This window comes from Priestia sp. ST2 (genome assembly GCF_055810735.1).
In genome coordinates, this window is sequence record NZ_JBVVNT010000010.1 from 1 (window position 1) to 88,947 (window position 88,947).

General features: G+C 34.6%; 60 protein-coding genes, 17 tRNA genes, 2 rRNA genes and 1 pseudogene. 38 read left to right on the forward strand and 42 right to left on the reverse strand.

All coding sequences use genetic code 11. The features are described 5' to 3' along the window. Both AC0KUU_RS27035 and AC0KUU_RS27040 read right to left on the reverse strand, forming a co-directional pair. Nucleotides 1–108 (reverse strand): 16S ribosomal RNA (locus AC0KUU_RS27035); the annotation flags it as partial. 746 nt (nt 109–854) lie between these two features. Then, a complete protein-coding gene (locus tag AC0KUU_RS27040; protein WP_473453849.1) occupies nt 855–2,198 on the reverse strand; it encodes an FAD-binding oxidoreductase in 1,344 nt (447 codons plus the stop codon). A gap of 940 nt (nt 2,199–3,138) precedes the next feature. On the opposite strand from AC0KUU_RS27040, the gene AC0KUU_RS27045 reads away from it, so the two are divergent. The 3 genes from AC0KUU_RS27045 (at nt 3,139) to AC0KUU_RS27055 (ending at nt 6,537) form a co-directional block, all read left to right on the forward strand. Continuing rightward, nucleotides 3,139–3,810 (forward strand): hypothetical protein, encoded by a 672-nt coding sequence (locus tag AC0KUU_RS27045; protein ID WP_473453851.1) that lies wholly within the window; start codon nt 3,139–3,141, stop codon nt 3,808–3,810. Between the two features lie 468 nt (nt 3,811–4,278). Then, nucleotides 4,279–4,806, forward strand: a complete 528-nt coding sequence (locus AC0KUU_RS27050) for a spore coat protein (protein WP_377570914.1) — start codon at nt 4,279–4,281, stop codon at nt 4,804–4,806. Between the two features lie 198 nt (nt 4,807–5,004). Further along, nucleotides 5,005–6,537 (forward strand): sialidase family protein, encoded by a 1,533-nt coding sequence (locus AC0KUU_RS27055; RefSeq protein WP_473453853.1) that lies wholly within the window; start codon nt 5,005–5,007, stop codon nt 6,535–6,537. A gap of 319 nt (nt 6,538–6,856) precedes the next feature. On the opposite strand, the gene AC0KUU_RS27060 is transcribed toward AC0KUU_RS27055, so the two are convergent. Further along, the gene (locus tag AC0KUU_RS27060; protein ID WP_473453855.1) at nt 6,857–7,750 is read right to left on the reverse strand and encodes a transcriptional regulator; all 894 of its coding nucleotides are present in this window, start codon (nt 7,748–7,750) and stop codon (nt 6,857–6,859) included. A 991-nt stretch (nt 7,751–8,741) separates the two neighbouring features. On the opposite strand from AC0KUU_RS27060, the gene AC0KUU_RS27065 reads away from it, so the two are divergent. The 3 genes from AC0KUU_RS27065 (at nt 8,742) to AC0KUU_RS27075 (ending at nt 12,981) form a co-directional block, all read left to right on the forward strand. Then, nucleotides 8,742–10,130 (forward strand): replication initiation protein, encoded by a 1,389-nt coding sequence (locus AC0KUU_RS27065; RefSeq protein ID WP_473453857.1) that lies wholly within the window; start codon nt 8,742–8,744, stop codon nt 10,128–10,130. A 170-nt stretch (nt 10,131–10,300) separates the two neighbouring features. Beyond that, on the forward strand, nt 10,301–11,242 hold the full coding sequence (locus AC0KUU_RS27070; RefSeq protein ID WP_473453859.1) for a tyrosine-type recombinase/integrase: 942 nt from the start codon (nt 10,301–10,303) through the stop codon (nt 11,240–11,242). Nucleotides 11,243–12,441: 1,199 nt separating this feature from the next. Beyond that, complete coding sequence (locus AC0KUU_RS27075; protein WP_473453861.1) at nt 12,442–12,981, forward strand: MerR family transcriptional regulator; 540 nt, start codon at nt 12,442–12,444, stop codon at nt 12,979–12,981. Nucleotides 12,982–13,113: 132 nt separating this feature from the next. Here the strand turns inward: AC0KUU_RS27075 and AC0KUU_RS27080 are convergent, their stop codons facing one another. From AC0KUU_RS27080 to AC0KUU_RS27090, 3 genes are all read right to left on the reverse strand, one after another. Continuing rightward, nucleotides 13,114–13,977: a sulfite exporter TauE/SafE family protein gene (locus tag AC0KUU_RS27080; protein WP_456318532.1), complete on the reverse strand. Its 864-nt coding sequence runs from the start codon at nt 13,975–13,977 to the stop codon at nt 13,114–13,116. A 490-nt stretch (nt 13,978–14,467) separates the two neighbouring features. Then, nucleotides 14,468–15,169: a hypothetical protein gene (locus AC0KUU_RS27085; protein WP_473453863.1), complete on the reverse strand. Its 702-nt coding sequence runs from the start codon at nt 15,167–15,169 to the stop codon at nt 14,468–14,470. Between the two features lie 53 nt (nt 15,170–15,222). Then, nucleotides 15,223–15,903: a hypothetical protein gene (locus tag AC0KUU_RS27090; protein WP_456318534.1), complete on the reverse strand. Its 681-nt coding sequence runs from the start codon at nt 15,901–15,903 to the stop codon at nt 15,223–15,225. A gap of 373 nt (nt 15,904–16,276) precedes the next feature. On the opposite strand from AC0KUU_RS27090, the gene galE reads away from it, so the two are divergent. The 6 genes from galE (at nt 16,277) to AC0KUU_RS27120 (ending at nt 43,589) form a co-directional block, all read left to right on the forward strand. Further along, nucleotides 16,277–17,290 (forward strand): UDP-glucose 4-epimerase GalE, encoded by a 1,014-nt coding sequence (gene galE, locus AC0KUU_RS27095; protein WP_473453865.1) that lies wholly within the window; start codon nt 16,277–16,279, stop codon nt 17,288–17,290. A 286-nt stretch (nt 17,291–17,576) separates the two neighbouring features. Next, on the forward strand, nt 17,577–39,326 hold the full coding sequence (locus AC0KUU_RS27100) for a carboxypeptidase regulatory-like domain-containing protein (protein WP_473453867.1): 21,750 nt from the start codon (nt 17,577–17,579) through the stop codon (nt 39,324–39,326). 465 nt (nt 39,327–39,791) lie between these two features. Next, nucleotides 39,792–40,883 (forward strand): non-hydrolyzing UDP-N-acetylglucosamine 2-epimerase, encoded by a 1,092-nt coding sequence (gene wecB / locus AC0KUU_RS27105; protein WP_456318538.1) that lies wholly within the window; start codon nt 39,792–39,794, stop codon nt 40,881–40,883. Next, nucleotides 40,876–41,862, forward strand: coding sequence for a UDP-N-acetylglucosamine 4,6-dehydratase family protein (locus tag AC0KUU_RS27110; RefSeq protein ID WP_456318539.1), 987 nt, complete (start codon nt 40,876–40,878; stop codon nt 41,860–41,862). Before wecB ends, AC0KUU_RS27110 begins: the two co-directional genes overlap by 8 nt. Beyond that, complete coding sequence (locus tag AC0KUU_RS27115) at nt 41,863–42,687, forward strand: dTDP-4-dehydrorhamnose reductase family protein (protein ID WP_473453870.1); 825 nt, start codon at nt 41,863–41,865, stop codon at nt 42,685–42,687. Then, entirely contained in the window at nt 42,687–43,589 is a 903-nt protein-coding gene (locus AC0KUU_RS27120) for an NAD-dependent epimerase/dehydratase family protein (RefSeq protein WP_473453872.1), read from the forward strand. Before AC0KUU_RS27115 ends, AC0KUU_RS27120 begins: the two co-directional genes overlap by 1 nt. A gap of 73 nt (nt 43,590–43,662) precedes the next feature. Here the strand turns inward: AC0KUU_RS27120 and AC0KUU_RS27125 are convergent, their stop codons facing one another. After that, nucleotides 43,663–45,411, reverse strand: coding sequence for a glycosyltransferase (locus AC0KUU_RS27125; RefSeq protein ID WP_473453874.1), 1,749 nt, complete (start codon nt 45,409–45,411; stop codon nt 43,663–43,665). 328 nt (nt 45,412–45,739) lie between these two features. Between AC0KUU_RS27125 and AC0KUU_RS27130 the strand changes: the two genes are divergently transcribed. Continuing rightward, nucleotides 45,740–46,153 (forward strand): hypothetical protein, encoded by a 414-nt coding sequence (locus AC0KUU_RS27130; protein ID WP_456318543.1) that lies wholly within the window; start codon nt 45,740–45,742, stop codon nt 46,151–46,153. A gap of 83 nt (nt 46,154–46,236) precedes the next feature. Here AC0KUU_RS27130 and AC0KUU_RS27135 read toward each other — a convergent pair whose 3' ends face one another. After that, the gene (locus AC0KUU_RS27135) at nt 46,237–47,025 is read right to left on the reverse strand and encodes a sulfotransferase domain-containing protein (protein WP_456318544.1); all 789 of its coding nucleotides are present in this window, start codon (nt 47,023–47,025) and stop codon (nt 46,237–46,239) included. 207 nt (nt 47,026–47,232) lie between these two features. Continuing rightward, the gene (locus AC0KUU_RS27140; protein WP_473453876.1) at nt 47,233–49,011 is read right to left on the reverse strand and encodes a glycosyltransferase; all 1,779 of its coding nucleotides are present in this window, start codon (nt 49,009–49,011) and stop codon (nt 47,233–47,235) included. Nucleotides 49,012–49,786: 775 nt separating this feature from the next. Here AC0KUU_RS27140 and AC0KUU_RS27145 point away from each other — a divergent pair. From AC0KUU_RS27145 to AC0KUU_RS27155, 3 genes are all read left to right on the forward strand, one after another. Next, nucleotides 49,787–50,500, forward strand: coding sequence for a glycosyltransferase family 2 protein (locus tag AC0KUU_RS27145; protein WP_473453878.1), 714 nt, complete (start codon nt 49,787–49,789; stop codon nt 50,498–50,500). A gap of 400 nt (nt 50,501–50,900) precedes the next feature. Next, a complete protein-coding gene (locus AC0KUU_RS27150) occupies nt 50,901–52,100 on the forward strand; it encodes a DUF2642 domain-containing protein (RefSeq protein ID WP_456318547.1) in 1,200 nt (399 codons plus the stop codon). Between the two features lie 18 nt (nt 52,101–52,118). Beyond that, on the forward strand, nt 52,119–52,322 hold the full coding sequence (locus AC0KUU_RS27155) for a hypothetical protein (protein ID WP_456318548.1): 204 nt from the start codon (nt 52,119–52,121) through the stop codon (nt 52,320–52,322). 5 nt (nt 52,323–52,327) lie between these two features. Here AC0KUU_RS27155 and AC0KUU_RS27160 read toward each other — a convergent pair whose 3' ends face one another. The 5 genes from AC0KUU_RS27160 to AC0KUU_RS27180 form a co-directional block, all read right to left on the reverse strand. Beyond that, entirely contained in the window at nt 52,328–53,611 is a 1,284-nt protein-coding gene (locus AC0KUU_RS27160; protein ID WP_456318549.1) for a glycosyltransferase family 2 protein, read from the reverse strand. A gap of 1,005 nt (nt 53,612–54,616) precedes the next feature. After that, nucleotides 54,617–55,027 (reverse strand): GNAT family N-acetyltransferase, encoded by a 411-nt coding sequence (locus AC0KUU_RS27165; RefSeq protein ID WP_456318550.1) that lies wholly within the window; start codon nt 55,025–55,027, stop codon nt 54,617–54,619. 563 nt (nt 55,028–55,590) lie between these two features. After that, nucleotides 55,591–56,019, reverse strand: coding sequence for a spore coat protein (locus tag AC0KUU_RS27170; RefSeq protein ID WP_456318551.1), 429 nt, complete (start codon nt 56,017–56,019; stop codon nt 55,591–55,593). A 25-nt stretch (nt 56,020–56,044) separates the two neighbouring features. Further along, complete coding sequence (locus AC0KUU_RS27175; protein WP_456318506.1) at nt 56,045–56,596, reverse strand: spore coat protein; 552 nt, start codon at nt 56,594–56,596, stop codon at nt 56,045–56,047. A 138-nt stretch (nt 56,597–56,734) separates the two neighbouring features. Beyond that, on the reverse strand, nt 56,735–56,950 hold the full coding sequence (locus AC0KUU_RS27180) for a spore coat protein (protein ID WP_456318507.1): 216 nt from the start codon (nt 56,948–56,950) through the stop codon (nt 56,735–56,737). A gap of 312 nt (nt 56,951–57,262) precedes the next feature. On the opposite strand from AC0KUU_RS27180, the gene AC0KUU_RS27185 reads away from it, so the two are divergent. Next, complete coding sequence (locus tag AC0KUU_RS27185; protein ID WP_456318508.1) at nt 57,263–58,084, forward strand: YVTN family beta-propeller repeat protein; 822 nt, start codon at nt 57,263–57,265, stop codon at nt 58,082–58,084. Nucleotides 58,085–58,224: 140 nt separating this feature from the next. On the opposite strand, the gene AC0KUU_RS27190 is transcribed toward AC0KUU_RS27185, so the two are convergent. Continuing rightward, nucleotides 58,225–58,977 (reverse strand): hypothetical protein, encoded by a 753-nt coding sequence (locus tag AC0KUU_RS27190; protein WP_473453881.1) that lies wholly within the window; start codon nt 58,975–58,977, stop codon nt 58,225–58,227. A 169-nt stretch (nt 58,978–59,146) separates the two neighbouring features. Here AC0KUU_RS27190 and AC0KUU_RS27195 point away from each other — a divergent pair, with 169 nt between their 5' ends. The 6 genes from AC0KUU_RS27195 (at nt 59,147) to AC0KUU_RS27220 (ending at nt 64,535) form a co-directional block, all read left to right on the forward strand. Continuing rightward, on the forward strand, nt 59,147–59,323 hold the full coding sequence (locus AC0KUU_RS27195) for a hypothetical protein (protein WP_456318510.1): 177 nt from the start codon (nt 59,147–59,149) through the stop codon (nt 59,321–59,323). Between the two features lie 352 nt (nt 59,324–59,675). Continuing rightward, complete coding sequence (locus tag AC0KUU_RS27200) at nt 59,676–60,332, forward strand: PIG-L deacetylase family protein (RefSeq protein WP_456318511.1); 657 nt, start codon at nt 59,676–59,678, stop codon at nt 60,330–60,332. Beyond that, nucleotides 60,329–61,633 carry a glycosyltransferase family 4 protein gene (locus tag AC0KUU_RS27205; protein WP_473453883.1) on the forward strand — a complete coding sequence of 435 codons (1,305 nt, stop codon included), beginning with the start codon at nt 60,329–60,331 and terminating at the stop codon, nt 61,631–61,633. The genes AC0KUU_RS27200 and AC0KUU_RS27205 overlap by 4 nt, the downstream gene beginning before the upstream one ends. A gap of 3 nt (nt 61,634–61,636) precedes the next feature. Further along, nucleotides 61,637–62,812, forward strand: coding sequence for a carboxylate--amine ligase (locus tag AC0KUU_RS27210; protein WP_473453885.1), 1,176 nt, complete (start codon nt 61,637–61,639; stop codon nt 62,810–62,812). A gap of 5 nt (nt 62,813–62,817) precedes the next feature. Continuing rightward, nucleotides 62,818–63,873: a phosphotransferase gene (locus AC0KUU_RS27215; RefSeq protein WP_473453887.1), complete on the forward strand. Its 1,056-nt coding sequence runs from the start codon at nt 62,818–62,820 to the stop codon at nt 63,871–63,873. Nucleotides 63,874–64,013: 140 nt separating this feature from the next. Then, the gene (locus tag AC0KUU_RS27220; protein ID WP_473453889.1) at nt 64,014–64,535 is read left to right on the forward strand and encodes a hypothetical protein; all 522 of its coding nucleotides are present in this window, start codon (nt 64,014–64,016) and stop codon (nt 64,533–64,535) included. Nucleotides 64,536–64,743: 208 nt separating this feature from the next. Here AC0KUU_RS27220 and AC0KUU_RS27225 read toward each other — a convergent pair whose 3' ends face one another. Continuing rightward, nucleotides 64,744–65,238, reverse strand: coding sequence for an exosporium protein D (locus tag AC0KUU_RS27225; RefSeq protein WP_456318516.1), 495 nt, complete (start codon nt 65,236–65,238; stop codon nt 64,744–64,746). A gap of 287 nt (nt 65,239–65,525) precedes the next feature. Here AC0KUU_RS27225 and AC0KUU_RS27230 point away from each other — a divergent pair, with 287 nt between their 5' ends. Further along, nucleotides 65,526–66,686 carry a S8 family peptidase gene (locus AC0KUU_RS27230; RefSeq protein ID WP_473453891.1) on the forward strand — a complete coding sequence of 387 codons (1,161 nt, stop codon included), beginning with the start codon at nt 65,526–65,528 and terminating at the stop codon, nt 66,684–66,686. Between the two features lie 200 nt (nt 66,687–66,886). On the opposite strand, the gene AC0KUU_RS27235 is transcribed toward AC0KUU_RS27230, so the two are convergent. Together AC0KUU_RS27235 and AC0KUU_RS27240 are read right to left on the reverse strand one after the other, a co-directional pair. Beyond that, complete coding sequence (locus tag AC0KUU_RS27235) at nt 66,887–67,363, reverse strand: hypothetical protein (protein ID WP_456318518.1); 477 nt, start codon at nt 67,361–67,363, stop codon at nt 66,887–66,889. A gap of 2,168 nt (nt 67,364–69,531) precedes the next feature. Beyond that, a complete protein-coding gene (locus AC0KUU_RS27240; protein ID WP_473453909.1) occupies nt 69,532–69,690 on the reverse strand; it encodes a YvrJ family protein in 159 nt (52 codons plus the stop codon). A 202-nt stretch (nt 69,691–69,892) separates the two neighbouring features. On the opposite strand from AC0KUU_RS27240, the gene AC0KUU_RS27245 reads away from it, so the two are divergent. The 6 genes from AC0KUU_RS27245 to AC0KUU_RS27270 all read left to right on the forward strand — a co-directional run bounded on the left by AC0KUU_RS27245 (nt 69,893) and on the right by AC0KUU_RS27270 (nt 73,999). After that, a complete protein-coding gene (locus AC0KUU_RS27245) occupies nt 69,893–70,396 on the forward strand; it encodes a CAP domain-containing protein (protein WP_473453893.1) in 504 nt (167 codons plus the stop codon). 827 nt (nt 70,397–71,223) lie between these two features. Beyond that, nucleotides 71,224–71,376 carry a YjcZ family sporulation protein gene (locus AC0KUU_RS27250; RefSeq protein WP_165574679.1) on the forward strand — a complete coding sequence of 51 codons (153 nt, stop codon included), beginning with the start codon at nt 71,224–71,226 and terminating at the stop codon, nt 71,374–71,376. A gap of 283 nt (nt 71,377–71,659) precedes the next feature. Next, entirely contained in the window at nt 71,660–71,764 is a 105-nt protein-coding gene (locus AC0KUU_RS27255; RefSeq protein ID WP_165574680.1) for a YjcZ family sporulation protein, read from the forward strand. A gap of 129 nt (nt 71,765–71,893) precedes the next feature. After that, nucleotides 71,894–72,121: a hypothetical protein gene (locus tag AC0KUU_RS27260; protein ID WP_162213322.1), complete on the forward strand. Its 228-nt coding sequence runs from the start codon at nt 71,894–71,896 to the stop codon at nt 72,119–72,121. 502 nt (nt 72,122–72,623) lie between these two features. Further along, nucleotides 72,624–73,472 (forward strand): hypothetical protein, encoded by an 849-nt coding sequence (locus tag AC0KUU_RS27265; protein WP_473453896.1) that lies wholly within the window; start codon nt 72,624–72,626, stop codon nt 73,470–73,472. A 350-nt stretch (nt 73,473–73,822) separates the two neighbouring features. After that, a complete protein-coding gene (locus AC0KUU_RS27270) occupies nt 73,823–73,999 on the forward strand; it encodes a hypothetical protein (protein WP_473453898.1) in 177 nt (58 codons plus the stop codon). A gap of 34 nt (nt 74,000–74,033) precedes the next feature. Here the strand turns inward: AC0KUU_RS27270 and AC0KUU_RS27275 are convergent, their stop codons facing one another. From AC0KUU_RS27275 to AC0KUU_RS27295, 5 genes are all read right to left on the reverse strand, one after another. Beyond that, complete coding sequence (locus AC0KUU_RS27275) at nt 74,034–74,231, reverse strand: IDEAL domain-containing protein (protein WP_162213320.1); 198 nt, start codon at nt 74,229–74,231, stop codon at nt 74,034–74,036. Between the two features lie 275 nt (nt 74,232–74,506). Beyond that, on the reverse strand, nt 74,507–75,127 hold the full coding sequence (locus AC0KUU_RS27280) for a recombinase family protein (RefSeq protein ID WP_165574682.1): 621 nt from the start codon (nt 75,125–75,127) through the stop codon (nt 74,507–74,509). A gap of 1,018 nt (nt 75,128–76,145) precedes the next feature. Then, nucleotides 76,146–76,493 (reverse strand): Rok-like winged helix domain-containing protein, encoded by a 348-nt coding sequence (locus tag AC0KUU_RS27285; protein ID WP_157842255.1) that lies wholly within the window; start codon nt 76,491–76,493, stop codon nt 76,146–76,148. 429 nt (nt 76,494–76,922) lie between these two features. Further along, the gene (locus AC0KUU_RS27290; RefSeq protein WP_043978978.1) at nt 76,923–77,312 is read right to left on the reverse strand and encodes a VOC family protein; all 390 of its coding nucleotides are present in this window, start codon (nt 77,310–77,312) and stop codon (nt 76,923–76,925) included. A gap of 84 nt (nt 77,313–77,396) precedes the next feature. Beyond that, nucleotides 77,397–78,287, reverse strand: coding sequence for an NAD(P)-dependent oxidoreductase (locus tag AC0KUU_RS27295; protein ID WP_043978975.1), 891 nt, complete (start codon nt 78,285–78,287; stop codon nt 77,397–77,399). 204 nt (nt 78,288–78,491) lie between these two features. Here AC0KUU_RS27295 and AC0KUU_RS27300 point away from each other — a divergent pair, with 204 nt between their 5' ends. Together AC0KUU_RS27300 and AC0KUU_RS27305 are read left to right on the forward strand one after the other, a co-directional pair. Next, a complete protein-coding gene (locus tag AC0KUU_RS27300; protein ID WP_473453900.1) occupies nt 78,492–79,529 on the forward strand; it encodes a TauD/TfdA family dioxygenase in 1,038 nt (345 codons plus the stop codon). Nucleotides 79,530–79,561: 32 nt separating this feature from the next. Further along, nucleotides 79,562–80,365, forward strand: a complete 804-nt coding sequence (locus AC0KUU_RS27305; protein WP_473453902.1) for a sulfite exporter TauE/SafE family protein — start codon at nt 79,562–79,564, stop codon at nt 80,363–80,365. A 624-nt stretch (nt 80,366–80,989) separates the two neighbouring features. On the opposite strand, the gene AC0KUU_RS27310 is transcribed toward AC0KUU_RS27305, so the two are convergent. Next, nucleotides 80,990–82,338, reverse strand: a protein-coding gene (locus tag AC0KUU_RS27310) for an IS3 family transposase (protein ID WP_473453904.1) whose coding sequence is annotated in 2 segments (ribosomal slippage) — nt 80,990–81,891 and nt 81,891–82,338 — 1,350 coding nt in all. Because the reading frame shifts where the segments join, the coding sequence is not laid out codon by codon here. A gap of 777 nt (nt 82,339–83,115) precedes the next feature. Between AC0KUU_RS27310 and AC0KUU_RS27315 the strand changes: the two genes are divergently transcribed. The 6 genes and pseudogenes from AC0KUU_RS27315 (at nt 83,116) to AC0KUU_RS27340 (ending at nt 86,970) form a co-directional block, all read left to right on the forward strand. After that, nucleotides 83,116–83,340, forward strand: coding sequence for a spore germination protein (locus AC0KUU_RS27315; protein WP_456318523.1), 225 nt, complete (start codon nt 83,116–83,118; stop codon nt 83,338–83,340). Nucleotides 83,341–84,007: 667 nt separating this feature from the next. Beyond that, the gene (locus AC0KUU_RS27320; protein WP_114897466.1) at nt 84,008–84,127 is read left to right on the forward strand and encodes a YjcZ family sporulation protein; all 120 of its coding nucleotides are present in this window, start codon (nt 84,008–84,010) and stop codon (nt 84,125–84,127) included. A 398-nt stretch (nt 84,128–84,525) separates the two neighbouring features. After that, on the forward strand, nt 84,526–84,753 hold the full coding sequence (locus AC0KUU_RS27325; RefSeq protein WP_165574688.1) for a hypothetical protein: 228 nt from the start codon (nt 84,526–84,528) through the stop codon (nt 84,751–84,753). A gap of 296 nt (nt 84,754–85,049) precedes the next feature. Further along, nucleotides 85,050–85,292 carry a spore germination protein gene (locus tag AC0KUU_RS27330; RefSeq protein ID WP_043977113.1) on the forward strand — a complete coding sequence of 81 codons (243 nt, stop codon included), beginning with the start codon at nt 85,050–85,052 and terminating at the stop codon, nt 85,290–85,292. A gap of 21 nt (nt 85,293–85,313) precedes the next feature. Beyond that, nucleotides 85,314–85,541, forward strand: coding sequence for a spore germination protein (locus tag AC0KUU_RS27335; RefSeq protein WP_473453907.1), 228 nt, complete (start codon nt 85,314–85,316; stop codon nt 85,539–85,541). A 718-nt stretch (nt 85,542–86,259) separates the two neighbouring features. Then, a pseudogene (locus tag AC0KUU_RS27340) lies at nt 86,260–86,970 on the forward strand (IS6 family transposase). A gap of 221 nt (nt 86,971–87,191) precedes the next feature. Here AC0KUU_RS27340 and AC0KUU_RS27345 read toward each other — a convergent pair. From AC0KUU_RS27345 to rrf, 18 genes are all read right to left on the reverse strand, one after another. Continuing rightward, a tRNA-Glu gene (locus AC0KUU_RS27345) sits at nt 87,192–87,263 on the reverse strand. 39 nt (nt 87,264–87,302) lie between these two features. Further along, nucleotides 87,303–87,379 (reverse strand) — tRNA-Ile (locus AC0KUU_RS27350). A gap of 6 nt (nt 87,380–87,385) precedes the next feature. Beyond that, a tRNA-Gly gene (locus AC0KUU_RS27355) sits at nt 87,386–87,459 on the reverse strand. 14 nt (nt 87,460–87,473) lie between these two features. Further along, a tRNA-Asp gene (locus AC0KUU_RS27360) sits at nt 87,474–87,549 on the reverse strand. 11 nt (nt 87,550–87,560) lie between these two features. Beyond that, a tRNA-Ser gene (locus tag AC0KUU_RS27365) sits at nt 87,561–87,653 on the reverse strand. 10 nt (nt 87,654–87,663) lie between these two features. Next, a tRNA-Ala gene (locus tag AC0KUU_RS27370) sits at nt 87,664–87,739 on the reverse strand. A 19-nt stretch (nt 87,740–87,758) separates the two neighbouring features. Next, nucleotides 87,759–87,835, reverse strand: a tRNA-Pro gene (locus tag AC0KUU_RS27375). Nucleotides 87,836–87,839: 4 nt separating this feature from the next. Then, nucleotides 87,840–87,916, reverse strand: a tRNA-Arg gene (locus tag AC0KUU_RS27380). 9 nt (nt 87,917–87,925) lie between these two features. Further along, nucleotides 87,926–88,014 (reverse strand) — tRNA-Leu (locus tag AC0KUU_RS27385). Between the two features lie 12 nt (nt 88,015–88,026). After that, nucleotides 88,027–88,100: transfer RNA gene (locus AC0KUU_RS27390), tRNA-Cys, on the reverse strand. Nucleotides 88,101–88,108: 8 nt separating this feature from the next. Continuing rightward, nucleotides 88,109–88,183 (reverse strand) — tRNA-Gly (locus AC0KUU_RS27395). Nucleotides 88,184–88,202: 19 nt separating this feature from the next. Continuing rightward, a tRNA-Leu gene (locus AC0KUU_RS27400) sits at nt 88,203–88,284 on the reverse strand. Nucleotides 88,285–88,297: 13 nt separating this feature from the next. Then, nucleotides 88,298–88,373, reverse strand: a tRNA-Lys gene (locus AC0KUU_RS27405). A gap of 4 nt (nt 88,374–88,377) precedes the next feature. Continuing rightward, nucleotides 88,378–88,452 (reverse strand) — tRNA-Gln (locus AC0KUU_RS27410). A 7-nt stretch (nt 88,453–88,459) separates the two neighbouring features. Next, nucleotides 88,460–88,543 (reverse strand) — tRNA-Tyr (locus tag AC0KUU_RS27415). 8 nt (nt 88,544–88,551) lie between these two features. Then, nucleotides 88,552–88,627: transfer RNA gene (locus tag AC0KUU_RS27420), tRNA-Thr, on the reverse strand. Between the two features lie 4 nt (nt 88,628–88,631). Continuing rightward, nucleotides 88,632–88,707, reverse strand: a tRNA-Val gene (locus AC0KUU_RS27425). A gap of 116 nt (nt 88,708–88,823) precedes the next feature. Then, nucleotides 88,824–88,939, reverse strand: a 5S ribosomal RNA gene (rrf, locus tag AC0KUU_RS27430). Nucleotides 88,940–88,947: the final 8 nt, after the last annotated feature.

Here is an 88,947-nt window from a genome sequence, read left to right on the forward strand (position 1 = left end):
GTCCGCCGCTAACGTCATAGAAGCAAGCTTCTATGACGTTCGCTCGACTTGCATGTATTAGGCACGCCGCCAGCGTTCATCCTGAGCCAGGATCAAACTCTCCGAAGAAATGTTTGACTTGCTCATTAAAAAAATAAAAATTAACGTTGACGTTTGTCGCTTTGTTCAGTTTTCAAAGTTCAACAGCCACTCTTGAGCGACCTTATTATCTTATCAAGTTTTCAACGTGATGTCAACAACTTTTTAAAATTCTTTTTTTAGCTTCGTTGTTATTGATATCTCTCAACGACGCCTTATTATAATAATATATTAAAATTAAAAAATCAACATATTTTTATATTTTTTATTTATTCTCTAATTGAAAAAAGTTTAAAATAACATATTTTATAGATAATAGCATTGTGCCTTCACTATAATAAGGCTTACCTATCTTTTGGAGCAAAAACATGGTGTAATGAAAATCACCAATACTTTAATTTCAAAAAAAGAGTGCTTCTTATTTAGGAAGAAGCACTCTTTTTTTTGAAATTATAATTCAGTTAAGATTCCCCATTAATCATTTGCTCTGTCATCCAGCTTTTCTGCGAATAAACAGAATGTGTTATAATAAGAATATCTTTCGATATCACTGCACATGTTGTCTTAAGAAGCCATATTTGTTTTGACTAATATGGCTTTTTCTTCTGTCCATTTAAGTTTTCCTCCAAATTTCTCTGTACATATTTACAATTGGTCTCATGTCCACATATTAAATTCTTTTCTTATATTACATAAAACTTTTAGAAATAAATAAATAAAAATCCAATAAAAAAACGCTATCTGTGAATTCAATTTGTTAAATAGAAAAGATAGGTTTAAAATTTAGGACGTATACTTTGTGGAAAACGAAACACATTTTCAGGATCATATTTCGCCTTTATTTTCCGTAGTCTTTCATAGTTTGATCCATAGTATGCTTTTCCGTATTTTTCAATATTTTGATCTGGAACATTCACATATGATCCTGTTACATATGCTTTTAACTGTTGGCGTACTCTTTCAACGGATGCAAGATTCGCATCTTTCTGCGATTCATTGTCCCAACTAGAAGTCCATTCCGTGTAAAATAGTGGATTACGCCAAAAGAAGGCTGTTTCGTTACTTGGTACTCTGCTTAAAGCACCACCCCAATTTATAAAAAAGAAATTGGCTTCTGTTCCTGTAGCCTCTTCTAAAAATTGTTTCATAATTGAAATTGGTTCGTTCTCCCAAATGTCAAATACCCAGGCCGAAGAGAATTTAACACTCTGATCAGATCTGCCAGGAATAGGTTCATCAGGATCTAAGAAATCTATAGCATCTGGATAAGCTAACGTCTCTATAATTGTTTTTTTGGGGGTTCCAGCATTTAGTAAAGGTTTTAATAATCGCAGTAACTCCCTTTCCGAACCCAAGAAAATCCCCTCTGCATGGCACAATCCATTTATTTTGCTGTAAATCTCAAGTAAACACCCTAATCGTTCGTCTACGAACGGCGCCCATTGTTGCCAAGCTCTAAATACAGTTTCTAATTGTTCCCATGGCCAGATAATATTGAAGACAGTTGCTGTCTTAGGGGCCCGGTGAACTTTAAATGTGTATTCTGTGTTATATCCAAAATTACCGCCCCCACCGCCTTTAGAAGCCCATAGTAAATCTTCATTAATACACTCATCTGCTTGAATAATTTTTCCTTTTGCATCTACCATTTCTAGTCCGATAAGGTTGTCACTAACAAGCCCAATGGAGCGTGAGAGTACTCCAAATCCTCCACCCATGGTGATTCCTCCGATTCCAACGGTTGGGCTATCTCCGAACGGAGCCATAAAACCTTCCCGAGCTAACCCTTTTACTAGCGGCCCAACATGAATTCCTGTTTGAACTGTTGCAATCGCCTTTTTCTTATCTAAAGAAACTTTTTGCATATCACTCACATCAATAACAACGCCACCCTTTACTACTGAAAGATTCTTATCTAGAGCATGGCGGCCACTTCTGACACGCATCGGCACTTCATTCTCTCGAGCCCATTTAATAGCATTACTTACATCTTGCGAGTTCTGGGCGAAAACAAAGACAAGAGGATTCACATCAACATAAGGATTCCAATTCTTAGTTGCTTCTTTATAGCCGGGGTCCCCTTTAAAGATTACTCTTCCTGTTAACTGTGTTGATCCCATTAACTCAACTCCTAACTTTAAATTAAAAATGCAATTATAAATTTTATGTAATATAAATAGTAAAATATGCAATCTAACTTGATAATCATAGGAGATACATTAATAAAATTCGATATATTGAGTAAACTACTTAAGACAGATAAATTATTAATCTATGGCTGAATTTTAAAGAACGGAAAAACTCGCTTAACGTATTAGGGGATTTTTCTGTTCTTTAGATATATCCTATACATATTTAGTTAACAAAATAGAATTTATAATAAACAATATAAAGAAGCCCTTTTTATTAAATTAAGGGCTTTTTCATATTGCAGCTTGTCTACCTGTGAATACACTATAAATGAGTGAGAATTAACTCACTCACACCTTCTGGCTAATACAGCTATAAAAAGGAGGTGATTAAAATAGAAACATATAATCCCTACAGGAGTTAAAACAATTAGCTCAGACTAATGGGTTCGCGGGTAAACGAGATGATATCAAGGAGAAGGCTTCAGAAAACCACGCTATCAAAGAAGGAAAAATTGCAGATTTAGAACACGTGTCCGGATCTTTAGATGATGACCTCGAAGAATATAACGATTTCTGAAGGGGAAGCCACTAGATATATTGATATACCAGTGTTTTTATATACTACATTGAATCTTTGCTATTAAAGTTTAATTATATTATTACTAGCTATAAAAGCTATCCATTTAATGGATAGCTTTATTTTTTACTCACCATAATAAATGTTCTAGTTCTAGATAGAGATGTAATCAAAAAAAGTCTTTGATTCACAAGGACTCTTTTACTTTTTCAATAAATCGTTTAATACGGGTTTTTATACATTCAACTCTTACTAAATAAAAGGAAATGAACAATTTCTCTAGAATTTGTGTAAATAAAATTTCATTATATAGCAAACACAAAGAGAACATATTAGGAACGGGGGCCAACTATGGATATCAAGCAGGATACAATAAATGCTGAAGAAATGGCCAAGCGGTTAAATACAACCTCCAGCAATATTAGAAAATGGTGTATTGAATTAGAAAAACACGGTTATGAGTTTGTTAAGGATACTAGACGAAAACGTTACTATTCTAGTACTGATCAAACTTTATTATCAAATTTAAAATATGCTATTCAAGAGAAAAAACTGCCTTTAGAAATAGCTGCGATGACTGTTGTAAAAGGTTTTGATAGGAAGCGTTTCTCCTCAAGCACACAAGAAGAACACATAATAAATAAAGAAAATAACCTTGATCTTACTGTTCCCCAAGAACATAATAATCACACAGCAGATGCCGTATTAAATACAATAAAAGTACAATTTGAACAACAACAATCCATTAATAATAAATTATTAGAAATGCTAGATCATTATAAAGATGCTCTAAAAATATCAAAAGACGAAAGAAAAATAGAACAAGAACAGATGAACAAACAGTTAAAAGAGTTAGAAGAACGTTTGACTAAAGAAATAAGTCAACAAATTAATAATAGAGATAAAGCGATAATGGATTATATACGTCAGTCACAAAAACAAAATCAACAACAATTATTAGAAATTGCAACTGCAAAAGAAGGGAAACCAAAAGGTTTTTTCACTCGTTTATTTAGTAAATAGCCCTTTGATTATGTATGAAGTGTTCTTAATCAGGCACACAAGAGGACTTACTTTATCACTAACAAGAAGTTGACCTGGCCGCCTTAAGGCGGTCTCTTAGCTTTTATAAATAAAAAGCCATTGTCATTTCTTCTTATTCAATCCCCCTCCATGGATTATAGTCTCAACTCTAGAAATACAATCATGTATCTTATCCCCTTTTGAACAATTCACCGATAAAGTCTACTCAATGTATTACCCCAATAGAAAGTAATATTGAAAAATGCAAGAGCTTCAATAATTTAAAATTCCCACCTTCCTTTAAAGAAAATCCTAAATTTAATTAATAAGAACAAAAGATATATTTAATGATGCAAAAATTTATAAATATTTAAACTCAAAAAGAAAAAAGTAAAAGGGACAAGCATACAAGCAATTTTTTAAATTTTTCATATTAATAAAATATCAATATATAAAGGAGGGGAAACTTTGGGTTCTTCCAAAAAGGGAAATCGTCACCATGGTTCTCATAAGTGCTCCGATCACTGTTGTTGTCTTACTCCAAAGTCTTCAAGAAAAAAAGAAACAGGATGTAGAAAGAGAAAATCAACATGCTTTAAAAAAGATACATCATTTCATAAAAAATATAATAAAACCAATTCACTTGTTGGATTTGACGCAAACCAAGAAATTCTTAGCAATCAACTTTCTGATTCAATAATTATTGTGAAAAATTCTTGTAATGTCGATGTTAATTTAACGGATAGACAAACGATATTAATCTTTCAAACATTTATACAATTGTTAGCGATCTTTTTGCTATTAATAGGCTTAGATACCAATTCAATTAAACTATTTATAGAGGAAGTTTCGCAAATTGTAAAAGTAATACAGGAAAGCGAACAAAAAGTAATTATTAAAAATAGCTGTCATGTTAATGTCACGGCAACGCATACAGAGACAGTTATTTTTATACAACGCTTTTTGCAAGCCTTAGCAGTTTTATTAGCTGTCTAAGATTATTTTAAAATTTAATGTATATATCTAAAAAGAAGTTTTTGACTAAATTATAACAATAAATAGAATTTGAGGAACTTAATATCTTACTCTCTATCAACTAAAAGCGTACAAGCTAATAAAAAAAGAAGAAAAAGCCTTTAGAATTATAGAAGCAGCCAACTGTTTATTTTAAAGGCTTTTTTAATTAAAAATGTAATGATATCGCCAGATAAGTATAAAAGCCTTAAAAATGTTAGTCGAATAAGTTATAAGATCAATAAAGAAAGGAAGATTGAGATAAAAAAGTCTAAAAGAATTTATATTACTGATCCAATAGACAATGGAATTTCTGAGTATTCTAATCCTATTAATAATAATGAGTGTAAGTGTAATCATGCAAGAGTTGAAAGACAGGTTAATAAACCTGATGATGGAACTACTCAAAGTGAAACAAGTTTAGCATATTTTAAAAATTTTATACTATATGGATTTAATGACCTTTCGGGAGAAAATGGAAATGTTTCAGGGTATGCCTTCTCAAACGATTTAGGTAATACCTGGTCTAGAAGTAGAATACTCCCCAATAACCCAGGTGGAACAAATGGCGGAGACCCAGTAATAGCTGTAGACAAAAATGGTATTTTCTACTATGGCCAAGTTGGAGTAGAGACTATAAACGGTAATGCAGAAGGAGTAATTAGTGTATCTACAGGAACTGTTAATCGTAAAGGAAGAATAAGTATGAACCCTCCTCAAATTGTAGGGAGAGGCAAAAATCCAAAAGCTGACGCTGGTTCTCAAGATAAAGAATGGATTGCGATAGGTCCTGACAGAAATAATCGAGGAAATGAGGCACTATATATTGCATGGACGGATTTTACTCCAGGAAGGGATACTACTAATATTCGCTTTTCAAAATTTACAACGGGACGACACATAACTCCAATTATTGAAAACAAGGATATTGTTGTCGGAAACGGTAAATTTGTTTCAGGTTCGTTTGTCGTAGTAGACAAGCGCGGTACAATTTATGTTTTTTATGAAGAAGTAGCTAAGAATGGATTTGGTGTGCTAGGTCAACCTAACAGAACAATTCGCATGACTAAATCAACTGATGGTGGAAATACGTTTCCTATAGATGTAGCCGTTTCAACACCATTTGCAGCTGCAGCCACAACAACAAGACCATGTAACCAACCATCCATAGGCGTTAATAGTTCCAGACGAATTCGTATGAATGAATTCCCTCATGCTGCCATCGGTCCAGATGGTACTCTATACGCAGTATGGAATGCCGGTAGAGTTATAGGCAGTAGAACCTTTATCAATATATTTTTAGCCTATAGTAAAGATAAAGGAGCTAATTGGAACCAAGTTAACGTTAGTCAAAATATTTCCTATTCATTCTTCCCAAGTGTAACAGCTAATTGTGCAGGTGCCCATATTCAATATAATCGCTTTAACGATCCGAATTTAGTAGGAGGCACGGGCAATGGAACATTCGGAATATTTATGAGAACCTTCTCTCTTCAGACAGGAGTAAGCAATGAAAAAGTTATAAGTAACCCATACTCTCGAGTACCTGTTACAATTAATGCGGAATGTTATATGGGAGACTATAATCAGATTATATCCGGCCCTGGCAGCTGCTTATTACATTCTTGGGGAGATAATCGTAATATTGTAAATGGTCAACTCAATCCCGATGTTTTTTTTGCATTAACCTCTCTAAATAAAAATCCCCAATAACGTAACTCCCTTTTAAAAAGAGTTTAACCCTTCCAAAGCATACTATATATGATAGACGCCCAATAAAATTTATTATTTAAAATTATGTAAAGTTGATTACACTCTAAATTATGAACAGCAACTTATGATATTTATTTACCTTTCACTTAGGAGGAACAATACTCCCTGTTTCTCCTGTTAATACATAATATACAACTCTTTAATTACATAAAAACATCCCTTTTGAATAAATCTTCCGCAAAATGACCCTATTGAAATAACTCTAATAAGTTAACCTTTAATTAGCTTCTATGCTAGAAACACATATAGAAAGGAAAAATTATGCTTCTAAAAAGTTATAAAATATTGCACTATTAGAATTTCGCTGAACTTCTCTTCTACGTTCCACCGCAAATAAACCTCTAAGCGTTCCATAAAAATAAGCTGTAAAAGTGTTTTTTATTCGCTTTTTCTTGTAAGCGAAAATTGTCTCTTTAAATGCTTGAATAGCCACAAAATCTAGGTGTTCTAAAGGTTGCTGAAGACCGCTTATTCTATAAGCGACTCGCACTTTCCCCCATAATTCATAAATATGGTCTGCGTAAGGAAAAAAAGGTCTTACAGCATCTTTAAAACCTGTTGGAATAAAAGACGGTACATAATCCGATGAGAGTTTAAAATTAACATTATTACGTATGTATTTATTTAAATCTTTTAAAGATAAATTATAGGTAGACTGTTTTTTAGTATCTTTATTCTTACTCTCCCAAGCGTTCTCATTATTTTCTGCTTCAACATCTGCTTCAACATTAGACTCTAAATCAAGCTGTAAGTACTTAACCCAATAACTAAAATAAGGGTGATTTACAAATAAGTGCACTGGGTTCCCTTTTCCATTGTTACGAGGGCAGCGACGATATACAGTAATAATTTGTCCTTGTTTTCGTAGTTCTTTTAAATGACGATCGATTGTCCCTTTTGACTTTTCATAGGTTTTACCTAAATATGTACTACCAGGAAAGCAAAATCCTTTTTCTGCAGCAAACCAGCAAAGCCGGTCTAAAGCTTTTCTAGTTCCTTCGTGGAGACGATAAAATTTTTCTCCATAAAGGTTGATAATTTCTTTAAGTAATTTTCTTTTCATTGATTGATGTTGAGAACGACCTTCTATATAACTCTGGTAATTTTTCATATAATTAAATTCTTCTGCCGTAATCATACGTGTAATAGGCATTAGTCTACTCTCTCCTTTTCAGGAACAAAAAAGACATCGCATCCCAGAAAATAGGAAAACGATGTCGGATTTTTTGACAGACTACGCCCTTGAAATAAATTTAATTATCCGATAAAATAAAGGCGTAATTAAATTTATGTATTAGGACTTCGACAGGTGTTTTCCCTAGGCTCTTTAGGGTTAACGGTGTAAGGGTGTTGGCGCACCACTTGCACACGTTGGAGTCTTTTTATATTCCGCACTGTTTTGGTGACTCTATTATACCGTCTATTAATCTTATAATTCAATAAGAATTCATGATCTCCTCACAAAACTTCTGTATTTTACTTTATCTATGATTAACAATGACTCCGTTTGGATATACTGCTAATATTATAAAAACCTCACTACAAGTGTATCGCTTTACTTAATTATTAATTTGGAAAATTATAAAGTAAAAAAACAACTACTCTCTTATGTTGTTTTACTGTTTTATATATTGTTTTATATATTTGTTTTATTGTTTTATTGTTTTAGAGGGCCTATAGACACTGCTATTACAACGTTTATAGACCTAAACTATCACTAATTTTGCGCGAACTATCACTAATTTTGCGCGAACTATCACTAATTTTGCGTGAAACTATCACTAATTTTGCGTGAAACTATCACTAATTTTGCGCGAACTATCACTAATTTTGCGTTGGAAATGTAATTACGGCTTAAGTATCACTAATTTTGCGTGGACAATATAGATGTGCTTTAAGTATCACTAATTTTGCGTTGGAAATGCAGACATGCTTCAACTATCACCAATTTTGCGTATTAAAATGAAGAATGAGTTTAATAAATCAAGAATGAGTAAGGTTTCTAAAGTTAAAAAACCTCATGAAGTATCACTAATTTTGCGTGATAGTTAAATTACAAGGACAGGTTGCTCTTTAACATGCAATTTACACAGTATCACTTTTATGATATTTTAGTGATAGTTTAGAAAAATATGGGGGATTTTATGAAGAAAACGACTGTCGTTCAACCATATGATCTGGAAAGTATAAATATAAAAAATTGGGTAACTAAATCAAACATCCTCATTGAGAGTACATATAAATTGTCTTTACAAGAGCAAAGAATTCTTTTAATCATGGCATCTAAAGTGCAGCCTAATGATGAAACGTTAAAAACCTATAGATTTCGAGCTAAAGACTTTATCGAAATCGTAGGCAATAAGAAAGGAACAGGTTTTTACTCTTACTTAAAAGAAATCGTGAATGGCCTTCAAACAAAAATTCTTACGATAAAAGAAAAAGGCAGACAAAGAAATTACAACTGGGTAATTACGTCTATTTATGAAGAAAACGAAGGATACATAACATTACAATTTCATCCTAGCTTAAAGTATCTGTTTTTAGAGCTTAAGGAAAAATTCACATCGTATCAATTAGAGAATGTAGTGAGACTCAATTCGGTCTATTCCATTCGTATTTATGAGCTGCTTAAGCAATATGAGCGTCTGCGAAAAAGGGAACTGACTCTTGAAGAATTACGTCATTTTTTAGCTATTGAACCTACTAAGTATAAACAGTATGGCCATTTTAAAAGTAAAGTATTAGCAGTAGCTCAAAAAGAAATTAATAATAAAACGGATATCCACTTTGAATTCGTAGAAATAAAAACCGGTAGAAAAGTAACATCCATAGAATTTATCATTAATAGTTCACCCGCGTTGAATGATGCTAGCGCTATTAAAGAGAAAAAACTAGAATTAAATCAAGACTTAGTGGAGTTAGAAGATCACAAAAACAGTGTTCAGAACGATTTAGTGGACTTAGGAGTCAAATCAGAAAAAATAGAGTGGCTTTTATCAGAATTTACAAAAGAACACCTAGAAAGAAATATTAGATATACACAAGATCGTTTGATTACTGGAGATGTTACTCATCCTCATTCCTACGTAGTAAAAGCGATTCAAAAGGATTACGCCAAGCTCTCACAGGAATCAAAGCTTATTAATTCCAAAAAGACTGCAAAAAAAGAATTAGTTCCAGATTTTATAGCTCAAGATAGAGATAAACGACAACTCCTTAAAGATTCTACATTAAAGGAAAAGCAAGAATCATTTTTAAAAGAAATTGGAACTCAAATGGAATTTGAAGAAAAGCTCCTGCAGTTTCAAGAATTAAAAAAAATGCTGATCTTAAGTTCAGATCAACCTACTCAAGAAGAAGTAAAAAAAGCTGAAGAAGCTGGCTTACAAGAAGTCATTCGAAATATGAAAGAAGACTTCAAAAACCATGAAGAATTGGGTCTAGATCCAAGACTTGTTAAGGATTTTAAAAATAAAGAGTTAAAAAAGATTTATAAAGATTTTTTACAAAGTAAAGTTTTAAATAGAAACTAAATATTGAAAAAAACGTGTAAAGACCAGAGCTTTAAAGGCTTAGTTTTTACATGTTTTTTTATGAGTGGGTAAATTTAATATACAGAATGCAGTTAGAATACTTTTAGTAAGCTTATTTATTATTTTTTTGTTACAATGATAGTATATTAAATTTACCTAAAAGATCGGATGTGTCTTATTTGGATAACTTTATTTTAATTCAGGATTTCCTGTCTCATTTAGTCGATTCTAAAAAGAAAACTTCTACAATTTCAATGTATAAGCATGATCTAAAGCAGTTTTTTGAATGGTTAAATCGTTATCACCCTAATATACCTCCAGAAACTTTGCCAGGAGACAAGAAATATTACGAATTATACTTCACCTATCTAAAAGAAAAAAACTTGTCAGAAGCTAATCTGAGACGTGTAGCATCACATTTAAACGGATTGTTGAAATATTATAACCTCACAAGTGATATTGGTCTTTTACAAGCAACAACAAAAAAGCAACGAGAATTAACTGATACTGATTTTATAACTCAATCTGATACTTTGATTCTTTTAGATTCAGTTATAAGTGACGAACATTTAAGTGATATTCAGTTACAAATACATAAATATATAGGACCTCGTAATCATTCCATATTCATCCTGCTACTCTGTTACGGTCTTACCATTAATGAAGTTGTATCTTTAACTATAAAAGACATTAACTTTGCACAGAATACATTAACGATTGACAATAATAAAACAAAACGCACCTTGGAGCTTTCTAAACATGACAAGAAAATCATATATAATTACTTATCAACGATCCCTTTGTTATTTAGACCTAGGGATTATACAAATGATCCGTTATTTATTTCTTTTCACCCTCAAAAAATGGTTTATTGGTATGATTACAGTTTAAGTAAACCTAAAAGGATTAGTGTGATTGGTACAAAACGTATGATTGAAAGAGAAGTTAAACGTTCTGGCATAAAAGCGATCGTAAGATCTACTCACTTTCGAAACAGCTGTATACTAAAGAAAATTCATGAGGGATATTCCAACGAACACCTTATTTACTACTTTGGATTGTCTAGCCGCCATGCTTTATATCGGTTTAAGCGATATCTAAAAACAAAATGAAAAACTTTCTCAAAATTAAGTTCAACTTATTTCTTATTTAAACACCTTTATATCAGTATTTTTACCTTATAGGTTGAACTTAAATCCATTTTTATTTTAGTTCTTTTTTAGAAAAAACCATGAAGTTTAACTAAAGTTCAACTTCATGGTTCACATTTTTGGAATTTACCTATTTTAAAAAGTCAAATGTCATGGCAATAGTTTTTTTATGTATTATAAATCTATAGTTTAACGCCCATACCTCGATTGTATAAGAACGGATTTCTCGTAAAATTATCTAGAATTTAATTAGATTTATTATTCTTGATTAAAATCTAGCGGAAGTTCACTCTAGATTCTTTAAAAATGCTTTATTATCAATGTTCATTATATTCTAGCTTTCATTATAAGGTTTAAATAACTTAGAAAAAATTAATGTTAGTTTCACACTAATAAAATACTTCTATAAGAATTGCATAAATAAAAAAAGAAATTTCATTAAATCACTACAACAGATTGAAAAAGGAAGGGATATAACGCTTACATTCTTTTGTAAAGCACACTTAATATGGTATACATGAATCTTAAATTAAAGCTAGAGGAAGTACATTCTAGATTCTTCTAAAACCCTTTTATATCAAACTCTATAAGTATTCTAGTTTTTTGAATTTCGGAAAAGGGAAAGATGTGAATTTTTATTACCAAAGATATTTCTTAACTCATGAAAAACATTTTTTAGAGACATTCGGTAAAATGAAAATTTAATTAAGGAAGAGCAAGCATTGACTCTTAAATTAATTTTTTGAACCACATGTATAATTTATCTACGATTAAAATAAATGGTTTTACTCTTGTAAAGTTCATGTTTTCATTTAGAATTGAAAAGGAAGAATAAGAAGCTGAGTGAAACAAAAGAAAAAATGTACATAGAAAACAGGAATATAAAGTAATTAATAGAATTTTACTAGAAATGTAAAGCTTGAATAATATCTCGTACAACTACATTCTAGAATCGCTGTTAACATTGATATATCAACTTGAAAGTTTATCTAGATTTTTATATAGAAAGGAGAATCCTAGAAAAATGCTTAAAAAAAATGAGAATGAACGTGTTTATACTTTGAAAGACACAGTAAAGCTAACTGGATTAAGTGTGGATCTTATTCGCTTATATGAAAAAGAGTTCAACCTCCAAATTCAACGCACANGTAGTTTATACTTTGAAAGACACAGTAAAGCTAACTGGATTAAGTGTGGATCTTATTCGCTTATATGAAAAAGAGTTCAACCTCCAAATTCAACGCACAGAAGGCGGACATAGAAGGTATAACAAACAAAATATTGATTTATTAATCGAAATAAAAAAAAGAATTCAAGAACAAAATTGGAGCTATAAGATGATAAACCAATGGCTTCAAGGTGAAATTGTGCCCGAAGCAGTTGAAGTTCAATCAAATCTTGAGAAGAAAGTAGAATCTCTTGAAGAAAAAGTTCAAGAATTGCTTAATCGCTCTGAAAAAGATGAGCAATTTCAACTCGCACTCATCCAACGATTAGATGAACAAGGGAGCCTTATAAAAAAACTTACAGAAAAGCTAGACCACCAAGACAAATATATTGAAAACAACCTAGAAAAACGAGACGAGAAATTGACGAGTGCCATACGTGAAATTAGCGATACAAAAAAACTTATCGCGGCCGCCCAAGAAAATCTAGATTCAAAACCAAAAGGCTTCTGGAGTAAGATTTTTGGTAATTAAATTTTATATGTGTAATTGTTAGATTTTTATTTTAAATATATAAAACCCATGAGAGGTGAATTTCAAGCTAGTTTTGAAATTCACCTCTCATGGGTTAGCTACTGTTTAAAACAGTGTAATAATACATTTCCTCTAAGGATTTTTCCTATACTGTTTTATTGTAAAAGTAATAGCGCCTATCCAAAATATAAAAACGCCTATATAAATGAATACTTCAGTGGTATTATCTATAGACCATACTTTCAGTATAGTCCAAACATTAGTCAAAATAATAAAACCACCTACTAATACGCCCAAAAGATGAGAAGGTATTGTTTTTACTAACCATGCTGCGATAGGGGCTGCTATAACTCCTCCTAGCATAAGAGCTCCGACCCAGAACCAATTGACATCTTGCCATCCTAATGAAATTAAAAAACCTATAGCAGCAGAAATAGCAATTGCAAATTCACTTGTATCTACTGTACCTACTACTTTTCTAGCTGAATTACCATTTTTTGATAGTAATATAGGAGTTGTAAGAGGCCCCCAGCCGCCACCGCCAGTAGCATCAGCAAAACCTGCTATTAAACCTAAAGGAAGGGCTTGCTTTGTAGTTAAATTAAGGTTACGCTGTGTACTACTCGGTTTATTTTTGAATAAAAAACGGATAATAACATAAAAACCTAGCATTAATAAGAATAAAGAAATATAGGGTTTAACTATATCACCTGGCAAATTACTCAAAAAACAGGCTCCTATAAAGGCACCTATAGATCCTGGTATTATTAATTTAAAAATGGCTTGACGATCCACATTTCCGAATTTTATGTGTGATATCCCAGAAGCAGCCGTGGTTACTACTTCTGATATGTGTATAGAAGCTGAAGCAATTGCAGGAGCCATCCCAAATGATAATAAAAGAGATGACGAAGTAACGCCATAGGCCATGCCTAAAGATCCGTCAATTAATTGTGCTAGGAATCCTATAAAAGCGAAAATAAATAACTTTTTCATGAGCTTCCTCCTGTTAAATGTCCCCTTTGCAGTTTTGGTTTAAAGAATACAGTTTTTTAGGAATGTTAAATCTATAACATATAGTAGAAGTTAAGGAATAGCGAAGTGAGAGAGGGTTAAAGAAGATAATTTTAAATTAGTTTCATTTTTTTAAAATAGTTTATTATTTTATTAATACTTCTGTAAATTCCATTCTGGTATTTCCTAATTTCACAATTAAAACCTTAATTAAAACGAAATATATTTTACCTTACTTATCCTTATAAAATAGAAAAAAGGCTTAAAAACATAAAAAAGAAGGAAAAAACCAAAACTTTTCTTTATATTTATATTCGAAAGACGTAAAAAGGATCTACTCTATATACCCATGATTTTTATATACGCAGGAAGCTTTGTTATAGTAAAAAGAACACTGACTATATCTTAAGCAGTCAGTGTTCTATATGGTAAATATCAAAATAAGGGATTAACATTTACTACATTTAACACGTTATTGATAAACAATTCTATAAGGTCTTGAAGGGGAATTTACAGGTGAGGCAGCTTTTACCAATACAGTTTGTCCATTTGAGGGAATCCTATTTTTAAACACATAAACTCTGGTTTCTCCACCTGGGGCACCACGTCCTCTAGAAGCTTTTCTTGGAACGATATTTCTTTCGTTATTTGGATCAAGTATCCAATGAGAATACCATAGCTGTCGTAGAAACTGTCTATTGGTACTTTGAGAGCGTTCATCAAATACACAGTGATTAATTTGTCCTGTCCAATATAAGTAACGACCATTAGAAATTCTCCATTCGTTACCTGATCGGTATCTAATTCCTACACATTCTCCAGGATAAATAATATTAGGGATGTTATAATGATTAGCCCTTTGGCAATTAGGGTCGTTATATCCATTATAAGGGGTTATCCTTACCATCTGTATCTGATTCCTTCTAAAATAAAGATATTGTTGAGTTACTTGTCCTGTAGAACTATCAACAGCCAAATGACTAAGAAGAATACCATAATAAGATTGAAGTTTTGTAGTATCTATACTTGTAGTGACATTTAGCGTATTAGAAGTAGCGTTTATAACGCCACCTACCAACCTTCCATTATGAACACAATATCCATTTCTACATGAAGCGCCACTGCTTGCTCTATATAAAACTCCTACACAAGATCCACGGTTTATTATTGCCAATTGTTTTCACCTCCACTATAAGAGATTTTATGATTTCTTTGAAATTATCATCTCTACATGTCTCTAGGACCATAGCGATACTGCGGTTCTGTTTGATAATAATATCCACTTCTTACTTGAGCAATCCAATTTTGAAATATCTCTCTCCATTCAACTCGATTAAAGAACTCATCAAGTGGTTTAGTAGAGTCCCATTCGATGATCTGGAATGGAGTGACAGCTGGATTCCATACACCTACGTTATTGACTCCTTTTTCTTTGATGAGCAGGAGAGGTAATCCTCTTTGATAACCCATACTAGGTTCTATTTGTAAAAAAGGAGCGCCTTCCCATGACGGTTGGGGTAGATTTTCTCCTGTATTTGTTTGTGTATAATTAGCAAAAACTTGCTGCATATTGACTGCAATTAATCCATAACTTGAGAGCACCAACCGTCGTACGCTTGTCAATGTTTTTTCAGGATATTGCTCTGTATCGGGTAAAGTACGTGGAAAAAGTAAAACATTCTCAATTTCTCGAATGAGACGTCGGAGAAATCTCGATTGAATAGTATTAAGAGAGGAGGGGTGGCTCAGAAATACAGGTATTCTAAAAGCCATGTCAGCTGCATTATCGATTCCATTTTCCTCTTGTGCCTCCCTATATTCCTTTTGAGAGTTAGGGTAACGCTCATTTAAATAATAATTGCCATCTCTAGAATTGTAGTGGGTGTAATATTTTTTGATTGTAATCATCCTTTCTTCATGAACTCTCTATATTTTATTCATTGTTATAAAAAAGAAATGTGTGCTTGTCCAAGGTCTTTAGTAACATTTTCACTTAGCTTTTTTAGAGTTAATATTATAGGTTAAAATTTTATAGTTAAAGCAAGCCATAATAACGGTTAAATTATCTTGAAAGTGTAGTAAGTTTGTCCAAGCAAAAATACATAATTAAGCATTTAATATACTAGAGAATTCAACGCATAAAAGATAAGGATACACCCTTCTTTTAGAACCTGACATTATAAACAATTAGCACTAATCCTGTTTGTAATAATCTAGGATTGTTAGGTTTACAAACTCTCTTACAACATACAAAATCAAAGGAGCATACGGAGGAATATCTGTGAGTATATTGGTAACCGGAGGAGCTGGATACATCGGGAGTCATACTTGTCTTGAACTCCTCAATACCGGCTATGAGATTGTAGTAATAGATAATCTTTCTAATAGCAAACCTGAATCATTGAAACGAGTATCCGAATTAGCTAAAAAAGATTTTAAATTCTACAATGGAGATTTACTTGATGAAAAAACTGTAGAGAAGGTTTTCTCTGAAAATAAGATTGATGCCGTTATTCATTTTGCCGGACTAAAAGCTGTTAATGAGTCAATAGAAATTCCCCTTCATTATTATCATAATAACGTCACGGGAACCTTAATTCTTTGTCGAATTATGGAAAAATATAATGTTAAAAAGCTGATATTTAGCTCATCTGCAAACGTTTACGGAACACCAAAACATGTACCAGTTACTGAGGATTCTCCACTAGGGCCAATAAATCCTTACGGGCGAACAAAATTGATTATTGAGGAAATTTTAAGTGACTTATATATTTCCGATCATAATTGGAGTATTAGCCTTTTGAGATACTTCAATCCCATTGGAGCACATGAAAGCGGAAGGATAGGGGAGGATCCCAATGCTATTCCAAATAATCTAATGCCCTATATTAATCAAGTTGCGATAGGGAAAAGAGAAAAGGTTAATGTATTCGGCAAAGACTATAATACGCATGACGGGACAGGGGTAAGGGATTACATTCATGTTGTAGATTTAGCTAAGGGGCATATAAAAGCTTTAGAGAGGGTTCTTCGAACTACAGGTATTGATGTATTTAACCTCGGAACAGGAGTTGGATATAGTGTAATCGACCTGATTAAGAGTTACGAAAATACCACTTCTCAAAAAATCCCATATGATTTCACTTACAGAAGAGCGGGAGATATCGATAAATGTTATGCTGATGCGACTAAAGCTAAAGAAATGCTAGAATGGCAAACAACCAAAAACCTCGATGATATGTGTCGTGACTCCTGGAATTGGCAAAAGAACAATCCCAATGGCTATATAGAATAACACTTTTAACAAATAAAAATATAATTTTAATTCTCTCCTGACTGCATTTTACAAAAACTTGTATTTTGAAGTCAGTTTTTTTATTTATACATATTTAGATAATTATTATTTCCTTTAAAAACTAATTATTTTTTAAAAGTAGAACATTATCCTATTAAAGAATTGATTCATACAGAACAAAAGCCTGTTCATCGAAGAAATTAATACTATAGGTCGAGTTAAATTGTAACACCTTAGTTGTTAGCCTAATAAAATGTAAGGTTAATTTATGTAAGGAGGTAGTACAATGGCTTTTCCCTCAAATAGCCAATTTCAGCCCATATTGATAGGGGATCAACCCATATTTGATATGGTAGGAGACCAATCTCCTGCCTCAACTGATCTCGTAGGTAATACGCAATTTCCTGCAGCTTTTTTTGCATATGATGCAACAAATGTTTATTTTAGAATTCGTGTTAATGAGGATCCAAGAAACTCTAAATTGACTGGATTTGCTAACTATGGTTGGGGAGTACTTATTAATACGTCAGGAGATCCTGGAGTTTATGACTGGCTAGCTAACGTTAACGGACTGGATAATACTATAAATTTAATTAAAAATACGACACGGGTTTATAATTCATGGAATGATCCTGCAGAAGGAACGGATGGACGTGGAACTCCAAATTTTTCGCGTCCAATTGTAAATTTTGATGTAGCTCGAGCTACCTTAACCAATGATGGATCAAATTTTGGTGGAAACCCTGATTATTTTATAGATTTTCAATTCCCTGTTGCAAACTTTTTTTCACTTCTTGGAATCACTGCCTCAACTCCTATTGGATTAGTCATTTTTTCTTCCGCAAATGCAAATAATTATAATAAAGATTCTTTACAAGCTGGTGAAAACTTTCAATTTGTTCAATCACTAACCAATCCAACTCCCCCAATAGATGTAGATGTTCGAGCAGCTTTGTCTGCAACTAAAGCAATTACCTCCGGTCCAACCTCTCTCTTAACAGGTTCCTTAACAACATGGACACAAAGGATAACAGTAACAAATACAGGCCGAGATATAGCAAGAAGCGTAGTTGCAAGCGATGTCTTTGGTATTGATCAGCTATCAAGTGTAAGTAATATTATAACTTCAAGTGGTTCTGCTACCCTTAATGCAGCTAATAAGACATTGACATGGAATATTGGCAACCTGACCGCGGGACAGAGTGTTACGCTAACTTATACAGTGGTAGGAACATTTTCTACAGCAGGTACAAGAAGGCTAAACACAGTTACTGTTTCTGCTACTGACAACTTTAGCGGCTCTCAATTAACTCCGGTAACAGCTGCTAATGACGTAACGGTAGCTGCAGCTGCAGCAATTACGGGAAAGGTAACCTCCGGACAGACTGGTTTACCCCTTAGTGGAGTTACTGTAGAACTTCGCAATCAAAGCAATGTATTAATTTCTACAACTACAACTAATGCAGAAGGAAATTATAGCTTTACTCAACTTGCTGCAGGTACCTACAATCTAAATTTTACAGCTTCAAATTTTATTACAGCGACCCGTACAACAACGATTACTGCTGGACAAACGCAAGTTCTAAACGTTATTTTACAGCCTCAACCTGGAAATGTTACAGGCACCGTATTATCTCAAGATGGAACACCAGTGAATGGAGCAACAATTAGATTAATAGATCAATTTAACACTGTTATTACAACGATGACAACCAATGCTCAAGGACAATATACAATTTCCAATGTTACTCCAGGCCAGTATTCACTAACAGTAAGCGCGTCAAACTTCCAATCACAAAGCCGAGGGGTCACTATTAATTCTGGGCAAACAACTGTTTCAAACTTTACTTTAATACCTTCACCAGGAACAGTGACAGGAACAATTACAAGTTCTGCAGGTACACCAGTTGAAGGTGCTGTTATAGAAGTACTTGATTCAGGAAGTAATGTAATTGCGACCACAACTTCAAACTCTCAAGGACAGTATACGATCAACCAACTTGCTCCTGGCACATTTCAATTAAGAGCGACCGCTCAAAACTTTCAAACTTCACTACTAGGTTTTACTATTCAAGCAGGACAGACGACAACTCAAAATATCGTTCTTCAACCATCTCCTGGTACTCTGAAAGGTACTTTAACTGATGCCCAAACAGGTAACCCTCTTATAGCAGCATCTGTAAACGTGGTGAATCAAGCTGGCGTTACTATTGCAACAGCCACGACCAATGCTCAGGGACAATATACTATTGCAAATCTAGCTCCTGGGACCTACACCGTAACATTTGGACAGCAGGGGTATGCAAGTCAGAGTGTCGGCACGGTTGTTAGAGCAAATACAACAACAACACTTTCGACAGCTTTAAACCAAAATATAGGTGTTATCAATGGAATAGTAACAGATAATCAAGGTAATCCTCTTGTTGGCACAGCTATCAACGTATTTTTAAATAACAACTTAGTAGCTTCTGTTAACACTAATGAAGCAGGAACGTATATCATCCCTAACTTGGCTCCGGGCAGTTATACAGTAAATGCAATCGCTCAAAACTTTCAATCTCAAGTAAAGGGAGCGCAGGTTTCTGCTTTTCAAACAACGACTGTCAATTTTACTCTTATTCCTAATCCAGGTGTTTTAACTGGAACAATTATTGATACAAATGGTAATACAGTTTCAGGAGCAGTTATTAACATAAGAACTAACACTGGAGGAGCAGTAATCGGAAATGCGGCAAGTGATCAAGGCGGACTATATACCGTCCCTAATTTAGCCCCCGGAACCTATATAGTAACTGCAACAGCTCCTAACCTTCAAAATTCAAGTCAAGGTACTACTATTCAATCTAATCAAACGACTACTTTGAATTTCACGCTTGCATTTAGTCCCGTTACTGTTACTGGAACAATTCTAAATCAACAAACAGGAGAATCAATTGCAGGTGCACAAATACAAGTGCGGGTATTGGATGGAAATGGTGCCGTTGTTGCAAATGTATTAGCTAACCAGCAAGGTGTTTTTGAAGTTCCTCAACTTGCTCCAGGTACCTATACTATTTTTGCAACGGCTCCTAATTTCCAAACAAACTTTGCATCCGTGAACGTGCTCCCAGGAAGTCAGCCGAACATTCAGATTTCGCTTATCCCAAGTCCTGGATATATTACTGGGCAAGTTGTAAATATAATAACAGGCGATCCTATTGGTGGTGCCACAATAAGTGTGGTTAATCAGAATAACGTCCAATTACAGACTGTTTTAACAGATAGTCAAGGAAATTACACAATTGAAGGCCTACCACCTGGAAGTTATAACATCGTAGTAAGTGCCACAGACTTTCAATCTAATGTTACAGGTGCAATTGTTTTAGCAAATGCTACCACAACTGCGACTATAGCTTTATCTCCTTCACCTGGAACTATTATTGGAAACATATCTCCAAATCAGCCGAATACAGTTGTTCAACTTTACAATACGAACAATATCTTTATACAAAGTACAATTGCAGATAATAATGGAAACTATCAATTTCTAAATCTAGCTCCTGGTAGTTATATTGTAAAAGCACAAAGTCCTAACTTTATAACTCAATCGGCTGGGGCTTTAGTTTCCTCAAATGTGGCAACTACGGTAAACCTTATACTTCCTTCAAACCCTGCATCTATTGCAGGAGTTGTTCTGGATATAAATGAAAATGCAATCCCAAATGCAATAGTTCAAGTTCTAGATGCAAATGATACCATTATTGGAACAGCCGGAACGGATAGTAATGGAAATTATTCAATCGGAAATCTCCCACCAGGTTCTTTTACTACTGTGGTAACTGCGCCAAATTTCGGTAGTCAAATTGGCGGAATTACCCTACAACCCGGCGATGTCATTACAGACATAGACTTTAGTCTCGTTCCTAATCCTGGTGGAATCAGCGGCTTTATTACAAATGAGACAAAGGGAGAACCGTTAGCAAATACAACTGTTATAATTCGCCAAACTATTGGGTCGGGTATTGCTATTGCTACTGTTACTACAGATTCTTCAGGAAACTTTTTAGTTCAAGGGCTTACGCCTGGCAGCTACACTGTAACAGCCTCGTCTCCAGGATTTGGAACAGAAACTGTAGGTGCATTGGTTACTAGTGATTTAACATCGACAGCTAATATCGAACTAAGTGAACTACCTGGCTCAATTCGTGGGCAACTCATCGATTCCGAAGGAACCCCAATTAACGGGCAGAACTTACAAATTCGACTTTTTGATCAAAACGGCGTGCTGTTACTCACAGAACTTGCTCAACTTGATGGAACATTTGTATTCTCGAATATTCCTCCTGGTAATTACATTCTTAATGCTACAGCTCCTGGATTTCAGGCAAACACAGTTGGTGTTCAAGTTCTCAGGGACCAAGAGACTTCCACGTTTGTACCACTTAAACCTTCTCCAGCAACATTGACAGGGCAAATCATTAATGAACAAACGCTTACAGGTATATCTGGAAGCATTATATCGGTTATTAATCCAAATACTGGGCTGTTAGTAGGAAAAGCAACATCAGGGCAAGATGGAACATTTATTCTAGAAAATTTGCCATCAGGTCCTTTTATAGTAACGGCAAATGCACAAAATTTCGGAACAGATTCTAAAGCGATTATTTTAAATGCTAGTCAGACAACAAATACAAACCTTACGCTTACCCCTAATCCTGGAAGTGTTTCAGGTTTTATCGTTAATCGTATTAATGGGGAACAACTACCGGCTGCAAGTATTCAAATATTTAATCAAACCGGAGCAGCTATCGTTTCAGTTGTATCTGATCCAACGGGGGAATTTCTTGTTTCTAGTTTGGCACCTGGTCAGTATACGGCAATAGCTACTGCACAAGGATTTACAAGTGGAATTATCAGCTTTACGATTATTGCTGATACACAGTCTATCGCAAGCTTTGCTTTAGAACCAAATCCATCGTCTATTACAGGGCAACTAATTGATATAACAACTGGCCGACCAATAGTTGGTGCTGATGTTATCGTTCGTCAGTTCACTTCTACAGGCCCTATCATCTCTACTACACAAACTGACTCAAATGGATTCTATATACTTTCCAATCTCCCACAAGGTAGTTTTACTGTCGTTGTTATTGATCCGGATTATAGTTCTCAGTCATCGTCCGTCACACTTATACCTGGAGCAACGATTAATCTTAATTTCGACTTGCAGCAGTTGCCTTCAAGTATTCAAGGAAATATTATTAATCAAGACACCGGTGAGCCACTAATTAACACTCTTATTCAACTCATTGACAATAAGGGAATTCTTATTACACAGGCTCAAGCAGACATTAATGGGTTCTATCAAATAACTGGTTTTAGTGCTGGACAATATACACTATCCTTTATTAATCCACTATTCCAATCTCAGACAGTAAGCTTTATTTCTGAACCGGGTGAAACGTCTGTGGTTAATGTAGGATTAGTTAGCAATCCTGGAGCTATAACAGGGCAGATATTTGATTCTCAAACATTAGCTCCATTGATTGGCGCATCTGTTCGTGTTTTTCCTGCTTCAAGCTTAACCCCTATTGCTACGTTAGTAACGGATAGTATAGGTCAATACTTTTTAACGGGTTTATCGCCTGGTGCGTATACTCTCACTGCTTCATTTGGGACCTATGCCTCTTCGTCTACTGGTGTCACTGTGCTTTCCAATCAAACAATTTCATCAGATGTTATTTTGACTCCAGATCCATCAACCGTTTCGGGAACTATTACATCCGACACTGGATCTCCTATTCCAAATGCTACTGTAAGGATACTTGATCAAAATGAAACCGTACTTGCCACAGTCGTTACAGATGAACTTGGAAACTATTCTGTTACTGATTTACCACAAGGAAATCAAAAGATTATTGTTACTGCTCCAGGATTCGCCACTCAACTTGGAGGGGTCATTTTAACTCCAGGTCAAGTAGCAACAGGCACTGATTTTATCTTAACAGCGGATTCTGGCAGTATTACTGGGCAAATATTGAGTGCTGCCACAGGTACACCAATTGTAGGAGCAATTGCCATTGTTAGAACTGTTGCTGGCATCCCTGTAATTGTTGCCTCAACGGCAACGGATGAAATTGGAAATTATACCGTAACAGGTTTACAGCCCGGCTCTTACGCAATTACTGGATCTGCTACTGACTTTGCTCTCAATACAGTCGGAGCAATCGTATTCAGTGATCAAGTCACGCAAGCAGATATAACTTTATCTCCTCTGGTGGGAACGATTTCTGGAAGTATAATTGATATTCAGGGAAGCCCAGTCACAGGCTCTAATATTCAAGTTCGGGTATTTGATCAAAGTGGTCTATTACTTCAAACATTAGTTGCACAATCTGATGGTTCTTTCCTAATAAATAATTTGCCGCCTGGATCATACCAATTAACCATTTTAGCACCAAACTTTGAAGCTACTACGATTGGTGGCGTTGTGGCTGCTGACCAAATTACAACGCTTAATGTTCCTCTCACTCCAAATCCAGGAACGGTACGCGGTCAAGTCATTAATGAAGTGACAGGTAATCCGATTGTTAACACAATAGTATCTATCACTAACATTAATAGCCTTCCAATTGGTAGCACGGTGACAGATAGTAATGGAAACTTTTCTATTCCAAATTTACCGCCTACCACTGTTACTGTTTCGGCAGTAGCACCTGATTTCGGTTCATCATCGCGTTCTGTTATTTTAACTTCAGGAGAGACTGTTACTACTACATTAAGCCTGGCACCAAATCCTGGTACCATAAACGGGATCATTACAAGCGAGCAAACTGGCGAAGTCATCTCAGGCGCAACTATCCAAATATTTGATTTGACTTCTGCACTTGTAGCCACTGTTGTTTCAGATAATAATGGCTTTTACCAATTTCCAAGTCTTACCCCAGGTCTTTATCAAGTAGTTTCCAGTGCCAACAATTTTGGAAGCAGCGTACAAGACGCTCAAGTCTTCTCAAATCAAACAACTATTGTTAATTTGAGTCTGACTCCAAATCCTGGTTCCATTTTTGGTACAGTAGTGAATGAGCAAACAGGAGAATTTATCGTTGGAGCAACTATTGTTGTTCGACAATTTTCGCCAACTGGACCTATTGTGCAAACAATAGCAACGGATAGTAGCGGTCAATTTACCGTTTTAAATCTTGAGCCTGGCAGTTATGCAGTAACGGCATATACGCCAAATTTCGGAACAGAGAGTACTACCGTATTAGTTCAATCCAATTTACTTTCAACTGTTTCACTTGCTTTAACACCGAATCCAGGAACGGTAGAAGGGCAGATTACTTCCATCAAAACCGGTACACCGCTTGTAGATACACAAGTTCGCGTTATTGATAATAACGGAGCTTTAGTAGCAGGGATTCAAACAGATATTAATGGAAACTATAGTCTTCAAGGATTAAAACCAGGCACATATACAATTGTATTTTTAAATGCTGCCTTTCAAAGTCAAACATTTGGTTTTACGGTAGGAGCAGGGGATGTATATACGCTTAATGCTGCTTTAGAACCAAATCCTGGATTCATTACAGGGAAAATTTTTGATAGTCAATCTGGAACTATTTTAGCAGGGACAGCAGTGCAAGTTTTCCCTTCACAAAGTTTGATTCCAATTGCAAGTGCAGTGACAGACCAAAGTGGTTCTTACAATGTAATAGGCTTGGAACCAGGAGAGTACACTGTCGTTGCTAATGCCCAAAATTATGCAAGAGCAGTTGTAGGAGCCACCGTATTTTCAAATGAAACAACAGTCGCAAATCTTCTTCTCCTGCCTAATCCGGCAACAATAAGTGGCACTATTAGTACACCTGACGGAATCCTAATCCCTGGAGCTATAATTCGAATTGTTGACCAAAGTGAAAATTTACTTGGTACTGGTATTACTGATCAAAATGGCCTTTTCGCAATTGGCAACATCCCTCCAGGATTCCAAAATGTTATTATCTCTGCTGATGGATTCAGTAATCAATTAATTGGCATTACTCTTGGTCCAGGTGAACTAATAACGGATTTCAGCTCGCAACTTACACCAAATCCAGGATCCCTTGATGGAATAATTGTTAATGAACAGACAGGAGAAGCAATTGCGGGTGCCAATGTTATCATTCGTCGTGCAGGTGCTACCTCTATTATCGTTGCTAACACAACGACGGATTTGCAAGGAAACTATCGATTAGATAACCTTTCACCCGGATCATATCTAGTAACGGCTACTGAGCCAGGCTTTGGAACAAACACAGTGGGAGTAATAATTATTAGCGATACTGTAGCTACTGCAAATGTTTTATTAACTCCACTCACTGGTTCCGTTACCGGTACAGTGGTTGATCCACAAGGCAATCCAATTACGGGTAACAATATTCAAATTCAAGTATTTGATCAAAATGGAACACTTCTTAAATCTCTAACAGCGAATAATACCGGTTCATTTACAATATTAGATCTGGCGCCAGGTTCGTATGGATTGACGGTTACTGCACCTAACTTTGCAACTAATACATTAAGTGCAAATATAGTGTCTGAACAAACTACAGATGTGATTGCTGTTTTACAACCAAATCCAGCTTCAATATTTGGGCAAATTATTAACCAAACTACAGGAGAGCCTGCCGGCGGAGCCATAGTAACAGTTACTTTGCCGAATGGAATTGTTGTTGGAGGCACAGTTACGAATCAAAATGGTTCATTTGTTGTGAATAATTTACCACCTCAAACGCTTGTTATTTCAATTACGGCTGATAATTATGGCAGCAGTTCTCAATCTATTATTCTTACTCCCGGTCAATCAACCGAAACAAATATTGGTTTATTACCTTCTGTAGGAGTACTAAGAGGAACTGTATTTAACGAACAGACAGAACAACCTATTGCCGGAGTAACCCTTGAAGTCTTTGATTTTACAAGAGGGATGATCGCTACAGTTGTGACTGATACGTTTGGATTCTATGAAGTTCCTAATCTTTTGCCAGGTTTATATCGTTTGATTGCAACAGCCAAGGGCTATGGTGCTATTGTTCAGGAGGTAACTATAAGTGTAAATCAAGAAACAGTTTTAAACTTCTTCTTGCCCCCTGACCCAGGTACAATTCAAGGAACCATTACCAACCGTCAAACAGGGGAAGCCCTTTTAGGCGCCTCTATCATTATTCGCCAGTTTTCACCTACTGGACCAATTATTGCATCCCTCTCAACAGATCAAAACGGGCAATTTGTTATAAATAACCTAGCGCCTGGGTCATATGCGGTAGTTGCTCTTGATTCTGATTTTGGAAGTCAGGCTGCTTCCGTTTTTGTCGAGTCAGATAATATTTCAGCGGTTTCTATTTCCTTAGTTCCCAATCCTGGTATCGTTCAAGGCATAATTAGCAATGAGCAAACGGGTGAGCCCTTAACTAATGCATTTGTACGGGTTTTAGATAATAACAGAGTAATTATACAAGAGGTTCAAACTGATACAACGGGAGCCTATAGAGTAGAAGGGTTATCACCGGGAGAATATTTATTGATTGCTGTCTCACCTAATTTTCAGAGGGAAAGTGTAGGATTTATTATTACATCAGGGGATATTAATGAAGTTAATGTAGCTCTCCAACCAAATCCTGGTTTTATCAGTGGAAGAGTTACCGATAAACAAACAGCATTACCATTAGACGGAGCTACAGTTCAGATTTTTCCTGCTCAAAGTCTTATTCCAATTGCTAATGCAGTTACCAATCAGAATGGTACCTATCAAATTCCTGGCCTTGCACCAGGTGAATATATCGTAGTTGCCACTGCACGTGACTATACGCGTGCTGCCGTGGGAGCAATTGTGTCCGCTGATCAAACGACGATGGCAGACCTTCAATTATCATTGAACCCTTCCACTATTAGTGGAACAATAACGGATTCACAGGGAAATCCCATTGAAAATGCCACTGTAAGAGTCATTGATCAAAATGAAACAGTATTAGGAACAGCCTTGACGGATCAAAATGGAAACTACGTAATTAGTAATTTACCACCTGGTTCCCAAACTATTATTGTTACTGCTCCCACTTTTTCAAGTCAAGTTAGTGGAGTCACTATCGGCGCTGGCGGCTTAGAAAATGTAAGCCTTGGACTCACTGAAAATCCAGGAATTATAACAGGCCAAATTACTAACGGACAAACGGGAGATCCTATAGTAGGTTCGATTGTTCTCCTTCGTACTAGTGGAGGGATTGGCTTAATTGTCGGGTTTGATATTACAAATGAAAATGGTACGTATTTTATTACGGGTGTAGCTCCTGGAACATATACCGTATTGGCAACTGCAAATGGATTTGGTATTTCAAACGTTGGAGCAATTGTCCAGAGCGATACCACAACTAATGCGGATATTGCTCTAGTACCAAATGTAGGGGCAATCACAGGTGTCATTACAGACCTACAGGGTAGTCCTATCCTGGGAACAGATACTCAAATTGAGGTATTTGATCAGGGAGGGACTTTATTAAAGACATTACTTGCCCAGTCGGATGGGACATTTGCAGTACTTGATTTACCTCCAGGCAGCTATAACTTATTAGTGACAGCACCTAATTTTGCAGCTCAAACGACTAGTACAGTAATTGTTTCCGATCAAACAAATGAGTTAAATATTTTACTAACACCTAACCCAGCATCTATTACAGGGCAAGTCCTTAATGTTGCGACAGGTTTGCCAATTAACGGTGCTATTTTAACAGTAACTGACTCTAATGGTATCGTTGTTGGATCTGGAACAAGTGGCTTAGATGGCGATTTTACAATTAATAATTTGCCCCCAAATACTTTAATTATTTCAGCGGGAGCCCCAACTTTTGGAAGTGATTCAAAAGCCGTCATCCTCACGCCAGGAGGAGAAGAAACAACGACACTTACTTTAACGCCAAACCCCGGAATCCTCCAGGGAACAGTTATCAATCAAGGAACAGGCCAAGTAATTCTTGGAACTACTTTACAAATTTTTGATTCGACAAGAGCCCTTGTTGCTACCGTACAAACAGATCAGAATGGATTTTATCAAATTCAAACGTTAGCACCAGGTTCATATCGAGTGATTGCAACTATACAAAATTTTGGATCAGTATCAGGAGATACTCAAGTAAACCCAGAGGCTGTAACAGAGTTAAATTTCACACTTGTGCCTAATCCTGGAACAATTACGGGGGTAATCTATAATGAGCAAACTGGTTCACCTATTGCAGGGGCAAGTATTGCGGTACGTCAATTCTCTCCGGTAGGTCCTATTATAGCTATCACTACAACTGATTCGCGAGGTCAATTCACTGTCCCTAACCTCACGCCAGGGGCTTATACTATTGTTGTCTCTGAACCAAACTTTGGATCACAGGCCTCCTCAACCTTAGTGCAGTCAGATCAGGTATCCACTGTCCTAGTAAATTTACCTCCAAATCCCGGGATCATTCAAGGGATCGTTACGAGTGAGCAAACGGAGCAACCTATAGTAAATACACTTATACGAGTAGTTGATGTTAATGGGATTACGATTGCTGTTACCCAGACGGACATTAGCGGAAATTTCCAAGCGCAAGGATTAGCGCCTGGAACATATAGCCTTATAGCTACAAATCCTGAATTTCAAGGAGAAACAGTTGGCTTCTCAATTGGACCGAATCAGACCATTACTCAAAATATTTCATTAGCCCCTAACCCTGGAACACTTACTGGAACAGTAAGTGATTTACAAACAGGTGTAGCATTGTCTGGAGCAGTTGTACAAATATTCTCTACAGGAAATCTTATTCCTATTGAGAATGCAATTACCAATCAAAATGGAAGTTTCATTGTAAGAGGTTTAGAACCTGGAGAATATAACGTGTTAGCCAGAGCTACAAACTTTGGTTCTGTAGTCGTAGGAGCTACAATAGCACCTGGAGATACTACAAATATTACAATATCATTAGCTCCTCTATCTGGGTCTATTTCTGGGCAAGTTACTGATTTTTCAGGAAATCCCCTTTCTAATGCTACGTTACGCTTACTTGACAGAAACCAAAATGTTGTTGGAATTGGAGCAACGGATATAAGTGGTGCTTATACAATTAGTAATATTGCGCCTGGGACATATATCCTTGTGGCATCAGCACCTGGATTTGGAACAAGTAACCAAGGAATTACCGTTGGACCAGAACAATTTTTAACAGGTATAAATATTCCTCTTGAAGCAAACCCAGGTAACATTACAGGGCAAGTTGTCAGTGTCGCTACTGGCAACCCTGTTATTGGAGCCACTGTAACAGTTCGTAGTCTTCAAGCTGTTGGTGGAATAGCAGTGCAAGTCGCAAATACAGACCAACAAGGAAACTATGTGGTTTCAAATCTTAGTCCAGGATTTTACTCTGTCACAATTAACCGACTAGGATTTGGACTACAAACGAAAGTAGTTACAGTATTTAGTAACCAAACAACAAATGCAGATTTCACCCTTATTTTAGATACAGGAAATATTTCAGGTTTGGTAAGCGATACGAGTGGAAATCCGATTACAGGATCGAATATCTTTGTCCGTTTATTTGACGAGAATCAACTCCTGATCCAATCAATAACAGCGTTACCTAACGGTACATTTACCATTTCAAATTTAGCGCCAGGAGCTTATTTCGTCAGTGCAGAAGCTCCTAACTTTGGAGTGAACACTGTTTCTACCCTAGTTGTAGCTAATCAAACTGCCAATGTTACCATTCCATTAACACCAAATCCTGCTACAGTAACAGGGCAGGTATCAAACCAGCAAACAAGTACGTCACTTCAAGGTGTTTCAGTTACAGCAGTAGTAAATGGGCAGGTCGCGGCAAATACTGTAACAGACCTTAATGGAAACTTTCAACTTACCAATCTACCATCAGGGGAAGTTACTATTATAATATCGACACCAAACTTCGCAACGGAGACACAAACGTTAACTCTTACACCAGGCGAAACAGTATCTACTGATGTGTCTCTTACTCCTCTTCCAGGCACAATTACAGGTATCATTACTAATGAGCAAACAGGTGCCCCAGTTCAAGGTGCCATCATTACAGTTCGCCAATTCTCACCAGCTGGACCTATAGTGACAAATACAACAACTAATACTCAAGGACAATTTTCAACAATTAATTTACCACCTGGAACCTATACAATAATTGCCGAAGCAACTAGCTTAGGCACTACATCAGCTACAACTGTTGTCGTTCCTAATACATCTTCAACAGTGAATATTGGCCTTGCACCTAACCCAGGAACTATTCAAGGTACCATAACGGCTGCAGTCACTGGATCGCCAATTCCAGAGTCCAGAGTACAAGTGATTCAAAAAGATGGAACAATTGTTAATGAGGTAATAACAAACGAAGCTGGTTCCTTTAATATCACAGGTCTCACACCGGGTTTTTATACGTTAGTAGTTACAAATTCTAGTTTTCAAGGAAAGACTGTAGGATTTCAAATTTTCTCTGATCAAATTACCACTGTTAACGTTCTTCTTCAACCAAACCCTGGCACATTGACAGGAAGTGTTACCGACTCATTTACAGGTAGACCAATTTCTAATGCATCTATTCTTGTCTTTCCGTCCCAGAGCCTAACACCTATTGCGCAAGCAGTAACCGACCAAGCTGGTTTATATACAATCGCAGGGGTAGCTCCGGGCGAGTACGAAGTTGTAGCTGCAGCTACGAATTTTGCTAGACGCGGCACTGGGGCTTTAATTCTTTCAAATGAGTCAACAATCGCAAATATTCAATTGTTCCCAAATCCTGCTACAGTTTCAGGAACAGTCTCAACTCCCGAAGGTGCACCAATTTCTAATGTATCTATTCAAATTCTGGATCAAAATGAAACAGTCTTAGGAACCGGTATTACTGATCAGAATGGAAATTATGCTATTTCAAATCTACCTGAAGGTACACTAACAATCATTGCCTCATCCTTAGGTTTCGCAACTCAACTTACGGCAGCAACAGTAACAGCTGGACAGATATTATCAAATGTAAACATACAACTTAATCCTCTTTCTGGAAATCTTTCTGGAAAAATAATTAATAGTGTGACAGGGGAACCAATCATCGGAGCAATTGCTATAGTACGTACGATTGGTGGAACAAATATCGTAGTCTCAACTGATACTACTGACACAGATGGAAATTACTTTATTGCTGGCCTTTCTCCTGGAACCTATTCTGTGGTTGGATCAAGTACAGGTTTTGGAACAGTGACGATAGGAGCAATTGTTCAAGCAGATCAAACTGCTACTGCAAATCTAAGCCTTCCTCCTCTAACAGGTTCAGTAAGTGGAACTATAACGGATTTAAGAGGCAACGCTATTACGGGTTCAAATACTCAGATTCAAGTATTTGATATAAGCGGTATTTTACTAAAAACACTTCTTGCGAATGCAGATGGGACTTTTAATGTTATTGATTTAATTCCTGGAACGTATTTAATTCAAGTAACAGCCCTAAATTTTGCCACAGCCATTGCCAGTGCCAGTGTAGCAGCTGAACAAACTACAAATATTATCGTGCCACTCACTCCCAATCCTGCAACCGTTACGGGGCAAATTATTAACAAACAAACTGGGGCATCTTTGTCTGGTGTAATTGTAACTATAACAGATCTTAACGGTCTTATTCTTGGTAATGCTGTAAGTGATATTAACGGCCAATTCATCATCCGGAACCTCCCTCCAAATACAGCAGTAATTACAGCTACCGCAACGCAGCCTGGTTTAGGTTCTGCTTCTACATCTGTCCAACTTGGCCCTGGTTCTACTAATAATGTGACACTTTTCTTAACTCCAGAAGTAGGCAGTTTAACAGGTACCATTCGGAACATCCAAACCAGTGAAACAATTGCAGGGGCTACTGTCCAAGTATTTGATTTCACAAGAGCTCTTGTAGCTACACTCGTAACAGATCAAAATGGCCAGTATCTTTTAGAAAATATTACACCTGGAACTTACAGAGTTCTTGTATCTAATCAAGGTTTTGGAACACTTGCCCAAGAAGCAGCCGTTATCGTTAACCAAGAAATCATTTTAAACTTCAGTTTAACACCTAACCCTGGAACAATATTAGGAACAGTCCTCAATCAACAAAACGGCCAGCCACTCGGTGGAGTAGGTGTCGTTGTACGACAATTCTCTCCAGCAGGACCAGTAGTCGCTAATTCAGCAACAGATGGAAATGGAGTATTTACAATTCCTAACCTTGCTCCTGGCACTTATACTGTAATTGCAACACTTCCTAATTTCGGAACTAGCGCAGCATCAGTTGAGGTAATTACTAACTCTTCATCAACCGTTAAGCTTGCATTAACACCTAATCCAGGTGCTGTTCAAGGAGTAGTCACAAACGTAGCATCAGGTGCGCCTTTACCAAATACGTTTGTTCGTGTGATTAATAACAATGGAGTTATTGTAGCGGTTATGCAGACCGATCCTAATGGCCAATATAGAGTACAAAATCTCGAGCCAGGAACTTATACAATGATTGTTATTAACTCATCCTTCCAAAGACAAACAATAGGATTTATGGTAGCTGCGGGGCAAACAAATATAATTAATGTACCGTTAGAGCTAAATCCTGGCTCAATAAATGGTAATGTTACAAATGCACAAACAGGACTCCCTCTCGCTGGTGCTACTGTTCAATTATTCCTTTCTCAGAGTTTAATACCAGTAGCAAATACCGTAGCGGATGAAAACGGTGTGTATCGCTTTAATGGCCTTGAACCTGGTGACTATATTGTGACAGCTAACTCCACAAGTTTTGCACGCGGCGTGCTTGGTGCAACAGTCTTGCCAAACGTTCAAACAACAGCAAATATCTCGTTACAGCCTAATCCGGCCTCAGTTTCGGGAACAGTTACGGATCAAAATGGTAATCCTCTATCGAACGCGACAATAAGAGTCGTAGATGAAAATGAAACAGTCTTGGGCACAGGTGTTTCGGGTTTAGATGGAGCTTATGCAGTAGGCGGATTGCCACCTGGAACGTATGGAATTATTGCTACAAAAACTGGATTTTCAACTACTACAAGCGGTTTAACTTTGATTGCAGGGGAGATTCAAACAGGAGTTAACTTTATTCTTGCAGCTAATTCAGGCACATTAACTGGGATTGTCACTGATTCGTCAACCGGAACTCCGCTACCTAGCGTAACAGTTACTATCCGCAATATTCTAGGTTTAGTAGTAGCTACTGCCTTTACCAATGTAGACGGCCGTTATATGATTCAAAATCTTGCTCCAGGGGAGTATAACGTTTCCTTCTTTGAAAATGGATTTGGAAACTTTGTGTTAGGAGCACAAATCACTACTAATATAACAACAGTCCTAAATACTGCTCTTTCACCTCTAGTAGGAACCATCCAGGGTCAGATATTAAGTGAACAAGGAATACCAGTTACAGGAGAAAGCATTCAAGTAAAAATCTATAACGAAAATTTAGTATTGATCCGAACAATTCTTTCTAATTATGATGGAACATTTAATGCCCTTGACTTATCACCGGGAACCTATCTAGTAAATGTAACAGCCCCTGGGTTTGCTTCTAATACTGTGTCTGCTATTGTCCGTGCTAATGAACAAACATTAACTACGATTAGGTTGGGGACACTACCGGCAATACTAATAGGAGAAGTCGTTAATGTAGAAAGCGGAGAAGGGATAGTCGGATCCCTGATTGTAGTTACACGTTCAAATGGTGTGATTATAGGCACTGCCATAAGCGGAGAAAACGGAAACTTTTTAATTTCGAACTTACCAGCTGGCTCAGTTATTGTCACAGCTCAAAATCAAAAATTTGGAACTTCCTCTATCGGAGTTACTTTAGTTGCTGGGGATACAACTACAACACTTTTATCATTGTCACCTAACCCTGGACGTTTATTAGGGCAAGTAACAAATGAATCAACTACAGTACCAATTCCAGGTGCTATTATTCAAATTTTTGATCAAAACCGTTCTTTTGTCGCTTCCGTTGTAACAGATGCTCAAGGGGCTTTTACCTTGTCAAATCTTTCTCCTGGACAGTATACAGCTGTTATAAATGCTGTTGATTTTGGAAGTGAATTTAGAGAGTTGATGATTAATGCTGGAGAAGATACAGTTATTTCAGCAAATCTTTCACCAAATCCCGGAATAATTCAAGGAACGGTAACTTCCGTAGAAAGCAGCCAACCAATTTCGAGCGTCAGTGTTGTAATACGCGCTTTAAGTCCTGCGGGTCCAATTGTCGCTACTACGGTAACTGACCAAAATGGTTTCTACCAGCTAACAGGTATCGCACCTGGTTCATATACGGTTATTATTAGTGGTCCGCCTATATTTGGATCTGAAACTACCTCGATAATGCTTGATTCAGGAGAAATTGAAATTGTGAACCTCACACTTACAACTCTCCCAGGCTCTGTTCAAGGGAAAATCACTGATGAAGCAGGTGTAGGACTCACTAATGTTCTAATACAACTGTTCGATGAACAAGGTTCGCTAGTACGTCGAGTCCAAACAGATAATAATGGAAACTACTTTATTAGGGGCTTTACCCCAGGAACTTATAAAATTACAGCAAGTCAACAAGGCTTCCAAAATGCATTCACTAATTTTAATGTTGAGCCTGATGGTGTAGCTATTGTGAACCTTGTACTAGTAACAAGGCCAGGGAACATCAACGGTACTATACGCAATGCTGTTACAAATCAATCCATTCCAGGTGCTGTTATTCAGCTTTTTCCAAACCAAAGTTTAACGCCTATTGCAACGACAGTAGCTGATCAACAAGGGAACTATCAATTTGTTGGATTGCAGCCAGGGAACTATAGAATTATCAGCTCAGAATTTAATTTTGCAAGTGCTTCATCTGGAAGCACTGTTATTTCAGATCAAACAACTACTACAAATCTATTTTTACAACCAAATCCTGCTTCTATTTCAGGTATTGTTACAACCACTGAAGGTACACCAATTAATAATGCTTCCATTCGCATCTCAGATCAAAATGAGACTATTATTGGTTTTGGTGTAACGGGTCCCGATGGACGGTATGCAATTAGCAATATTCCAGCAGGAACCTTTACAATTATTATTTCTGCTCAACTATTTCAATCACAGTTGTCTAGTATTACCTTAAATCAAGGGGAATCTCGCCAGGAAGTTAATTTTACTTTACTTTCAAATCCTGGATCAATAACAGGTACAGTCACAAATATAAATGGAAATCCTTTACCTGGTGCTGTGATTACCGTCCGAATTTTAGGATCTACAGGTATTATTATAGGATCAACTGTAACTGATCAAGGAGGTCATTACCAGGTTAGTAGCTTAGCTCCAGGCTCATACGCTGTAACAGTGAATTTTTCAGGACTTGAAACAAAAACGGCAGGAGCCTTGGTACAATCTAATACAACAACTATCACAGATTTTGTATTAACAGGCCTCACAGGTTCAATAAGTGGCGTTATTTTAAATAATTTATCACAACCTATTATCGGATCTAATGTTTCAGTTTCATTGTTTAATCAAAATGGTATTCTAATTTTCACAACAACTGCAAATTCTGATGGAACTTTCTCCTTCTTAAATGTTGAACCTGGAGACTATACTATTGTTGCTTCTGCTTCCGGTTTCATTAATGGTACAGTTGGAATTAATGTTGAAGCTAATAGAAAAGTGTTTACTACCCTTTTATTACAATCAAGTCCAGCTAGAGTTACTGGTCGAGTAATTAACTCAGTTACAGGTGAAGGAATACAAGGAGCATCTGTTACTGCTACTTCCAATGATGGGGAAGTTATTGCTGTGACAACCACCAGCGAAGATGGTTTCTTTACTATTCAGAACCTTCCTCCAGGATCTGTAGTTCTTACAGCTAACGCAGGAGGATTTGGAGCTGACTCTAAAGGAGTTATTTTGAATCCAAATATTACAAGTACTACTACGTTGTCCTTAAATCCATCACCTGGTTCTTTAACAGGTTCCGTCGTTGGTGAAAATGGGCAGCCTATTATAAGAGCAACAGTTCAAGTATTTGACATCACAAACGGCCTTGTTAGCACAGCAATAACAAACAACTTCGGTCAATATGCTATCTCGGGACTTACTCCTGGAAATTATCGAGTCGTATTTAGTGCTCCTGGATTTGAACGTTTAGCTGCAGGTTCTACTATCCTTGCAAACGAGACGACTATATTAAATGTTCAATTGGATTCATTGTTTGCAACAATCTCAGGAACCGTTATAAATGCCCAAACTAGCACACCTATTGCTGGAGCCTCAGTAACGATTCGCTATCAAAGTGCTTCTGGACCTTTAGTGGTGACTGCACTTACTAACTCATTAGGGCAGTTTGTGATTGGAGGTATTACTGAAGGTGAAATCTCTGCGGTGGCTACTGCATCAGGTTTTGGATCACAAGGTCTAAGTGGAGTTGTAGTTGCTGGTCAAACACTCACATTTAACTTTCAGCTTCTACAGCAATCTGCAATAATTCAAGGAAAAGTCACAAATAACGCTACAGGAGAAGATTTAACCAATACGAGAATTCGCGTTATTAATAACTTAGGAGTAGTCATTGCCACTACACAAACTGATATTAACGGTAATTATTTCATTCCAGACCTTTCCCCAGGATTCTATCAAGTGGTTGCACTCAACGTGAATTTTGAAGCACAAACACAGGATATCACCCTTGTACCAAATCAAGTAGGAATTGTAAATTTCTCCTTGTTAGGAAATCCAGCAACATTGAGTGGAAGGGTTAAAGACAACGAGACAGGATTACCTATTATCGGGGCACTTGTTGAAGTCTTTGATGCTTCTGGAGTACCAATTGCATTTGGGTTAACGAATCAAAACGGTCAATATATTATTGAAGGGTTACCTCAAGGCTTGTTGTCAGTTACTGTATCAGCACCTGGATATAATTCAATAACTGAGCAGATTGAATTTGCACCTAATCAAAAAGTCGAAAAAGATTTCTCTTTAACACGTCCTTCTCCAGTTTTAGGTACTATTGCCGGTCAAGTCGTTGACGCTTCAACAAAAACACCTATTACAAATGCTCAGATTGATATTGTCAATAGCCAAGGTCAACTTGTTACTTTCGTATTTACAAATGAAAATGGCCAGTATGTTGTTCAAGATTTGCCGTCAGACACTTATACAGTATTTGCTAGTGCCTCTAATTATGTAGAGCAGCAGCAAACAGTTCTTATTAGAGAAGGTGAATTTGTATTTGTACCTGTAAACTTCCAGCTTTCCCGTGTTACTCGGTTTGGAACAATTGTGGGTCAGGTAACCAACTTGGAGACGACACAGCCAATTCAAGGAGCTCTGGTAGAAGTTTTAAATGCTGAAGGAAAAGTCATTACAACTACCCGCACGGATGAATATGGAAACTTTACTATCACAGGATTGTTACCAGGTGCTTATACACTCCGTGTTTCTGCTGAAGGATTCAATCTGTATACTGAACAAGTAATCGTAACTGCTGGAGATACGACCCGAGTATCAATTCCATTAACCCCTAAGGTCAATATCGGTGCAATTGTAGGAATAGTAACCAACTCAGAAACAAACCAACCAATTCAAGGAGCGAAAGTAGTAGTCCTAGACGGTCAAAACGTAGTCGCCATAGGCTATACAGATGAACAAGGTAACTTTATCATCAATGGATTGCCTGCCGGCACCTATACCATTCTGGTGACAGCTGATGGGTTTAGACCAGAAACTCAACAGGTCACTGTCGAAGCAGGAAAAACAGTTCCTGTACCACCATTTAACCTAACAGCTATTTCAAATGCTGGTTCTATTACCGGAAGAGTAATTGATCAAGAGACAGGGAAGCCAATTCAAGGTGCGAGAGTAATAGTTCTAGACGGTCAAAATATAGTCGCCATAGGCTATACAGATGAACAAGGTAACTTTATCATCAATGGATTGCCTGCCGGCACCTATACCATTCTGGTGACAGCTGATGGGTTTAGACCAGAAACTCAACAGGTCACTGTTGAAGCAGGAGAAACAGTTCCTGTATCACCATTTAACCTAATAGCTATTTCAAATGCTGGTTCTGTTAGTGGCATCGTAATTGATCAAAGGACAGGGAAACCGATTCAAGACGCCACAGTGTTCGTCCTTAAAGGTAAAGATGTAGTCGCATTGGGCTATACAGATGAACAAGGTAACTTTATCATCAATGGATTGCCTACTGGCACCTATACCATCCTTGCGACAGCTGATGGATTCAAATCAGAAACTCAACAGGTCACTATATTAGTAAATACTACTGAAAAAATTAGTATTACTTTAATTCCTAAATTAACAACTATTACCGGAGTTGTATGTGATATAAAAACAGGAGCACGACTATCTAATATTCTCATTGAGGTATTGAACATTCATAAAGAATTTGTTACTAATGCCTTAACTGATCATGACGGAGAATATACGGTATGTGAATTATCAGCGGGCACATTTAATGTGAAAGCTAGTTCCGAAAATTCTCTTACGGAATTAAAAACAATTACATTATTACCAGGAGAAATTGGTGTAGTTGATTTTGCACTTGTAAGAAGACACTTATTCCCTCCAGAAATAATTATTGATCCACAGCAAAACAATATGACTTTCTTGTTTGGAACGTTAGCTTTAAGTTCACAAATTTCATTTAAATCAACCGAAATATGGATAAAAAACTCTCATAATATTGAAGTTCAATTATCTGGAAATCAAATCGCTAACTCCCTGCAGTTAAGCTTACATTTAGCGATTACATTGATTCTAGATATGATAACCGACAATACCAATAATGATGGTGCCTCTATACAAGAGTTTATTGAACAGCCTTCTATAAAAACCACTGAACAAATTATTATTATTGATAATTCTAAAGACATTACAATCATTGTTGATGATACTGACTTAACAGCCAACCTTCAGATTTTGTTGCAAATATTGCTGGCACTACTAGTACAGATTGACATTTTATAACCTAAAAAGAAAAAGTCTATAGGGATAGTCCCTATAGACTTTTTCTTTTTTATGAGCAACAACTATGTACAGATAATTAATCATTATTATTTTAACTTAGCCGGTTTTCAATAAGGTCTATAGCCTTTTCTTAATTAGGCAATAGCTTATTTGTTCCTATACCTTTCTAAAAGGAATCACACTTTAATTAAATTTTCTCCAATTGTATATAACAAACATTTATAGAGTTATTTATCTTATGGTTTAAACTAACCATAATCAGCCTTATCATCAGTTTTTCCTGAAAATTCTACGACCATTAAAATAAATAATAAGTGAATGAATCTTTTTTCATAAAGAAAGGTTTTATAGAAGGATTTTAATAGAGTAGCCTATAGCAATATTAAGGTAAACGCATAGTTTAATAAAAGAGGAGTGACTGTAAAAAAGAAATTAAAAATTGTGTTTAGGCAGGAGATGTAGACGATGAAAGTTATGACTATTTTGGGCACGCGGCCCGAAATTATACGCTTAAGCCTTATCATAGAAAAATTGGACAATTACGCTGATCAGCATATCTTAGTTCACACGGGACAAAACTTTACTTCTACCTTAAGCGAAGTATTCTTCCAAGAATTGAAAGTAAGAAAACCAAATTACACTTTATTTAACCAACAATATACACTAGGGGAACAATTATCAAAAATGTATGAGCAGCTAGAAAAAATTTTTCTAAAGGAAAAGCCGGACAAGATTTTAGTACTAGGAGACACCAATAGTGGTTTAAGCGCCATTTTAGCAGAAAGGATGGGTATTCCAGTCGTTCATATGGAAGCCGGAAATCGATGTTTTGACTTAGAAGTACCTGAAGAAAAAAATCGAAAGGTGATCGATGCTATTTCTAGTTTTAATCTACCGTACACCCCCCAAAGCAAAGAAAATCTCCTTAAAGAAGGCGTTTCTTCAAATCGAATTATTGTTTCAGGCAATCCTATTCATGAGGTCTTAGAACATTATAAACATGAAATTGAACAGAGTAATATCCTAAGTAAATTACAAGTTGAGAAGGAAGGTTACTTCTTAGTTACAGCCCATCGCGCTGAAAATGTAGATCATGAAAAGCGATTACTAGAAATTATACAAGGTATTAACTTAGTTGCTGAAAGCTATGGAAAAAGAGTGATTTGCAGCATACATCCTCGCACCCAATCCCGAATTAAGAATGTCTCTACATTAAAAGTTCACCCTTTAGTGGAGTTTCACGAACCGTTTGGTTTTTTTGACTTTGTCAAACTCGAAAAAAATGCTCTCTGTGTTTTAACTGATAGCGGAACTGTACAGGAAGAATGTTGCCTATTTCACGTTCCCACTGTTACAATCCGCAAAACAACTGAAAGGCCAGAAACTATTGAGTGCGGAAGCAATATGTTATCTGGAATTGACTCTAATCAAATAATTAATTGTGTACACGTAATGGTCGGTCAACAAAAAAATTGGTCTTATCCAGAAGGTTATGATGACAAAAACGTTTCGGATAAAGTAATCAAAGTAATATTAGGGGGACATAAAGGTGTTTAATAATCAGACTATTTTAGTAACGGGCGGCACAGGTTCATGGGGTTATGAGTTAGTAAAACAATTATTAACGCACAACCCAAAAGAGATTCGTATTTTTTCACGTAATGAATCAAATCAATTTACCATGAAACAAGAATTTGATAATAATCCAAAATTAAATTTCTTAATTGGGGATATAAAAGAAAAAGACTCATTGGTTGAAGCATGTCAGGGCGTTGACTATGTTTACCATTTGGCAGCATTGAAACACGTTCCTGTTTGTGAAGATCAACCTCTTGAGGCATTAAAGACTAATGTACATGGAACGCAAAATGTGATTGATGCTGCTATAACCTGTGATGTCAAAAGGGTTATTTATATCTCTACAGATAAAGCCGCAAACCCCTCAAATTTTTATGGACTCTCTAAGGCGATGGGTGAACGATTAATTATCCATGCTAATACATTAAATACGAAAACAAGATTTGTTTGTATACGTGGAGGAAATGTTTTAGGAACGAATGGGAGCGTTATTCATGTATTTAAAAAGCAAATTCAAGAAAAGGGTAAAGTTGGCATTACCGATCTTAAAATGACTCGTTTCTTTCTAACTCTTGAAGACGCTATTAAACTTGTATTTAAGGCGACTTTTGAGAGTATGGGGGGAGAAATTTTCGTTATGAAAATGCCTACGTGTAAAATTGTAGATCTTGCCCACGTATTAATAGATGCTTCGAACAAAGGCAATATTGAGATTGAAACCCTCGGCATTAGACCTGGGGAAAAAATTCATGAGCTTCTTCTTTCAGAATATGAAAGCACAACGACAGTTGCTTATGATGATGAATATTTTGTTATTCTACCACCTATTCATATTGATGGACTAAAAGAGTTTTATTCTAAATTTAACCCAGTAAACTTAGTTAACTATAATTCGAGTAAGGATTTAATGAGTAGAGATGAAATTAGAGACATGCTGAAGAAAGGCAGGTTTATTTAAATGAAAATACTGATTCTTGGTGGGAAGGGAATGGCAGGGCATGTAATAACAAATTACTTTAAGAAAAAATCTGAGTATACTGTATTCTATACATCAAGAGACTTAAACGATACGGACAGTATTTACGTAGACGTGACCAATCTTACAAAGTTAGAAGAACTGATAGAAACCATAAAACCAGATATTACAATCAACTGCATTGGTATTTTAAATGAGCATGCTACTAATAACAATAAACTGGCCTTTCAAGTAAATAGTTTACTGCCTCACCAACTCGTTAAATTAACAGAGCGTTGTCAGGGGAAATTAATTCATATTAGCACAGATTGTGTTTTCTCTGGCAATAAGGGGGATTACACAGAAAACGATATTCCAGATGGTACATCTGTTTATGCCCAGTCTAAACAACTAGGGGAGATTATTAGTAAGAAACATTTGACTATCCGTACATCTATTATTGGCCCAGAATTAAAAGAAGATGGAATCGGTTTGTTTTTGTGGTTTATGCAACAAACTGGAGTCATAAAAGGATACGAGAAAGTATGGTGGAATGGTGTAACTACCCTTGAATTAGCTAAAGCTATCGAAGTAATGATTAATCAGGACATTACTGGTCTATATCACTTGAGTGCTGAGGAAAAAATTTCAAAATTTGAATTGTTAAGATTAATACAAGAGGTTTTTCATAAATCAGATGTAGACATTATTCCAGATTCACAGATTGTACTTGATCGGACAATCAAGAGTACCAGAAAAGATTTCCAATATAAGACTCCGAGTTATAAGCAAATGTTAATCGAACTAAAAGATTGGATGCACGTGTAGTGAGCTCGTTACCTAAATTATTAATTACTGGCGCAAATGGCTTTACAGGAAAGCATGCATGCTCCCATTTTGCAAAGGCAGGATTTAAAGTAATTGCAGTAGTAAGGAATCACGCTCCCGCTGGCCTATTTCAAACTGAACTTTGTGACTTGACAAACAAAAAAGCTGTGACAGAAATGATTAAAAGAGTTAAACCACAATACCTTCTTCACTTAGCAGGACAAAACCATGTAGGAGAATCATGGATTGCCCCAGTCTCCTCGCTAGAGGCGAATTTTCTCTCTACTCTTTATCTAATTGAAGCTCTTCGACATGAGAATCCAACCTGCAAAATTATTGTAGTAGGTTCAGCTCTTCAATTTAACCCTCAGGAGATTTCAACGCTTAAACACCCTTATAGTTTGAGTAAAACTTTACAAGTTTTAGTTGCCCAATCATGGGCAGAACTTTACGAATTGCCTATTATCATTGCTAAACCTTCAAATTTGATAGGTCCTGGAATTTCGAATGGAGTTTGTTCAATTTTCGCTAAAAAGATAGTTGGTATGGAAAAAAAATACACAGAAAAAATTCTTGAGGTAAGTAACCCCTATGCTCAACGTGATTTTATTGATGTACGTGACGTGGTATATGCATATGAAACTCTTTTCAAAAAGGGAATACCAGGAAAATTATATGACATTGCCTCAGGGAGTAGTCGCTCACTTAGGGAAGTGATTGATACCTTCAAAAAAATTACAAATGAAGAATTTAGAGTAGTATGCACCGCTGATAGTAAAAAAGAAGAAAACATTAAAACTTCTTGTCTTAACTTGAGACAGTTAGGGTGGCAACCTCTTATTCCTTTTGAGGTTTCCCTTTTAGATATTCTTAATTTCTATCGTCATAATCAATTAATATAGATACAACTTAACAGGTAAACAAAAAAATACCTAACCAAATAACAATAAATTTTAAATTTGGTTAGGTATTTTTTTAGTTATTTTCCATAAATGAATAACATATATTCTCAAACTTAGCCACACTTTTCTCTAGTGTCCATAACTCTGCCTCTTTCTGTCCCTCTTCAACAAGCTTTTGTCTAAGGTTCGGATTTTTAATCAAACGAATTATATCTAATGCCAAACGATTTTCATAACGATGAGACATTAAAGAAGTATGTTCGTGACGTGAATATTCAGTATTACCCCCAGCATAGACAGCAACAAGGGCAGCACCACATTTTATAGCTTCTAAGCCAGGTAGAACAGCTGTTTCAAATATGGAGGAAGTTACAAAGATATCTGCCATATTATAGTAATTACATAACTCTTCATCATTAGCAGGTGTATAAAAATGAAATTCATTGCTTTCTTGAAGTTGCTTTAAACTAGGGGAATTTTCCATTTCGTTTGGAGGACAGATTAAATTAAATTTTAAATTTGGAAACTGACTTTTTACAATTCTTAATTGTTCTATTAAATAGTTTTGGTCCCGCTGCCAAGAATATCCCCCCTCTGGAATTCTTACGATTGCAGAAATGTTTAGCTTGTCATTACTACTTCGAAGATTCAAATTTTTAAAGTTAGGATTTACATAAATCGGAATAATCATCCCGTTAATCCCATGTAATAAAGAAATCAGCTCTTTTTGGTATTGGGATATAACTATTAAATAGGGTGTGTGATTATAGGATTGGAATGAAATATCCTGATGCGGCAGAAATACAGGCTCATAACACAAGCTAAATCTAACATGTTTACCCTTTCCGTTCTCACTTGCTTCGTGTGCTGAAGGAACGGTCGAATAAAAATTCGAGACAATAATGTCACTCTTTGGATAATCACTTTCAGACAACATTACATCTTTACTTCGAATTAAGTTTGCCTTCGTCTCATATTCTACATCTCCATGGGGTGGCATTAAAATAGTTACATTATGACCTCTTTCCACGAGACCATTACTTATATCTGCCAGCATCCTTTGTGCTCCGCCTTTGCATAGAGTTAACACTGGAAAGGTAAAGCTCAGTTTTTTTTTTCTCTCATTGGCAATAATTTCGATTAATTTATTTCCGTACCTATACTGCACAGCTTCTACTTCCTTACTTATTTCCTCATTGAACTTTTTTGTACCCATTTCGTCATGTACACGATATTTTACCAGTGGTTCATTTAAATAATGAAACTCATAATTTTGGACTGCCCGTAACCAAAAATCGTAATCTTGAGTAAATTTTAGTTCTTCATTAAAAAATCCTAAAATTTTAAATAGGACCATATTCATCATTACAGTACAACCATTAATACTACAACCAATGCGTAAATGTTCTAAAAAGTCAATTTTGCGCGAAAAATGAACACCAGCTTTCTCATGCACTGTGTTACTATGGGCATCTATCAAAGAGTAATTTGTATGACTAATATAACTGTTTCTTTCTTCCATAAAAGTTAATTGTTTTAAAATTTTATCCTTTAAGAAAATGTCATCTGAACTTAACCAGGCAAAATAATCCCCAGTTGCATTTCTAATCCCTAAATTGAGAGCACTTGCCGTTCCGCCATTTTCTTTTTCAAAGTACCTAATTCGGCTTAAATAGGGATTTATTTTTTCAGTAAATTTAGAAGAACCATCATTTATCACAATTACTTCTATATTTTCATACGTTTGATTTAATGCACTTTCAATAGCCTGATCAATATAAGAACAGTTATAGAAAGGAATAATAATGGAAACTTTTTTCATATTGAATCACTTCTTCCTTAATTTTGAATAAACGTTTTATAAAAGGTGGAATGTTATCATGGAGATCTTATAAAGGAAATGTTGAGAAGTAAGTATCGTTATATTAAATTATGAAGTTGTTATGATATTGTGAAAAATTCAATTTTAAAATGTATTATTTAATAACTAATACCCGTACATATTTAAATTCCCTTGCATAGAGACTAGTAGCTTTTATGTTGTGTGACATTACTACTTAATTAAAAATAGGAAGATTTTGTCCAAGCATAAAACTATAAAATCCATACCATGTAATGTATCCAATTTTATCTATAAAGGAGAAACTACATTGAAAATTATTCAGGATTTTAATATAAGTGTCCCTACTAACTTTAGTGGAACCCTTAATAGACCCATCCCAGCCTCCCCCTCGAATATTACTCTTGCAGCATTTGGTTTAGCCGTTAATCAAGCGGATTCGGACGTTTTATTAATTAGTACAGTAGCAATTCAGTCATTTTTAGGTATTCCAGAAGTCGTACTCAGTGTCTTTCGAAATAGTGGGGTTATTGCTACAGTACGAGTATCAACTTTAGCGGTTAATGAAACTAGAAATATTACTTTTCAAGTATTGGATGATAATCCACCAGTAGGATACCATTCTTATCGACTAACAGCAGAAGTCACTAACCCCTTGCTTAATCAAGCATCAGCTGTTGGACCCATTTCTTTTTCTGGAACATCTTTTGCACCGGGAGTTTAAATTACACTATTACTCCAATGCTATATATTCGAAGAGATAGCCTATTTCCCACAGGGAGATAGGCTATCTTTATTTTAAGAAATTCACCAATTGTGATTCCTTTCGTATCCAAAATCAATTAGCAAATTACCTGCTACTGTTTTAAACATTTCTTTTGTTTTATCGTCAAATTCTTCTCGCCATGAAGCTATTTTACCCTTCCTAAAGGTCCTAGATTTACCAGGGTTAATATTATCCTCCATTAAAGTGATCATTTTCTCTAAGGGTAAAGGAAGTTTCTTATCTTCAAATAGATAACTAATAATTTTCTTCATACATTTTCTTTGAGATTCTTTAGATATCATTAGCTCCTCAAATGAAATTGCTAATGTATTCGAATCAGTTATCCAATTATAAAAAGGACGATTCCATGCATCAAAATTAGGCCATTTATCTTCTACTCCTAGAATTAACGTCTCAATACGCTCTGCACTAGTTACTATAAACTCATTAAAATCATTATAGAGTGGATGCTCATTCCAATACTTTGGGATGAAATGTATTAGTGAAATTAAAACATCTCGAGGATCACGATAAATAAAGATATGTTTTAGCTCTAACCTTTTTAGCATATAAGCATATTCATCCGAATGAAATATGTGGCCTATTCCAAATTCATTAGGTTGTAAGTAAGCTAGTCGATATAAATGCTCCTTATAAATACTACTATTCTGAGGGTGATGATCTATAAAAAATTTTTTTTCTATATCCCTAATATCATTATTAATATTGGGTATTCCATTTAATACTTGATGAAGAAGATGAGTACCACTTTTCGGAACAGATGACATTAAAAAAGGTTGTAATTCTACCAAATCATTATTTATATTCATTTAAAAATCTCCAGTCTTAATAAAAATTCTGTTTTAAAATAAATTTAATATGATATCAGCCATATAAGAAACTAATATGAATCAATCGGTTTACCTGCTTTATTTTATATTCAAAATTATTAAAATGGATTTTTTCCTATTATGACTCCTATTTCTATGACTATTTTTAAGAAAATAAATGAAAATCCATTTTAGGATTTACTAAGTTTATTTATTATTTTTTAAACTATGAAGCATATTTGAGAAATTTTCCGCGTATTTATCCGTTGAAAAACTCTTTTTAATATGTTCAATAGCGTTTTGTCTAATTTCTTCTCTTAAAATATTATTTGATAACAATTCCTTTCCTTCTTGTACTGCCTGATCAATATCTCCTGAATCATAAAGCTTTCCTGTTACATTATGGTTTAAGAGACTTCGAACCCCGTCTGAATCTGATGATAAAACAGGGCATTTGCAAGTCATTGCCTCAAGAACCGCATACCCAAATCCTTCTACTTTTGATGTTGAACATAAAAATCCTCCTGAATCACCAATGATGGAGAAGTATTTAGCCATTTGACTATGTGGCTGATTGGCATATAGGGTAAGATGCGTACCCAAGTTTAGTTCCTTAATCTTCTGTTCAAAATTTAATCGTTCTTCTTGCATGGACAATGTATTATCCTCAAACATCCAAATCTCAATATTAGGGTTTTGTTCAATTAATTTTGCTGCAATAGATAAGAAATCTTTCCAATTTTTATTTTCTTCCAATCTTCCTACCCACCCAATGATAGGTGTATCCCTTTTAGGGTGGATTTCATATTTAAATTCCTCTGTATTAAAACAATTATGAAAACAAAACTTTTTCTTAGATGGAAAATATTTTTCAAACGCTTGAATAAGATGGGGAGTTTTGGGGTATAAAAGACCGTCGCAATATTTATCAAGAACAAACTGGGCTTCATTTTTCAAGAAATTGTCGGCGTATTCCTTATTAAAACCTAAACCTTGAACTTCATAAATTAAAAAACCTTTGTAACCTAAATTTCTTATCTTTTGTAATAAAAGAAGATCAGAACCGACCACAATTGCTTCATAATTTCCTTTTAATATAATATTTTGAATTTCATAATCACTGTTTGTAACATAAACCGGAGCGTTAATTTTATTTTGCAGACCCGTACCTTCCTGTTTATACATGAATTCACATTTTATCCCTTTCTTATTGAGTGCATATAAACGTTGCCTATTTAAAGTTTCCACGCCTCCACTTGGAATAAAAAATGTAAAAAGAATATTCATATTGAAAGATGAGACACTTTTAGAAACATTCCATTTTGGCTTTTCAATAGTACCATGGTTCTCATTAATTGTTGAATCATAGACAATTTCCCCTTCCCCCTCGTTTAACTTCCAATACCCAAAAAGGTTTGGTTCATTCCCATTAAGCTCCTTATCCATATTATTTTGAATTTCATTTAATGTTTTAGCTTTACTCCATATTCGTACTTCTTGCAGCCCTCCCTTATAGAAGCCATAGGGTTTTACCCCTCCGAAGGTAGCTGAAGGAACTACATTTCTATGATGGTTAGATAATCCCCTTTTAACCATTTTTCCATTTATATACAAAAAGGGAGTTTTATTTATATATACTACTGCTACATGAGTCCAACCATTTAACGGAGCGAAGTACACTAAAGGTGTAGCTAGATAATCAGTGGTATGTTCATAGATAGAAACACCATTTGTACCTACAGAAACCCCTACACCGGCTCGAGACTTATCGCCATCTTCATACGCACCAAAAACAGGCGTAACAGCAAACTGGTGGTTAGATGATTTAGAAATTCCTTTTCTAGATTCTTTATCAATCTCTTGAGTATCCTCTGGTTTTGCCCAAAATTCTATAGTGAATGTATTTTGAATATTTGAAAATAACTGTTTTTTGGTCATGATAATATTACTGTAATTATTAAATTCCACAAAAGTATCGCGTAACATATTCGAAGCCCTCCTCACTTGTGCGTTATTATGTATTTCATCCTTCGTTTTTTAATATCCATTTTATGTAAAAATACATTAAATAAATTAACTTTTAGGAAAACAAATTGCATTTTTATTTTTCAGCATATAGTTATACATATATTAACGGTGGAAGAAGAATAAAAATCAATTTAAGTAACTTCCAAGAATGGAATAGGATATTTTGTAATTATTAAAAATTTAGCCTAAAATTTTAATAATTACACTTAAGTCCACCAAATCATTAAAAGGTTATACAGTTAAATATGAAAATGAAAGAGCGTGTTTTACTAAGGATTCTAATGGTATTAATGAAATTTATCATAATGGGTAAATATTTAATTCGTATAGAGCTAGGGGTAAATCATCTGTCCTTTCTTGTTAATCTTATTTTTATAATTAAAGACTCTTTAATTAATTTCATTTCAATATATGTAAAAATTTCATTATCGATACAAATTCACTTCTTATTTTTACGCAATATAACATTCAGAAAGCCCGAAACATAAATATATAGAAATTAATTCATAAATTAATTAATAACTTTCTAAGAAAATAATTATTAACTCTATCTTTATTTAATCGCTCTTTTGTAAGAAGACATAAAAACAATCTATTAGTAAAATTAATTCCTTGAGTTCTATTCCGTTCCTGCCAATTTTAAAAGGAAAGCACCTATCTCTAATTTAAACAGTACATTTAACAACATATGTATGTTCAGTAATGCTAAATTACCAGAAAGGATGGTTTTCATATGGAAAAAGTTTCCGTGGTTGTTCCATTTTATAATTGCCCATATATTAACCAGGCCCTAGAGAGTTTAATCAATCAAACTTACAAAGATATAGAAATTATTGTGGTTAATGATGGATCTACACAACATTCTGAACAAATAATTCCATACTTAAATAAAATTAAATACGTTCAAAAGGAAAACGGGGGCACAGCAAGCGCCCTAAATATGGGGATTCAACATGCAACTGGGGATTATTTTTGCTGGTTAAGTTCCGATGACATTTATTATCCTGAAAAAATAGAAGTTCAATTAGCCTTTATGAAAGAGCATAAGGCTAATTTTAGTCATACAAATTATTGTGCAATTGATAAAAAAAGCCGGATTATCTCTCCCCCTTTAGGCGTACATCCTCCAAATCGTCTTGAAATACTCAAAAGAGTGCGGAAGAAAAATTTTATTAATGGATGCTCCGTCATGATAGATAAGGCTGTATTTAACCATGTAGGTATGTTTGATGAAACTCTTCCCTATACACATGATTATGATTTATGGATACGAATCATCCAAAAATTTGGCGTGTATTATTTACCCCAACCCTTATTATTATATAGAATCCATCAACAAATGGGTTCAAAAAAACATGCAACAGCTATAAAGAAAGAAGTTGACTTGGTTATCAATCGTCACAAGAATACTATGGAAAGCTTGTTGTCAGAGGAATTAAGAAAATAGTAGATTGTACTGTTTATAGATGTTTTATTAAAAGGCCCTTTGTTTTTTAATAGTTTTTATCACCTTTACTCTTCTTTTTTATATTTAAAGCTTACTTAAAATTATTCTTCTTATGAAAACAATTTTAAGTAAGCTTTAAATTCAGGAACTTCTTTCTATTAACCTATCCTAAATTTTATGGTTTTCACCTTTATATTTGACTAAATTAAAGGTGATATTTCCCATCAAAATGATTAAAGTGCTGAGCGCGTCAAGAGTCGGATAAGCATATTATACAATGTAGACCAGAATGCATAAATGACAGCAGAATTATACCTAAATAGGCAAAGACCTGGTCATACGTATTTTTGCAAGAATACGTTATTAATGCAAGTAAAACATTAATTGAAAGGAAGATTGTATGGGATCAAATGGATTTTCATCAGAAAGAAAGCAAAAACGTGTAGATCTTTTGAAACAGCTTCTCGATACTAACATCTCTACACAAGGGTCATCGAATCCATTAGAAGCATTACTCTCTGGTTTAGACCTAGGGTCTTTAGAAGGTTTAATGCAAAAGAACAAAAAATCTCATCATGATGACTGGGATTCCAAGAAAAAACGCCATCATGATGACTGCAATGATCATGATTGGGATCATAAAAAGAAGCATGACCATGATGATTGTGGATGCAAAAAGAAAAAGCATGACCATGATGATTGCGGATGCAAAAAGAAAAAACGCTGCAAATGTTGCCCTGATGTTACACAAGACTTTCGTGACGCCATTAATGCAATATGTCAGCTACTAAATGCGGGTATTAGTACCCCAGCTACATTAGCTGCGTTAAAAGAGGCACTTGGAGTATTAGAAAGTCTTCTAGAGAATGAAGATTGTATAGATGAAGAAATAGCTGAGGATTTACTTGTACTAATTAACATTATCCAAGCAGCCGCTACAGTAGCAGCCATTCCTCCAGGAACTCTAGATGAACTCGGAAGACAACTTAATAAACTTCGTCGTTGCTTAGGTTTGAGAGTCCGCGTTTGTAGCCCCGGTGGTGGTGGCGGGGACAATTGTGGTACTTGTGATGTCCTAACGCGTGTTAGATTAAGAATAGCGATTAATGCAGTGTGTGTAGAATTACAAGCACCACCAGCATCTTTTGATTTAGAAGAGTTACAAGCAGATATTACTGTCTTATTACCACTATTAACTGCAAGTTGTATATCAAATTCAGTAAGGATAGCAGTTGAACAGGCAGGTGAAGCTGTATTATTGTTAAGCGAACCATTAACTGAACAAGGGGAGGAAGCATTAGTAGCATTAGGTGTTGCACTTACTGCTTTACGAGAATGTATTGGTATCGACACTGGTCAAACTTGCGAGCCAGACTTTACGCCGGGTGGCGGTGGTGCTCCTATTCCTATTCCTAGTCCAATAACAACCATTAGACAACGCCTACTGGATTTATTTGGAGATCAAGTCGTAATTACAACTCCAACTGGTTCATACCCAGGTACATTAGTTGCTGTTCAAGCTGACTATGTTGCCGTTGTAGCTCCTACTGGAACTTATTTGATACCGCTCGATCAGATTCAAACATTTACTACTGAGTGATAAGGAGGAAAAAGATTTATGTTTGCATCTACCTTGATAGAAGAATTAGCAAAACGACAAGGCCACACTGTTACAATTAACACATTTAATTACGGAGGCACAGGAGTCCTTGCAATGGTTCAAGCTGATTATGTTACTATTGTAGAAACGACTGGTTACGGTCTATATGAAACTGAAAACATCCCCGTTGATGCTATTCAATTAGCCTTCTTCCCAGCTTAAATAGCTTATTTTAAAAATTTCCGAAAATCATTCCATTTGGAATGATTTTTTTTTGTGATACTGTCATTATGCTTTCTTACATTATAGATTGTAAAACCCTCATAAAAAAATTCATAGTTCTTAAGAAGTTGCACTAGTATAGCTATATCTTCATACAAACGACCTTGTTCAAAGTCTATAATGGGAAAACCTTTCTCTTCTTTTAAAATAGACGTCTGGTAAATTCTTGGCCCGAGAGGAAATGGATAGGAAAGCAATTCTTCACGGCTATTCACCGATTTACCACGCCTAACCTTTAAAAATTCAACTTCATTTGCTGAATTTTGATTCCAGTACCTCCAATTCCCATATAATACTGCGATATTCTGGGGAAGAGTCCCTAATTTATTTTTTATAAGAAAAACCGCATCTGGATCAAGCCAGTCATCTGAATCAAGTTCTAATACAAAATCAGACGTAATGAACGGCAATATGTAATTTAATGCTTTTGCTTTTCCCTCATTTACCTTAGAAAAGCATTGAATATTGGGATAAGTCTTATACCTTTCTAAAAACTTTAGTGAATTATCTGTAGACCCGTCGTCAACAACTATTATTTGATCAAAAGGAAATGTTTGTATAATACATGATTGTATTGCTATTGAAAGAAATTCCTCCATATTGAAATTAGAAATCATAACAGACAGAGTGGGGGCGGATAAATAGGAGCCGGGAGAACTCTTTTTTAGTTTATAAGCAAAACTTAACTTTTCGTTAGTTGTTATATTACTTATTTTTCTTATCTCCTCAATAACGTTTTCTTTTAAAGTAACGACATTTGACTCCTCGTTTTTTAGAAGCCACAAATGAAATATTATCTCTCTAAATGGTACTTCTCGCTCCATCAAGAATGGTGAATCTTTCAAGAAAGAAGTCTTAACCATAAAAGGAAATTGGTAATGTAGCTCTTTACTCTCACGGTAGACTGTCATGATAGTTTTATCATCCTTAAGAGTAAGTGTGGTATCGTTTACTGAAGAGGTGAGTAATTCATATGTAAAAAGGAATAATACATATTCGCTTTCTATAGATTGAATATAAGTGTTTAGCGTAATGCCTAGATCTTGTTGAGCATTAACATAATCTATATCAAAAGATAGTTGTAAATCAGGACTGGATAGATAAGGATATTGACTATCGAAAACAGTGACTTTATTCACACGAGGTAAAATATAGTTCAGGGAGGATAGTGCTTTTCTTAAATCGCTGCGGATATTGTAATTAATACAGAATACATGAATGTCTTTCATAGCATCTCCTCCATCAAGAAAAGTTTTGTTTATATTCCTGACTTTTAAATATACTCCAAAGTCTACGAAGATATGATAATGAATTTTAATAACTTGAGATAGTGAAAATGATTAAAGATTAACGGATTCATCGAAGTTTTTCATAAATATTCAATTTCTAAGAAAAAAAATAAATCTATGCTTGTGATAAATATTTTTATCCCATAATCACTGATATCATCACGACCACGTGTTTATCTATATCTTCCATTAAATGCTTTTCAGTTAATTCATTTTTTGCATGTTTAATCCATTTAACTATACTAAATAGACGCAAGAACATAGGATATTACAAGTAAAATCACCAAAAAGGTGAAGTGAATTATAAACAATGATCCTCAGAAATAAAAGAATAATTTAGTAATTTATCTCTAGTTGATTAATTGCACATCCATCCTATTATGAATATATTTTTTATATAGAAATGCATATATCAAAATAAATGGTGATTTATGCCTAATTCCCATTAGCCACTTTTTTTATACTGCTTCTCTTCTCACAATATTATCAGTATGGCTGAGCTAAATATTTTTATAATATTGAAATATAATATTCAATAAGAGGAACAGATAGTGACTAAAAATATTCCATCCATATGTAAGAATATTAGTTAATTTATGTGATGTTATCTTTAATTGTAAGCTTGTCATTCAAGAAATTGATCCCGATAACACCCCATGAAGTGACTTTGAACTCATTAGAGTTGAAGCATACTAGGCATTAGTTAAAAAGAAACATTGGAACCTACACCTAGTGTTGTTATGTAACATAATAAATACTACTAATTCCATTGTTAAATACTAAACAGAATTAGTAGTATGGGATTTTACACTTAGAAAGAATGTTTTCTACCCTTTTGTGGTTCTTTAAAACAAATATTCATTCAAAAGCATTTATCAAAGAGAAAATAACAACTTTTAGTAAATACTTTGCTTCTTTCATTGATTTCTTACAGAATATAATTATTTAAATAATTATACCAATTAATGTTCCGCCAGCAACGTTCACCAAAGGTCGAAAACCCCAATGTCTAAAAATCTCAAAAGCTTCAGAATTGTTATTATTTACAAAACCAGTTACTCCTCTTATGCCTTTTTTTCGAGCGTACGATATTACATTAGGCAGAAAAGATCCACCCACTCCCTGTCCTTGATAATGACGGTCAAGAACTACGTAATTTATAAAAATAACGTCTTTTACTATAAACTTATAACAAAGATAACCGATTACTTTATCATCGTTGTTACATATCACAAGCACTTCATGTGATTTCTTCAATATATTTTGAACTACTGTACTTTTGACTTTAAAATTATCCATTGTTAGGCTAATTAAATATGAATCATCCTTATAAGGAATTCTTTTTCGCAAATACATCCCTATTACCTCTATCCTCTCTAATTTTTTAAGTCATTGTATATCATAAGGGGGAGATAAATTTTTAGGTATTTTATATGGATATATATTTCTAGGAGACACCTTATGCTTATAACGTTTGTGGCAGTTTTTTAATTAAATCTACCTTTTTTTCGTGTCCTATAATATTTTATTCTTTAACAAATAAATCGTTTGTGTGCCTGTCCAATGATTTGAGAATTATTTTCGGTGATATAAATAAAAAAACACCGTTTGGTTGCCCTAAACGACTTAAACATTAAATTAATAGTATTTATTCGATAATTTCAACCTTATAATGGGCTGCATAATAGTGACTTTGGTATATGTATTTAATCAAATTAAATAAAAAAGCCCCCCCTCACGTTGAGAAGTATTTGACCCCATCTCTTTACTTCGTAAGAAGGTAGCGAATAGATTTAGCTAAATGTATTCACATGTTTAAATTCTATAGCTAATTCTTGTAAATACAATTTAAACAATCGAATGGTTTCCGACGAGGAGTTAATTGAATAGATGATCCGACTATTTTAAAACTTTTCACATTAAAGGATATCTAATGAAACTAAGATAGCTACTAGGACTTGAAGTAACAATTGAAGATTTACAGCTACATCTGTATCAGTGGTCGTAACCCTTACATTTGTAGAGTTTTCAATAATTGTTTTTTGAGCATTTTTTTGTTTAATACTTGAAACCTGTTTTAGCTCTTCAAGCACACCATTTGCTTGGTCCGAATCCCCGATAGTAATACGAACTACTACAGCGATAGCTACCTGTAAAGCTGCCTGGATAGTAGCTGCAATTTGGGTATCGGTTGTTTTCACCTTAACATTCTCTGAATCCTTGACAATAATCTTCTCAAAAGATTGTTGTTCCGTCTTAGCAATTTGCTCTGCTTCTTCCCAAATGTCAGCTCCACTGAATCGTTTATTTTCACAATGATCTAGTGCTCTCCATTTTTTTTCAGTCATTTTTTTCACCTCTTTTAGTTTTTAATTAAAAAATATCCACAAGTACAATAATAGCAACTAGTACTTGTAACAATAGTTGAACGTTAAGAGCAACATCTGTATCAGTAGTTGTAATTTCAACATCTTTAGAATTTTCAATATAAATTTTTTGTTTGTTTGTTTGCTCTATGTCAGACAGTTGTAATAAGTCTTGGAACACACCGCTGTCTTCAGCACTGTCCCCAATAGTAATGCGTAGTACTATAGCAATTGCCACTTGAATAGCTACTTGAATAGCTACAGCTGCTTGGGTATCTGTTGTATGAACAGTAATATCACAAGAATCTTTAATCCAAATTAACTCATCTGATTCTTGGTCAATTAAAGAAAGCTGATTCGCATCTTGAACTACCTCTGCATTAAAACTCTCAGTGCTTTCAAAGCTCTCACGACTATTATAGTAATCATACTCTGTAGATTCACTTTCATAGTGATCTACTTTAGAGTCATCTTTATAGTGCTTCTTCGAATCATCCTTTTTATGTCTGCTCTTGCACTTTTTCTTTACATCGTAAGAATAATACTTTTTAGATGACATAACTAACACTCCTTTTTCATGGTATGTATTAATATATGAACATACCAATCAATAGGATTGGGCCAATTGACTAATGAGTGTAACCATTTTAAAAAACAACAAAAACGCCTACTTGATGGCGTTTATAAGTATTAAAATTTATTTTTTGCTGTTATCTGCATTTGTTTGTTTTACAAACTCATCCACTCGTTTGGATAAATCTTCAACCATTTCTTTAAGCATTTGTTTCTTCTCTTCAGATAGTTTTCCTTTAATTTGCTCTTTATCTATGCCATGTTTAGAAAAAACATCATTTACCAATAAATCCATTAACTTATTTGGAACAATCTCTGGTCTTTTCTGTGAATCACTCATATTAGTCGCTCCTTTTTTAAGGTTTTATTTCATAACAACATATGCAGCAATTACCTAAAAGGAAACAATTCCTAACCTATTATCATTTCCTATTTAATAACTTGATTTGGATATCCTTCATTTTTTAGTAACGTAGACTTTATTTAGATAGAACAGAATATAAATTTAATATCAATTTTAAATATATCCCTGTTCTTTTTTTGACAATTTAAGATAATAAAATAAATTTAACATCATATATTTGTACATAAGGTAAGTGCCTTATGTTTTCAACAATTTTCTTAACAGTATTTATGAAAAGAGTTGAGTTAAATGGGAAAAAAAGCGAAAGCTGTACATGTTGCGGGTGATTTTCCGTCTTCACAAGGAAGATCATCTAATAATCAAATTTATATGACAAATGAGGACAATAATACGGTTTCTGTTATTGATGGAGTCACGGATGAGTTAATCACGACTATAAATGTAGGTCGTCAGCCAGTAAACGTGAATGGTAACTCATCTACTAATCGAATTTACGTGACTAATAAAGGCGATGATACAGTTTCCGTTATTGATGCTGGTACAAATACAGTTATTGGCATTATTCCAGTTGGAGGGCAACCATCAGGTATAGGAATTAACCCCTATATGGATAGAGTTTATATAACAAATGCAGGCAGTGACACAGTTTCCGTTATCGATGGTTCAACAAATATGGTTGTTGCTACAATTCCTGTAGAAACTCATCCAATTAACCTAGATGTTCATCCTTATATTAATCGAATTTATGTCGCTAATAAGTTTAAAAACACAGTTTCCGTTATTGATGGACTAACGAATACAATAATGGCTACGGTTCCAGTAGGTGACCAGCCTACAGACGTGGGGACTAACTTATCCAACAATCGAATTTACGTTGCTAATAAAAATAGTCATACCGTTTCCGTTATTGATGCTGGAACAAACGCTGTTATCGGGATAGTACCTGTAATGGAACAACCATCTATGATTGATATTAACGGAAGTAATAATCAAATTCACGTCACCAACGAAGAAAATAATATAGTATCAGTAATTGACGGGGCAACTAATATTGTTATTGCTACCCTTCCAGTCGGTGACCAGTCACCTTACACAATAACTGATGCCTAATATAAGACATAATGCTAATATTTATGTTCTATAAGAAATGGCATGACAATGGTCTTATACTACAATCTGTAGCAACAATAACTTTGTTTAATGTGTGTATTGTTGCTACCCTTAATGGTGTTAGCTACTGATTGGAAAGTTTACTTTTCATCAAATTTTCTCCATTTTTGATAAAGAGATGGACAAATATCCTTAACATAGGCTAAAAATTCTTTTGATAACTTTAATTCCTTCAATTCAGTTAGTAACTTAATCGGAATAGGTCGATTAGAACTAAACGCTCTTTTAAGATCAATTACTTTCAAATCTCCCTGTTCATTCATTAGGACATGCCGTAATTCTGTATCTTGTCTACTAAAGTTTAACTTTTTCAATTCATCAATGAGATTTATAAGTTGTGTAACTAAAGACTTTGTTATATACCTATTTTTCTTTAGATGTTTTGCCAAGGAAATTCCGTCTACATACTCCATGACTATGTAATTTGATCCATAACCGTAGAGACGAGGAATAATAGAAGACGACTGCCCAACTTGTATGGCTTTTAACTCCTTTTTATATACTTCTTCCTTAAAAAATACTTTTACACATCGATCAGCAGTCAATTGATAAATAACTCCATCTTTCCCTTGCCCAACTACCGCATACCTTTTAAAATCCATAAATACGTTCTCTTTTTCTTTTATTGATACCTCCGAAGGATCCTCCAATACTTTTTCAATTAAAAAATGACTCTTTTTTATGGTATTAGATGAAATAAATTGAGAATTATTACTTGTTTCAAAATTAGGAAACAGACTCTTTTTTTGATTGTACCTTTTAAAGAATGTTGTTTCCGATAATCTATAACCTTCGCTATCATCCCTACGATAATGAAAATAAGGTTTTCCCATGCTCTTCCCCCTTCTCCATTTATTATTCTATTCCTTTACAATTAAGGTGCTTGTATAGTTATCTATTTACATATAATTTTCTAAAATTTTTTTGATGAAATCCAAGACAGGCACCCTCTCCTGTTACTAAGAGTTACATACTATAGTAAGAAAAAGAGGTGATATCAGTATGAAATATAAAGAAGATTGGGATTATGCAGAGGAAGCTCAGAAAAAATCTTGCAAAAAGCATGAAAACAAAGAGGCTTGTAAGAAGCATGAGAAACATGAAGAATCCAGTCCTTGCAACGATACTTGTAAGAAAATCAGAGTCATAAATTTATGGAAATCAAGTTCTAAATACTAATAGTATAAATCTTAATAAATCAATAGGATCTGTTACCATCCAGTAACAGGTCTTATTTCTATAGTATGAATTCTCCTAATTCTAATTAATTTTTAATATTCAACATCCTTAAGACAAATGATTTAGAACCAATCTTAAAAATTGGGATTATAGCATTAACGGAAGGGTTCTTGCCGTCCCCTCATTCACTGCTTTACATAATAAGGTTATTAATGTATAGGTCTTTTATAAATAATTGGTATATAACTACTTAATTTTTAATTTTCCGCCAATGCCGGTTTCTAATATCTGAATAGCTCCATATATTGTTTATAGTACAAGTATAGTAGAAAAAGCTACGGGAGGAACAAATATGAGCAATTGTATATTAGTAATTGGAGCTCATCCTGATGACGAGCTGTTAGGAACGGCAGGAACCCTAAAAAAACTTGTAAATGAAGGCTATAAAGTAATTTCAGTAATTACTGCTTTAGGAAGAAAGGAAGAAGCTCATCATATCCAGCAATTCGGGCGGCTTGCTAACAAAGAAATTGGGATTGATGAAGTAATATTTCTTGAGCATGTCAATTTAGAGTTAGAAATGATTCCTCTTCATGAATTAACAAAAGAAATTGAGCAGCTCATTCAGAAATATAAACCGGTGAAGATCTTTACCCATCACTACGGTGATCTAAATAAAGATCATCAGATCACTTTTCAAGCAGTACTAACTGCAGCTAGACCTCTTCCTAATACTCCCCCTATAGAGTTAATTACATTTGAAACAGTCTCGTCTAGTGAATGGAATGCTTCCACGCCTGATAAAATATTCAAACCAAATTATTTTGTAGATGTTACAGCACAGATGGAGTATAAACTCAATGCTCTTAGACATTATGATATTGAAATGAGAGATTTCCCTCACCCTCGTTCTTATGAAGGCATTGAGTACTTAGGAAAACTACGGGGTATGAGTGTTGGCGTGCCTTACGCTGAAGCTTTCGAAATTATACGGAGAGTTTGGAAATGAACAATGAAATTACTTTTCCCTACCCTTATATAGTCGAAAGATTAGACCAACATTATGGACTTAAATCACATTCTTCAAAAAAATTTGTTTCAACGGAACAAACTAAAAAAAGAAACATTTCTAAAAGAGGGACAAAAAAGAAACTTTCTATTTTAATTGCTACATTTTGGAGCTTCCCTCATGTAGGAGGTCTTTCTAATTATATTACTACTCTAAGTAACGGTTTAAGGAGCCAAGGTCATAAAGTAGACGTTATTTCTCCTAATCAATTCTCAACTTCTAAAGTCAAAAAGCTTCGAGAGAGTGTTACTCCAAATTTAAAGAGTTTCTTTACCCAGCGCTATGGAAGCTATAGTGATCGAATTTTAAATCATAAAAGACTTATATATGTATACGAAAAAATGCTTGAAACCATAGACTTAGAAAGATACGATATCCTCCATGCTCAAGATTTATTTACAGCAAATATTTTAGGAAGATTTAATGAAACCTACGGAAAACCTTTGTTTTATACACCTCATGGTATGTTCACATTCAATAGATTAAAATTTAACATAATCAAAGAAGGTTCCGTTGAAGAAGCGTATTTTAAAGAACTTGAAAGTAAAGCGATAACATATGCAAGCCATATCATTGTTCTTAGTGATTCATTTCGTGAACCATTAATAAAATTAGGGGCAAAAAATAGAAATATAACTACAGTCATTACAGGTATTGATTATCCAATGAACCAAAGTCAAGAAAAAGAAATATCTTCCCGAAAGCTTATTATTACATGTGTAGCTAGACTTGGTCCACGAAAGGGACATAACCATTTGTTTGAAGCGCTAGCACGCCTTAAAAGATACACCGCAAACGTTGAGGTATTAATTGTCGGTGATGGACAAATGAGAAAGGCATTAGAAAAGCAGAAAAAAGATCTAGGTTTGTCTATGGTCAAATTCTTAGGATCTAGAGACGACGTACCCTTAATCTTAAGTAAAACCGACATTTTCGTACTTCCAACAATTAACGATAGCTTACCCCTTTCAATAATTGAAGCCATGCATAGTGGTACTGCTGTAATTTCCACAAACTGCGGAGGGATTCCTGAACTTATAAAGCATAATAAAACAGGAATTATTGTCGAACCAGGAAACTCCGAACAATTAGCCCATGCATTAAAGTTTCTCATTACAAATAAAGACGCACGAAATAAAATGGGTGCAAACGGAAAAAAGCATGCTAAAAAACATTTGACCATAGATAGTATGGTAGGAAAAATAAAACATTTGTACGCCGATTTTTGGGAGATGAATTAAGGTATGAAACATGAACATTCTGCAGTTATCCTTGACTTGAGCGCCAACGGCGTCGGCATTATTAGAAGTTTAGCAAGAAAAGGCATAAAGGTTTACGCTTTTGATACGAAAAAACCATATAAAATAGGAAAATCCCGGCTTGCCACTTGTGGTGTATGCCCTAGCCCCTTAACTGAAGAAAAAAAACTATTAGACTTCTTAATTAACTTATCTAAGAAGATTGGTTCAAAACCTGTCTTATACACAGGGGCAGACGACTATGTACAATTCATTTCGAAAAATCGAGATGAATTGTTAAAATACTTCTTATTTTTATTTCCTGATAATTATTTGATTGAACAAGTTCTTGATAAAAACAAAACTTATGAGCTTGCCGTCCAGCATAATATTCCATGCCCAAAAACGTATGTAATAGACAATAAAGAAGAACTTGAGGATGCTATTTTAACTCTTGATTTCCCTTGTATTTTAAAACCTGTTCTAGGTCATGAGTTCAGAAAAAAAATAAATAAAAAAGCGATTGTGTTTGAAACTCCTGAACAGCTAAGGAGTGAATACCCTTTTTACAGGGAATGCGGACAATTAATCATTCAGGAACTGATTCCAGGAGATAACCAGTGTTTTTATAAAGTGGCTACCTTCTATGATGACAACATGAAGTTACTTGCATTATTTTCCTTACAAAAAAATCATCAATTTCCTGCAGAATTTGGAACAGGTGCTCATATTGTCAGCAAAAAGATGCCTGAACTTATCGATATATGTATCCCATTTTTTGAAGAAATAAAGCTCAAAGGTATTGGTATGGCTGAATTCAAGAAAGACCCGAGAGATGGAGTTTATAAATTCATTGAAATAAACCCTCGATTTTGGCTAACCCATAGTCTCACAGGCCCCTCAGGCATCGATTTTGTCTACATGTATTATTTATATCTAACCAATCAAAATCCAGAACCTAGGTTACATCAAATAGACGGTATTAAATGGATTTATCTTGTAAGATATTACCTCACTTTTCTTCAGAAGAAAAAGAAATCGGAAATGACTTTTAAAGAATTCTATCAGGGATTACAAGGCCAAAAAGAGTTTGCTTTATTTGCATGGGATGATCCAATGCCATTTTTCAGAAGCGCATGGTCTCATTTAATCAATGCTTGGAAACGCAAGCGAAAGGAATGAATACTGTGTATGATCTCAAAACTCTTCATCATCAGTTTAAGAATTTAAAAATAGCTGAAAAACTTTCTTATTCAATGAGTGAGAACGTTACAATTATCCCTTCAGAAATCAAGTGTTTAAAATCAACAAAACGAAGCGGTATATATAAATTACTGCTTCAAAAAAAGAATGGTTATTATCCAATTATCTTTAAGGTTTACAATTCAACAGCCTACAAAAATGAAGTAGAAATCAACATTTATAAAAAAGCTTATCCAATTTTAAAAGAGTTTTTACCCCGCATTTACCTTGTAGAAACGGTAAAAAACGAAACGTGGGTATTTATGGAATTTGTTAATCAAATACGCGGACAATTGACCTTCTCTCCATCTCACTTTCAATATATTATTCCCAGTATAGCTAAACTTCATGGTCAAACTTTTGAAAATAGATTCAAAAAGGACAAAAATATTTGGAAAGATTGGCTCCCTGTTTATACCTCTACAAAAAAGACAAGAGTCAAATATATGAATCAAACAATTGACCTATTACATGCTGCAATGAAAGACAACCGTATTAGCCATATAATAAAACCTTATTATCCATCCTTAATCAATTTATATAATAAAGGACCCGATTTCTTCCCTGAATTAATTGAAAATGGATCGTCTATTACGCATGGTGATCTTCATATGCAAAATATATGTAGCAAAAATGTTACTCAGCATGCACCATGGCCTATTCAATTCATTGATTGGGAGTCAGCCAAATACTCTCCGGTATGGTTTGATATGGTTGTATTAGTAGAACTATTGTTAGGCTTTAGAAAAGATTGGCAACCAAATGCAGATAAAATACGGACTCAGTGTGTACGTCTATACGTAGATGAAATGAAGAAATATGGAATTACCTTTAAAACAAATTCAATGACTCTTTATAAAATGGCCTATCTTCAACGAACTTTAGAAAGAGGCCTCCACATGCAACTAAGAAGGATTGCTGACAACCGTGAAGGTGAACTCTTAAGTTATCACCTTGAAAAGATTTCAACATGGGGTAGAGAGTTAGGAATATATCAATAAATACATTTCTAAACAATACTTTTAGACTATTAACTTAAAAATAGTCTAAAAGCCATTTTTACCTTAATGTACAAGCAATTTTCGTGTTGGAAAATAGAATATATAGAAACACCAATTTTAAATAAAGGTAGGGAATTCATTTGACTAAACTTTATTATGATCAAAATGATGAATATAAATACTGCTTAAAAGCGATATATGACCTTCGTAAAAATAAAGATGAAAAAGATTACGGCAAAGATAAATGCAAAGACAAACACGAAAAAGACTATGGCAAAGATAAATGCAAAAACAAGCACGAGAAAGACTACGGCAAAGATAAATGCAAAGACAAACACGAAAAAGACTATGGCAAAGATAAATGCAAAAACAAGCACGAGAAAGACTACGGCAAAGATAAATGCAAAGACAAACACGAAAAAGACTATGGCAAAGATAAATGCAAAGACAAGCACGAAAAAGACTATGGCAAAGATAAATGCAAAGACAAGCATGAAAAAGACTATGGCAAAGATAAATACCAAGACAAGCATGAAAAAGATTATGGCAAAGATAAATACCAAGACAAGCATGAAAAAGATTATGGCAAAGATAAAGTTGTCTTTTATGAGAAAGACTACGATAAAAATAAATGCAAATGCAGTAAAAGCTATTACAATTAAGCTATTTTAATTTTAGTGTTCATAGTTTAAAACTAAGTAATTGAAGAAAGGTTATTAACTTTTAAGTTAATAGCCTTTTTTATAGACCATAATTTTTTGTTATATATGTACACTTTTAATAATTACAAAATCCAAAATCAACTGCTAATAAAAAACCACACTGAACAAGCAAAACTTGTCCAATGTGGTTTTTATTACGGCTGATATTTTAGAAATAACAATTTTTGTTACGTTTTTTATTTTGATTGTTACAACCAATGCAAAATGTTTTTTGAATGAAAACGTTTAGTGTTCCAGCAGTAGTAGCAGAAGGGTTAGAAACCGTTAATCTTTCAAAATTTTCAACTTGAAAAGCTCGTGTAGAACCCGCAGGTATAGTAGCTGAGATAGGCATTCTAGATCCTCTTACAAAAATTGATACTGTAAGACCCGTAGTTACAGCTGATAATTGGAGAAGCGTTTTATTATGGTTTTTAGTGAAATCTTCAAAAACATTTACATCTACGGCATTAGCAGGAACTGCGATAGTTAATGGGATGTTTCCTGTTAAATTAGTTCCAGAACCTTCAATTGTATGATTTTCAACAAAGAATTTTTCATTGTCATTTTTCTTGCTATATGAACCTCTATATGGGTAAGAAGAGTCTACATAATATACTTCATCGTTTTTATTATAATGACGATAGCTTTTTATAATAATCACTCCTTTTTTATTTATACAATATTTTATTCATTTATCTACCGATTGTTTGTGTGCTTGTCCAATAATATTAAATTTCATAAAAATCTATCATCCGATTATCCAATGTTAAGTAAAAAAGAATTGGGGAAAGCAGTCCAGGGGAAAATACTTTTATTTGAGAGAGAATGAAATTCCGGTTAAAAACCGTGTAGGTACTAGCTATTTTTTGTATACAGGTATACTTGTCCAATCCTTCTCAATAGATTCCGAATATTATATTAGGAATTCGTTAATTGGGAGGAATATTAATGTTTTTTTGGCTTTCTTTAACCACCTCTGTATTTATCATTATATTGTTATTTTATACAGTGAACTATATTGTTACTCTTTTCTATTCAAAACCTCCAACAGCTTTTGAACCAAATCAATTAATTATTAAATTTAATGAAAATGTATGTGAGCATAGAGCAGCGGAGATTCACCGTAAAAATAAATGTGAAATTTTAGAGGAAAATAACAGTTTGGGATATCACCTCGTATATACAAAAAAGAATATAAAAAAGCTTATTAATATCTACAACAAACTGGATGAAGTGGAGTATGTTGAACCCAATTATATTTTCAAAGCTTCTTATGTACCTAATGATTCCTTTTACCCTTTCCAATATGGTCCTCAAAAAGTACAAGCTCCTTCTGCTTGGGATGTGACTAGAAGTAATAGTAGTATAAAAATTGCAATTGTAGATACAGGTGTCCAACTTAACCATCCTGATTTAACTTCAAAACTTTTGTCAGGCTACAACTTTGTAGATGGGAATACAAATCCAAGCGACGGAAATGGACATGGGACTCACGTAGCTGGTATTGCTGCTGCAGCAACCAATAATGTTTCAGGTATTGCTGGCATGGCCCCTTTAGCTTCCATATTACCGCTTCGTGCACTTGATAATACTGGTAATGGCACCCTAACTAATATTGCGAACGCTATTATATATGCAGCCGACCAAGGCGCCCAGGTGATTAATTTAAGTTTAGGAGGCTCGCAGGGCTCTGTTACATTAGAAAATGCTATCAATTATGCTTGGGATAAAGGATCGACTATCTTAGCTGCTGCTGGTAATGAAGGCACTAATACCTTAACTTATCCAGCATATTACGAAAATGCAATCGCTGTAGCTTCTACAGACTCAAATGATCAGAAGTCTAGTTTTTCAAATTATGGGACATGGGTAGAAGTAGCAGCCCCTGGTTCTAATATTTTATCGACCTATATTGGCAGTAACTATGCGTATTTAAGCGGTACCTCCATGGCCTGCCCTCACGTAGCCGGATTAGCGGCCCTCTTGGCAGCTCAAGGGAAAAATAACGTGGAAATTAGAGAGGATATGCAATCTACAGCTGACCCCATCCTTGGCACAGGTTCATATTGGACTTACGGTCGGATTAATGCAAACCGAGCAGTTCGCTAAAGTTAATAAAAAATATCTCCAATTCAATTAGTTTCCTCTTACTTGTCCATTAATAATCTCATTCGATTCACAGATTCCCTTAACCATCTTTTCTTCTCACCTACACACTCTTGAACTTTCATAAAAATCACCTCTTGTTTCCCTTCTACTAAATTATTTTTAAAGAAACAAGAGGTTACATTTCATATTTACATATGACCTTACATAGTTAATTTACGTTCATTAATCATTGTATAAACTACCTCTTCATTGCTTTCTAAAAGTTCTTTAGTAGTGGTATTATGATTTTTCGCATGACGAGAAAAATTGGCTTTGCTATACCAATGATGACATAGGGGACATGGCAATTCATTCTCAATCTCATAATCAATTGACGTCCATCTTGTAGAAAATGAGGAAGGTTTGCCTGTATTGTTTTTTGTATATGGGGTGCTCTCATGATGTATAGACTTTTGTATACACTCTGTAGTCATAGCAACTTCATTTGTAGTCTTGTTGTATAGACTATCTTCTAATTCTTCTCTAATTAGTAAGAACCCAGCTTCTGACATAGATAATCCTAACTCCTCACAAAGCTGGCGAAAATGCTCATATATACTTTCTGGCAACCTAATAGGCAACACCTTACTTGGTTCTTTCGTTTTTGATTGACGAGCGTACTTATCTAATTTCCCCAACCCTATCACCTCGTATATACAATTTGTATACACATTCAATACAGAGGCTTTATCTTCCTGCTATCTTTCTAACTACATACTGTATACATTATGTAGTTGATGAATTTTTTATAGAGATATTAATTTAATCTAATTATTGATTACACGCTTTTTTTAACAATGCTCTTCAGTAACTCTATCCAAGAATTTGTTGTTATCATGCATTATCTTATTCCCATTCCCCCCCTCTACATCTCCCATCAGTTCACATAAAATGTTGTTCACCTTTCCCATTGTTTTCGAACCCTGATTCATTAATTGAACGTTCTAACCGTTTAAACCTTTTAGCTTTTTTTCTCGTACTGTTTACTCTTCAAAAAATGAGAATAACTTAAATTGTTCTTTCAAAAATCTTTGACAAGACATCCCATGTTCTTTCACTAGTTCATTAATTTTCACATAGGAACTGGATCAATGCTTCGTAAAAACTTATCCGTGACATTCGTTTCTTTTCTGTAAATTGTAGTTCTCCACTAAACAAGAGAGAAGAGCATAAGGGGTTTTTGCCCCCACCATAGGTATGGGGCTAGGCAGAGCCTAGCAAAACCGTGGGTACAAGAAAACCTGTTGAATGTGAACCTACTGTTGACTTAAACCCTGCCCTGTTAACCTACTGTGAACATGAAAAACTAATGATGTGAACCTACTGTGAACATGAAAAAAACACATGTTGACCTACTGTTGACATGTGTTTTTTACTTCATGGCTAAACCTTGTTGCTTTTCATTCAATTTTTGAAGCTTTTCTTGTAAATTTTTTTGTTCATCTTTATAGAGCTGAATGCTCTCATCATTGGATTATATCATATCCTTTTTCATTGCAATTTTTAATTTTGGACTGGCTACTTTATAGTTTTCTATTTTATTTTTCACAACACCTTTTTCTAACCCATGTGTATCTGCGCTTTTTAAAATGGTAATCGTTTATAGAATAGAAATCTATTTATAAACGATAAAAAATACTAAGGAAAATTACCCACTATGAAGAGGTGGCGAAAGGGTTTCTACTACGAATATTGGAATCATTGAAGGTATTTTCACTCACCAAATAGCATTTATAATTTAAAGATCTCTGCATTATAGATAATCCAAATTAAGTTATTACCGCGAAAATATGAATGCACATTAGATGAAAGTTCTCATCTAGTAAAGTTGGAAGAGTTAAAACGAAGACACTATATATTAAATATATTTTAGTTTTAAAAAGGTGTTTAAGATCTGTATAGAAAAGCAAAAGTATTTAAGCCAAAACATTCTCAACCAGAGGTCACCACCCCACCCACCAGATGCTGGCTAGAGCACCATTTTATTCATGAAAATGATGATAGAACGAAAAAAAATATCTTTAGATATCTTAATAAGATTTATATTCCCTAAGAAAGTTTTTTAATGAGCTGTTAGGTGAGTAAATTAGATTATAGCTTGTCCTTCTTCCAATAAGAGTTTGACATAATTCTGTGATTTTATCTAACTTACTTTCCATTTAAATGAGTAACGATTGGAAAATCTAGCTTTTTAATATAGATAATAAAATTACTTACAATAGCATATCTCCTTCAATAAGGAGATCTATTATAATGTGTGATTTCTGAGTACATGTTCGCAGCGTATACATCTAGATAGTCCTTTTAAAATAAAGAAGCAACCTCATTCTTTTCATAGGAGAGAGGTTGCTTTTTTATTTTGTTGAATTGTTGAATAGACATTTCTTTAGTCAAAATACAACATAAGGGATATGTAAATGCTATTTTATATATCCCGAGCATATATATATAAGGTGCACTTTTTATACATTTTTTCATTAATCACCTTTCTGAAGAACGTAGACAAATCAAGAATGTATAAAAAGCTGCATACTCCGGAAAAAGAACCCTCGGCAGAATCGTTCTGCAACAAGGGTTCTTTTTTTGGTGTGTACTGGAAGAGTCATTATGTTAACCATAGTTGTATGTCATATACAGCTTACAAATAGAAAAAGTTACTAAAAATCAGTAGCTTTTCTACTTGTAGCGAGGATTTCGAGTGGATGCTTCATCGCATCTTGTGTAGTTTACTCTAATTATTAGGTAGTATTCATACTAAGAAATTAATTAAGAAATTAATTAAAAAATAAGTTCATAAATCAATTATTTATTGCTTGTCCTGTTCTTTTTCAATAATGATGGCTATTTTATTAATAGCTTCTGTTAAATGATCTATTTTCTTTTCAAAGCGTAGTAGAAGATAAAAAGTAACAACAATAGGAAAACCAAAATTCCTGATAAGGTTAAGCCATTGTTCTATCTTAATTACCTCCTTTTAGATACCGTTATTCTATATAATATGCAGCTAAATGAAAAGAGTTTGGACATGTTCTAATACGTATAAAATGGCTTAATTCAGTGATTTCAACCGTTTTTATTCTTGAATAAGAAATTTAGGACAAGCATACAAACAATATTATTGATTTAGAATATTATATTTCATACTAATTAGGGATGGAATGAAACTTATGAAATCAAGGTCATCTAGAAGTAAAAGAACAGCAAATAGTGTAACAGAGTATCAATTAAAGAAATCTAGAATATCAAAAGTGAGTAATATTGCAGGCTTTTCGTTTCCACATCAAAGCTTTCAAGAACAAATTGTGGCTTTAGTAAATGAAGAAAGAAAGAGATCTGGTATTGCACCTCTTATGATTAATTTAAATTTGAGCAAAGTTGCAAATTTGAAGGCTGCTGATATGAGAGATAATAACTATTTTTCACATTATAGTCCTCAATATGGTACACCTTTTGAAATGTTTAAAAATTTTGGTGGTTCGTATCAATATGCTGCTGAAAATATTGCAGCTGGTTATATAACTCCTCAAGCAGCTTTTGAAGGTTGGAAAAATAGTCCTAGCCATTATGCTAGTATGTTAAATGCAAATTATAAGTACACTGGAATTGGTTATGTTCTTGGCCTAGAATCTAATCGATACAGAGCTTATTGGGTTCAATTGTTTAAAGGCTGATGAAACTTAGTATTTCTATAAGGTGAGTCTTTGTAATAATGACATTTGGACGTGCCTTCCTATAGAAAAAGCCATTAAAGTTCTTAGTCTCTAATGGCTTTTTTGTTCCGGTAACAGATTATATATTCATAGTCATCCTAAAAAATAAAAAAAAATCAGGTATCCCCAGTAAAAAGAGGCAGGCTTTTTCTGTAGCAGAATTTAATTTTGTGTGTCAAGTTTGGCAATATCTTGTGTAGTTTGCTCAAAAAATAAAATTTTATTTTCAATAGACAAGTTACCTAAAGGGGAATAAAGGAATATTATGCAGTTCGAATAAATTTCGTCTCACACTTAGAATCCTTTTAACTTTATTTTTCACCTTCATAATTTACAAAGTCAAAAAAAGAAAAAACAATCTGTATTGGAAGACAGATTGTTTTTTCTTTTAAATTAGACATGGCTTTATCGAAGTGGCATTCCAAGAGCCTTCTTTAATAATATTCAAAACCTTTTCAAACAATGAGTTCCAATAAAATCCATTATATTAATTAGACATACATATAATATATATCCTAAAAGACAGAAAAACTCCCGGGCATCGGTGAGTTTTTCTGTCTTTTAACAACTGCAAATTCGTCCGGGAGGTGAACTAATCTGCTGAAATTAAAGGGTATGGTTCTTTCATTCTATGTAAACTAATCTAAAGGGTTTATATATATTTCTATAAAATTAAATTTGCTGATTACATATCGTTACTCCTGTTAGTTCAACGCTTGAGGAATACGGGGAGCATTTTGATTTTCTATACATATTCTAAAAGTATTAAGCATATGGGGGGTGAATGTATGTTCTTTGGAGGTTATGGTGGCGGTTGCGGCTATGGTTACGGTGGAGGCGGCTGTGGTTTTGGCAGTGGTTTCGCTTTGATCATCGTATTGTTTATTTTATTAATCATTATCGGCGCTTCTTGTTTTGGCGGCTTTGCCGGTGGTTGCTAATAATTAAAGATTATCTTTCTTTTAATTATTATTTACCTTTATTTTCTATTTAAAAAAGTTAGCTTTGTGCTAGCTTTTTTTGTTTGTTAATTATGTATTTATAGTATTATAAACTCTTATATTTATAATACAAAAGAAACTAATGATAAATAGCAACAATCTTTTTAAATTAAATTCTAGGAGTAAACATGCTCGCTAATATTTACAGATACATATAATGCGTTAGCCCATGTAAATTGTATTCGTACTTCTTTACTCAAATTTTATAAAAAGGAGTGATACTATGTCTAGTTATGGTGGATGTGGACTTGGTGAAGGTTTTGCCTTTCTAATTGTCTTATTTATTCTTCTTGTCATTATTAGATGTAGTTGTTTTAGTGGTGGCTAGGGAGGTTATTGTTAATTCAATAATAATCCTTTCAATTATCAAAATATTTTTTCACTAGTAAGTATTTTGCTTATACCAAATTTCATTCTCTTCATAACATATATTATAGGGTTATCGGGAGGTGAAGTTATGCCAGGACGTCGTAGTGGAGACCGTCGTACATCTCGTTCTAGATTAGATGGTTTTCGAAGAGGAGATGAAATCCAAGTTTTTTCTGCTGGAAGACAACTTGATGGAAACGGTACGTTTATTCGAGTAGAAGGTGGCTTTTTAGTGTGGGAAGATAATTCTGGAGTTAGAAATGCTACTAGCTTAGAAGGCATCAGTGTCCGTAGAGTAAGAAGACGTTATTACTGATATTTTGGACGGGCTATTAGTTTTTAAAAATAGAGTCAACTTAACTTGACCTAAAAGGCACTAAGGCAATCAAAAAAGGAGAAAATATGTGTTGTTGGAATTTCTTTGGTTGCGGTTATAGATGTCGTCGTAGAAGTTGTTGTGAGAACTATAATAACAATTCTGGCAGTTGTAACTTTGTTAGTTATGGTAATTATAGTGGTAACTCTAATAATGGATATAACTATGGCAGAAATCATAGCCATGGCAATAATAAGAATCATCATTCTGATTATTGCCATGGCTCTTCAAAATGTTAATTTTATAGATAAGAAGGCTTGTTCATATCTATGAACAAGCCTTCTTATCTATAAAATCCTCTCTTAGGTAATATTTTCACTTTAAAGCCTTATAAGTTTTAACCTTTCAAAGCAGAAAGAAAATGATAAAACAACATTTTTTAGTAGTGTACAAGCATTCCTTTATTTATTGAATAGTATATCAAGAAAGGTATATAGAAAGGGTGATAAAAATAATCAAGAGTAATAAAAGGAAAAAGGAAAATGATTACTTTCAACCTCAACCAGAGCTTCCTTTGGCAACTACTATTGATTTGGCTGTTGTGGGTGATAGCCATGTAGGTTTTTTAAATAGTCAAAGTATGTTTAATACTCTCTTGCAGAGAGTAGTTAATAATGGTAACAAAAGATATATTATTTTCGGTGGAGACGATGTACACGCTTTGGGTGCTTCTTCGTCACAAGTAGCTGAAACATATTATCAACAATTCACCAATATTTTAAATAGCGTTTTAGGATCAATTCCTTTTAGATCATCTATAGGAAATTGGGAAGCTACTAATAGAAATAACAGTAGAATCCTATTTCGACAATATATCAATCGTTATTTAACCGGATATAGAAGTATTCCTGGAACACAAGGACTGGTGCGGCATGTTTGGCTAGACAACGGGCGTGGAGGGGTATTTAGCCAGGATAGTTTAAACTTATTAAGCAGTCTAGATCCTAATTATTACTATATTATTGATTTTCATTGGCCATTGAGAGTTCCAGGGATAACTAATGAAATACACGGTGATCATGTTATAACTCAAGTGGAAACAAACATGTTTTTTAATGCAATACCTTCTAATGTGAGGAATAGAATTTTAGCGATTTTCACTCATCATGCACATAAATTTTTTACCAACTCAGTTAATATCCATCCTAATTTTCCTAATACTCCATTTTTTGTAACAGGATGTTCAGGGGATTACGCGTGTGTGTCCAATGAGCGGGGTTATTATGAGTTGAATTTGACAGTTCAAAATAATATAGCTACTTTGCGAACTACAAAAACTCTTGTTCAATAACTGTGAGATAAAGAAAATTAAACTTTGAGAGTAGATAATGGCGCCTTAGGCAACTATCTATTCTTAGGTCCTTAAAAAAGCAGGCTCTCATAAATATGGAAATGCTATATTTATTTCGTATTTACATAATTTCGCTTCTAAAAACTAATTAAATCCTTTTCCTCATAACGTAATATTCTTAGTATATATGGAGGCACTAATGAAAATTATACATAATTCAAATTTACATGTTTAGTTAAAATAAATTTGTGCTATATTGGAAGATAAAACTACCCATTAAGTTTTAAATAAGGTGGTTTTATCTTCTTTTTTATAATGTATTTCTAGAAAATAAGACAAGGAGGATTTTTATGAGTAATATTATTAATTTTAACGAGTTCCAAAGACATAAAAAAATGAAGAAGTTTCTTCGCTTTATTTTAGTAATAGGAGTAATTAGTGTCTTCTGTATATTTGCTTACGTACTAATCGTAAAAGGAAGATATCCCCTGGCTGAGTACCCTCCCTACATTGAGGCTAAACCATAATAACTGATGATGGACTCCTATTTATACTCTTTTATTAAGATGCAGATTTAAGTTTATTCGTTAAACGTAAAAAAGCTTCTTTGTCCTTATTCCTTAAAGACTGATCAATTTCTTCAAGAATTTTACCTTTTTTGAAATCCTTCATTACTTGACCCAAGAACAGTTCAGCTAACATTTCATCAGATATACTTGTTTCAACTTGACTCATTTTGTTGGACATATTATTTTCCATAAACTATTAACCCCTTTATCATCTCTATTTTGTAAACAGTATTTCCTTTTTTCATTGTTTTAATACGAGATTGATAGATAAAATAGCACCTAGAATAATATGTAATCAAGAACAACCTGACAAAAAGAATAATGCTAACACTAGATCTTGACAACGAAAGTAAGTAAATTCTTCACCGAATAATTATTACATAAATCTTTTCTATAAAACATAATATTTTTTCAATTAAGAATCTGATACTAAAATATGCATTATTTTGACTAGTTTCTTCTTATTTAAATAGTCTCCATATTTATCTTATTTTCGTATTGTTTTACTAGTTTATAGAACGTTGTCTTTTTTACATTCGCTTCCTTCATTGCCTGCACGGCTGTAATTTCCTTTTCTTTCCATCTGTTATAAACTCCAATGAATTCTTCACTGACTTGAGCTTTGGGTCGGCCAAAAGATATACCCTTAGTTAACGCAGCATCAATTCCCTCACGTTGACGCTTGCGAATACGATCTCGTTCTTCTTGAGCCATCCAAGACAGAATTTGCAGGACTAAATCCGCAATAAATGTTCCTAGACTGTCCTTATACTGAGTTGTATCTAACAACGGCATATCTAAAACTACAATGTCTGCCTCAATCTCTTTTGTGATGGCATTCCATTCCTGAAGAATTTCTTCTTTATTACGACCGAAACGATCTAACGAATGAATATAAAGGATATCCCCTTTACGCATCATTCGTTTTAATAATTGATACTGTTCTCGATTAAAGTTTTTTCCACTTTGTTTATCAATGAAAATATCGCGAGAAGAAATGCCAACTTCCTGCATCGATTGAAGTTGACGACCTTCATTTTGATCTCGGCTGCTTACACGTATGTATCCAAATCTTCTATTTTCCATTTTTATACTCCTTTTGTGATTCTCTTCATCTTATTTTACCAAAATCGTTCGTAAAAGTGTATGAATTCCAGAGAACGTTCGTAATTCATTTTCAAACTTAAACGAACGATAAAAATAATAGATTTCTTATACAAAAGAAAAGTTCGTAAAAGTATACTTTTATGAACAGTTTACTTGGTTCTGCTTCAAAGTGTTAAAAGAATAAAGTTAAGGGTTTTTCTCGAATTGTTGAGATTTTTCAATGTCACCAAAATAAAAAGGTAAATTAACCTTTTTTATAAATTAATTTACTTTCAATTTGATTTTAATACTTTGTTATATTTTTTGGATTATAATGGAATTACCAACGTGATTATCCTTCTTTTAACTTGCTTTTCACATAGAGCAAGTCTTTTTATGTTTATCGTCCCAAACTTCAAGAAAAATATATAGCTGATACTTTGCCTTTATACTTCATCAGTATTTAACTTACTTTTTAAAGAATATTGAATGAATGAAATAAAACGAGTAACATGCTTGATTAAGTAAACCTCTTAGGGTCATGATTTGCTTCTTGAATTAAAACCCCACTATTTTGTGGGAGAAAAACATAACATATACGTATCCCACATGCAGAGAAATGATTTCTGAGGAAATTAACTTTTATTTTATTGATAACTGATCACCTAATGCAAATTTCAACGTTTTAAAAGCGTTAAATTTTAAATCAAAGTCTCCATACCTAAATAAAAGACACTGTCTTTTTAACAGTGTCTTTTACTCATACTTTTATTCATGCTTCTATACCTCTTTTTAATAAGAGCACTAGATGTTGTTTTTAAATTTCTTTTTATACGTATTAAACTAAGAAACAAATAAACAACACATCAAGAATAGACGAATTAATAATAAATCGCTTTAGATTATATACACTTAGATTTTTCTAATAAGTCGATGATTGGGATGTGAAGAATAATTTATCTTCTAGCGAGTATTTTTATTATTAGTACCTTAGATATTGAAGAATTCTAAGGTTTAATCAAATTTTATAGATGTAATATCCACGTTTCACCTGATTAATATGAGGTTCAACTTGTTGAATAGTTCGAAAAATGGATGCGAAACTATCTGTATTATAATTTATTGTATCTTTTAAATGTTGTAAAATATCTTTAGATTTCATCCTCTTGTTAGGGTGACTTTTCAATAGGTAAATTGATTCGGCAATAGCTTGTTGCCTCTTATTTTCTTTTCTAATTACCATCTGATCCAAGTCTTGTAGTTTTTTCAACTCTTTACGTAGTTTTCTCCTTTCTATATGTAAATCTATCATTGATTTATTTATCTCCATCAATCTCTCCTGTAAATATATTTTTTTCTCTTTCAAGTTTCCTCACCTTAAATAATTTTTAATAAATAGTGTCATGGTTTCATACGAAAAAATTTCAAATTTGTAATAATAGATACATATATATGAAGTGGAATTTTAAAAAATGAGTGCATTTAATGAGGATCTAAACTAATTGACTTTTAAAGGATTGTTTTAGATTTCGACGATTCCGTCCCCTGTCCACTTTTATATAATCCCTTGTACAGGCAATAACTATATTGATTAATGAATTCTATATAGGATAAAAACAGAAGAAACTACCAATGCTAAATCAGTAGTTTCTTCCGTTACACGCAACTTATTTGAGGATTGATGCCGCACAACGTCCTGATTAATTTGATAAAAATATAAAATTTTATGAGTAATTTATAAATAAAAATCTAAATTTATAGTGTTTTGTCAGACAATCCCATTATTTGAATAATTCTAGTTTTTTACTCGTTCTGTGAATTGCAATAATTCATTGTTAGGCCCGTAAAATAAAACCATACGTCCACCTTCAAGTGTTGGTTGGGGTTCAGAGGATAAAAATTCAATCCCTTTTTCCTTGTAATGATTAATTGCTTCGTTAATATTCTCTACTGTAAATGCAAGATGATTTACAATTCCACTTTTACTATATTCACCAATAGGATTTATATCTCGGATCAACTCAATCTCCATGTTGGGCTGCTCTTTCAAATATAAAAACGCCATCTCTTTTGTTTCAGAAGCCCCTTGAAGACGAACTTTAAATCCAAACATGTCTGAATAGTATCTGATAGAATCCTCCATACTAGCAACTATAATAGCTGTATGTTCCATTTTCGTAATCAATATAATTCTTCCTTTCGATATACAAACGTGAATCTATATAGAAAATATCCTCACTTTGTATTTGCTTCGCATAATTTAGTCTTGTTATACAGTAGCTACTTGATTGGCTAATAATAAGTATAAAGCTTGAGTTCCTTTATTTTCTTGTTTATCTTCTTCAAGCTTTTCATATAAAGATTTAGCTAATTTTAGCCCTGGCGTATATAATTTCATTTCTTCAGCACTTTCTATAGCAATCTTCATGTCTTTAATAAAATGTTTAATATAAAAACCTGGTTCAAAGTCTCCTTTAATCATTCTTGGAGCTAAATTACTTAAAGACCAACTGCCTGCCGCACCTGTTTCAATACTTTGTAACACTACATTTGGATCTAAACCAGCCTTTTCAGCATATAAAATAGCTTCGCATACACCTATCATGTTAGAAGCAATGGCAATTTGGTTACACATCTTAGTATGTTGACCTGATCCAGGTCCACCTTGTAACACAATATTAGTACCCATTAATTCAAGAATAGGTTTAACATAGTCGAAGTCTTCTTTTAGTCCGCCTACCATAATAGCTAACTTTGCTTGTTGTGCTCCTACGTCTCCCCCAGAAACAGGAGCATCTAGTGTATGTATTCCTCTCTCTATCGCTTTTGAGTGAATATCACGTGCAAGTATAGGACTAGAAGTTGTCATATCTATCGCATATGTGCCTTTTTTAGCTTTATTTAAAATTCCTTCTTCCCCTAAATAAACTTCTTCTACATCTTGAGGGTATCCAACCATGGTGATGATAATATCAGATTGTTCAGCTAATTCACCTACTGTCTCTATCCATACTGCTCCTTTATCCACTAATTCTTTAGCACGTGATTGAGTACGGTTATAAACCAATACTTTGTGACCCTCATTTAAAATATGACCAGCCATGCTTTTTCCCATTACACCTGTTCCAATAAATCCTATAGTCTTATGATTGTTACTCATAAAGTTATAGCACCATCCTTTGTCTAAATGTTCTATCAATTTTAAAATAATACAATTATATACAAATTAAGTCAATGTTTTTACAAAATAATCTAAAAATTTCAAATAAATGTTGATTTCTAAAAATATTACTTATAGAATATGTAATTATTTGGATTTAAATGTAAAATTTTTGAACTGAAAATCACAAAGGAGATGAAAAAATTGAACGTAACAATGACAAAGACACACAAGCTAGGTAATACCCATAGTGTAAACGAGATCTATTTGAGTGAAGAACAGAAAGAGAAGCTTCAAACTTTGTTACCATTTCACACTACAAATGACGAGAGCTATTTTTTGAAAGTAAAAAACTTATTAGGTTTTGTGTTGGAACAAATAATGTTTGAAGACTCTACTTACAAGCAAAAAGTGGAAGAGTTTAAAAATGGAGAAAATCATATTTTAGTTGTTAGGAATTTTCCTATTGAGAAAAACTTACCCCCTACTCCTTATACTGGCTATTGCAGACTAGATGATTTACCCCTTTCGACAGCTTTATCCTTTGCAATGATGGGGGTTTTAGACGTTAACCCTATTACTTATAAGGGAGAAAACGATGGTTACATTGTGAGACATGTTTCACCTTCAGTAGCAGCTATTTCTGATATAAGTTCTCATGGATCTAAAATAGAATTTGGTATGCACGTCGATAATCCAGACCTTCCGTTAATAACCGAACCTGTAAATGACTTATCTGGATGCCCAGAGTATCTTTCTTTACACAGTTTAAGATCAAATGTATCTGTTCCTACAAAGGTTATGCTCCTAGACGATGTGATTAAATATCTCTCAAAAAGCTCTTTAGAAGAATTGCAAAAAGCTCAATTCATTATAAAACGTCCAGATTCATTCGTTGGTATGGACGTGAAAACGGATTTATTGCCTATCCTTTCTTATAGTCAAGAACTAGGATTTATTTCGAGATATGACAAACAAAATGTTGAGGGCCATACGGAGCTAGCTCAAGCTGCCTTGAAAGAGTTTCAATCAATTATAGATAGCAGTGATAAAATCAATAAATTTGTTCTTCAACCAGGGGATTATGTTATATTCCGAAACCAAAAGACACTTCACTCTCGTGAAGGTTTTACCCCTAATTTTAATGGTATAGATAGATGGATGATTCGGCTATTTGGGATTAAAGATTTAAATAGGGGGATTCCTGCTCAGAATGAAAAACCTTATGTATTAAAGGCTTAATTTAAAATATAAATTATAAGATGGTGATTGTGATGGCAGAGATATTTGATGGTGGTATAACCATAACTTTAGTGTTATTTTTTTGTTGCTTCCTAGCAGGATTTATTGACAGTGTAGCTGGTGGAGGAGGACTAATTATGGTCCCTTCCTTCATCTTAGCAGGGTTTCCTGCCCAAACCGCCCTTGCACAGGAGAAACTAGTAGGAACAATTGGAACCATGGTAGCTATAAGAAACTATATGAAAAACAAAAAAATTGTTTGGAAAATTGCAAGTTACGGTATTATAACAGCAATAATAGGCGCTTATGTTGGTGCTAAACTTATCCTTTTTTTCGATGAGGAACTTGTAGGGAAAATTATTGTATTCTTATTTCCAATTGGTCTTATCCTAACAATTTTACCTAAAAAACAGCATACTTCTGAGGCTTCAATGCCTAGTGGAAAGTTAGCTTTATTTATTGTTTTATTTGTTTGTTTCACAGCAGGATTTTATGATGGATTCTTTGGACCTGGAACGGGCAGCTTAATGATTATTCTATTTCACTACGTAGTGAAATTTACCTTATTGGAAGCCTCAGCCACATCTAAAATTTTTAATTTTGCTTCTAATATTGGGGCTTTGATTGCCTTCATTATAGGAGGGCATGTACTGCTATTAAAAGGTATTCCTATGATTTTAGGAAATATATTAGGAAATTATATAGGGAGTAACATGGCTATTAAACAAGGGGATACTTTTATTAAAAAGACTCTTATTACTTCCTTATCAATATTATTTATTTCCCTAATATATAAATACTTTTTTCATGACCTTGCATTGAGTCTTTTTAAATGAAAATTTCCTTTTAAAAAACTTTCGCTAAATTATACAAAAATATATTAAACTAATGGATAATTCTGAAAAAAGTGTTATTATATATTGGTAATGTTCGTTATTCGAAAGTCCTGAAATAAAGTTTCAGGACTTTTTCCTATGAACCAGTTAATTTCCTTTGCCTCAAATTACTATTGGAAGGTTATTTACCATAACAAATATTAGAGGTAATTAAAAATTACAACGCGTTGATTCCTATTAAATTTATGTTCTATCTCTTCCGTTGTTTATATTCCTATGAACAAGGTACTTAAATCTGTTACAAGCTGTTAAAGGAATTATTATCGTTAACAAAATAAAGAAGCAACCTCTGCAGTGGACGGGAGGTTGCTCAAAAATAGGGTTACGTTGAAATTTGTAAAAAATAGTCTGACTTTTAATATATCATATTTGTATACAAAATCAATTATTTGAACCGTTCTGCATATGTATAAAAGGTGCACTTTTTATACATCATCCTTCCATTTGGGTATCGAGTAAACGTAGTCATATCAAGGATGTATAAAAAGCTGCATACTCCGGAAAAAGAACCCTTGGCGGAACCGTTCTGCGTGAACTGAACCCAAAAAGTTAGACAATTTATATTTAAGCAACGTAGTTGGCATGAGTACGGTATTCGACTGGACTCATGCCTTTCAATTTTTCCTTAATTCGAGTGTTATTGTAGTAGTGTATATATTCTTTTAGCTCTCTCTCAAAATGGGCCATATCTTTAAATTGTTGAAGGTATAAAAGCTCTGACTTCAATAAGCCAAAGAAATTCTCTATGACGGCATTATCTAGACAGTTTCCCTTACGGGACATACTTTGAATAATATTATTTTGTTGGAGTGCTTTTTTGTACTTCGACATTCTATAGTGCCAACCCTGATCTGAATGGAGAATGACTTTTTCTCCATTTTTTAAGCATTTTAATGCTTGATCAAGCATCTTACCTACCAAAGGATAGATAGGCTTTGATTCGATGTGATAAGAGATAATTTCACCGTTAAAAAGATCCAGTATAGGGGATAAATAAAGCTTTTTGCCAAACAGATGAAACTCTGTGACATCTGTTACCCATTTTTGATTAGGCTGAGTAGCTTGAAAATCACGCTGCAGGACATTAGGAGCTGTTTCTCCCACATTTCCTTTATAAGAACGATATTTTTTAACTCGAACTAAACATTTTAATCCTAATTCTTTCATTAAACGACGTACAGTTTTATGATTCAGTACATAGCCTTGGCGTCTGAGCTCCAGTGTAATACGACGATATCCATAACGTCCCTTATGATGATGAAATATTTCTTGAATGAGGCTCTTCATATCCCCATATTTATCAATACGATTGGAAGAAGCATTTAACCAATAATAATAGGTACTGCGCGCAAGGTTAGATACAAGTAGTAGTAGTTTTAAGTTAAATTGTTTCCTTAGTTCGTGTACTACTTCTGCTTTTTCTCGTGTTGAGATGTTTTCTGAACTAAGGATTTCAACTTTTTTAAATAAGCATTCTCCGCACGTAAATATTCTAGCTCAGCTTGTAGAGCATCGATTGATTGAGTAGTGGGGTTTTCTTGTTTAGTTTTTATTTTTTTCATGGATGGACGCCTCTTTCCCTTAGGTTTTAGGGCATCAATACCACCATTCTCATAAAGAGTTTGCCACCTTTTAAGCGTTCTTCTAGATTTGATATTGAAGATGGCAGCTGTTTCTCTTATTGACGTACCCTGTTCTTTCATATAGTTGAGTACATCTAGTTTATCTTTTACTGAGTACCTTGCATAGGAATTTTTAAACGCTTCGTCCCCATGATATTGAAAACGTTGAACCCAACTACGCACATCTCCTTCATCCGCCCCTATAGAATCTCCGATTCTTTTAAAAGATCCTTCATTAGATAAGTATTTTTTCACAGCCATTAGTTTCTCTTCTTCTGAAAATCTCTTCATAAAAACTGCGCCTCCAATTGGTTAGATTATGTCTAACAATTGGGGCGCAGTCCAGCGACAAGGGTTCTTTTTTGTGGTGTGTACCGGAAAGAGACATTATGTTAACTAACTTTGTATAGAGTATACAGCTGAAAGAGAAAAAACTACCGAACAGGGGTCAGTCCCCAGGGATCAGTAGTTTTTTCTCTTTCCTGAATGGTCAATAGTTGGTTGACTTTGCAGAGCGTCCTGAGTAGTTTGCTCAAATGATAAAAAATTATTCATAATGGACAATTAACTTAAAGATGATTTGGTGAATAGAGTGTAAGTATTATTGATTAGCTTTTAACATCAAGACTTTATAGGGTCGCCCGTCTTTCCAGGAAAATGATGTTCTATATATAGAGAGAGAACATAGACTATTCATTAGTCCATATCTTTCTTTGACAAAAAGTAGGTGATTATGTGTTTTATTCATCTTTCTACACTCCCTTTTCTTACACTTTCTATCCTTATTTTGTCCCTTCTTTCCAACGACCTACTGGCTTTGTACTCGATTCTAATGGAGAAATTAATAGTTGGTGGGGTAATTATCCATTGGGGAATCCAGCTAAAGCACCAAAGTATTATGGTGCAGGAGAATCTCCTATTTCTGGACCTCTCGTACCTTTTAGTTTAAGAGGCTATTATTAACTATAAGTGGTTAAAAGGGATTATTTGGGGACTACTATTTCATGTCTGTTGCTACTAGCATCTCTACGCATTTAATTTATATTTGCAGTATAGGGAGGAATACAAATGCCATCTGTGGTAGGCGCAGTTAATATTAATAGTTTATTCGGCACAGCACCGACTGTTGAGTTTGGTGATTGCTTTAAAATTTCACCTAAAGCTACTGATATGACAAAAGTCGGAGCTGGATCAGGTAATGTAGGCAACTTTTTAAATATTATAAATGAGAAAAACTCAACTAATAATAAGAATGGTAGTATATTCAGTCAAAATATAGCTGGTAATTTATAATAAAAAAAGGTTGCCTACGATTGTATATTGTATACAACTAAAAAAACAGAAAAGCCTATCTCTTCCCAGTCAAAAGAGGTAGGTTTTTTCTGTTGCAAAATTTAGTTGTATGTGTCAATGTTTGGCGACATCTTGTTTAGTTTGCTCAAAAAATAAAATCTTATTCTCAAGAGGCAAATTACTTAAAGGAAAATAAAAGCATACGATGTATATCGAGTAATTTTCGTCTCACAGGTATAATCCATTTAACTTTATTTTTCACCTTCATAATTTACAAAGTCAAAAAAAGAAAAAACAATCTGTATTCTAATACAGATTGTTTTTTCTTTTAAAGGGAGATGGCTTATCGAAGTGGCATTCCTATAGCCTTCTCTAATAATGTTCAAAACCTTTCCAGATAATGAATTCCAATAAAGTCCCTTACATTAGCTGAACATATATATGATATATATCTAAAAAGCAGAAAAACTCCCTGCCGCCTGGGAGTTTTTCTGCTTTTTAACAACTGCAAATCTGTTAGGGAGGGTAACCGATCTACTGGGATTCAATGGGATGGTTCATTCATTCTATGTAAAGTAATCTAATGGATACATATAATGCGTTAGCCCATATAAATTGTTTACCTACTCCTTTAGTTTTACTCAAACCTTATAAAAGGAGTGATAGTATGTCTAATTGTGGTGGATATGGATTTGGTGGAGGTTTTGCTCTTCTAATTGTCCTATTTATTCTTCTTGTCATTATTGGATGTAGTTGTTTTGGTGGCGGCTACGGAGGCTACTGCTAATACAACAAGAGCCTTTCACTTGAGAGGCTTTTACATAAACTAATTTATTTTCAAATCTTTTTGATAGGCAAGTTACTAAAAGATTCTTGATGCATAGGATGTAGTCAATGCACTCCAATACTTCTGTGAGTACCCTTTGTTTTTGGATGCATCCCTTACTAATTTAAAAACCTCCTGACTCTCGCCAAAATCAGGAGGTTTTTGCCGTTCATATCAACAAGATTTGGAGGTTATTAATATGCACATTGTATAATATGCCGACTCTTTAAAAATGCATGGACAAGTATAACTAGTCTTTTACTTTACAGAGACATTTTTTGTTTTTAATAAGCATTTTACTTATACCAAATTTCATTTCCTTCATAGCATGTGCTATAAGGTTATTTGGAGGTGAAGTTATGCCAGGACGTCGTAGTGGAGACCGTCGTACATCTCGTTCTAGATTAGATGGTTTTCGAAGAGGGGATGAAATCCAAGTTTTTTCTGCTGGAAGACAACTTGATGGAAACGGTACGTTTATTCGAGTAGAAGGTGGCTTTTTAGTATGGGAAGACAATTCTGGAGTTAGAAATGCTACTAGTTTAGAAGGTATCAGTGTTCGTCTAGTAAGAAGACGTTATTGCTAATATTTTGGACGGGCTCTAATTTTATATACACAGAAAAGCTCCTTGATTTTTACAAAGGAGCTTTTTATAAGATTTTAACTATAAATAAAGAAGGGGAAGTATTTTATTTACATAGCTTATAATCAACTTAAGTTGATTAAACCTGCCTTAAGGCAGATAAGTTTTATTAAAATTAGGAAAAATCAATTCCATAATGCTCTAGCCTAATATTTATTTTATTTGTGTTAGGCAAGTTACCTAATGAAGAATGAAAGCATAAATTACAATAAGTGTTCAAAAGAGAAAGGAGTAGGTTTATGCCTTATTCTATTATTGTTGGTAATGTATTGACTAACGGGATTACTCAAAACGGAAATCTAGATTTTGGTCATACAGTACACAATAGTCATACAGCGAATTCAAAATGGGTAGGAGCTTGTATTTCTATGGGTAATTTCTCTCCTTCTACGTCTTGGATGGCTAACGGAAACTTTGATCCAGATATTAGTGACCAAGATCAAATTGCGAACCCTTCTATGCCAATATCGGGGCAACTTTAAGAATAAAGGAGCATACTTTTTATGCCATGTAATATTAATGTTCAAAACTTTAATGCTAATGGAGTTACAGAAAATGCAAATTTAGATATAGGTAACAACGTTCAAAATAGCCATACAGCTAATTCGAAATCAGTAGGATCCTGTTTTTCTTTTGGTAATACATCGCCTTCAGTGTCTCACATGTTGAATAATAATTTTGATCCAGATGTAAGTGATCAAGGGCAAATAGATAATACTTCAAACACTTAAATTTTATTAAATAATGAGTATAAAAATATTCTTTTTGTTCACTTTTAATTTTAAAATTAATTACTAAAAAAGCTTCTAGATATTTAATTCAGAAGCTTTTTTTCATAGGTGACAATAAGTACAAGCTAAATAAAATAGAAAACATAAAATATTGTATCCATGCTAAAGGGAGAGAAAATATATGTGTTGTTGGAATTTCTTTGGTTGTGGTTGTAGACGTCGTTGTAGATGTGGTTATTCGAACTATAACAACAATTATGGTGGTTGCTCTTGTGGTAGAAATAATCACCACCACCACAATAACGATCATAACTCTTATAATCAAGGTAATAACAATTGTAGTTGCAAGGATAGAAATAATCATCATCACCAAAATCATAAATGTAATTGTGGACATAATAGTCATTCGAATTATTAACTTTAGCTAATTTATAAGTAAAAGGCTTGCTCATACATTTGAACAAGCCTTTTTTATTTACACAATTTCTTGCTAACAGCTAAGGCCTGGTCCTTACTTGTTTGATCTGTTTATCGTTGTACTTCTTAATCTTGTTATTTGCTGTCTTTGTTGTGCATGTTCTTGACTATGGATAGCTTGTTGAATAGCATTAAAAACGGTATTTAGGGTTCTGGTGCGAAAATTAAAAAACATATGCAAGTAACCTCCCAAACTTGAACATACTGATACTAGGATTCTAAAAAAGGGGATGCGATTAGTATGAAAAAGCAAAATCTATTCAAATGGAAACATTATCAGCCTGATATTATTTTATTAACTGTGAGATGGTACCTACGGTACAACCTCAGTTTTCGTGATATAGTGGAAATGATTGAAGAACGCGGATTATCGATTTTTCATACAACGATTATGCGTTGGATTCATCAGTATGGTCTGAACTAGATGAACGGGTACCGTGTCGCCTTAAGCTAATCAATGATTCCTAGAGAGTAGATGAAACGTATATTAAGGTAAAAGGTTAATGGATGTACCTGTATCGGGCAGTTAATTCAAAAGGAAATACGATTGATTTTTATTTAAGGAAAACAAGAGGTCATAAGGCTGCAAAACCCTTTTTCAAGAAAGCTTTGCGGTCTTTCTTTTCATGTTTCAACGCCCCGTGTCATAACAGTCGATAAGAATCCAGCCTATCCCGTGGCTATCGAAGAGTTGAAGAAAGAGAAAAAGATGCCCGTAGGCATCTACATAAGGCGGATAAAATATCTAAATAACATCGTGGAACAAGATCACCGTTTTATTAAGAATCGTGTTCGTTCGATGTTAGGGTTGAAATCATTTCATACAGCCACTTACATACTGAGTGGCATAGAAGTCATGCATATGCTGAAAAAGAAGCAAGTTCACCAAGAGGTGAAGTCTGCCCAAAGTAGAAAAGAATTCATCCATCAACTGTTTGGGTTAGCTTCATAAGCTAGTAATTCAAGGGAACCTAACGTTTTATTTTTCTAGCGAATGTTTTTTACACCACAACCGTGGAACTTCCTAAATTCGGTACCGTTGATGGCGTGGCTATTATAGCTAAGCCTACGGCAGAAACTGCAACAGCTTGTTTCTCTTTTCACCATATAAAAACCCATCATTTATCTACCACAAATAAAAGAGCAGTTTGCATTTGCAAACTGCTCTTTTGATGACCCGTACGGGATTCGAACCCGTGTTACCGCCGTGAAAGGGCGGTGTCTTAACCGCTTGACCAACGGGCCATGATTATTTTTTAAGTTTAACTTAACTGTTTATTATACTGGTGGGCCTAAGTGGACTCGAACCACCGACCTCACGCTTATCAGGCGTGCGCTCTAACCAGCTGAGCTATAGGCCCTTTACTTGGAGCGGGTGATGAGAATCGAACTCACGACATCAGCTTGGAAGGCTGAGGTTTTACCATTAAACTACACCCGCATATTTTCTTAAAATGGCGGTCCCGACGGGAATCGAACCCGCGATCTCCTGCGTGACAGGCAGGCATGTTAACCGCTACACCACGGGACCAAAATAGAAAATGGCGGAGGAAGAGGGATTCGAACCCCCGCGGGCTTTAACACCCCTGTCGGTTTTCAAGACCGATCCCTTCAGCCGGACTTGGGTATTCCTCCGTATACTGTATGGTGGAGCCTAGCGGGATCGAACCGCTGACCTCCTGCGTGCAAGGCAGGCGCTCTCCCAGCTGAGCTAAGGCCCCATCATGGTACTGGTACTCGTGGTCGGGAAGACAGGATTCGAACCTGCGACCCCTTGGTCCCAAACCAAGTGCTCTACCAAGCTGAGCTACTTCCCGTTTATGGCGCGCCCGAGAGGAGTCGAACCCCTAACCTTTTGATCCGTAGTCAAACGCTCTATCCAATTGAGCTACGGGCGCTTATTAAAATGGTGCCGAGGGCCGGACTTGAACCGGCACGGTAGTCACCTACCGCAGGATTTTAAGTCCTGTGTGTCTGCCAATTCCACCACCCCGGCAGGACTTATACGTGGAGGCGGCAACCGGATTTGAACCGGTGATAAAGGTTTTGCAGACCTTGGCCTTACCACTTGGCTATGCCGCCAATATATATGGAGCGGAAGACGAGGTTCGAACTCGCGACCCCCACCTTGGCAAGGTGGTGTTCTACCACTGAACTACTTCCGCGCATTTATCTAAATTAAGATGCGGGTGAAGGGACTTGAACCCCCACGTCATAAGACACTAGATCCTAAGTCTAGCGCGTCTGCCAATTCCGCCACACCCGCGTGTAAATATAACTGGTGAGCCATGAAGGACTCGAACCTTCGACCCTCTGATTAAAAGTCAGATGCTCTACCAACTGAGCTAATGGCTCTCTATGGCTGGGCTAGCTGGATTCGAACCAACGCATGACGGAATCAAAATCCGTTGCCTTACCGCTTGGCGATAGCCCAATAAAGATGGTGGAGGGGGGCAGATTCGAACTGCCGAACCCGAAGGAGCGGATTTACAGTCCGCCGCGTTTAGCCACTTCGCTACCCCTCCGATATAAATGGTGCCGGCAAGAGGACTTGAACCCCCAACCTACTGATTACAAGTCAGTTGCTCTACCAGTTGAGCTACACCGGCACGATGGTGGAGGATGACGGGATCGAACCGCCGACCCCCTGCTTGTAAGGCAGGTGCTCTCCCAGCTGAGCTAATCCTCCAAAAAGATCTATATAAGCGCTTTGATAAGCGTTATTTTCATTACTTATAATAGAATATTTCAAATAAAAAACCCCTATGCTCTTTTATAAGAGACTCATAAGGGGTCTTATTAATTGCCTGGCAACGTCCTACTCTCACAGGGACAAAGTCCCAACTACCATTGGCGCTAAAGAGCTTAACTTCCGTGTTCGGTATGGGAACGGGTGTGACCTCTTCGCTATCGCCACCAGACAAGAGAT

What these genes read in the sequence shown, in the direction of transcription:
- AC0KUU_RS27255 (WP_165574680.1), top strand. Translation starts at nt 71,660, where the DNA reads ATGTCTAGTTATGGTGGATGTGGACTTGGTGAAGGTTTTGCCTTTCTA.
- AC0KUU_RS27230 (WP_473453891.1), top strand. Translation starts at nt 65,526, where the DNA reads ATGTTTTTTTGGCTTTCTTTAACCACCTCTGTATTTATCATTATATTG.
- AC0KUU_RS27245 (WP_473453893.1), top strand. Translation starts at nt 69,893, where the DNA reads ATGAAATCAAGGTCATCTAGAAGTAAAAGAACAGCAAATAGTGTAACA.
- AC0KUU_RS27115 (WP_473453870.1), top strand. Translation starts at nt 41,863, where the DNA reads ATGAAAATACTGATTCTTGGTGGGAAGGGAATGGCAGGGCATGTAATA.
- AC0KUU_RS27140 (WP_473453876.1), bottom strand. Translation starts at nt 49,011, where the DNA reads ATGTTACGCGATACTTTTGTGGAATTTAATAATTACAGTAATATTATC.
- AC0KUU_RS27045 (WP_473453851.1), top strand. Translation starts at nt 3,139, where the DNA reads ATGGATATCAAGCAGGATACAATAAATGCTGAAGAAATGGCCAAGCGG.
- AC0KUU_RS27180 (WP_456318507.1), bottom strand. Translation starts at nt 56,950, where the DNA reads ATGAGTGATTCACAGAAAAGACCAGAGATTGTTCCAAATAAGTTAATG.
- AC0KUU_RS27135 (WP_456318544.1), bottom strand. Translation starts at nt 47,025, where the DNA reads ATGAATATAAATAATGATTTGGTAGAATTACAACCTTTTTTAATGTCA.
- AC0KUU_RS27040 (WP_473453849.1), bottom strand. Translation starts at nt 2,198, where the DNA reads ATGGGATCAACACAGTTAACAGGAAGAGTAATCTTTAAAGGGGACCCC.
- AC0KUU_RS27275 (WP_162213320.1), bottom strand. Translation starts at nt 74,231, where the DNA reads ATGGAAAATAATATGTCCAACAAAATGAGTCAAGTTGAAACAAGTATA.
- AC0KUU_RS27210 (WP_473453885.1), top strand. Translation starts at nt 61,637, where the DNA reads ATGAAACATGAACATTCTGCAGTTATCCTTGACTTGAGCGCCAACGGC.
- AC0KUU_RS27270 (WP_473453898.1), top strand. Translation starts at nt 73,823, where the DNA reads ATGAGTAATATTATTAATTTTAACGAGTTCCAAAGACATAAAAAAATG.
- AC0KUU_RS27175 (WP_456318506.1), bottom strand. Translation starts at nt 56,596, where the DNA reads ATGTCATCTAAAAAGTATTATTCTTACGATGTAAAGAAAAAGTGCAAG.
- AC0KUU_RS27200 (WP_456318511.1), top strand. Translation starts at nt 59,676, where the DNA reads ATGAGCAATTGTATATTAGTAATTGGAGCTCATCCTGATGACGAGCTG.
- AC0KUU_RS27100 (WP_473453867.1), top strand. Translation starts at nt 17,577, where the DNA reads ATGGCTTTTCCCTCAAATAGCCAATTTCAGCCCATATTGATAGGGGAT.
- AC0KUU_RS27195 (WP_456318510.1), top strand. Translation starts at nt 59,147, where the DNA reads ATGAAATATAAAGAAGATTGGGATTATGCAGAGGAAGCTCAGAAAAAA.
- AC0KUU_RS27080 (WP_456318532.1), bottom strand. Translation starts at nt 13,977, where the DNA reads ATGAAAAAGTTATTTATTTTCGCTTTTATAGGATTCCTAGCACAATTA.
- AC0KUU_RS27170 (WP_456318551.1), bottom strand. Translation starts at nt 56,019, where the DNA reads ATGACTGAAAAAAAATGGAGAGCACTAGATCATTGTGAAAATAAACGA.
- AC0KUU_RS27055 (WP_473453853.1), top strand. Translation starts at nt 5,005, where the DNA reads ATGATATCGCCAGATAAGTATAAAAGCCTTAAAAATGTTAGTCGAATA.
- AC0KUU_RS27325 (WP_165574688.1), top strand. Translation starts at nt 84,526, where the DNA reads ATGCCAGGACGTCGTAGTGGAGACCGTCGTACATCTCGTTCTAGATTA.
- AC0KUU_RS27060 (WP_473453855.1), bottom strand. Translation starts at nt 7,750, where the DNA reads ATGCCTATTACACGTATGATTACGGCAGAAGAATTTAATTATATGAAA.
- AC0KUU_RS27155 (WP_456318548.1), top strand. Translation starts at nt 52,119, where the DNA reads ATGTTTGCATCTACCTTGATAGAAGAATTAGCAAAACGACAAGGCCAC.
- AC0KUU_RS27090 (WP_456318534.1), bottom strand. Translation starts at nt 15,903, where the DNA reads ATGATTACAATCAAAAAATATTACACCCACTACAATTCTAGAGATGGC.
- AC0KUU_RS27330 (WP_043977113.1), top strand. Translation starts at nt 85,050, where the DNA reads ATGCCTTATTCTATTATTGTTGGTAATGTATTGACTAACGGGATTACT.
- AC0KUU_RS27160 (WP_456318549.1), bottom strand. Translation starts at nt 53,611, where the DNA reads ATGAAAGACATTCATGTATTCTGTATTAATTACAATATCCGCAGCGAT.
- AC0KUU_RS27125 (WP_473453874.1), bottom strand. Translation starts at nt 45,411, where the DNA reads ATGAAAAAAGTTTCCATTATTATTCCTTTCTATAACTGTTCTTATATT.
- AC0KUU_RS27305 (WP_473453902.1), top strand. Translation starts at nt 79,562, where the DNA reads ATGGCAGAGATATTTGATGGTGGTATAACCATAACTTTAGTGTTATTT.
- AC0KUU_RS27205 (WP_473453883.1), top strand. Translation starts at nt 60,329, where the DNA reads ATGAACAATGAAATTACTTTTCCCTACCCTTATATAGTCGAAAGATTA.
- AC0KUU_RS27320 (WP_114897466.1), top strand. Translation starts at nt 84,008, where the DNA reads ATGTCTAATTGTGGTGGATATGGATTTGGTGGAGGTTTTGCTCTTCTA.
- AC0KUU_RS27315 (WP_456318523.1), top strand. Translation starts at nt 83,116, where the DNA reads ATGCCATCTGTGGTAGGCGCAGTTAATATTAATAGTTTATTCGGCACA.
- AC0KUU_RS27295 (WP_043978975.1), bottom strand. Translation starts at nt 78,287, where the DNA reads ATGAGTAACAATCATAAGACTATAGGATTTATTGGAACAGGTGTAATG.
- AC0KUU_RS27185 (WP_456318508.1), top strand. Translation starts at nt 57,263, where the DNA reads ATGGGAAAAAAAGCGAAAGCTGTACATGTTGCGGGTGATTTTCCGTCT.
- AC0KUU_RS27145 (WP_473453878.1), top strand. Translation starts at nt 49,787, where the DNA reads ATGGAAAAAGTTTCCGTGGTTGTTCCATTTTATAATTGCCCATATATT.
- AC0KUU_RS27065 (WP_473453857.1), top strand. Translation starts at nt 8,742, where the DNA reads ATGAAGAAAACGACTGTCGTTCAACCATATGATCTGGAAAGTATAAAT.
- AC0KUU_RS27335 (WP_473453907.1), top strand. Translation starts at nt 85,314, where the DNA reads ATGCCATGTAATATTAATGTTCAAAACTTTAATGCTAATGGAGTTACA.
- AC0KUU_RS27280 (WP_165574682.1), bottom strand. Translation starts at nt 75,127, where the DNA reads ATGGAAAATAGAAGATTTGGATACATACGTGTAAGCAGCCGAGATCAA.
- wecB (WP_456318538.1), top strand. Translation starts at nt 39,792, where the DNA reads ATGAAAGTTATGACTATTTTGGGCACGCGGCCCGAAATTATACGCTTA.
- AC0KUU_RS27250 (WP_165574679.1), top strand. Translation starts at nt 71,224, where the DNA reads ATGTTCTTTGGAGGTTATGGTGGCGGTTGCGGCTATGGTTACGGTGGA.
- AC0KUU_RS27190 (WP_473453881.1), bottom strand. Translation starts at nt 58,977, where the DNA reads ATGGGAAAACCTTATTTTCATTATCGTAGGGATGATAGCGAAGGTTAT.
- AC0KUU_RS27260 (WP_162213322.1), top strand. Translation starts at nt 71,894, where the DNA reads ATGCCAGGACGTCGTAGTGGAGACCGTCGTACATCTCGTTCTAGATTA.
- AC0KUU_RS27165 (WP_456318550.1), bottom strand. Translation starts at nt 55,027, where the DNA reads ATGTATTTGCGAAAAAGAATTCCTTATAAGGATGATTCATATTTAATT.
- AC0KUU_RS27150 (WP_456318547.1), top strand. Translation starts at nt 50,901, where the DNA reads ATGGGATCAAATGGATTTTCATCAGAAAGAAAGCAAAAACGTGTAGAT.